The 89,079-nt window shown below is 58.1% G+C and carries 126 protein-coding genes, 1 tRNA gene and 1 riboswitch; of the genes, 79 read left to right on the forward strand and 48 right to left on the reverse strand.

What is annotated here, in order from left to right; all coding sequences use genetic code 11:
- The first annotated feature begins 440 nt into the window (after window positions 1-440).
- From FZZ92_RS11870 to FZZ92_RS11880, 3 genes are read left to right on the forward strand one after another with little or no spacing between them, the layout of a single operon-like run.
- Complete coding sequence (locus tag FZZ92_RS11870; RefSeq protein ID WP_255614469.1) at window positions 441-713, forward strand: DUF2973 domain-containing protein; 273 nt, start codon at window positions 441-443, stop codon at window positions 711-713.
- On the forward strand, window positions 710-898 hold the full coding sequence (locus FZZ92_RS11875) for a hypothetical protein (protein ID WP_226423288.1): 189 nt from the start codon (window positions 710-712) through the stop codon (window positions 896-898). The genes FZZ92_RS11870 and FZZ92_RS11875 overlap by 4 nt, the downstream gene beginning before the upstream one ends.
- Before the next feature lie 41 nt (window positions 899-939).
- Window positions 940-1,083: a hypothetical protein gene (locus FZZ92_RS11880; RefSeq protein WP_226398501.1), complete on the forward strand. Its 144-nt coding sequence runs from the start codon at window positions 940-942 to the stop codon at window positions 1,081-1,083.
- A gap of 1,059 nt (window positions 1,084-2,142) precedes the next feature.
- Here FZZ92_RS11880 and FZZ92_RS11885 read toward each other — a convergent pair.
- Both FZZ92_RS11885 and FZZ92_RS11890 read right to left on the reverse strand, forming a co-directional pair.
- Window positions 2,143-2,316, reverse strand: a complete 174-nt coding sequence (locus tag FZZ92_RS11885) for a hypothetical protein (RefSeq protein ID WP_226423289.1) — start codon at window positions 2,314-2,316, stop codon at window positions 2,143-2,145.
- A gap of 312 nt (window positions 2,317-2,628) precedes the next feature.
- On the reverse strand, window positions 2,629-2,775 hold the full coding sequence (locus FZZ92_RS11890; RefSeq protein WP_166016626.1) for a hypothetical protein: 147 nt from the start codon (window positions 2,773-2,775) through the stop codon (window positions 2,629-2,631).
- A 909-nt stretch (window positions 2,776-3,684) separates the two neighbouring features.
- Here FZZ92_RS11890 and FZZ92_RS11895 point away from each other — a divergent pair.
- Window positions 3,685-3,897 (forward strand): hypothetical protein, encoded by a 213-nt coding sequence (locus FZZ92_RS11895; protein ID WP_226423290.1) that lies wholly within the window; start codon window positions 3,685-3,687, stop codon window positions 3,895-3,897.
- Window positions 3,898-3,899: 2 nt separating this feature from the next.
- Here FZZ92_RS11895 and FZZ92_RS11900 read toward each other — a convergent pair whose 3' ends face one another.
- The 6 genes from FZZ92_RS11900 to FZZ92_RS11925 form a co-directional block, all read right to left on the reverse strand.
- Complete coding sequence (locus FZZ92_RS11900) at window positions 3,900-5,534, reverse strand: FAD-dependent oxidoreductase (protein ID WP_226423291.1); 1,635 nt, start codon at window positions 5,532-5,534, stop codon at window positions 3,900-3,902.
- A gap of 243 nt (window positions 5,535-5,777) precedes the next feature.
- Entirely contained in the window at window positions 5,778-5,987 is a 210-nt protein-coding gene (locus tag FZZ92_RS11905) for a hypothetical protein (protein WP_226423292.1), read from the reverse strand.
- The gene (locus FZZ92_RS11910; RefSeq protein ID WP_226398500.1) at window positions 5,980-6,132 is read right to left on the reverse strand and encodes a hypothetical protein; all 153 of its coding nucleotides are present in this window, start codon (window positions 6,130-6,132) and stop codon (window positions 5,980-5,982) included. Before FZZ92_RS11910 ends, FZZ92_RS11905 begins: the two co-directional genes overlap by 8 nt.
- A 444-nt stretch (window positions 6,133-6,576) precedes the next feature.
- Window positions 6,577-6,828, reverse strand: a complete 252-nt coding sequence (locus FZZ92_RS11915; RefSeq protein WP_226423337.1) for a hypothetical protein — start codon at window positions 6,826-6,828, stop codon at window positions 6,577-6,579.
- Window positions 6,780-7,049: a ParA family protein gene (locus tag FZZ92_RS11920; RefSeq protein ID WP_226423293.1), complete on the reverse strand. Its 270-nt coding sequence runs from the start codon at window positions 7,047-7,049 to the stop codon at window positions 6,780-6,782. The genes FZZ92_RS11915 and FZZ92_RS11920 overlap by 49 nt, the downstream gene beginning before the upstream one ends.
- Window positions 7,000-7,191 carry a hypothetical protein gene (locus FZZ92_RS11925; protein ID WP_115023448.1) on the reverse strand — a complete coding sequence of 64 codons (192 nt, stop codon included), beginning with the start codon at window positions 7,189-7,191 and terminating at the stop codon, window positions 7,000-7,002. Before FZZ92_RS11925 ends, FZZ92_RS11920 begins: the two co-directional genes overlap by 50 nt.
- Window positions 7,192-7,765: 574 nt before the next feature.
- Here FZZ92_RS11925 and FZZ92_RS11930 point away from each other — a divergent pair.
- Window positions 7,766-7,870, forward strand: coding sequence for a DUF4278 domain-containing protein (locus FZZ92_RS11930; protein ID WP_115023449.1), 105 nt, complete (start codon window positions 7,766-7,768; stop codon window positions 7,868-7,870).
- Window positions 7,871-8,138: 268 nt separating this feature from the next.
- The gene (locus FZZ92_RS11935) at window positions 8,139-9,098 is read left to right on the forward strand and encodes a hypothetical protein (RefSeq protein WP_226423294.1); all 960 of its coding nucleotides are present in this window, start codon (window positions 8,139-8,141) and stop codon (window positions 9,096-9,098) included.
- Window position 9,099: 1 nt separating this feature from the next.
- On the opposite strand, the gene FZZ92_RS11940 is transcribed toward FZZ92_RS11935, so the two are convergent.
- From FZZ92_RS11940 to FZZ92_RS11960, 5 genes are all read right to left on the reverse strand, one after another.
- Entirely contained in the window at window positions 9,100-9,885 is a 786-nt protein-coding gene (locus FZZ92_RS11940; protein ID WP_226398497.1) for a J domain-containing protein, read from the reverse strand.
- A 15-nt stretch (window positions 9,886-9,900) separates the two neighbouring features.
- Window positions 9,901-10,566, reverse strand: a complete 666-nt coding sequence (locus FZZ92_RS11945) for an SDR family oxidoreductase (protein WP_115023455.1) — start codon at window positions 10,564-10,566, stop codon at window positions 9,901-9,903.
- Window positions 10,567-10,635: 69 nt separating this feature from the next.
- On the reverse strand, window positions 10,636-10,848 hold the full coding sequence (locus tag FZZ92_RS11950; RefSeq protein ID WP_226423295.1) for a hypothetical protein: 213 nt from the start codon (window positions 10,846-10,848) through the stop codon (window positions 10,636-10,638).
- Window positions 10,849-10,958: 110 nt separating this feature from the next.
- A complete protein-coding gene (locus FZZ92_RS11955; RefSeq protein WP_115023459.1) occupies window positions 10,959-11,144 on the reverse strand; it encodes a hypothetical protein in 186 nt (61 codons plus the stop codon).
- A gap of 212 nt (window positions 11,145-11,356) precedes the next feature.
- On the reverse strand, window positions 11,357-11,656 hold the full coding sequence (locus FZZ92_RS11960) for a hypothetical protein (RefSeq protein WP_226423296.1): 300 nt from the start codon (window positions 11,654-11,656) through the stop codon (window positions 11,357-11,359).
- Window positions 11,657-11,896: 240 nt separating this feature from the next.
- Here FZZ92_RS11960 and FZZ92_RS11965 point away from each other — a divergent pair, with 240 nt between their 5' ends.
- Genes FZZ92_RS11965 through FZZ92_RS11975 form a run of 3 tightly spaced genes read left to right on the forward strand, consistent with a single transcriptional unit; the run spans window position 11,897 to window position 12,445 of the window.
- Window positions 11,897-12,064 (forward strand): hypothetical protein, encoded by a 168-nt coding sequence (locus tag FZZ92_RS11965; RefSeq protein ID WP_226398494.1) that lies wholly within the window; start codon window positions 11,897-11,899, stop codon window positions 12,062-12,064.
- Between the two features lie 40 nt (window positions 12,065-12,104).
- Window positions 12,105-12,263, forward strand: a complete 159-nt coding sequence (locus FZZ92_RS11970; protein ID WP_226423297.1) for a hypothetical protein — start codon at window positions 12,105-12,107, stop codon at window positions 12,261-12,263.
- A 17-nt stretch (window positions 12,264-12,280) separates the two neighbouring features.
- Window positions 12,281-12,445 carry a hypothetical protein gene (locus FZZ92_RS11975; RefSeq protein ID WP_166016636.1) on the forward strand — a complete coding sequence of 55 codons (165 nt, stop codon included), beginning with the start codon at window positions 12,281-12,283 and terminating at the stop codon, window positions 12,443-12,445.
- A gap of 135 nt (window positions 12,446-12,580) precedes the next feature.
- Here the strand turns inward: FZZ92_RS11975 and FZZ92_RS11980 are convergent, their stop codons facing one another.
- Complete coding sequence (locus tag FZZ92_RS11980; protein WP_170952119.1) at window positions 12,581-12,745, reverse strand: hypothetical protein; 165 nt, start codon at window positions 12,743-12,745, stop codon at window positions 12,581-12,583.
- 174 nt (window positions 12,746-12,919) lie between these two features.
- Window positions 12,920-13,020, forward strand: a riboswitch (guanidine-I (ykkC/yxkD leader).
- 26 nt (window positions 13,021-13,046) lie between these two features.
- On the opposite strand from FZZ92_RS11980, the gene speB reads away from it, so the two are divergent.
- Genes speB through FZZ92_RS12015 form a run of 7 tightly spaced genes read left to right on the forward strand, consistent with a single transcriptional unit; the run spans window position 13,047 to window position 19,071 of the window.
- A complete protein-coding gene (gene speB, locus FZZ92_RS11985; RefSeq protein WP_226398492.1) occupies window positions 13,047-14,237 on the forward strand; it encodes an agmatinase in 1,191 nt (396 codons plus the stop codon).
- Window positions 14,238-14,240: 3 nt separating this feature from the next.
- On the forward strand, window positions 14,241-14,639 hold the full coding sequence (locus FZZ92_RS11990; RefSeq protein ID WP_226398491.1) for a hydrogenase maturation nickel metallochaperone HypA: 399 nt from the start codon (window positions 14,241-14,243) through the stop codon (window positions 14,637-14,639).
- Between the two features lie 22 nt (window positions 14,640-14,661).
- Window positions 14,662-15,366, forward strand: coding sequence for a hydrogenase nickel incorporation protein HypB (hypB, locus tag FZZ92_RS11995; RefSeq protein ID WP_166016919.1), 705 nt, complete (start codon window positions 14,662-14,664; stop codon window positions 15,364-15,366).
- A gap of 38 nt (window positions 15,367-15,404) precedes the next feature.
- Window positions 15,405-16,406 (forward strand): ABC transporter substrate-binding protein, encoded by a 1,002-nt coding sequence (locus FZZ92_RS12000; protein ID WP_166016639.1) that lies wholly within the window; start codon window positions 15,405-15,407, stop codon window positions 16,404-16,406.
- Window positions 16,406-17,233, forward strand: a complete 828-nt coding sequence (locus FZZ92_RS12005) for an ABC transporter permease (protein ID WP_166016640.1) — start codon at window positions 16,406-16,408, stop codon at window positions 17,231-17,233. The genes FZZ92_RS12000 and FZZ92_RS12005 overlap by 1 nt, the downstream gene beginning before the upstream one ends.
- A gap of 3 nt (window positions 17,234-17,236) precedes the next feature.
- Window positions 17,237-17,992 (forward strand): ABC transporter ATP-binding protein, encoded by a 756-nt coding sequence (locus FZZ92_RS12010; RefSeq protein ID WP_226423298.1) that lies wholly within the window; start codon window positions 17,237-17,239, stop codon window positions 17,990-17,992.
- A gap of 8 nt (window positions 17,993-18,000) precedes the next feature.
- Complete coding sequence (locus FZZ92_RS12015) at window positions 18,001-19,071, forward strand: SRPBCC family protein (protein WP_226398489.1); 1,071 nt, start codon at window positions 18,001-18,003, stop codon at window positions 19,069-19,071.
- On the opposite strand, the gene FZZ92_RS12020 is transcribed toward FZZ92_RS12015, so the two are convergent.
- The 3 genes from FZZ92_RS12020 to FZZ92_RS12030 are packed head-to-tail and all read right to left on the reverse strand — an operon-like array spanning window position 18,993 to window position 20,411.
- The gene (locus FZZ92_RS12020; protein WP_226423299.1) at window positions 18,993-19,862 is read right to left on the reverse strand and encodes a sugar phosphate isomerase/epimerase; all 870 of its coding nucleotides are present in this window, start codon (window positions 19,860-19,862) and stop codon (window positions 18,993-18,995) included. The genes FZZ92_RS12015 and FZZ92_RS12020 overlap by 79 nt on opposite strands.
- On the reverse strand, window positions 19,859-20,035 hold the full coding sequence (locus tag FZZ92_RS12025; RefSeq protein ID WP_226423300.1) for a hypothetical protein: 177 nt from the start codon (window positions 20,033-20,035) through the stop codon (window positions 19,859-19,861). Before FZZ92_RS12025 ends, FZZ92_RS12020 begins: the two co-directional genes overlap by 4 nt.
- A 37-nt stretch (window positions 20,036-20,072) precedes the next feature.
- A complete protein-coding gene (locus FZZ92_RS12030; protein WP_226398487.1) occupies window positions 20,073-20,411 on the reverse strand; it encodes a phenylpyruvate tautomerase MIF-related protein in 339 nt (112 codons plus the stop codon).
- A gap of 53 nt (window positions 20,412-20,464) precedes the next feature.
- Here FZZ92_RS12030 and FZZ92_RS12035 point away from each other — a divergent pair, with 53 nt between their 5' ends.
- From FZZ92_RS12035 to FZZ92_RS13160, 3 genes are all read left to right on the forward strand, one after another.
- Entirely contained in the window at window positions 20,465-20,911 is a 447-nt protein-coding gene (locus tag FZZ92_RS12035) for a hypothetical protein (protein ID WP_226423301.1), read from the forward strand.
- Between the two features lie 12 nt (window positions 20,912-20,923).
- Window positions 20,924-22,384, forward strand: coding sequence for a glycosyl hydrolase family 57 (locus FZZ92_RS12040; protein WP_226398485.1), 1,461 nt, complete (start codon window positions 20,924-20,926; stop codon window positions 22,382-22,384).
- An 85-nt stretch (window positions 22,385-22,469) separates the two neighbouring features.
- The gene (locus FZZ92_RS13160; protein ID WP_255453054.1) at window positions 22,470-22,592 is read left to right on the forward strand and encodes a hypothetical protein; all 123 of its coding nucleotides are present in this window, start codon (window positions 22,470-22,472) and stop codon (window positions 22,590-22,592) included.
- A gap of 345 nt (window positions 22,593-22,937) precedes the next feature.
- Here the strand turns inward: FZZ92_RS13160 and FZZ92_RS12045 are convergent, their stop codons facing one another.
- A complete protein-coding gene (locus FZZ92_RS12045; RefSeq protein WP_170952120.1) occupies window positions 22,938-23,114 on the reverse strand; it encodes a hypothetical protein in 177 nt (58 codons plus the stop codon).
- A gap of 183 nt (window positions 23,115-23,297) precedes the next feature.
- Here FZZ92_RS12045 and FZZ92_RS12050 point away from each other — a divergent pair, with 183 nt between their 5' ends.
- Window positions 23,298-23,471, forward strand: coding sequence for a hypothetical protein (locus FZZ92_RS12050; RefSeq protein ID WP_226398484.1), 174 nt, complete (start codon window positions 23,298-23,300; stop codon window positions 23,469-23,471).
- A 198-nt stretch (window positions 23,472-23,669) separates the two neighbouring features.
- Here the strand turns inward: FZZ92_RS12050 and FZZ92_RS12055 are convergent, their stop codons facing one another.
- Window positions 23,670-23,846: a hypothetical protein gene (locus tag FZZ92_RS12055; RefSeq protein ID WP_226423302.1), complete on the reverse strand. Its 177-nt coding sequence runs from the start codon at window positions 23,844-23,846 to the stop codon at window positions 23,670-23,672.
- Between the two features lie 36 nt (window positions 23,847-23,882).
- Between FZZ92_RS12055 and FZZ92_RS12060 the strand changes: the two genes are divergently transcribed.
- From FZZ92_RS12060 to FZZ92_RS12080, 5 genes are all read left to right on the forward strand, one after another.
- The gene (locus FZZ92_RS12060) at window positions 23,883-24,047 is read left to right on the forward strand and encodes a hypothetical protein (RefSeq protein WP_226423303.1); all 165 of its coding nucleotides are present in this window, start codon (window positions 23,883-23,885) and stop codon (window positions 24,045-24,047) included.
- Window positions 24,044-24,445 carry a DUF1499 domain-containing protein gene (locus FZZ92_RS12065; protein WP_226423304.1) on the forward strand — a complete coding sequence of 134 codons (402 nt, stop codon included), beginning with the start codon at window positions 24,044-24,046 and terminating at the stop codon, window positions 24,443-24,445. The genes FZZ92_RS12060 and FZZ92_RS12065 overlap by 4 nt, the downstream gene beginning before the upstream one ends.
- Window positions 24,446-24,681: 236 nt before the next feature.
- Window positions 24,682-26,058 (forward strand): DUF2130 domain-containing protein, encoded by a 1,377-nt coding sequence (locus FZZ92_RS12070; protein WP_226423333.1) that lies wholly within the window; start codon window positions 24,682-24,684, stop codon window positions 26,056-26,058.
- 3 nt (window positions 26,059-26,061) lie between these two features.
- A complete protein-coding gene (locus tag FZZ92_RS12075; RefSeq protein WP_226406702.1) occupies window positions 26,062-26,559 on the forward strand; it encodes an early protein (E6) in 498 nt (165 codons plus the stop codon).
- Window positions 26,560-26,871: 312 nt separating this feature from the next.
- Window positions 26,872-27,189 carry a hypothetical protein gene (locus FZZ92_RS12080; protein ID WP_115023476.1) on the forward strand — a complete coding sequence of 106 codons (318 nt, stop codon included), beginning with the start codon at window positions 26,872-26,874 and terminating at the stop codon, window positions 27,187-27,189.
- 12 nt (window positions 27,190-27,201) lie between these two features.
- Here FZZ92_RS12080 and FZZ92_RS12085 read toward each other — a convergent pair whose 3' ends face one another.
- Window positions 27,202-27,357, reverse strand: coding sequence for a hypothetical protein (locus FZZ92_RS12085; protein WP_166016653.1), 156 nt, complete (start codon window positions 27,355-27,357; stop codon window positions 27,202-27,204).
- 261 nt (window positions 27,358-27,618) lie between these two features.
- On the opposite strand from FZZ92_RS12085, the gene rpsU reads away from it, so the two are divergent.
- The 3 genes from rpsU to FZZ92_RS12100 all read left to right on the forward strand — a co-directional run bounded on the left by rpsU (window position 27,619) and on the right by FZZ92_RS12100 (window position 28,922).
- Window positions 27,619-27,795, forward strand: a complete 177-nt coding sequence (gene rpsU / locus FZZ92_RS12090) for a 30S ribosomal protein S21 (RefSeq protein WP_009790002.1) — start codon at window positions 27,619-27,621, stop codon at window positions 27,793-27,795.
- A 215-nt stretch (window positions 27,796-28,010) separates the two neighbouring features.
- Complete coding sequence (locus FZZ92_RS12095; protein ID WP_226423305.1) at window positions 28,011-28,250, forward strand: hypothetical protein; 240 nt, start codon at window positions 28,011-28,013, stop codon at window positions 28,248-28,250.
- Window positions 28,251-28,502: 252 nt separating this feature from the next.
- The gene (locus FZZ92_RS12100; RefSeq protein WP_226423306.1) at window positions 28,503-28,922 is read left to right on the forward strand and encodes a hypothetical protein; all 420 of its coding nucleotides are present in this window, start codon (window positions 28,503-28,505) and stop codon (window positions 28,920-28,922) included.
- On the opposite strand, the gene FZZ92_RS12105 is transcribed toward FZZ92_RS12100, so the two are convergent.
- From FZZ92_RS12105 to FZZ92_RS12120, 4 genes are all read right to left on the reverse strand, one after another.
- Window positions 28,900-29,208, reverse strand: coding sequence for a hypothetical protein (locus FZZ92_RS12105; RefSeq protein WP_226423307.1), 309 nt, complete (start codon window positions 29,206-29,208; stop codon window positions 28,900-28,902). The two genes, FZZ92_RS12100 and FZZ92_RS12105, sit on opposite strands and share 23 nt — an antisense overlap.
- A gap of 194 nt (window positions 29,209-29,402) precedes the next feature.
- A complete protein-coding gene (locus FZZ92_RS12110) occupies window positions 29,403-29,558 on the reverse strand; it encodes a hypothetical protein (protein WP_170951142.1) in 156 nt (51 codons plus the stop codon).
- Between the two features lie 107 nt (window positions 29,559-29,665).
- Window positions 29,666-30,163, reverse strand: a complete 498-nt coding sequence (locus tag FZZ92_RS12115) for a DoxX family protein (RefSeq protein WP_226423308.1) — start codon at window positions 30,161-30,163, stop codon at window positions 29,666-29,668.
- Between the two features lie 110 nt (window positions 30,164-30,273).
- Window positions 30,274-30,492, reverse strand: coding sequence for a CP12 domain-containing protein (locus tag FZZ92_RS12120; RefSeq protein WP_115024259.1), 219 nt, complete (start codon window positions 30,490-30,492; stop codon window positions 30,274-30,276).
- Between the two features lie 188 nt (window positions 30,493-30,680).
- Here FZZ92_RS12120 and FZZ92_RS12125 point away from each other — a divergent pair, with 188 nt between their 5' ends.
- Window positions 30,681-30,839, forward strand: coding sequence for a hypothetical protein (locus tag FZZ92_RS12125; protein WP_226406695.1), 159 nt, complete (start codon window positions 30,681-30,683; stop codon window positions 30,837-30,839).
- A gap of 148 nt (window positions 30,840-30,987) precedes the next feature.
- Here the strand turns inward: FZZ92_RS12125 and FZZ92_RS12130 are convergent, their stop codons facing one another.
- A complete protein-coding gene (locus FZZ92_RS12130) occupies window positions 30,988-31,158 on the reverse strand; it encodes a hypothetical protein (RefSeq protein WP_170951140.1) in 171 nt (56 codons plus the stop codon).
- Window positions 31,159-31,235: 77 nt separating this feature from the next.
- Between FZZ92_RS12130 and FZZ92_RS12135 the strand changes: the two genes are divergently transcribed.
- Window positions 31,236-31,733, forward strand: a complete 498-nt coding sequence (locus FZZ92_RS12135) for a hypothetical protein (RefSeq protein ID WP_115023487.1) — start codon at window positions 31,236-31,238, stop codon at window positions 31,731-31,733.
- A 34-nt stretch (window positions 31,734-31,767) separates the two neighbouring features.
- The gene (locus tag FZZ92_RS12140; protein ID WP_226406693.1) at window positions 31,768-32,538 is read left to right on the forward strand and encodes a sulfite exporter TauE/SafE family protein; all 771 of its coding nucleotides are present in this window, start codon (window positions 31,768-31,770) and stop codon (window positions 32,536-32,538) included.
- Here FZZ92_RS12140 and FZZ92_RS12145 read toward each other — a convergent pair.
- A complete protein-coding gene (locus tag FZZ92_RS12145; RefSeq protein WP_115023489.1) occupies window positions 32,521-32,745 on the reverse strand; it encodes a hypothetical protein in 225 nt (74 codons plus the stop codon). The genes FZZ92_RS12140 and FZZ92_RS12145 overlap by 18 nt on opposite strands.
- A 96-nt stretch (window positions 32,746-32,841) precedes the next feature.
- On the opposite strand from FZZ92_RS12145, the gene FZZ92_RS12150 reads away from it, so the two are divergent.
- From FZZ92_RS12150 to FZZ92_RS12180, 8 genes are all read left to right on the forward strand, one after another.
- Window positions 32,842-33,111, forward strand: a complete 270-nt coding sequence (locus FZZ92_RS12150; RefSeq protein ID WP_115024260.1) for a hypothetical protein — start codon at window positions 32,842-32,844, stop codon at window positions 33,109-33,111.
- Between the two features lie 80 nt (window positions 33,112-33,191).
- On the forward strand, window positions 33,192-33,317 hold the full coding sequence (locus FZZ92_RS13165; protein ID WP_255453056.1) for a hypothetical protein: 126 nt from the start codon (window positions 33,192-33,194) through the stop codon (window positions 33,315-33,317).
- A gap of 4 nt (window positions 33,318-33,321) precedes the next feature.
- Window positions 33,322-34,221, forward strand: coding sequence for a DUF481 domain-containing protein (locus tag FZZ92_RS12155; protein ID WP_226423309.1), 900 nt, complete (start codon window positions 33,322-33,324; stop codon window positions 34,219-34,221).
- Between the two features lie 14 nt (window positions 34,222-34,235).
- A complete protein-coding gene (locus FZZ92_RS12160; RefSeq protein WP_370630788.1) occupies window positions 34,236-34,670 on the forward strand; it encodes a nuclear transport factor 2 family protein in 435 nt (144 codons plus the stop codon).
- On the forward strand, window positions 34,663-35,205 hold the full coding sequence (locus FZZ92_RS12165; protein ID WP_226423310.1) for an ATP-binding protein: 543 nt from the start codon (window positions 34,663-34,665) through the stop codon (window positions 35,203-35,205). The genes FZZ92_RS12160 and FZZ92_RS12165 overlap by 8 nt, the downstream gene beginning before the upstream one ends.
- Before the next feature lie 57 nt (window positions 35,206-35,262).
- Window positions 35,263-35,445 (forward strand): hypothetical protein, encoded by a 183-nt coding sequence (locus tag FZZ92_RS12170; protein ID WP_115094193.1) that lies wholly within the window; start codon window positions 35,263-35,265, stop codon window positions 35,443-35,445.
- Window positions 35,446-35,462: 17 nt separating this feature from the next.
- A complete protein-coding gene (locus tag FZZ92_RS12175) occupies window positions 35,463-35,864 on the forward strand; it encodes an OsmC family protein (RefSeq protein WP_226423334.1) in 402 nt (133 codons plus the stop codon).
- Window positions 35,865-35,973: 109 nt separating this feature from the next.
- Window positions 35,974-36,420, forward strand: coding sequence for a hemagglutinin (locus FZZ92_RS12180; protein ID WP_370631287.1), 447 nt, complete (start codon window positions 35,974-35,976; stop codon window positions 36,418-36,420).
- Between the two features lie 409 nt (window positions 36,421-36,829).
- On the opposite strand, the gene FZZ92_RS12185 is transcribed toward FZZ92_RS12180, so the two are convergent.
- The gene (locus FZZ92_RS12185; RefSeq protein WP_226423312.1) at window positions 36,830-37,027 is read right to left on the reverse strand and encodes a hypothetical protein; all 198 of its coding nucleotides are present in this window, start codon (window positions 37,025-37,027) and stop codon (window positions 36,830-36,832) included.
- A gap of 133 nt (window positions 37,028-37,160) precedes the next feature.
- Here FZZ92_RS12185 and FZZ92_RS12190 point away from each other — a divergent pair, with 133 nt between their 5' ends.
- Window positions 37,161-37,373 carry a galactose oxidase gene (locus tag FZZ92_RS12190; RefSeq protein WP_226423313.1) on the forward strand — a complete coding sequence of 71 codons (213 nt, stop codon included), beginning with the start codon at window positions 37,161-37,163 and terminating at the stop codon, window positions 37,371-37,373.
- Window positions 37,374-37,487: 114 nt separating this feature from the next.
- On the opposite strand, the gene psbA is transcribed toward FZZ92_RS12190, so the two are convergent.
- Complete coding sequence (psbA, locus tag FZZ92_RS12195; protein ID WP_166016669.1) at window positions 37,488-38,564, reverse strand: photosystem II q(b) protein; 1,077 nt, start codon at window positions 38,562-38,564, stop codon at window positions 37,488-37,490.
- A 144-nt stretch (window positions 38,565-38,708) separates the two neighbouring features.
- Window positions 38,709-39,989 (reverse strand): YcjF family protein, encoded by a 1,281-nt coding sequence (locus tag FZZ92_RS12200; protein ID WP_226423314.1) that lies wholly within the window; start codon window positions 39,987-39,989, stop codon window positions 38,709-38,711.
- 145 nt (window positions 39,990-40,134) lie between these two features.
- Here FZZ92_RS12200 and FZZ92_RS12205 point away from each other — a divergent pair, with 145 nt between their 5' ends.
- The 5 genes from FZZ92_RS12205 to FZZ92_RS12225 all read left to right on the forward strand — a co-directional run bounded on the left by FZZ92_RS12205 (window position 40,135) and on the right by FZZ92_RS12225 (window position 44,120).
- On the forward strand, window positions 40,135-41,061 hold the full coding sequence (locus FZZ92_RS12205; protein ID WP_226406681.1) for a cation diffusion facilitator family transporter: 927 nt from the start codon (window positions 40,135-40,137) through the stop codon (window positions 41,059-41,061).
- On the forward strand, window positions 41,054-41,581 hold the full coding sequence (locus FZZ92_RS12210) for a hypothetical protein (protein WP_226398465.1): 528 nt from the start codon (window positions 41,054-41,056) through the stop codon (window positions 41,579-41,581). Before FZZ92_RS12205 ends, FZZ92_RS12210 begins: the two co-directional genes overlap by 8 nt.
- 16 nt (window positions 41,582-41,597) lie before the next feature.
- Window positions 41,598-42,197 (forward strand): hypothetical protein, encoded by a 600-nt coding sequence (locus tag FZZ92_RS12215; protein WP_226423315.1) that lies wholly within the window; start codon window positions 41,598-41,600, stop codon window positions 42,195-42,197.
- 3 nt (window positions 42,198-42,200) lie between these two features.
- A complete protein-coding gene (trpS, locus tag FZZ92_RS12220; protein ID WP_226423316.1) occupies window positions 42,201-43,214 on the forward strand; it encodes a tryptophan--tRNA ligase in 1,014 nt (337 codons plus the stop codon).
- Window positions 43,215-43,526: 312 nt separating this feature from the next.
- A complete protein-coding gene (locus FZZ92_RS12225) occupies window positions 43,527-44,120 on the forward strand; it encodes a glycoside hydrolase family 104 protein (RefSeq protein WP_226408208.1) in 594 nt (197 codons plus the stop codon).
- Here the strand turns inward: FZZ92_RS12225 and FZZ92_RS12230 are convergent.
- On the reverse strand, window positions 44,105-44,461 hold the full coding sequence (locus FZZ92_RS12230; protein ID WP_226423317.1) for a DUF2605 family protein: 357 nt from the start codon (window positions 44,459-44,461) through the stop codon (window positions 44,105-44,107). The genes FZZ92_RS12225 and FZZ92_RS12230 overlap by 16 nt on opposite strands.
- Before the next feature lie 3 nt (window positions 44,462-44,464).
- Between FZZ92_RS12230 and thrS the strand changes: the two genes are divergently transcribed.
- From thrS to FZZ92_RS12260, 6 genes are read left to right on the forward strand one after another with little or no spacing between them, the layout of a single operon-like run.
- Window positions 44,465-46,297, forward strand: a complete 1,833-nt coding sequence (gene thrS, locus FZZ92_RS12235; RefSeq protein WP_226423318.1) for a threonine--tRNA ligase — start codon at window positions 44,465-44,467, stop codon at window positions 46,295-46,297.
- Window positions 46,297-46,692: a DUF1824 family protein gene (locus tag FZZ92_RS12240; RefSeq protein ID WP_226398460.1), complete on the forward strand. Its 396-nt coding sequence runs from the start codon at window positions 46,297-46,299 to the stop codon at window positions 46,690-46,692. The genes thrS and FZZ92_RS12240 overlap by 1 nt, the downstream gene beginning before the upstream one ends.
- A 35-nt stretch (window positions 46,693-46,727) precedes the next feature.
- On the forward strand, window positions 46,728-47,762 hold the full coding sequence (locus FZZ92_RS12245) for a glucokinase (protein ID WP_226398459.1): 1,035 nt from the start codon (window positions 46,728-46,730) through the stop codon (window positions 47,760-47,762).
- Window positions 47,763-47,776: 14 nt separating this feature from the next.
- Entirely contained in the window at window positions 47,777-48,724 is a 948-nt protein-coding gene (thrB, locus tag FZZ92_RS12250) for a homoserine kinase (RefSeq protein ID WP_226423319.1), read from the forward strand.
- Between the two features lie 57 nt (window positions 48,725-48,781).
- Window positions 48,782-50,317 carry an NAD(P)H-quinone oxidoreductase subunit 4 gene (locus FZZ92_RS12255; RefSeq protein WP_115023507.1) on the forward strand — a complete coding sequence of 512 codons (1,536 nt, stop codon included), beginning with the start codon at window positions 48,782-48,784 and terminating at the stop codon, window positions 50,315-50,317.
- A 1-nt stretch (window position 50,318) separates the two neighbouring features.
- A complete protein-coding gene (locus FZZ92_RS12260) occupies window positions 50,319-52,424 on the forward strand; it encodes a M3 family metallopeptidase (RefSeq protein ID WP_226423320.1) in 2,106 nt (701 codons plus the stop codon).
- 2 nt (window positions 52,425-52,426) lie between these two features.
- Here FZZ92_RS12260 and FZZ92_RS12265 read toward each other — a convergent pair whose 3' ends face one another.
- From FZZ92_RS12265 to FZZ92_RS12285, 5 genes are read right to left on the reverse strand one after another with little or no spacing between them, the layout of a single operon-like run.
- Window positions 52,427-53,029, reverse strand: a complete 603-nt coding sequence (locus FZZ92_RS12265; RefSeq protein ID WP_226423321.1) for an alpha/beta fold hydrolase — start codon at window positions 53,027-53,029, stop codon at window positions 52,427-52,429.
- Window positions 53,011-53,382 (reverse strand): dihydroneopterin aldolase, encoded by a 372-nt coding sequence (locus tag FZZ92_RS12270; RefSeq protein ID WP_226423322.1) that lies wholly within the window; start codon window positions 53,380-53,382, stop codon window positions 53,011-53,013. The genes FZZ92_RS12265 and FZZ92_RS12270 overlap by 19 nt, the downstream gene beginning before the upstream one ends.
- Window positions 53,382-54,689 (reverse strand): glutamate-5-semialdehyde dehydrogenase, encoded by a 1,308-nt coding sequence (locus FZZ92_RS12275; RefSeq protein WP_226398454.1) that lies wholly within the window; start codon window positions 54,687-54,689, stop codon window positions 53,382-53,384. The genes FZZ92_RS12270 and FZZ92_RS12275 overlap by 1 nt, the downstream gene beginning before the upstream one ends.
- Window positions 54,690-54,697: 8 nt before the next feature.
- The gene (locus tag FZZ92_RS12280; protein ID WP_226398453.1) at window positions 54,698-55,606 is read right to left on the reverse strand and encodes an ROK family protein; all 909 of its coding nucleotides are present in this window, start codon (window positions 55,604-55,606) and stop codon (window positions 54,698-54,700) included.
- 3 nt (window positions 55,607-55,609) lie between these two features.
- Window positions 55,610-60,052 carry a translocation/assembly module TamB domain-containing protein gene (locus FZZ92_RS12285; RefSeq protein ID WP_226423323.1) on the reverse strand — a complete coding sequence of 1,481 codons (4,443 nt, stop codon included), beginning with the start codon at window positions 60,050-60,052 and terminating at the stop codon, window positions 55,610-55,612.
- 66 nt (window positions 60,053-60,118) lie between these two features.
- Between FZZ92_RS12285 and FZZ92_RS12290 the strand changes: the two genes are divergently transcribed.
- The 13 genes from FZZ92_RS12290 (at window position 60,119) to FZZ92_RS12350 (ending at window position 69,929) form a co-directional block, all read left to right on the forward strand.
- A complete protein-coding gene (locus FZZ92_RS12290; RefSeq protein ID WP_166016685.1) occupies window positions 60,119-60,556 on the forward strand; it encodes a Ycf51 family protein in 438 nt (145 codons plus the stop codon).
- Window positions 60,556-60,957 (forward strand): DUF4332 domain-containing protein, encoded by a 402-nt coding sequence (locus FZZ92_RS12295; protein WP_226398451.1) that lies wholly within the window; start codon window positions 60,556-60,558, stop codon window positions 60,955-60,957. The genes FZZ92_RS12290 and FZZ92_RS12295 overlap by 1 nt, the downstream gene beginning before the upstream one ends.
- Window positions 60,958-61,003: 46 nt before the next feature.
- Window positions 61,004-61,285: a hypothetical protein gene (locus FZZ92_RS12300; protein ID WP_226423324.1), complete on the forward strand. Its 282-nt coding sequence runs from the start codon at window positions 61,004-61,006 to the stop codon at window positions 61,283-61,285.
- Window positions 61,275-62,879: a CocE/NonD family hydrolase gene (locus FZZ92_RS12305; RefSeq protein WP_226398449.1), complete on the forward strand. Its 1,605-nt coding sequence runs from the start codon at window positions 61,275-61,277 to the stop codon at window positions 62,877-62,879. Before FZZ92_RS12300 ends, FZZ92_RS12305 begins: the two co-directional genes overlap by 11 nt.
- A 10-nt stretch (window positions 62,880-62,889) precedes the next feature.
- Window positions 62,890-63,600: a DUF3887 domain-containing protein gene (locus FZZ92_RS12310; RefSeq protein ID WP_226398448.1), complete on the forward strand. Its 711-nt coding sequence runs from the start codon at window positions 62,890-62,892 to the stop codon at window positions 63,598-63,600.
- 60 nt (window positions 63,601-63,660) lie between these two features.
- A complete protein-coding gene (gene glgB / locus FZZ92_RS12315; RefSeq protein ID WP_226398447.1) occupies window positions 63,661-65,958 on the forward strand; it encodes a 1,4-alpha-glucan branching protein GlgB in 2,298 nt (765 codons plus the stop codon).
- An 81-nt stretch (window positions 65,959-66,039) separates the two neighbouring features.
- On the forward strand, window positions 66,040-67,098 hold the full coding sequence (gene hemE / locus FZZ92_RS12320) for a uroporphyrinogen decarboxylase (protein ID WP_226398446.1): 1,059 nt from the start codon (window positions 66,040-66,042) through the stop codon (window positions 67,096-67,098).
- Window positions 67,095-68,114: an NAD(P)-dependent oxidoreductase gene (locus tag FZZ92_RS12325; protein ID WP_226398445.1), complete on the forward strand. Its 1,020-nt coding sequence runs from the start codon at window positions 67,095-67,097 to the stop codon at window positions 68,112-68,114. The genes hemE and FZZ92_RS12325 overlap by 4 nt, the downstream gene beginning before the upstream one ends.
- 7 nt (window positions 68,115-68,121) lie before the next feature.
- Window positions 68,122-68,481, forward strand: a complete 360-nt coding sequence (gene petE, locus FZZ92_RS12330) for a plastocyanin (RefSeq protein WP_186571870.1) — start codon at window positions 68,122-68,124, stop codon at window positions 68,479-68,481.
- Between the two features lie 132 nt (window positions 68,482-68,613).
- Window positions 68,614-68,973: a c-type cytochrome gene (locus FZZ92_RS12335; RefSeq protein ID WP_226423325.1), complete on the forward strand. Its 360-nt coding sequence runs from the start codon at window positions 68,614-68,616 to the stop codon at window positions 68,971-68,973.
- A gap of 5 nt (window positions 68,974-68,978) precedes the next feature.
- A complete protein-coding gene (locus tag FZZ92_RS12340) occupies window positions 68,979-69,236 on the forward strand; it encodes a Nif11-like leader peptide family natural product precursor (RefSeq protein WP_226398443.1) in 258 nt (85 codons plus the stop codon).
- Window positions 69,236-69,631: a hypothetical protein gene (locus FZZ92_RS12345; RefSeq protein ID WP_226398442.1), complete on the forward strand. Its 396-nt coding sequence runs from the start codon at window positions 69,236-69,238 to the stop codon at window positions 69,629-69,631. The genes FZZ92_RS12340 and FZZ92_RS12345 overlap by 1 nt, the downstream gene beginning before the upstream one ends.
- Before the next feature lie 19 nt (window positions 69,632-69,650).
- The gene (locus FZZ92_RS12350; RefSeq protein ID WP_226398441.1) at window positions 69,651-69,929 is read left to right on the forward strand and encodes a hypothetical protein; all 279 of its coding nucleotides are present in this window, start codon (window positions 69,651-69,653) and stop codon (window positions 69,927-69,929) included.
- A gap of 61 nt (window positions 69,930-69,990) precedes the next feature.
- On the opposite strand, the gene FZZ92_RS12355 is transcribed toward FZZ92_RS12350, so the two are convergent.
- The gene (locus FZZ92_RS12355; RefSeq protein ID WP_115023525.1) at window positions 69,991-70,200 is read right to left on the reverse strand and encodes a hypothetical protein; all 210 of its coding nucleotides are present in this window, start codon (window positions 70,198-70,200) and stop codon (window positions 69,991-69,993) included.
- Window positions 70,201-70,344: 144 nt separating this feature from the next.
- Between FZZ92_RS12355 and clpB the strand changes: the two genes are divergently transcribed.
- Window positions 70,345-72,933 carry an ATP-dependent chaperone ClpB gene (clpB, locus tag FZZ92_RS12360; RefSeq protein WP_226398440.1) on the forward strand — a complete coding sequence of 863 codons (2,589 nt, stop codon included), beginning with the start codon at window positions 70,345-70,347 and terminating at the stop codon, window positions 72,931-72,933.
- On the opposite strand, the gene FZZ92_RS12365 is transcribed toward clpB, so the two are convergent.
- Window positions 72,919-73,395: a 6-carboxytetrahydropterin synthase gene (locus FZZ92_RS12365; protein ID WP_226406603.1), complete on the reverse strand. Its 477-nt coding sequence runs from the start codon at window positions 73,393-73,395 to the stop codon at window positions 72,919-72,921. The two genes, clpB and FZZ92_RS12365, sit on opposite strands and share 15 nt — an antisense overlap.
- Before the next feature lie 67 nt (window positions 73,396-73,462).
- On the opposite strand from FZZ92_RS12365, the gene hisIE reads away from it, so the two are divergent.
- Window positions 73,463-74,131 (forward strand): bifunctional phosphoribosyl-AMP cyclohydrolase/phosphoribosyl-ATP diphosphatase HisIE, encoded by a 669-nt coding sequence (hisIE, locus tag FZZ92_RS12370; protein WP_226406601.1) that lies wholly within the window; start codon window positions 73,463-73,465, stop codon window positions 74,129-74,131.
- Here the strand turns inward: hisIE and FZZ92_RS12375 are convergent.
- The 3 genes from FZZ92_RS12375 to FZZ92_RS12385 are packed head-to-tail and all read right to left on the reverse strand — an operon-like array spanning window position 74,128 to window position 75,999.
- Window positions 74,128-74,784, reverse strand: coding sequence for a L,D-transpeptidase (locus tag FZZ92_RS12375; protein ID WP_226398437.1), 657 nt, complete (start codon window positions 74,782-74,784; stop codon window positions 74,128-74,130). The two genes, hisIE and FZZ92_RS12375, sit on opposite strands and share 4 nt — an antisense overlap.
- Window positions 74,785-74,830: 46 nt before the next feature.
- The gene (locus FZZ92_RS12380; RefSeq protein ID WP_226423326.1) at window positions 74,831-75,508 is read right to left on the reverse strand and encodes a peptidase; all 678 of its coding nucleotides are present in this window, start codon (window positions 75,506-75,508) and stop codon (window positions 74,831-74,833) included.
- Window positions 75,508-75,999: a DUF2214 family protein gene (locus tag FZZ92_RS12385; RefSeq protein ID WP_115093628.1), complete on the reverse strand. Its 492-nt coding sequence runs from the start codon at window positions 75,997-75,999 to the stop codon at window positions 75,508-75,510. Before FZZ92_RS12385 ends, FZZ92_RS12380 begins: the two co-directional genes overlap by 1 nt.
- Before the next feature lie 180 nt (window positions 76,000-76,179).
- Here FZZ92_RS12385 and FZZ92_RS12390 point away from each other — a divergent pair, with 180 nt between their 5' ends.
- The 5 genes from FZZ92_RS12390 to FZZ92_RS12410 all read left to right on the forward strand — a co-directional run bounded on the left by FZZ92_RS12390 (window position 76,180) and on the right by FZZ92_RS12410 (window position 78,681).
- Window positions 76,180-77,106 (forward strand): sigma-70 family RNA polymerase sigma factor, encoded by a 927-nt coding sequence (locus tag FZZ92_RS12390; RefSeq protein WP_226398435.1) that lies wholly within the window; start codon window positions 76,180-76,182, stop codon window positions 77,104-77,106.
- A gap of 68 nt (window positions 77,107-77,174) precedes the next feature.
- A complete protein-coding gene (locus FZZ92_RS12395) occupies window positions 77,175-77,540 on the forward strand; it encodes a YkvA family protein (protein WP_115023545.1) in 366 nt (121 codons plus the stop codon).
- Between the two features lie 37 nt (window positions 77,541-77,577).
- Window positions 77,578-77,898, forward strand: coding sequence for a hypothetical protein (locus FZZ92_RS12400; RefSeq protein ID WP_226423327.1), 321 nt, complete (start codon window positions 77,578-77,580; stop codon window positions 77,896-77,898).
- A 40-nt stretch (window positions 77,899-77,938) separates the two neighbouring features.
- Window positions 77,939-78,184, forward strand: coding sequence for a hypothetical protein (locus FZZ92_RS12405; protein WP_115023549.1), 246 nt, complete (start codon window positions 77,939-77,941; stop codon window positions 78,182-78,184).
- A gap of 5 nt (window positions 78,185-78,189) precedes the next feature.
- Window positions 78,190-78,681, forward strand: coding sequence for a phosphate-starvation-inducible PsiE family protein (locus tag FZZ92_RS12410; protein ID WP_226423328.1), 492 nt, complete (start codon window positions 78,190-78,192; stop codon window positions 78,679-78,681).
- 506 nt (window positions 78,682-79,187) lie between these two features.
- Here FZZ92_RS12410 and FZZ92_RS12415 read toward each other — a convergent pair.
- On the reverse strand, window positions 79,188-79,709 hold the full coding sequence (locus FZZ92_RS12415) for a Nif11 domain/cupin domain-containing protein (RefSeq protein WP_226423335.1): 522 nt from the start codon (window positions 79,707-79,709) through the stop codon (window positions 79,188-79,190).
- A gap of 89 nt (window positions 79,710-79,798) precedes the next feature.
- On the opposite strand from FZZ92_RS12415, the gene FZZ92_RS12420 reads away from it, so the two are divergent.
- Together FZZ92_RS12420 and FZZ92_RS12425 are read left to right on the forward strand one after the other, a co-directional pair.
- Window positions 79,799-80,032, forward strand: a complete 234-nt coding sequence (locus FZZ92_RS12420; RefSeq protein WP_226398431.1) for a DUF3136 domain-containing protein — start codon at window positions 79,799-79,801, stop codon at window positions 80,030-80,032.
- Between the two features lie 19 nt (window positions 80,033-80,051).
- Window positions 80,052-80,408 (forward strand): c-type cytochrome, encoded by a 357-nt coding sequence (locus tag FZZ92_RS12425; protein WP_370629824.1) that lies wholly within the window; start codon window positions 80,052-80,054, stop codon window positions 80,406-80,408.
- Here FZZ92_RS12425 and FZZ92_RS12430 read toward each other — a convergent pair.
- Window positions 80,384-80,653: a YciI family protein gene (locus FZZ92_RS12430; protein WP_226398430.1), complete on the reverse strand. Its 270-nt coding sequence runs from the start codon at window positions 80,651-80,653 to the stop codon at window positions 80,384-80,386. The two genes, FZZ92_RS12425 and FZZ92_RS12430, sit on opposite strands and share 25 nt — an antisense overlap.
- A gap of 97 nt (window positions 80,654-80,750) precedes the next feature.
- On the opposite strand from FZZ92_RS12430, the gene FZZ92_RS12435 reads away from it, so the two are divergent.
- On the forward strand, window positions 80,751-81,122 hold the full coding sequence (locus FZZ92_RS12435) for an AbrB family transcriptional regulator (RefSeq protein WP_226398429.1): 372 nt from the start codon (window positions 80,751-80,753) through the stop codon (window positions 81,120-81,122).
- 105 nt (window positions 81,123-81,227) lie between these two features.
- Here FZZ92_RS12435 and trpA read toward each other — a convergent pair whose 3' ends face one another.
- The 3 genes from trpA to FZZ92_RS12450 are packed head-to-tail and all read right to left on the reverse strand — an operon-like array spanning window position 81,228 to window position 82,687.
- Window positions 81,228-82,043, reverse strand: a complete 816-nt coding sequence (gene trpA / locus FZZ92_RS12440) for a tryptophan synthase subunit alpha (RefSeq protein ID WP_226398428.1) — start codon at window positions 82,041-82,043, stop codon at window positions 81,228-81,230.
- A 34-nt stretch (window positions 82,044-82,077) separates the two neighbouring features.
- Window positions 82,078-82,434, reverse strand: a complete 357-nt coding sequence (locus FZZ92_RS12445) for a DUF3007 family protein (RefSeq protein WP_115023559.1) — start codon at window positions 82,432-82,434, stop codon at window positions 82,078-82,080.
- A gap of 1 nt (window position 82,435) precedes the next feature.
- The gene (locus tag FZZ92_RS12450) at window positions 82,436-82,687 is read right to left on the reverse strand and encodes an NAD(P)H-quinone oxidoreductase subunit L (protein ID WP_226398427.1); all 252 of its coding nucleotides are present in this window, start codon (window positions 82,685-82,687) and stop codon (window positions 82,436-82,438) included.
- A 39-nt stretch (window positions 82,688-82,726) separates the two neighbouring features.
- Here FZZ92_RS12450 and FZZ92_RS12455 point away from each other — a divergent pair.
- A tRNA-Leu gene (locus FZZ92_RS12455) sits at window positions 82,727-82,815 on the forward strand.
- A gap of 7 nt (window positions 82,816-82,822) precedes the next feature.
- Here the strand turns inward: FZZ92_RS12455 and FZZ92_RS12460 are convergent.
- From FZZ92_RS12460 to FZZ92_RS12470, 3 genes are read right to left on the reverse strand one after another with little or no spacing between them, the layout of a single operon-like run.
- Window positions 82,823-83,125 (reverse strand): thioredoxin family protein, encoded by a 303-nt coding sequence (locus FZZ92_RS12460; protein ID WP_166016721.1) that lies wholly within the window; start codon window positions 83,123-83,125, stop codon window positions 82,823-82,825.
- On the reverse strand, window positions 83,100-84,146 hold the full coding sequence (gene pyrC / locus FZZ92_RS12465) for a dihydroorotase (protein ID WP_226423329.1): 1,047 nt from the start codon (window positions 84,144-84,146) through the stop codon (window positions 83,100-83,102). The genes FZZ92_RS12460 and pyrC overlap by 26 nt, the downstream gene beginning before the upstream one ends.
- The gene (locus tag FZZ92_RS12470; RefSeq protein WP_226423336.1) at window positions 84,139-85,788 is read right to left on the reverse strand and encodes a SulP family inorganic anion transporter; all 1,650 of its coding nucleotides are present in this window, start codon (window positions 85,786-85,788) and stop codon (window positions 84,139-84,141) included. Before FZZ92_RS12470 ends, pyrC begins: the two co-directional genes overlap by 8 nt.
- An 83-nt stretch (window positions 85,789-85,871) precedes the next feature.
- Here FZZ92_RS12470 and FZZ92_RS12475 point away from each other — a divergent pair, with 83 nt between their 5' ends.
- From FZZ92_RS12475 to FZZ92_RS12490, 4 genes are all read left to right on the forward strand, one after another.
- Window positions 85,872-86,957 (forward strand): calcium/sodium antiporter, encoded by a 1,086-nt coding sequence (locus FZZ92_RS12475; RefSeq protein ID WP_226423330.1) that lies wholly within the window; start codon window positions 85,872-85,874, stop codon window positions 86,955-86,957.
- Window positions 86,958-87,069: 112 nt separating this feature from the next.
- Window positions 87,070-87,570, forward strand: coding sequence for a DUF2231 domain-containing protein (locus tag FZZ92_RS12480; protein ID WP_115024278.1), 501 nt, complete (start codon window positions 87,070-87,072; stop codon window positions 87,568-87,570).
- Entirely contained in the window at window positions 87,567-88,187 is a 621-nt protein-coding gene (locus FZZ92_RS12485; protein WP_226423331.1) for a DUF2231 domain-containing protein, read from the forward strand. The genes FZZ92_RS12480 and FZZ92_RS12485 overlap by 4 nt, the downstream gene beginning before the upstream one ends.
- The coding region (locus tag FZZ92_RS12490; protein WP_226423332.1) for a cytochrome c oxidase subunit II at window positions 88,184-89,079 on the forward strand (896 nt) is incomplete at its 3' end. The genes FZZ92_RS12485 and FZZ92_RS12490, both read left to right, overlap by 4 nt.

Raw genomic sequence — 89,079 nt, forward strand, 5'->3', positions numbered from 1 at the left:
GACCTGGCTGCTGCTGAGTCCACTCCTGTGGCTCTGCAGGCTCCTGCCATCGGTTGATCTGGAATCAACCTGTTCCTTCTGGAACAGATCAAACGATTCAGATCAACTGAATCGGAAAGCCCCCTCTATCGAGGGGGCTTTTTGTTGGGTCTACAGACCCAAGGTTCCGACCTCAACAACAAGAGGCCATCCTTACTTCATCACCTGACTATCCCCATGCAGAGGTATCAGGCTTCTCATATGAGTGAAAGATTCGTTTCACGAGGAGGGGCCGAAAGACCACAAAGCGAGATCTGCATCGGAGGACTCAACAATGAGCAGAAGAGGAATGCATCCCCTGGTAATTGACTTGAATCACCTCAACAAAAGAGCTTCCTTCGTGCCGAGGCATAAGAGGAAACAGAGGCCGAAGCTGGATGAATGAGGGGCCGCAGCCAGCGATGGCAGCGGTTAACGTTTCATTACATCTTGACGAGAAAACAGTGTTCGCAGGTCTTTTCCCACTCGCTTACGCAGCTGTCTTGACGTGTCTGCTTCTGCAAGCTTTTCGGATGATGCGCCCGACGTCTGCCTCTCAAGCCAGCGCGTCGAATGACCGAACAGGTCTCAAAACCACACATCCAGAACTTCTCGATGAGAACGGTGAAGTGACTAACGAACAGCTTTGGGCTGTTCGCTTCTCCGATGAAGGTGTGTTTCTGCCTGAGGCTTGAGCATCAAATACTGGATAACCAGTAGGGTCCGCAAACTCACAGGTCAGCCCCACGTGAATCGTCATCCAAATGTGGCCTTTTTTGGAGGCGCCATGATCATCGCGATCATGGTTATTGCTGCTTTTGCCAATGTCTCCAACGCTAATGGCTGCCCTCGCGACAAATCAGTTGAAGCAACTTCCTAAGAAGCTCATAACAAAGCTGATGAGAAGGCAGAGGTCGAAGCGTGACTGACTATTCCGCAGCCATCACTGCTCTCATCGTGGTCACCGTAGTGATCTCTGCAGCGGTCGTCTACGTGCTGGCACAGCCCACCGACCTGCCGAGATACAAAGAGAACGATCCGAGATCTAAGGAGGTCGACGGCTAAAGGTCTATCACGTTTTGTTTGAACAGCCCCAGCGCCAGAGACTTCCATATCTCCTACATGGCAGAAGGAAATTAGCTGGGCGCCTGATGCAGGCTTACCCCTGTGCGGAAACCACTGGGGAAGAAGCCCTGCAAGGGTCAGGCCAAGTACGACAGCAATGTCGCCAGCTTCATCCCCGCAAGGATGACTGCGGTCTTACAGCTGAACAATGATTTCGTAAGGGTGTTCACACGAATGTTCGGCCCATGAGCATCATGTGCCATCGACGAGCTGGACAACAGAAGTTGACTGGAACCATTTTTCACTAGTCGCCAGCTGAAGACATAATCCCGAACCTCATTTGGAGATAGCAAGCAAGCAGATCTGCCTTCACCAAACTGTGTGCCTCAGAGGTTCAGAAGATGTTCTGCGTTGAACGAAGCGATGGTCCCGACATATGGTTTAAGGAGCAGTGCTTCGAATCTGAGTTCAAAGCGTTCACAAACGCCCGAGCTAAATCGCTGGATACTTTCAAGCTCTATCGAGTGGTTTACGAAAGCCCTGACCTTCAGGCGATGTGCGGGGGATTTCAAAAGGGAGAGCGATCCTGGCTGAGGATGACCGACTCGTTGGATAAGTGTTGGTGCGTAAACAGCAGAAATTCCTTGGATTGGACTGATGCATCAAAGGCATTGCTAGAGCAAGGGTCCAGGCAATAGCCGTGTACAACGTCATCAAGCAAGAAGCTCCCGACCGTTGGGTCAAGGAGCTCTACTTCCAAACAGAATTCAAGGCTTACCTGTGTGCCCGCACAAAGTCGAAGGCGCTGATGTGTACCTACATGGTGGTTGACGCGACCACTAACGAAGTGACCTCGATCGTTCGTCACGGCAGCCCCCTAATCGCATAGGAGTCGAACTAAATCGAGCCTCCGCATTTCCGCGAGTTGCTCATAAACATACCCAGTTGCACAAAATTCCAGGGACAACTCAGGGACAAGCCCCTCAGACCTTTTCCTGCAACTGATAGCCAAGTGGCAGCAGCGGCCAGAAACCCCAGCGCTGATTAGCAAGATTCAAATCAGCGACGGTTGGATCGCTTGGAGTGGCTGTGTTTCGACGACAAATGCAACAGGCTGGATGCCTTGTCTTGCTCCTCCACCTTGGTGAGCTTTTTCACAAGCATCCACGTGTCTTGGGCAGACATCTCCCCATCCTGCTCCCATTTGATGCTCGATAGCTCTGCGGGGGACATCAAGAGCCGTCTAGGGGGCAACAAGCTAAGGAACCCAGCCTGGTAGGCACCGGCAAACCCGACCCTTGTCACTTAAGAAAATTGGAGATTGGTTTGCATGGTTACAGCTTTCTGTGCTGGACAACAAAAAAGCCCCAGCCGAACGGACTGGAGCCAGGTGATGGGGAACTTCCGAAAGATACCGGCCCTGCATCAACAAGCAAGACGGGAGACACCACATCTAGTGCCATTAGCCCTCAGAGGCGGGTCTACCCTCAAAAAACACCAGATCTAGGGGACGAGCAGAAGCCCTCTAATCGAGGCCAATAGCGGTCAGTGCGTGCCGAACCAGGAACAACAGGAGCCAAGACGCATCGTCAAAAGCGTCAGCACACCAACCGCTGCAGCCACAAACGACAGACCCATCAGCTGCTGACGACGCTTCTCTCTGATGACCTCGATCGATTGGCTGCCGTTCAAGCTGTAAGCGCCGGATTAAGAATCTTAACGACTTTCAGTAACGAAAGCTACCAAGGCTGTGACTAAGGGTGAAATTGCCTAAACGCGTCTGCGACGAACGACGTCGACTTCAGGTCGGCACACAAAACGACATTCTCTGTAATCGCAGCCAAGAGTTTGGACTGATACACCTCTGTCAGATCTTGGCCGAGACCATGAGCGACCTGAGCAAGGAACAGGAACAAGCCATTGCTCGGTCGACCATGTATCTCTTCGCAGCAATCCTGACAATCCTGATGGTTTCCCTTGCAGGACTCTTCCTCAGTGCCGAACTGGAGCAGCAAGCCCAGATCAAAGAGGCGACATCAGTGCAGATCTCACGCCAAGCCGAGGTCGCTCCTCAATCCCAACGACCTTGGACACGATGGAAACAACAACGACCCGCAATGTTGCCTGTGAAAATCCATGCTTTACACGAGCCCAGCAAGGTCTTTGAACTGAGGTTCTCATCGCTCACTTAAACCAAAGCGGAGCCAAGCAAAAAACGGAGGCTTTCACGCGCTTCAGGGTGCAGCGGCGAAGCGGCGACTGCGGGCAGTCAATTGGGTGCGCGCTCTGAGATGGCGATGTCGACGACAGGGCCTTGCGTAGAGATCAGAGCTGTTTTTCCAAGAACGCGGATAGGGCCAGCTTCGTTTGACCGCCGGCGAATTGGTTGTTCTGCAACACCACCAAGAGTGGAGCCACAGGGCTGTCATGCCACAGATCAAACCTGTCATAGCTGCATGATGAAACCCTCTGGGGCGACGTCAAGCGCAGATCTGAAAGCGAAGCCTCGCTGCGATTCCTCGCTCAGACCCCAACCATCGGATGTTGCATCAACTCTGCATAAATGAGTGATAAGGCCAGTTGCCAAGACCCCGAAGGCCGATGCAGAACGGGAGCATCGGATCCGCAGCCATGGCCAAGCGTCGCTTTCTCGACAAGCAACCACTCACCCAGGCAGAAGGGCTAACCGCCCTGATCATGATGGGGGTGGGTCTAACCCTGGGCGGCATCAGCGTGACCATCTTCATGGCGTTAAGTGCTGCAGCCCAAGGGTCTTGGCAGGAACTTTGGCTCTCCGGTCAGCTGAATTTCTGAGCTCAGGGCATCCAAGGCAACCGGATGCCGAAAGCCTCCAACGGATCCATCACGAGTTTGTTCATCGCCCGCCCCAGCAGCACTTGGGGCTCTTCGGGACGAATCGGAAGCACTTCATGCTCTCGACTCGTCGCGCGATCCATTCCTTTGAGCACACCACTCCGCATCAAGGCATTGGCTGCCTCAAGGCCGCAGACATAGGCGCGTTCCTGGCACAGTCCCTTGGCACCGTGCTCCCGTTCTCCCATCCGCACCCAGTCGCCAGCGCAGACCACGGATGGCAACGATGTTTGCAGCGGCGGACGTTGGCTGAAACTGCCAGGTGAGAACAACGACACCGAACCCGGGTAACGCCGCACCTCAAACTCCAGAGCCCGCGCCAACCGAAAACCCGGCACCGCCTGCGGCAGAAGCTCTTTCATCAGGGTGTCGACGATCTCTTGATCATTCAGCGCCGCAATCGCTGTGGCGTTGTAGAAGTCGCTGGCAACGACGGACCCCTGAGGAGTACGACCACCCCAGAGATCCGTTTCATCCCCTTTCTGCAGCTGGTCGAGCATGAAGAAGGTGGCACCCGAACCCTGCAATGGCGCAAAGCGCGAGAAGACATTGGCGGGATCGTCGACTGCGACATAGCGATCCAGCCACAACCGCACCGACACCACATCAATCGCGCCCAATGTGCCGGCAGCCACCAGCTCCGGTAGGGCTCCCGCACAGAACGGCGACTGCTCCATCAGAGCATTCATGCCCTTGGAACCCACCGCCAGAACAACCGCATCGACATCGTTGATCACACTTGTTCGTCCCGTTGCGGGCGAACGGACCTCCACAGACTGGATCGCGGCTGCCTGGTGATCGAGATTGAGACAAGTTGCCAGCGTGCCGCCCTGAACTCTGAGCTGACAACGGTCCAGCAAGCGTTCCGCCAATGGAGCGATCAACCGCTCTGCGATGGTCCCAGAACGAATCCAGCGCACATCGAAGGAGTCCTGATGCGCCAAGGCGTAGTAATAGAGCAGCTCCATGGTGACGGCAGCGGATAAGTCTTCGGGTGGCTTGAACAGCCCCACCAGAAGAATCGGACGCAAAAACTCATTGATCATCCGCTCACTGATCTTCAGTTGGCGGAACAGCGTCAGCGCATCGATGGCGTCATAACGCCGGAATGTTGCCTCACTGCGATTGAGATCAAGCATCGCCACCAGAAGCCCGGCGATACTCAATCGATCGGCAACTGGAAGGCGCTTGAAGTTCTTAACCGTGGCCATGGCCTGCCCCAAGGGACTGGGGAGCTGCCACCCATCACCAAACACCGGTGCGGTGGCCTCCAAACCATCGGGAGACCAGAAGGCACTGGTCGTGAAGTCGGTAAACACATGCTCGAGCTCGAGCTCATGGGTCAGCGCATTGATGTTGGGGTAATCCCTCCAGAAACCACGGGTACCGGCTTCAAAAGGTTTGCCAGTTGCGGTGCGCGTTGGCGTACGACCTGTTGGATCCGCCATCCCATCGATCAGGGTGACCCGCATGCCTGCTTCACAGAGGGCTTTCGCAGCACCCCAGCCCGCCCAGCCAGCACCGATCACCACGACATGGGAGGACTCAGCCTGGGTGACCATGGATTGCTCAGGCATCGAACCTTCAGAGATCGAATGAACCGTCTCCGCATCATGGAGCTCTGAGGCCGGCAACGGTCGCCATCGTCACTGAGCAGAACGGCTCAATAGCGTTGTCTCGCATGTTCAAAACCATCCGATGAATCCCGACACAAGCGCACGCTGGCCTGTTCTTCTTCCCTTGGTGTTGTTCTTCGGGGGGATCGGTGCAGCGGCAGCGATGACTCAGTTGCTGGGATCGTTCTGAAATTCAGCTCGTCATCAGACCAATTTCAAGGCGTGCAGAACCTGCACTCGGATGCCTCCCAAGCGGACCCATGCCCGCAGTGCATCGGCTTTGCAGGTGTAGGGCCTCCAGTCGTCCTCATGAATACGCCGTTGAATGTGACGCACCACCCGCTCAGCAACCACACGGTCGCTTGGCACCTTCAGCACGACCTGCTGACCGTTGACCAAGAGCGACTCAATCATTTTTAGGAGGTTTGATCAGCTCGCCGGTCTGCAACGACACCACAGCGAAGCTACCCACAAACACCAACGCCACCAAAGCCAGAAAGACAGCGGTGAGATTGCTGATCTCCAGCTGCCCGAGCATGAAGGCGAAAAGACCTGGCATCAAAAGCAGCGACGACGTCTGAACTTAAACCGACTGGTCAGTGGTGAGAGTTCCTAGAACAACGCCGGCCATGGACAAGCCGATCGCAAGCATCACAACGGTTTCGATCATGCGTTTTCACCAGAGGAGCTCGCGTTGAGCACGGCAGCAGATCGGGAGGACTTCACCGCAGGTTGCGCTGAAGAGGCAGATAAATCATTGGACTGCCAGGTTGAAGCAGCTGAACAACGGGTCGGATTTTTCACCCAGGAACTACGGCCCATCACCAAACATTCAACTGGAGTAATGATTGCGGCAACCGATTGGCCTGTCTGTTCGATCGGCAACCGACGCCGTGGGTGATCGCCATACAAGCGTTCACGGATCTGAACAGTCGCCTGGCCATAGGCCGACCCGCCACCTCTGCTTTTTCAAACGCAGTCAACAGGCGGATTGCTGCCTGCATCACATCGACCCAAAACCATCCAAGAGTTGGCTCGCATCCTGAGCAAACTGTTGTTGACGACGATCCACCTTCACCAACAACGCGGTATGCATGGTGCCCATCTGCCGCAGCATTGAGGAGAGTTCAACCGTGAATTCGACGGCACCTGCTGAGAGATTGTTGAGTTCATCTTCATGGCTTCTGGCTTGACCCTCCGTGATGATCACGTAGGCATGGCGCGTGGCTTTCGCTGCAGCCTCGGCTGGAACCACCTCAAACGGGAGAATTCCTCGGGCGAAGAGGCGGTTGCGGAGCGGTTGCGATCCGCGTCAACAACACACACCGACATGCCCTGTTGAGCCCATACAGAGGCCAGATGATGACTGCTGCAGGTTTTTGCCACACCTCCCTTTTGGCCCAAAAAAGTCAACAACAGAATTCGTTCAAATGCGCGGAATGATCGCGTCGTTAGGAAAGAACTCCTCAAACACACAAATGCGGTCGGCCCAACGCGCCTCCACTTCCAAGCGCATTAAGCGGTTTCGCACCCACATCAATGTGTCCACATCAATGGGCTTATGAAGCTTGTGTTGCTGTGCCTTCACCCAATCATCTTTGCTCTGAGAGCTTTTCATGACATCTAAAACAGTGTGCTTACACGGTACGAACGGAGGCTTAAGGCGCTAGCAGCTTCACACTAAGTAAGCATCAAAGAACACTTGATTGCGTGCGAACTGTTCACCATGACAACAAGTTAATGGAAGCTTTGAGTCCAGAACAAACCGTCAGAGCTTGAACCGCCAGATCGGTAGCCGATCCATCATTCCGTCACTCCAAGCAGCGACAAGATGAAATCAATTCCTGAAACGCTGAGATGACGCAAACCACTGCCTACCCCACTCTGTTGCAGACCATCACCAAGGCGGCTCAAAAAACGCCGCAACTCAAACCTCGCCCGGTGCATACACCGCCAAACGGGCGCGGAAGCAATTGAATGAAAACCGCTGGAATGCATCCAAGCGGGGTTATTCAGGCCTGGGCTAAACAAAATTGCAGCTGTGTAACAGCGCGAACGACACGTGGGTTGATATCGCCTCTATAAAGGTTGTGTAGCAACAGCTACGCAACTACGTTCACCCCGCCTTAGGCGAGGCGCAGTTCGATTCAGGCCATGGAACGGGGACCTGAGCTTGCTTCGAGGAACCCATCATGACCCTGACCTATCGCGGCCAGAAGTACACCAAGAACAACGCAGCTGCTTCCAGCAACCAGCGTTCTGTTCTCGTTTATCGCGGTCAGAAAGTCGCTCGCTGACAACAGCACAAAACGCTCGATCAAGTCCCGCTTAGGCGGGGCTTTTTTTATGGCTGTTTCGTCGTGGGATCAGGCTGCTTGGCTTTCCAACGTTCAAACCAAACCGCCACACCCAAGGAGATACCGATAGCGATGCCTGCACCGATGCAGACGACCCCAAATTCCACTGGCATGCAATCACCCCAACTTGATCTCAATCATCGGACAAGACCGCTCAGAAGTCGCGATCCATCGCTAAGCATTGGTTTCTTCAAGGCGTGCTGGAACGATGTTCCTAATTCATAATTCGCACGAACAAGCCAATCTCCTTGCATCAGCACTGGTGCAAGTCCACAGAGTTGAAGGCCACTGGTACACGTCTTTTCAACAGGACCTTGCCCACACCCTTTTCCTGAAGCTGCTTGACGCTGAGATTGACTTCTCCGGCCATCCCGGAATTGAGGTTGAAACGTTGGCAGAGACGTTGACGCAAGCATCGGAGCGCCAAGAGCTGTTGGAACTGCTGATCGCCTTCGAAATGCTTTGCAATCCGATCCCGGAGACGTTGAGTAGGGACATTGATCATTGGGCCAACGCACTGAACATCAACAGCGAGATCCTGAACCTCGCCAGGGAATTGGCACACAACGCCATCACCCAGGCAACAACAGATTTTTACCGCTGCAACTGGATCGGAGAAGGCGATGATCAAAGCGATCCTGTCTTTCAGGATCTCTTGAAAAAATACGGTGATCATGCCTATGGCGTATGTGTCACGGCTGATCCTGATGAGTTTGCACGCTGGGACAACCTCAAAAACTGTTCCCAGGGCAGCCTTGGACGCAGTCTCTGGGAGTTTTACCAATCAAGAGGATTCAAACTTCCCGGTGAACTCGGTGCCGGTAACGCAGCACTCGCGCATCACGACTGGATCCATCTGATTGCTGGGTATGACACCACCCCCATCGGAGAATTGGAAGTCACAGCATTCATGGCTTCCTCAAGCCGCTCAGAGGGAGCAACCCTTGGATTTATTGGAGCAATCAGCATCTTGGAAACTGGGTTGCTGCATAGCTTCTACGGCGCCGACAAATTTGGGAGAGCGCTCTCAGCCGACGATGGAATTGAGCGTATCGCTCAGGCAATCAACAGAGGCAAAGCCTGCAATGTCGACCCGCTCATCGACCTTGACTATTTCAAGTATGCAGACACACCACTAACAAACATCCAAAAGGCCTGGTGGAGCTGAGTTAGTTCACCAAGCGTTGATACGCTTCATTAACACGGCGAAAAGCCTCTGCCGAACCGCCAAGGTCGGGATGGTGCTGTTTCACCAATTTTCGGTGAGCCTGCTTGATCTCGGTGAGTGACGCGTTGGCGTCCAACCCGAGGACATCTAAAGCTGCAATCCGTGGATCACGGGGATGTCCAAAGTCCACACGATCTGTTCGCCTTTGATCACTTCGCGTGCGACGTCCCTGCCGCTTAGAGCTGAATTGTTCCTGGTGCTGACGCAGCTGTTCAACCACCCGTCGTGGATCCTCATCGAGCCACTCGCTGGCCCGAACGCCGAACATCGCAAACGCCGCCAAGACTGCCGTTGTTTGTTTGCTCGCCTTGGATCCAACCGCTACCCGAAGATCAGTGCCTAAACCAGGCACCAGACGATCGAGTCGCTGTTCAAGGGTCAGATGAGAGGGAAAACTGCTGCGGTTGAGCTGATCAATCAAAGACTCCAAGCCGCGCTGACGCAGGACACTCCATCCCGGCTGCTGTGCAAGGGACTGCCCCCAAGCCTGCACCTGGTGGCTGCTGATGCGCGGCGGAGCTTGGGCCGATGGCTCGCTCCAAGAGCGGTGGGAAGTCGTTTCGGTTCGGAAGCGTTGGCGTTGCTGCCGCTGCAGTCGGTCCAACTCACGGTTGAGCCGCAAGACCTCACGTCGAAGGGCATCGTTCTCCGCCAGCAACGCCTCAACATTGCTGGTAACCCGTTGTTCAGAACGTCCGCCAGACCAGTGACGCGGATCAAAACCCAAAGCGTTTCTCCCGTCTCACCACGGCAACAGCTCACCATTGGCATGCCAGAAGCTGCCGCTGTTGGCCATGGTCAAGGCATCAATCCGTGCCAACAGACCCTCCACCGCCTGCTCCGGGTGAATACCGCTTGGATTGAACTGGATCATCCGAGTACGCACCAATCCAGGATGCAAAATTGCAACGGCGATGCCGAGTGGCTCCAGATCGATCGCCAATGATTTTCCGGCCATATTGAGGGCCACCTTCGACATCCGATAGCCATAGGAACCTCCAGATGTGTTGTCATCGATGGAGCCCATACGGCTGGTCATCAACACCAACTTGGCACCACGGGGCATCTGATTCAGCAAAGCCCGGGCGAGCAGCAGAGGAGCAAGGGCATTCACCTCAAACTGCCGAAGGATTCCCGTGGGATCCAGATCGGCCAACCGCATCGACTGCAGGATTCCGGCATTGAGGATGACGCCATCAAGCGGCAAGCCCGTCAAGCGGTGCACCAGATCATCGATGCATTGGCTGTCACTCAGTTCAAGGCCCGCTTCAACACGCACCCCTAGATGCTCCAATTCATCACTGCTTTGACGGCAGACCGCCACCACCTCCTCGCCCCGGGCCTTGAGCTGACGGCAGTATTCCAACCCGATCCCACGGTTCGCGCCGGTGACCAGGAACGTCGACATGGGGAAATTTCAGCCACCGCCATCCTGCCGGCTCTTCCATCGATCCACCGAAGAGATCAAACGATTCGATTAATCGGATAGATCACCATCAACGCCGTACTGATGCAAACACTGCTTCACCGTTAGGACCGAAACTGTGCCGCCGGTCTCCGCATTGACGAGCAAATACGGGCAGCCTCGAAGAACACAGCGACGTCGTGCGTCGATGTAGGCCTCAAAAGCGTGAGCATGGGAACACTCCTCCACCCAACCTTCGCTACTGAGATAGCGCGTGAGAATCATGGCCAAAGTCCTCGAGGCCACTGGTTATGGCTCAGGACATCCCCCATCCCAAGAAGTGACCTGATGTCTTCGGGATCACAGCGGCACTGAAGACACCAAATCAAAGCCATTCAAAAGGATTCAGCCGATCCCTGCACAACGGTGACCACCTGATTCCAGGTGGCATGAACCACGCGATAGGTCTTCAAGGTGGCACGTGATTTGGTACGGGCATTCACAAAGGCTTTGAACTCCGTTTTGAAGCAGATCTCCTGAATCCATTGCCCCCCTGAATCAAGCCTCTCGATGCAATACATCAGACAAATGTCGTTAAAAACATCACAACCGCAAAACTTTTGCTGAGCACAGAATCAAAAGGTGTAGTTCGGGATTGGGGCAAGAAAAAGCCCCCGCGGTTAACGGAGGCTCAGGTGGTGTGAGGAGTCGACGTTTTTTTTACAAAGGCCGACACTGTTTTCATAGCCTGATTTCACCGCGGCAGCACCACCAGCCACAAAGCTTTATCGGCTCAGAGATAAAGAAGACTGTCGCGACAGCGCTGGAGGGCCTCACGAACAGCGATCAGCGCAGCTTCATTAGGTCGTTGCAGTCCGGCAGGCACAACAACCAAATCATCTGGATCCAACCGGACCCTTGCCGAGAACCAGGTGCCATGCCCTGGCATAGATGCACGGCAGATCGGCTCCTGCATGTCATCCAAACGGCGCTCGATCAACCAACCGTCCACACGGTCTAAGGGCTGGAACGCCGTTGCCCCAAAGGCAACAGGCGAAATCAGGATCAGCAGCAACACACGCACTGGCTGCATCACAACGCTGGGGCGGCGGAAGCACACCCATCGTCACAGAGAACACCGGTTCGGCAGGGCCATTGCGTTAGAAGGGCGGCGTCGAGAAATCGTCGATGCCGTTATTTCGCTGTGAGGGATGCTCGATGCGCATCGAACGATCGATGGAGGCCTACTGGCGCAACAAGGGGAAATTGCTGTGCTCCTCATGCCTAGACCGCCAGGACATGCCTCTAAAAACGACCGAGGACGGCCACAAGGATGGATCTTCCGGATTCCGTGACAACAGCAACAAAAGCTGACGCCATCTGTGGAAATGATGGCTGGGAAATTCTTTCCCGAACCATGGGCTTCCTCGCCGTCGCCGGATGCATGCTCCTGGCCACAGCCATGTCTGCTGCACTCACCACCAAACCCTCAAAAGCCTGAGCGATCTGTACGCAACTCACAAACATCAAAGAAACCGGGCATGGCCCGGTTTCTTTTTTGGCTCGACGCTGATGTGCAGATCAATCACAACGGAGGCATCACGGCACTCCTAATAGCCATGGCTCTTTTCTTTCACCAAAGAGATTTAGAAGTGCAAAACAAGCGTGCAAGGGGAACCCGCGTGGCTGTAGATCCTTGATCCAACGAAGGATTTCCATGGCGAACATCAGTCGCATCTGCGCCACCTCCAAGGGCACAACAATTGATGCCATCGGCCAGGGCCGTTATCGCGTCTGCAATCGTCAGGAGGTGTGCTCAGAAGTAGAAGGCCTTTGGCAGGCCTATGAGACCCTGCGGCGCCAAGAACAATCCTTAGGTTGATCCACGCAATCAAGAATAGGTATCAACACTTACAGCGCCACTTTGTTCAGTACGTAACACTAAGTGCACCCCGGTGAGGGGTAATGCGTCGACTCCGGGAGGGCTTAGGGAACCCTCCTTTTTCATGCGTGGTCTTCAGAGGTTCAGGCTTCCTGCGCTGTCTTCGCCGAACTCCAAATACAGACACCGGGCGTCTTCAGCCCGCCCGCAATCAATCAGGTGTTGAACCCGTTCACGCCACCATTGCGACACACCAGAACTCAACTCTTTGTTGGGCAGACCTCCGAAAGATTCACTCACAGCAATCATTCTTGTTGAACAACGCTAAGGAAGGTGATTGATGCACCGATTCGGGTTGTTACCTGCTGTTAGCAGCTGTTGTTACTCAACCGAATCGTTCTGCACAACCAGCCACACCAATCATTTGTAGCGGTTCACACTCCGAAGAGCATCAAAGCCGCAGACAGTGAAATTGCGGATGAAACCTAGGGTTCCGATCTCCACACAGGGATGCCTGGTCCAAGAGGTTTCCACCGGCTTTGCCGGTTGCACGGAGGGATAAAAGCCCGGGAGACCGCCCTAACGCACACTCCCTTGTTTGATGCCATCCCCATCGGACCCCTCGGGGGCCTTCCAGCGTTCGCATCCCAGCGAAGGCATCCAGGCACTCGAAAAAGAACGCAAACTTCCACTCACCGGCTGGCAGCAAGAAGTTGACCAGGCCAAACGCTTCGGGCTCGAAGCAGCCGAAAGCATTGTTGACCGCAACATCTCCACCTTCTCCAGAGGTGAGCTGCCGCATTTCGCCGGCATCAACACCTTTATGAAGGCGCCCTACTTGGAAGACGTGAACCAAGTGGGCAACTACGACGTCGCCATCGTTGGCGTTCCCCACGACTGCGGCACCACCTACCGGCCCGGAACGCGCTTCGGCCCTCAAGGCATTCGACGAATTTCAGCGCTTTACACCCCTTACAACTACGAAATGGGGGTGGACCTGCGCGAACAAATCACCCTCTGCGATGTGGGTGACATCTTCACGATCCCGGCGAACAACGAAAAGAGCTTCGACCAGATCTCCAAAGGCATCGCCCACGTGTTTTCAAGCGGCGCCTTCCCGATCATCCTCGGTGGCGACCACTCGATCGGTTTCCCCACGGTGCGTGGGGTCTGCCGTCATCTCGGCGACAAAAAAGTGGGGATCATCCATTTCGATCGCCACGTCGACACCCAGGAGATCGACCTGGACGAGCGGATGCACACCTGCCCGTGGTTCCATGCCACAAACATGGCCAATGCGCCGGCAGAAAATCTGGTGCAGCTGGGCATTGGTGGCTGGCAAGTGCCTCGGGAAGGAGTCAAGGTCTGTAGGGAGCGGAGCACCAATGTGCTCACGGTGACCGACATCACCGAAATGGGGCTGGAAGCCGCAGCCCAGTACGCCATTGAGCGAGCCACTGATGGCACGGACTGCGTTTACATCTCCTTCGACATTGACTGCATCGATGCCGGCTTCGTGCCGGGAACTGGCTGGCCCGAGCCGGGTGGACTGATGCCGCGGGAAGCCCTCAAGCTGCTCGAGCTGATCGTGCGAAACGTTCCCGTCTGCGGTCTGGAAATTGTTGAGGTATCACCGCCTTACGACATCAGTGACATGACCTCCCTGATGGCTACCCGTGTGATTTGCGACACCATGGCTCACCTTGTGGTGAGCGGTCAGTTGCCCCGCAAAGAGAAGCCGGATTGGATCAGCGATACCTGCAACATGAACGTTGATCAGAAGTGGAGATAGGCCATGCATGAAGTCGACATGACCAAGTGCCTGCTGATCTCCCTGAATGAATGGCGAAACCGTCGCGAGGACACCTCTGCGATGGTCGAAACCGTTCACCTCGATGTTGGGCGATTCACCTGCGTTGAACCCGATCAGCTGGTGACCACCTACAACGCTGCAGTGCAAGGAACCTGGCTGGATGGATCCCGGCTCACGATCACGGAAATCCCCTTTGTGGGCCGCTGCTTGATCTGCAATGACACCTACGACCCCGTGCCCGAAAACGCCTACCGCTCTCCCTGCTGCGATCACCCGCTAGAGGAGATCGTCAGCGGTAGGGAATTACGCATCCGCAGCATCGATTACCGCAGCGATGCCGCTGCTGCCCTTGAGTCCGTTCCAATCCAGCGTCAGCGCTGAAACCAATACCCCCTTTTTTGCCATGCATATGCCTCTTGAGGACACCCTCGGCCTCAACCTGCTTGCAGCCAACACCCATCAGGCCGAACACAACAACGAGCATTTCCAGAGCTGGGATCTGCTTTGCCTCAACCTGATGAGCAGCCCGGGCGCCGGCAAAACCGCCTTGCTCGAGCGTTCCCTTCCAGCTTTGGCTCGCGAACTCAGCATGGCCGTGCTGGAAGGCGACATGACCACCCAACTGGATGCCGACCGCTTGGAAGCCGTTGGCATCCCGGTCGTCCCCATCACCACAGGCAGAGCCTGCCACCTTGATGCGGCAATGGTGAGTGGTGGCCTGAAGTTGCTGCAACAGCGGCTGGATCCTTCCGCGCTGGATTTGCTGCTCGTGGAGAACGTGGGCAACCTGGTCTGCCCGGCGGAATTTGACGTTGGGGAACACAACAAAGTGGCGTTGCTGAGCGTTACCGAGGGCGACGACAAGCCGCTCAAGTACCCCCTGATGTTCCGCAACGCGGATGTGGTGCTGATCACCAAGGTGGATCTTCTGCCCCACCTGCCTGTGGATGTTGCGGCAATCCGCCGCAACATCCACAGCATCAACCCCAACGCCACGGTGATTGAGGTCTCCGCCCTCACAGGCGAAGGCCTGGATGCCTGGCACATCTGGGTGCGGCAAGCCCTCGCCAGCCGGACCGCAACAGCCCCTGCTCTGGCCACCGCCTGAGCACATCAATCCAACGTCTTGTTCCTCACGCCCATGCCATGACCAAACAACTACGCAACCTTCTCTTCGCCGGCCTTGCAATCATGCTGGCCGTCGCCTGCTCCAAACCCTCTACCCCGACGGTGGGCGGCACACCGATCGTTTTGGGATACAGCAACTGGGCCGGATGGTGGCCGTGGGCCATTGCCGTAGAGGAAAAGCTGTTCGAAAAGAACGGCGTGAATGTGGAGATGAAGTGGTTCGACGGCTATGTGCAATCGATGGAAACCTTCGCCGCAGGCAAGATCGACGGCAACTCCCAAACCTTGAACGACACCATTTCCTTCCTACCGGGTGAGAACGGCGGTGAAGTGGTGGTTCTGGTGAATGACAATTCTGCTGGCAATGACCAGATCATCGCCGACGCCTCCATCACATCCATCGCCGATCTCAAAGGTAAGACCGTTGCTGTTGAGGAAGGCGTCGTGGACGACTACCTCCTCAGCCTTGCCCTCAAGGATGCTGGCCTTAGCCGCGACGACGTGGTGATCAAAGGCATGCCCACCGATCAGGCAGCCACTGCCTTCGCGGCCGGTCAGGTGGATGCCGTTGGGGCCTTCCCTCCTTACACCGGCACCGCGATGCAGCGTGAAGGCGCTCAGGTGATCGCCAGCTCTAAGGAATACCCCGGTGCAATTCCTGATCTGCTCACCGTCAGCGGTGATCTGATCAAGGACCGTCCCGATGATGTGCAGAAGATCGTGAAGACCTGGTGGGACGTTCGCGAGTTCATGGAGAAGAACCCCGAAAAATCCGAGGCGATCATGGCCAAGCGTGCCGGCATTCCCACCGAGGAATACGAGCAGTACAAGGACGGCACCCGCTTCTTCTCCATCGAGGAGAACCTCGAGGCCTTCAGCGATGGTGAGGGTATGAAGTTCATGCCATTCGCCGCTGACTCGATGGCCGACTTCATGGTTTCAGTGGGCTTCATCCCTGAGAAACCAGACATGAGCAAGCTGTTTGACGACAGCTTCATCAAGAAGGTCGCCGCCTCCTGATGACTGCCACGGCCGCCGCTGCCAGCAAGGGGAGAAGCACTGGTCTTCTCTCCCTCCTCACCCTTGGTGCCATGCCATCCAAGGCAGTGCGTGGCGGTCTGCAGGTGGCATCACTGCTGGTGCCCCTCCTGCTCTGGACCGCCATCGCCTCCCTTGGCCTGGTGGATGAAAAGTTCCTGCCCTCACCGCAGGCAGTGTTCCGCTCCCTGGCCTCCATGGCCGAGAGCGGAATCCTTTTTCAAGACATCGTCGCCAGCACCGGCCGTGTGTTCGGAGGATTTCTTTTGGCCACACTTCTGGCGGTACCGATCGGCATCTGCATGGGGGTGTACCCGGCGATCTGCGCCATCTGCGAGCCGCTGATCGCCATGCTGCGTTACATGCCTGCAGCGGCCTTCATCCCTCTGCTGATCATCTACCTGGGCATCGGCGAGGAGCCGAAAATCGCTCTGATTTTTCTCGGCACCATTTACTTCAACATCCTGATGGTGATGGATGCGGTGAAGTTCGTTCCGAAGGAACTCATTGAAACCACCCTCACCCTGGGTGGTCGCAGTCGGCAGGTGCTGGTGCAAGTTGTTGCCCGCTACAGCCTGCCCAGCATCATCGACACATTGCGAATCAACATCGCAACCTCCTGGAACCTCGTTGTGGTGGCTGAGCTAGTGGCCGCGGAAGTGGGCCTCGGCAAACGCATACAGCTCGCTCAGCGCTTTTTCCGTACCGATCAGATTTTCGCCGAGTTGATCGTCCTTGGCTTGATCGGCTTCGCCATCGACATGGGATTCCGGCTGTTGCTGCGTCTCAGCTGCAAATGGGCGGTGTGAGCCATGGAACTGATCGTTAACAACCTCAGCAAGCGTTTCGGGGAGAAATTGATCCTTGATCACTTGTCGTTCTCCATGCAATCCGGAGACTTCATGGCCCTGGTGGGCAGCTCTGGGTCTGGGAAGAGCACGATTCTGCGGCTGATCGCTGGTCTGGATCACCCGAGTAGCGGCAACATCGCTGTCGATGGCACACCCGTATCCGGCCCTGGGCCAGACAGGGGCATGGTGTTTCAGAAATACAGCCTCTATCCCTGGCTGAACGCCGCTGAGAACGTTGCCTTCGGGATGCGACTCCAGCGGATGAAAGCAGCAGAGATCAAGGAGCGAACCGCCTATTTCCTCGAAGTGGTTGGGCTCAGTGACGCCGCCACAAAATTGCCGCGCGAACTGTCGGGGGGAATGCAGCAGCGGGTAGCCATCGCGCGGGCCCTCGCCACCAACCCCAGCATCCTGCTGCTGGACGAACCCTTCGGTGCTCTGGATTTACAGATCCGTGAATCGATGCAGGACTTCCTTCTCAAGCTCTGGCAACGAACAGGTTTGACAGTTCTGCTGATTACCCACGACGTGGAAGAAGCTTTGGTGTTGGCCCAGCGCGTTCATGTTCTTGCCCCCAATCCAGGGCGAATCATCCGCTCCCTCGATGTTGATCTCGATAAAACCGATCTTGATCAGCTGCGCCTAAGCAGCGACTTCCTCTCAATGCGTCGGACCCTCTCCGCCACGATGCGAGAGCTGGAGCCGGCACTGTCCTGAGTGAAACCGTGTTGAATCAGCCGTTCCTTCCAGCATCGCTGTACCGCGGCGTCGCGATGCACCAATGGGACAGCCACACCTACGCCAACTATTACTGGCATCCAGTTGCAGGTATCGGCTACCTCCATCCAGGAGAGGTACTGGAAGTCACCATCCTGGATCAGCCACTTCTGCTCACTTGGCCTAAAGGTGAACAGCCCCGTGCTTTTCGCAACCGATGTCCCCATCGCGGTGTTGCATTCCGGCCAGGGGCCGAAACAGGGCAGCCCTGTCGGCGCCTAATCTGCCCTTATCACGGCTGGACCTACAACCTGCGCGGGGAACTGCTGGCGGCGGCACGAGAAGCAGAATTTGAGCAGAACTTTGACCGGCAGGAATGGGGGTTGCAAGAGCTTGCCTGCCGCATTGATGGCCCACTGATCTGGATCGCTTTGAGCGACCAGGCCCTAACGCTCGAGGAGCAGCTGCAGCTGATTCATACCGAAGCCGGAGGCGCCTGGAACTCTGCATCCGATCTGTTGCGGCAGAGCCGAAGCAACCTGGCCTGCAATTGGAAGATCGCCAACGACAACACACTTGACGACTACCACGTCGCCATTGCCCATCCGACAACGCTGCACCGCGAACAAGGGCCAGTGCGGGATTATCGCCATCGCTTCAGCCGCCACAACAACCTTCTGGAAACTCCTCACCCAGACGGTGGACGCTTCCTTACCTTCGGGCTGCCGCCATGGAGCCATCTTCTGGTCTGGCCAGACGGACGGTTGGCGTTTCTGGAATTTATGCCCGATCGAGCCGATCGCTGCACGATGCAATTGCGCTTGTTCGCAACCAGCGACGCCATGGATTCAGCCTCAGCCGACGCTTGGCTGAGGGAAATGCTCACCTTTCTGGAAGAAGACAAGGCTTTGGTTGAATCAGCACAGCAGGGATATCAAGACGATTTCAAGCCAGGGCCACCGCATCGGCTGGAACGAAGGATCCTGCACTGGCAGGGTCTCTACCGAGAACGGTTGGGATCAGCAGGAATCAGCATTGTGGATCGCAGCCAGGAGGCCATCTCTGCATTGAGGAGCTGAACATCCGCAAGAGGTTCAGCTGTGAATGGATGAAGCGGCATATAGCCATCGGGGCCGAACTCTGGCGTCATCGTGATCGGCTGTTCGGGCCTTGCGCTCCTATCAAGGAACAACTGCCAACAGCGGCGATGACTCTCGAGGGCCTCGGCCCATTCCGGTGCGAAAGGGTGGCTGACTGAGGGCCCCTGAGCATGGCCGATGCGGGCATGGATGTGATCAACCCGAGCGGCCATCGCTTGAATGGGGGGCAGCTCAGGCGACATCATCCGTTCCGATACCGCACACCAGTGACTCAGATCCGCTGTGAGCCGAAGGCGTGGATGGCGGGCCAGCCAGGCCGGCATGCGCCAGGGGTCGAACAGAGAACGACTGCGATGCGTCTCGAGCGTCACCGGAATGGAACAGGAATCGATCTGATCCAGAACGCTGTCAAGAAAGCGATGCTGCTCGACCTCATCCCAGCTGTCGCTGCCGGTGATCAGAGTGATCTTGAGAGGGGCCAGCCCCATGGCCCGCTCCAAGCCGCGCTGAATTTGATCAAGATGCTGTGATGGAGAGCCATTGAGATCGGGGGTGTAATCCCCCCCGGTAACAATTTCAAGAATCAGATGCTGTTTTGCATCCGAGACGCAGCGTCGGATCGCTTCTGGATTAAGGGCCTCGAGACAGGGGTGGTCGAGATTGACTTCTAAGCCATCAAACCGATCGCTTTCCGCCGATGAACATGCCTGTTCCAGGGACGCCGTCCAGCCCCACAGTGTTTTGAACAGCAGCAACCTTGAGCTGCTCAATGGATCTCTGTAAACACCTGCGGCTGGATACCGAGATAAACCGCTTCGCGGAAGAGAGCCCGCTTGGCCTTGGCATCACGGTTCTGTTCTGCCAACCGGAAGCGCTCACGCAAGGATGCGATCAACGAGGTCTGACGTGGGTTGCCCGGAGCGCCGGGAACAGAGCTGGTCACCACCAGAGCACGATTTCGGCCTCAGTATGAAGGGGCATCACCCAAAGGTGTTGCCATTCCACCCCCAACAGCTCGCCTGCACATCTTCAAAACCGATGTACACCCGGTTGGAAGGGATTCCTGTGCGTGCCTGGATCAGTTCACAGAACGCAGCTGTCATCGCTGGTGGACGAAGGGCACCGATCGATTTCACCTCCACGTAGGCACAGGGCTCGTGGCTGCCGGCGAAGGTCATCGGCACGCCTGTCTCCAGGAGCGTCATCACGTAGGCCTCCGGCTTGCCCGTCTGGTTGGCCAACTCGTAGGAAAGCTCCTGCAGCAAAGCCGATCCATCCTTCAGCGCCGGCAGCGATGTGCGCACGTTGATGAGGGGCATTGCGGCAAGAAAGCTAGACAAAGCTTGGCACTCTCCAACAGCCAGTGCCAAGCATGACTAGCGATCAACCTCAAACATTTCCAAAAGGAAAGATCATCAATCTGAACAGCGTGCCTCAAAAGAAAGCTCGTAAGTTCACTAACAAAGTGATCAGTGCCATGATCCTTCTTCATATCTTTGGTCTGGGAGATGTTCTGCGACGTTTTGAACTCGAGCAGATCACAGGTCTGAAATTGATGGGCTTTAGGCCACTCAGCCTCGACGAGTTGATGCATTGGTCACAACACATTGCCGATCAACAAAACTGGGATGTTGATTCGATTCGGCAAGATGTCATAAGCATTTGGCTTGATCAAGCGGAAGACATCTCCTGCTGGAGACAGCGACTGGATCGGGCGCCGGCCGAAGTGGAACTGCTGGCAGGCATTGGCGATCAGAACACATGGAGAGATCATTGGGAAGGCATGCTGCGCCAAACACCGCGTGCCGGCTGGCAATAACGAGCAAATTCAATGACAATCTGCCCACCGATCAGCGGCCGCGAACAGGACGTTGCGGCCTTGATGCTGAAGCCACGTCAGGCCTGGTCAACCAGCCCGATCAAGTTTGAGCAACTTCGTTCGGGATTTGCCTGTGCTCTGCACATGCACCAACCGACGGTGCCAGCGGGAGCGGGCAACACATTGATTTCCCATCTTCAGTACATGCTGGATCACCCCAACGAAGGTGATAACCACAACGCTGAACCCTTCGCGCATTGCTACCGCCGTCTTGCCGAGCTCCTGCCAGAACTGATCAACGAGGGCTGCGCCCCAAGAATCATGCTCGACTATTCCGGCAATCTGCTGTGGGGAATCGAACAGATGGGGCGTCGCGATATCGGCGACGCACTTCATTACTTGGCCTGTGATCCCCTGATGCAGGAGCACGTGGAATGGCTTGGAACGTTTTGGAGTCATGCCGTTGCCCCATCAACACCGATCCCAGACCTGAAACTGCAGATCAGCGCCTGGCAACAGCAGTTCGAGGCCTGTTTCGGCAGAGCAGCATTGGAACGCGTCAAGGGATTTTCCCCACCGGAGATGGCACTACCGAACCATCCCGACACCTTGTTCGAATTTGTCAAAGCCCTGAAAGATGCCGGATATCAGTGGCTCTTGGTCCAGGAGCACAGCGTCGAGCGCATCGACGGCAGCCCACTGCAGCGCGACCAGTGCTTTGTTCCCAATCGGCTTGTTGCCAGGAACAGCAAAGGCGAGGAAACCTGCATCACGGCGCTCATCAAGACCCAGGGCTCAGACACCAAGCTGGTGGGGCAAATGCAGCCTTATTACGAGGCGCTGGGCTGCGACCGCCAACAGCTCGGCGAGGTCGATGTGCCATCGCTCGTCAGCCAGATTGCCGATGGAGAAAACGGGGGCGTGATGATGAATGAATTCCCTGAGGCGTTCCGTCAGGCCAATCGCCAAATCCGTGACAACCCCAATGGCACCGTTGCCATCAACGGCAGTGAATACATCGAAGCCCTTGAGCGGAGCGGGGTGAATCCCAGCCACTTCCCGACCATTCAGGCTGTTCAGCAACACCGCCTCTGGAGAGAGGCCGGGGACAACGCCACTGCAGACGGTATTCAGAGCGCGATCAACAGGCTGAGTGCCGCCGATGCCGGCTTCAACATGGAGGGTGCGTCTTGGACCAACAACCTCAGCTGGGTGGAGGGTTACGCCAATGTGCTGGGCCCCATGAATCAACTGAGTGCTCAGTTTCATGCGCTGTTTGATCAAACAGTCGACAGAGACTCCTCGATCACCTGCACGCAGGCCTATCAAGAGTCGCTACTCCATGTACTGCTGCTGGAAACCAGCTGTTTTCGGTACTGGGGGCAAGGCGCTTGGACCGATTACGCCCACGAGATCCATCGCCGCGGAAACGAACGCCTCAGTCAGGAGGATTGTTCCAAGCTGTGCAGCTAAGCGGCCAAAGCCGTGAACCAAAAACTGAGAAACGCTTTACAGAGCGTTACATGCGTGTAACGTGGGTGCAGTAGCAGGTCAAGCCATGGGCGACTACACGACGGCGATCATCGCCATGGTTGGCATTGGTGTTGTGCTCACCGCAGCTGTCGTGTTCGCCTTGATGCAACCCAGCGACCTCCCCCCTATCGACGAGAACCGCAACTAATCATGGGGATCGCGACTGAGCTTTTGATGGCTATTACTGAAATCGGGATCGCACTTTTGGTCGCGATGTCTCTTCCTGTCGCCGAGTCACCGAACTGATACTCAGGCGACACCTTTCAAGCGAAACTCAAGGTAAATCGAGGCTGCATCCCTCTCTCGATCAAGTTCGACTAAATCGCTGCATCTTGATTGCATCCAGCCATCTGTCTCTCCCCAGATTTCAAGCCGATAACGTCGTTCGAGATTTTGTCCGGATCCTTCCATTGCTTCACTACGAGCTTCCCTAAAACGTAGTGAATTGATGATGACATTGTTTTGGATGTCAACGTTTACCCACCGAGGTGTTTCAGAGTTGATGCCCAGGAGCCAAAGAACTCGGCACGTTGAGTAAGTCTTGTTCAAGATCACGCAGCAGAAGCGCCAGCCCCACCCCCATCAGTGCGAGAGCAGCACCTCGCTCCTGATCGCCAGCAGCCTCAACGGATCGAGCGAGCTCAAGATGTTGCGACCAGGAAAAGTGCATGAAAACCATCAATCAATCCCATCCTGAGAAATAACCAGACGAGACAGACCAAAAAGCGACAACAGGCAATGCTCTGTCATCAAAACCATGTATGCAGCAGAACACATCCGACCTGAAACGTACCTGTTGTTACGACGACGCAGGAGCAGAGCGATACTTTGAGCCCAACTTGCCGACGTCACCATGGAGCCCATTGCTCTGACACTTGGCCAACAGTTCGACTTGGAACAGCGGACTCGAGACATCAGCACGATCACAGATGTCAAAGAGCTTCAGGAGATGAGCAAAGACCTGCTCTTGGCATGGCAGAAGGAGATCGCACGCTCACGGGCGGCAGCCAGCTCACAACGCAAATAACGTTTGATTAAAGTTGTCGCACTTCTTGGGTGAGCTGTGAACCTAAGTCTGACTCAGCAATTCGAAGCTGAATCGATCAAGCGATCCATCGATGACACCAATGACCTGGAAACGTTGAAAACCCTTGCCAGAGAACTTGCCGATCTTTATGTGCGACAGAGAGCAGCAACAGCATGGGTGATTGCTGAGCGTTAGCCGCTACACCCTGCTGTCTTTGCGCCAGCGTCGTTCCAAGCGCTGACGGGCTTCATCAACAGTTTGTTGATTGAAAGGGGCAGCTTTCTTGCGGTAGGGACGCGTTATCGACCAAAACTTGACGGCAGAAGCAAACGCCACAACCAACCAGGCCAGCACAATCCAGCTTGGATTCGACATCGTCTCCATCGCATCATCACCATGATGGCGAAGCTGGTGCCCATCAGCTCTGTCGGACCTCCAACCAGCACAAACGTGGATCCTGAAGCTCGTCAACTCGTGATCAGCCAGCTTGTGGTGATTGCAATGCCGGTAGGAACCCTGTTCGGGGTCTGGCTTTGGATGCTCAACTGGAGCGGTCGTTCCCGCAGAGACCAGTGACCTTTCTTGCCGGCCTACTGGCTCCAATCCTGATGTTGTTCCATCTCATCGGCCCCGTTCCTGCCGATTTGGGAGTCAGCAACGGTGAGCTCCGTGCTTGCAAGACGACCGCTCACTGCGCAAGGGAAGTCTGGGCGAGCTCCGATCCAACCGCAGATTTCAACAAGCTGAACACGCTGGTTCGGCAGAGGCCCCGAATGGTTGTCGTCAACGAGAGGGAGGCTTACTTCCATGCGGAGGCAAGCAGCGCATTCTTCGGCTTCATTGACGACCTAGAAGTATTCGCAGACGAGGACAAGAGCCAGATTCAGGCACGCTCCGAGTCTCGGATTGGTGACTCTGACCTTGGTGTGAATACCGCAAGGATTTCGGAGCTGCGGTCGGCCCTAGAGCGCTGAAGGATCCTCACACCTTGGCTCGACGCATATTGCGCACATCCAAGATCAACTCCTTAATCCCCGCCACGAATCCGACAGCAGCTATCACCACAATGCCTGCGACTAGCACAGTTTCCAAAAGCGCGCGAGGGTCAAACCAATCAGACACGGCATGAACCAATGATCTGAACTCGTATTAGCCAGACCCCGATAAAATGCCACGACGTGGCGCGATCGAACAACACAAAACGTCAGACATGCACGACATCATCTGCCCCAACTGCAACACAGCCTTCAAGGTGGATGAAGCCGGCTATGCCGACATCCTGAAACAGGTCAGAGATAGAGACTTTGAACAACAACTAAATAAACGACTTGCACTGGCGGAACAGGACAAGCGCAATGCCATCGAATTGGCCATTGCCAAAAAAGACACAGAAATGCAGACGCTTGAAGCCCGACTAAAGCAAAATGCGATGCATCAAGAATTAGCGATTAAAGATGCTGTCAATAAAGCCGAGAAGCAGCGAGATCGCATCGCCGCCGAACTACAGCAAATGCGTGAACAACAGGCGACACAGCAACGCCTCGCAGAGACCAGATTCGCCAAAGAGATGCAGGCTGTGACGCTTCAGAAAGATAGTGAGCTTCGTGATTTGCAGGCACAGCTGAATGCCGGTTCGATGCAACAGCAGCTAGCAGTGAATGAAGCGGTGAGCACGGTTGAAAAGCAACGAGATGCTCTCCAAAGCGCTTTAAACGAAACAGAGCTGAAGCATCAACTGGAATCACAATCGCTCAAGGAACGCTATGAAACCCAGCTCTGTGACCGAGATCAAGCCATAGAACGACTGCGCGACATGAAAGCGCGACTCTCCACCAAAATGGTGGGAGAAACCCTTGAACAGCACTGCGAAACCGAATTCAACCGCATTCGTGCTGCTGCTTTCCCGAAGGCCTACTTCGAAAAAGACAACGATGCCCGCAGTGGTAGCAAAGGCGATTATATCTTCCGCGACCAAGACGAACTCAACAATGAAATCATATCAATTATGTTTGAGATGAAAAACGAAGCCGACACAACAGCCACCAAGAAGAAAAACGAGGACTTTCTAAAAGAGCTCGATAAAGATAGAAATGAAAAGAACTGCGAGTATGCAGTTCTTGTATCGCTCCTCGAGCCCGAAAATGAGTTGTATAATTCAGGAATCGTTGATGTTTCTCATCGCTATACAAAAACCTATATCATTCGGCCACAGTTTTTTATTCCATTTATCACATTGCTGCGCAATGCTGCCCTGAAATCGCTTGAGTACAAAGCAGAGCTTGCTCTTGTAAAATCTCAGAATATTGATGTAACTAACTTCGAGAACGATCTCGAAACCTTCAAAACGGCATTCTCACGAAACTACGACCTTGCCTCGAGACGCTTCCAAACCGCGATTGATGAAATCGATAAATCCATTGATCATCTCCAAAAAACCAAGGATTCGCTGATGGGAGCTGATCGAAATCTTCGCCTCGCCAATGACAAAGCGCAGGATGTCACCGTTAAAAAGTTGACCCGCAGAAATCCAACGATGGCAGCCAAGTTTGCCGATTTAGACAATTCAGCTGACCAACAATCCGCCTAAACGATGCCTTCCAGCCCACGCGACCGCATTGGCGAGGTTTACGGCAAGCTCACTGTCGTGCGCGCTTCCGAACGTCGAACCAAAGCAGGGAACGTTTACTGGTGGTGCCGCTGCAGCTGTGGAGCGGAGCGAGAGGTACCCAGCGACAAATTGTCGCTCAACACAGCGCGTCGCAAACCCACCGTGAACGCTTGCGAGCGTTGTGCGAGAGAACTCCAGATTGAAGGGGTTTATCGCAAAAACGATCGTGAGGAAAAAGAACGCCGCCAAGCAGCTGTTGAGGCCAGATCGAAATTGGCAGGACAAGTTCCCGAGCGCTGGCTGAAGCTGCCCCTCACTGATGCTCATGCTCGAGAGCAAGGGAAAAAACTCTTTTTTCGCGGAACCACGTGCCTTCGTGGACACTTGGCGCCTTATCGCATCAACGGCGGGTGCTTGGCTTGTTCTGGTCAGACGCCATCTGCGGCAAGTTCGCCATCAACCAGGCCCACAGGGTCATGATCGCGGCACCGAATGCCAATAATGCTAGTAGTTTGGATTCCATTTAAAGAAAGTCGAAATCGTCTTCAGAGTCACCGGAAAATGCATTCATAACGAGTGCAGAAAAAGGGACAAATACGGCTGCAAGCACAAGTATTTCCACGGGCTTAAGAGAGTTCGATCTAACGTAACTGGATTTACTTTACAAAAAGTCATCAGCGTTACCGTTCCGCTGGGGTGAGTTCAAATACTCAATTCTCTGCCGTCATAGGCATTTCACTCTGTTGTCAGCCGTGAGGGCCGAATCAGACTGAGCTGAGTCGCAAGACGAAGATGCCAAAGATGCTTAGAGCCGCCTCGGAAAGAATCCGCAGCCTGCTGAAGCCGCCGGTTCAACAGAGCATTTCCGAAGACCGGCTCCGCAATGATCGGCAGAGCTACTTCGCCATGACCAGAGCCCTGATCGATGCCCAGCTCGAATGGCGTGATCCTGAACTCACCTCACGCTTGTGGCAAGAGGTGGTCGACCGTGACATGGATCGTGGTCGCATCCTTCAACTCCTCTTCAGCGGTGAGGCACCCCATGACGACGAAGCTCTACAAAGGTCTGACATGGCCTATCTCCAGCTGATCGATCCCAAAGATCCCTGAAGGAGCCTTCCTTCAAATCTCAAACACGGTCCCCAGAAGCATGGCGGGATGGGTGGACTCTCCTGCTGTGCTGCGTTCGAGTTGAACCGCCATGACGCAATGGGCAAGGAATCGAACTGCCGATAGAACAGCCAGGCCAATGCACAGGGGGCAGTGCGTGATGCTCAAGACGAAGACCTGCTGAAGGTGATGGACCTATCCCAAAGCAGAAGCGTGGAAGCGCCACCATCTCTTCAACAAGCGTCACGCAAAAGAATGCAGGCAGCAAAGCAGTTCATAGGTCTTAAAGCCCAAGCGGGGCATCAGACCGTTGAGCCACTGCTGAATTGCTGAGCGAGTTTCGAGCTGATCTCGCCAAGGCTTGTCACGCCAGTCAGGGGGGGGGGTGGCTGTTAAAGTCGATGTTTATTGCTCTCTTTCGGGGAACGGATGAGTCAGGTCACAGTCGGCGAGAACGAAGGTATTGAATCCGCGTTGCGTCGCTTCAAACGCTCCGTCGCCAAAGCCGGCATCTTTTCTGATCTGCGTCGGATCCGTCACCACGAAACCCCCGTTGAGAAGTACAAGCGCAAGCTGAAGCAACGCTCCCGCAACCGCCGCCGCTGATCCGGCAACGTCGATTCGACAAAACGGGCCCCAGGGCCCGTTTTTTATGAGCCATCAATTGCCCTTAACAGACACCGCCGAGGGAATCGGTTTCACCAGAAACGTCCAGGGCTTGTGTACTGCTTGAACCGCACGTCTCGTATGGGCGGAATGTCACGGTACGTCTCTGTTTTCGCCAGACTTAATCAACGCTTTAGACCAACAAAAACCACCCGATGGTGATGTTCAACCCATTTTGTCCCATCAGTGCAGCAAAAATTGCCGGCCTGAAGGCCACCATCATCTTGCTGTTGGTGTTGCTGATGAAGTCAAAACTGCTTCGAATCAAAATGTCTCTTCTGGGCTCTTTTCTGGGATTCGCCATATTGATGGGCTTCCTGTTGAGCACTGGAGTTTTGACAGTGATCAGCGGCGGAGCCATTGCCTACGCCGCCATGCAGAACCGGAGCAACTGAGTCATGCGTAACCGTCTTCCCATCTTCAGTGGTCTTGCTCTGGCAACACTCGGTGTTTCAGGCCTGGCCGGTGGAGGTCTGCTTTGGAATTTTCAGGGTCGCACTTTGGGACTCGGCAGCACCGTGACATCGTTGGTGTTTTTGGGGATCAGCTTTGTATTGCTGAGACCTGAACCGCGAGACCTACCCGTTGCAGCCAGCGAAGACATCCAGCCGCTCAAAGTCAGAGCACCTCAGGCTTCAGTCCTCGGCTTGATCCTCGCCACCATCGGAACCCTTGGCATGGCTGGTTCAGGGCTGCTTTGGAATTTTCAGGGCCTGGCGTTTGGACTCACTGGCACGCTGACTGCCGCAGTCGCTCTTCTGCTGAGTCTTGTCTTTCTCTGGCCCCTCGGCTCAACCAAACTGACCGGACAAGGTGACACCTCGTCTGTTGAAATCAAGCCAATCAAGGTGGAAGCGGTTTCGCAAAACCCAACACCCACACCGACCACTGCTGAAGCCATTGCCGAAGTGTTGGCAGCTGAACAGAAAGAGCTTTCAGAACCGACACTCGTGAATTATGCCCCACTGCATCTTCTTCCAGGGCAACGTTTATCAACACGTGCCAGACGCGGAGGAAGTTCTCTTGGTCGTTATCGTTCGATGGCTAAAGACCTTTTCCGGAGCTGACGTCTCTCCAGACATTGCGGAGCTGGCGATGCCAAGGAGTGATGTTGACATCACGTCGATGTTCTCTCTTTAACGATCCATCAACACTGAATCCAGCTTCTTCCATGTCTCGTCGGAGACGTCGGGTAATTGGGATAAGCAAAATTGACAGAACTAACGCCGCAAGCAACAAAAAAGGAAGTAGCGAAAGCAGCCAAATAGTGCTCACCAGAATGATCGTTGCGGCAAGGCCGGTTTTCAGCCAACGAGGCATGTTTATTCCCCGTTGGCCAGGCAGCTGTTTCATGTTTCAGGGTGTTCACTCAGTTGGTAAAAAATCCTCTCAAGTTCACGGCGAAAAGCCGTGGAACTGAGTGGTTCCCCTAAGCGTCTGCGACGTCTTTGTCTCAGCATGACTCCAATCCAACTGATCTGCAGTGCAATCAGCAGAGAGGAGATGATCAGAAAGGGTGTCGCGAAATCATTCCACTCCATCCTTGCTCAATAACTGGATTGAGGCAGGGTGAAGCCAGACTGCATATGTCCAAAGTCCAGCAGCACGTAAGTCAGCCAGATCAATACTGCAGCGACACCAGCGCCGGCAGCAACCTTGGCCAATGAACGACCAATCATCTCCAACAGACTGACCTCTTTCATCGCGTTGAACCAACTCTTTCGATTCTGACGCCTCTTCACCCCAAACCGTAGCCAGCCAACAAAAAGCCCCGCAAGGCGGGGCTAAGTCAAACGATCAAACGAGGTGTTCAGCGTCCGGCAACTGCTTCTTCAAGAACACCGCTCTTGGAGAAGCCTTCATTCAGCTCAGCAGAAAACTCCATGTCTGGCTCGAGACGACGAGCAATGAGCTCATCAATGGAGAACACACCAGGGCCACAGGCCAACACGGCAACAGCTGCCGCGAAGTACAGCCCGAGGAGCTCGAGGAGATAGATGTTGAAGCCAGCTGTGACGATGGCGTGATAGATGGCGACGGAGATGGTTCCTGCAACCGCCAATGCCCCCATCCGCGTCAACAATCCTGTGATCAGCAACCAGCTTCCGATCACCTCCGAGAACGCAGCGACGTAGGAGAGCAAGATCGGAAAGGGCAGATGCAACGGACGAACGAATGCATCGGCAAAATTTTCGATATTGGCGAGCTTCTCGTAGCCGTGGTGAATCAGCAGAGCCCCCGTGAACACCCGGAGGACAAGCAGACCAAGGTCGCCTGCAATGGGACGGGAAAGAATGGCGCGAATCACTGCAGAGCTAATCGTCTACACACAACTTAAATAAGTTGTGTGTTGCAGTGCGGGCCCGCGCCAAGGGACGAGCCACTGATGAGTACTTCTACTCAGCTCGCCTGGGCGACTCAGTCGTCATAGACCAGGCACTCAGGCTCATCGGGATTCTGCTCACAGAACAGTTCCAGGGGAGAGGGGTCATGGGGATCATCGGGGAATTCCTTTTTGTGATCCAACAACCACTGCAGCTCTTCCGTGAGATGACGCACTTTGCCGTCGTTGTGATCAGACAGGGCCTTGAGGAACTCCTCTTGATCCTTCTGAATGTGCTCGTCAATCGTTTTCATGACTTGGTCCGTCATCTGGCTGACATTGGGTTGTTAGCGAAGACGACCCATTTCGATCAGTCGGTAGATCTACCTTTGTGGTCGAAAGCACACAACAGATCCTCCCAAGAACCCATCACGTCCTGTGACATCGCGGTAGCCATCTGACGCTCCCCGAAGGAAAGTCAGGGAGGCTGATCATCCAGTGCATGCCGTTTTCCGATCGCAGTGTTCTGACAGGAGTTCTTGTCTTTGCCATAGGGGTTGTTCTCGGCATCGGGATTGGTTCGGCTAGCGCCGTATCGGCCCTTACGCAGGGGGCACCCGATGTTCTCCAGACATGGTCGGGTGTTGTGGCACTCCCTTGAAGGCTTGACTCCGCATCGTTTCCCGCCTATCAGATGCTGAAATCGGGTGAGCTGCGCGATGTTGTCACATGACCGAATGATTTTCAGTCGTGAAAAAAGAACAATTCGGCAATTGCTTAATCGACTGCAGCGGATTTTGTTTGGCTAGCTAGCGCGTTCCAATACTGATATTGCCAACACCAATCAAATGTTCGAGTCGCGCTGTGAGCTTCAACTCAGTGCGATCAAAGCCATCCTGATTGCCCGAAACGTAAGCAAGCTCTTCGGTGGTGATCACCTGGTGGGTGACAGCATCAAGGTAAATCTGAACCAGGGACATCCTCAACGTCACCATTCGAAGGCCATCCTGGCAACACTGGAGTGCAAACGGCGAATCGGGCCGCGAACGACAGAACTATGGATCGGCAGACCATTCAGAACCTGATCAAGCAATGCAGCGTGGGACTGTTTGATCTGGCCTGTGCCGTCAGCGGACATCCAAGCTGGGATCTGAGCCTGCCTGTCGGAGTGATCGATGCAAGACGCACCAAACCGAAACTGATCGTGAGTGCAATCGGCACGATCAACTCGACGTTGAAGGCCTCATCCACCATTGCTCACCCTTTGATGGTGCAGCTGTTCGAGCGTTTTGAAGACGTGGGCTTGGAACAAGCTCTCACCGAAATGAAGAACGGAGAGGAGGGAGAGGCTTTCGCAGAGGTTTGGCAGGCTTACAGGGATGAACGCCGTAGCGGTGATGCCCCAATGTGGAGCATCGAAGACGCCACGGCCTTCGTCGTGCAGTCTCGTGAGGCCCACGCTGACCGAGAGGTGGCCTGCGTCGCCGTTCTCCCTGGGGAGCCCCATCGCATCATCACGTTTTCGGTGCCCATTGCCTTCCTGACACGAGATTGAACAGGCCTATCGCGATGCGCCAAGCCAAGCAGGCATGAGTGTTTCCGAACTGCTAACCCAAATCGCCCTCTTGGGTATTGCCATTGGAGCCAATGGCCTATCAGCACTAGCGGGCGGTGGCGCTGGACTGGTTCAACTCCCAGCGCTCATCCTTCTTGGCCTTCCATTTGCCATGGCACTGGCCACTCATAAGGTTGCCAGCGTTGCTCTGGGACTCGGAGCGACGGGGCGTCACTGGCGAGCCAGCAGCCTTGACCTCAAACGCTCTGCAGTGGTGCTCGGTGCCGGTTTACCGGGGGTCTGCTTGGGCGCCAGCATGGTTCTTGCCCTGCCAGATCAAGCGGCCACCGCAAGCCTCGGTCTGCTGACGCTGGGGCTGGGGGTTTACTCGGCGCGGAAACCAGATCTGGGAACGATGGACGAGCCCCGCCCCCTGACTGCCAGCACCGTCGGAGTCGGAGCCTGCGGACTGTTCATTATTGGAATCCTCAACGGTTCGCTGACCTCCGGGACAGGTTTGTTTGTCACCCTTTGGCTGGTGCGCTGGTTCGGACTGAGCTACGCGAGAGCCGTAGCCCACACGCTGGTTTTGGTGGGGTTGGGATGGAATGGGATGGGAGCGCTGGTGCTGGGTTTGAGCGGAGAGATCCGCTGGGACTGGCTGCCAGCACTGGTTCTCGGGTCACTCATCGGAGGCTTTCTGGGCGCCCACTACTCACTTGTGAAAGGTAGTCGTCTGGTCAAACGATCCTTCGAAATCTTGGCGCTGCTGATGGGGGGATCTCTTCTAATCCGCTGTCTCTGAATCGGAGCCCTCAAGGAAACGCCCAGAGAATCGCGTTGCCAGTACCACCGTTGCAGCCCCGTAGGCAATGAACGTCACCGCCTGACCAGCACTGGCTGTTTCATAGACCTCACCCGTCAGCAGCATCCAGTCCATCAGGGACGCCACAGTTCCCCAAATCACCACCCAGACGGACACATAAGCAACGCCACGAAAGGTCCGATCCACAAGCCCAGGGGTTAATCCTCTCAACGCTAAGGGAAGCTGGTTGAACAAGGAGGGCCGGCGGCTCCCGTAATGTCGGTGATTGATCCGATTGAGGGGATGCCGAAGAAACGCCGCAAGCTCAACAAGGACATGGAAGCGGAAATGGCCGCTGCCAAGCGAAAAATTGAGCTAGTGGGCGCGCTGATCAACGACATCCGGAATGAAGACATCCAGGCTGAGTACCTCGGCGCCTTCACGCAGATCCGAAGCGCCGTGGTGAATCTCATCGCTAAGTACACCACCGACGGATTCTGCGAAGAAACAGAAGGCCTGCTCGCGCTTTACAAGGGGCTGATCCAACAATTTGAAGAGGAGTACGAGCTCTGAAGCGGAGATCACGTCGGTCGTCATGGGAACAGGCACTGACGTAGCGCACCGTCTAAGTTCATCGACCTTTGTTCCAAGCCATGGCTCTTCGCCAGAACGACCCGCAGGTGTCACCACTGCGGCTGAAGATCACAGTTTTGATCGCCGGCTTCGGGCCACTGCTCGCCGTCGGCCTCTGGCTGCAGTCCAAAGGTTTTTTCAACTGACGCCATGCACCGTTTTCTCGCCACCGCTGGACTGCTGTCCCTCGGCATGCTCCCCAGCCTGAGCTGGGCCGAAACCGTCACGTTGACCCTGCGCAACGGCGACAGTCTTCACGGGGAACTGATTGAGCGGAACTCAGAGGATGGAACGACGGTGCTCAACCACCCCCAGTTGGGGCGGTTGGAACTCACCGCAGAACAACTCCGACCGGCCGAAACCAAGCCCCTCTGGACAAGCTCTGTGTCCGCGGGTCTGATCGGCAATGAGAAGGACGGCGACAGCTCCATGTCGATCAGCTTCACCGGAAAAACCCGCTACAAAGATGAACAGCAGAAGCTGTCGTTGAGTGGCAGTTTCAATGCAAGCAAGTCGAAGGATTCGGGGGAGGCACTCTCCATCGATACAGAGAAGGGATCTGCGGAACTCCGATACGACAAACCAATCGGATCCAACCTCGATTTGTTTGCTTTGAGCAGTTACCAGTACAACGGCACCAATGATTCCGGGGTGAACACCGTTCTGGGAAACATCGGTGTGGCTTTCCCACTGATGAAGTCAGAAACAACTGATTTCACCGTGTCCATCGGTCCTTCGGTGCAGTGGAGCGGAGGAGGCATCACCTGTCCCAGCGACACGTTTTGCGGCAACACCTACGGCGGCGCAACGCTCACCGCAGATCTCAGCTGGAAACCCTTGCCAACGCTGAAGTTTGGACTTCAAAACCAATTCACAACGGTCTGGGCGAACGAGATTCAACCAGGCAACACCCTTACCGCTGAGGTCCGTTACTACCCCGCCGTGAACAGCAAGTTGTTCACAACATTGCGGGTTCAATCGATTTACCAAAGCATGAGCACTCCACAGGTGAACAACACCATCACAGCTCAGGTGGGCGCCGACTTCTGATGACAACACCACCCATGCTTCAACCGCCGCTGGACGCAGAACAGATCCGTGCCCTGTTCACCAAGCCCTACGGAACACCCGGCCCCACAGCTGCACAATGGAAGGCTGTTTACGCCGACGACGTTCACTTCACCGATCCAACCCAGGAACGGCAGGGAATTGACGCTTACATCCTTGCCCAGGAAGGTCTGATGCAGCGCTGTGATGACGTTTTCCTGGAAACAGAAACGGTGGCGGTGAACGCAGAAACAGCGTTCGTTGAATGGCGCATGGGCCTAAAAATCAAAGGGATTGAATTCATCTATCCCGGCGCAACCCGACTCAGCTTCAATCCAGATGGAAAGATCGGGGATCATCGTGATTATTTCGATTTCGTCGGTCCCACATTCGCTCCTGTTCCTGTGATTGGTGGGCTGGTGCGATGGCTGTACAAACGGTTCGTTGCCTGAAGCAGCACAGCAGGGGCATCTGTTGATCGGTCCCCCCGGCAGTGGAAAGTCCACCCTCGCCGCGATCCTCGCTCCATTGCTCGGTGCAAGGGTGATCTCCAACGACGCGCTGAGGAAACAGCTTTGGGGGGACGCAAACGTTCAAGGTCCCTGGCCTGAACTCGAACCCCTCCTCCATGAAGCCATCGACAGCGCCCTGGCTGCTGGCGAGAACGTGCTTTTGGATGCCACCCATGCGCAACTCAGCTGGCGCCAACGGTTGATGCACAGAGATCTAGGGGTGAGGCGCCTGAAGTGGATCGGCTGGTGGCTACAGACACCGCTGGACCGCTGCCTTGTCTGGAACCGGTCCCGTGAACGAATGGTGCCAGAACAGGTGATTCATGCGATGCACCGAACGCTGACCAGCCGTGGTGATCGACCCGATAAGAGAGAGGGATTCTCAAGTTTGATTCGCCTCAATCCCGCCAGCTCAGACCACAAAGAACAGATCAATCGAGCACTTCAAACCATTCTTGGCCATGAAGAAAGGTAAGCAGGTCATGCACGCCCCTTTGAGTCCCATCAACGTGATTTGAACAGCATCAGTGCCATGACTCTCGGAGAACTGTTTCTGGAAGCCATGTCCACCGGCGTGATCACCAACGGTGAAATGGCGTGGGTGACCGACCGACAAGATCAATTCACGCGAACCGAGGAAGCCGTCGCGCAGCGACTCGGCCGACTCATCGACGAAGGCACGATTCAGCTGGGTTGCCGCATGCCGGTGGCCTGAGCAAAGGCAGTGCCCTGATGACGCGCATTTCCTGCCGCTACACCGGCGAACTGCACTGCTCAGCAGAACATGGGCCCTCAGGCGTGGCATTGCACACCGATGCACCGCCTGATCACGACGGACGTGGTGAAAGCTTTTCACCAACAGATTTGTTGGCCACCGCTCTTGGCACCTGCATCTTGACCGTGATGGGAATCACGGCCAAACGCCGAAATTGGACGGTTACTGATGCAGAAGCATCGGTGGAAAAAATCATGAGCCAATCGGGGCCCCGCAGGATCGAGACACTTCGGGTCAGCATCACCCTGCCGATAGGGCTGTCAGAGGAGCAGGTTCAGTTGTTCAAACGTGTTGTGAATGACTGCCCTGTGAAACGCAATCTTGAGCCATCCATGACGATTGATTTGATCTGGTGCTGATCATCCGCATCGATCCAAAGACGGGTTTAAAGCGGAGATAAGAAGAGCAAGAGGAGGAACGGTGAGACTTCACTTCATACCGATTCATATCTTCCGAGAGACTCCATCGGTGACCTTCTTTGATGCTGGGGTCCCTGGGAGCAATGGCACCGACGTGGTCGCCCACCATGGCGCCGCCACGTCCCCCCCCGATCAAGACAGCTCAGAGCAGTACTACGTCCACCGTCATCAGGTGGACAACAACCTGGTGTTGGAAGGGGCTCGGACCTTCACGCTGCTCAATCCAGCCTGGGACCACCCCCATCACATCATTCATTTGATCCGCGCGATGGGTGCTCTCCAAATCCCGATCGGAACCTACCACCGCTCAGTTTCCAGCATCGACGGCAGTCTGGTTCTGAACCAGTCCATGCGTGATCGCGAATTTGATTACAGAACGGAATTCATCCCCATACGACTTCAAGCACAAGAGGATCTCCGGAAAGCAAAAGCAACGGTTCCATGGATCTGGAGCTGGAAAGATGGGCACATCTGCAGAGATCACGGATCTCAGTGATGGTGTTTCCGTCGTCGTGAATGACGACGAATGCGCTTCACCAATCGGTCGCTGATGGCGTTATCCGCTGCACACTCCAGCTGATTCCAGCGCCATCCCAGCAAAGACAGCAATAAGACGATTGCAATTGCGATCAACCAACCCACGGTGACAACTCAGAGTGACAGCTCAGAGACAAAGACTGCTGGTCCAGAGTTCTTCCTCGTCACCGAGATGTGTCCGAACGCAAGTGGTCACGCACTCGCCATCATCCACCGAGCAGGTGGTGATGCACTCAAGGCATGCCTCAACTGAATCCCAGGTTCCAGCCTGCTGTTGCTCCATGGCGCTCTCAACCGACTGAAGGAGTTGTAGGTCGCCGCTGGATCTCTGTCACAGCTTCCATGAAGACGAGTGAAGGAGGCGGGTTTTAGCGCTGGCCGTCCTGATCGAGGCTGAACTCCAGCAATGCAGCCGTGAGCAAGGTCTTCATCGTCTGCAGTGCCTCCTGCTCCCTTGGATCCGGCCCCCCAGGCCATTTCTCGAGATGAAAGCTCACCGAGCGATGGAGCAGGCGAACAGCCTCGAGATCCAGATCGAACTGGAGCGTGGCGCGGAACTCACTCATATCCACATTCTCCCTAACGCCGGCTCACCATGGCCAAATCGTTGACAGCGAGAAACCTAGGGAGTAGTACACAATTACTACACTTATGTCTATGGAGTCCTTGAACGTACCCCTTGCTGGGACTTGGCCACCGATGGGCGCTGAGCAACTACGGCCCAGTCGATCCCTCATGGTGTGCCTTACCTGCCAGCACTTTCAGCACACCCTTGCCGAGGCAGGAGTCACTCAGCCGGTCTGCGCACGCCATCAACAATTGCTCCCCCAGGGAGCACACCTTGATCACCGCTGCCACCAGTGGATGCAGCGACTGGAGAAGGAGATCGGCTGGTGCCCAGAGGGTGCCTAATTCGCTTCAAATCCCCCACAGTGACAAACAAAAGCCCCCTCGTGAGAGGGGGCTTTCCGATTCAGTTGATCTGAATCGTTTGGTCTGTTCCAGAAGGAACAGGTTGATTCCAGATCAACCGATGGCAGGAGCCTGCAGAGCCACAGGAGTGGACTCAACAGCAGCCAGGTCGAGGGGGAAGTTGTGAGCGTTGCGCTCGTGCATCACTTCCATGCCGAGGCCGGCACGGTTGATCATGTCGGCCCAGGTGTTCAGGACACGGCCCTGACTATCCAGGATGGACTGGTTGAAGTTGAAACCGTTCAGGTTGAAGGCCATGGTTGACACGCCCATGGACGTGAACCAGATGCCGACAACAGGCCAAGCACCCAGGAAGAAGTGAAGGCTACGGCTGTTGTTGAAGGAGGCGTATTGGAAGATCAGGCGACCGAAGTAACCGTGGGCAGCCACGATGTTGTAGGTCTCTTCCTCTTGGCCAAACTTGTAGCCGTAGTTCTGGGACTCGCTCTCGGTGGTTTCACGCACCAGGGAGGAGGTCACCAGGGAGCCGTGCATGGCGGAGAACAAGCTGCCGCCGAAGACACCTGCGACGCCCAACATGTGGAAGGGGTGCATCAGGATGTTGTGCTCGGCCTGGAACACCAGCATGAAGTTGAAGGTGCCAGAGATACCAAGGGGCATGCCGTCAGAGAAGGAGCCCTGACCGAAGGGGTAGACCAGGAAAACGGCCATCGCGGCAGACAGCGGAGCGCTGTAAGCGACGCAGATCCAGGGGCGCATGCCTAGGCGGTAGGAGAGTTCCCACTGACGTCCCATGTAGGCGGAAATGCCGATGAGGAAGTGGAAGCAAACCAACTGATATGGGCCGCCGTTGTACAGCCACTCATCGAGGGAAGCAGCTTCCCAGATGGGGTAGAAGTGCAGGCCGATGGCGTTTGAAGAAGGAACAACAGCACCGGAGATGATGTTGTTGCCGTAGATCAGGGAGCCAGCGACAGGCTCACGGATGCCATCGATATCGACAGGGGGTGCTGCGATAAACGCAATGGTGAAGCAGATGGTGGCCGCCAAGAGGCAGGGAATCATCAGTACGCCGAACCAACCCACGTAAATGCGGTTGTTGGTGTCGGTAACCCACTGACAAAAGGCTTCCCAATTGCTCTGGCGTCCGCTGCGAATTGCGGTGGACATAGAAGAAAAGAAGACGAATGAACCTCTCCCCGGAAAAAAAGGGGATAGGTGGACCAAGCCTATGGACGGAACCTTCAGTTACATAAGATTTAAACAATCAGAATCAGGTCTCAAGCAATCTTCATTAAGCACTTCATGAAGCATTCATGAAGTTGAATGAAGCAGCCAATCGCGTGATTGCTGAACGAAGCCGTTCCAGTTCAGCCGCTCCTGCTCAGCGGCCTGGGCCACGAGCAACGGGGCCTGCTGCTTCAACGCCACAAGATCCAGCTCATCCACACCCGCATTGACCGCCAGCCAATCCGCCATGGAACGTCCCACCACGCGGGTGAGATAGGCCGCACTGAGGGCTTGCATCGCTCCAGCGATGAGCCAGCTCCCCCCATCCAACTTGGCGAGACCCAGCAAGGTTTGTCCGGTCCACTCCACCACGCCCTGGGCCAGCGCCACACGCGCCAGCTGCGCCGCCGCTTCCCTGAGCACATCAGGCTGCAGCGACGTTCCCCAGATCTCTCCCATCTCCTTGATCATCAATCCGTTGGCCACCGCGACGGCAAGAAGATCAAGGCTTGGGACTGGGGATGCCAACACAGAACCGGCAACCACCCATTGGGTGCGTTGCTGGATCTGCAGAAAGCGCTCACGCCGGAGCGACTCCAAGTCGCGCTGCCAGCGCCGGTGAAGATCAGCCAAAAGCCGCGGCCGCGTCTCGGAAGCCGCCTGTTTCAGCAAACGGCGCAAAGGCCCTAAAGCAGCCCGAAGCGACATCGAAGGATCCCGAACCAGAATTCGCTCACGCCAGCGATCGGGGAGATCAGCGAGGAGAGCAGAGATGGCATCAGGCGACGATTCCTGACCCTCGGGAGTCACAAGCAGCCAGGCGGGTTGATCATCCGGCAACTGCTGAAGCCAAAGCAGGTCTGAAGCCAGCAATGGAGTGCCCAGGGTGAACAGAATCAGGTCCTGATCCACCAACCCACGAGGCCAACAGCGGCTGCCCTCAGTGATCAAGGGATGGCACAACGACAGGCTCAAAGACACCGAGCCTGCAAGAGATCGGCTGAGGTCCTCTTCGTTTGGTCCCTGATGGTTCCCCAGGGCGACCATCGCCATACGCACAGGACCGCTGCGCTCCACCACCAACTTCAATTCAGCGCGTCGGGCTAGATCCGCGGATGGTTGCTGCTCAAAACATGCGAACTGATCCAGCACCTCCTGGCAGCGAGCAATCCATCCATCCAGAGACACCGGTGCTGCGAACCGCGGTTTGCTGGGCTTGCGGCCGAGCCAGATCACCACGCCACCAGCAGCCAGGAGGCCCAGTCCTCCGCCGGGAACATGCATGACATCACTGATCAGCCAGTGTCCAGCAAGCAGGCCAGCTCCAGCCACAGCCAGCGGCCGCAGCAGCGACGTTGGTGGCATCACCAGATCTGGCAATGAAGCCGGGAATTTCAACAGAGAGTCTGTTGTAGCAGTGGCCCTTCTTAGCTCAACCCAACTCCTGACACCAGGACTTCAGGTCAGAGGGAAGACTTCTCCATAACTTGGGAAGAAGACGGGTTCAGCCATGACACACAGTCATCCCAACCCGATGGTCGACAACCGCAAGGGGGTGCGCAGGGTTCTCATGGTGGCTCTGGGCCTGAACATCACCATGTCGCTTCTGAAGCTTCTGGTGGGGGTCATGAGTGGATCCCTGGCGGTGATCGCGGATGCCATGCACAGCGCCACCGATGCCCTCTCCAGCCTCACGGGACTGGTCACGAACAAGCTCTCCGATCCACAGCCGGATCGCGATCATCCCTATGGACATCGCAAATACGAGGCGGTCGGAGCCCTTGGAATCGCAGGTTTCATCCTGTTCACAGCCATCGAAATCCTCATGCGTTCAGGGGAGCGGCTCCTGGAGGGGCTGCCACCCATTCGTGTCACGGGCCAGGAGCTTGTGCTGCTCACCCTTGTGCTGGGGTTCAATCTCCTGCTTGCGGGGTATGAGCTGCGGGAAGGTCGGCGACTCAACAGCAACCTGCTCAAGGCGGATGCCCAGCATGCGGCGAGTGACGTCTGGACCACCGTGGTGGTGCTAGTGGGCATGGCAGGGGCGGTATGGCTGCAGGTGAGCTGGCTCGACGTTGCTTTGGCGATCCCGATGGCTCTGCTGCTGATCCGTGTCTGCTCGCAGGTGCTGCGCAGCACCTTGCCCTGGCTGGTGGACCACATGGCGATTGCCCCCGAGGCCATCTACGCCGAAGCGATGTCCACCGCCGGGGTGATGAATTGCCACGACATCGCCAGCCGCGGCGTGCTGGGTCAGCAGATCTTCATCGAGATGCATATGGTTGTCGATGCCGACGATCTCACCAAGGCGCACCAGATCACTGAGCAGGTGGAGGAGCGCTTGGAAGAAACCTTCGGCCCGGTGCGGTGCACCATCCATTTGGAACCAAAGGACTACGTGGAGGACTGGATCACCTACACCGGAGCCCATGGCTGAAGCCGACACCGAAGTGACGCCGCTCGCGGGGCTGACAGAGCGTCAGCAGAGGGGCCTGATCGACGTACTCGACGAAGTCGGCCGCGCCGATGGCTGGTCTTGGCAACTGCCAGTTTTGCTGCAGGAACGCTGCTGGCTGAGGCTGTCCAGAACTCCCCTCACGGAGCTGCATCGCCTACTTACCCCGGATGGGCGTGATGAAGCCCCGGAACTGGTGCATTACAGGCGCCTGCTTCAGCAGGGGATGGATCCACTCTTGGCCCAGCAGAGCTGCTGGCATGACTTCGGCATGGAGGACTGCCAGAGAGCTCTCCGGGAGTATTGGAGCAGCCGGGACACGGCCATCCACGGATGGACGGCCCAGCGGTACCGACAACTGGTGAGCAGCTACCGCGAGCGGATCGAACGGGGGATCACGGCTGTTCCGATGCTGGTGCTCGCTCGAAAGAACAGCGTTGAATGCCACCAGCTGCTCTGGATCACCGAAAACACCCCGGTGATGCGTCACACTTGCGCCTGATTCCAGGCCATGGGCCATGAGTGATTCCTACAGCGATCCCCAACATCAGGCGGGACAGGGAGACGGCGGCCGTGACGGCCAGCGCAGTCGTGGCAACCGTGCCGGCGGCCGCGAAGGCGGAGGCTTTCGGATTCGTCTGAGCGACAACGAAATGCGCTCGGCAAGGGCGCTACAAGAGGCCTTCAATCTCCGTTCCACCGTTGCGGTCCTTGGTTTCGCGGTCCGCAGCCTGGGGCAGATGTTGGAGGACGGCCAACTCGACGCTCTGATCGAGCAACAACGCAATCAGCCCGCCCGAAGTGGCCGCCGCGATGGCGGTGGTCGTGATGGCGGTGGTCGCGATGGAGGTGGTCGTGATGGAGGTGGCCGCGGTCGCCGGTTCGACGACGAGCGCAGCAGCAGGGGTTCCCGTCCGAACCCGTTTGCTCGCCCTGCCAAACCCCAACCCGAAGCAAAGGCTGAACCCGTAGCGGAATCGGCGGTGGAGCCGGTGGTGGAGTCGGTAGTGGAATCTGAAGCGGCCCCAATCGACGACACCAGTTCGGCCCCCGTTGCGGATGGATCGGCCTTAGAGGTGTCGACGGACGAGACCAAAACCGAAACGACAGAGGACTGATTGATGAGCCGGCCAAGGGTTCTTTCCGGGGTGCAACCGACAGGAGCACTGCATCTCGGCAATTGGCTTGGTGCCATCCGCAACTGGGTTGACCTGCAGGAGAGCCACGACACCTTTGTCTGTGTGGTGGATCTCCACGCCATCACCGTTCCCCATGACCCCAGCCGTCTGGCTGAGGACACCCGCTCCACGGCTGCGCTGTACCTGGCCTGCGGCATGGACCCCAAGCGCTGCTCGGTGTTTGTGCAGAGCCAGGTGACAGCCCACAGCGAACTCTGCTGGCTCCTGAATTGCGTCACACCGCTCAATTGGCTGGAACGGATGATCCAGTTCAAGGAAAAGGCGGTGAAGCAAGGGGACAACGTTTCCGTGGGTCTGCTGGACTACCCGGTGCTGATGGCCGCCGACATCCTTCTCTATGACGCTGACCTTGTGCCCGTCGGTGAAGACCAAAAGCAGCACTTAGAACTGGCGCGTGACATCGCTCAGCAGCGCATCAATGCCCGTTTCGGTGACAAGGAAACGCCCGTACTCAAGGTTCCGAAACCGCTGATCCTCAAGGAGGGCGCTCGGGTCATGAGCCTGACTGATGGTCGCAGCAAGATGAGCAAGAGCGATCCGAATGAGGGAAGTCGCATCACGCTGCTGGACCCTCCAGAGCTGATCACCAAAAAGATCAAACGCGCCAAAACAGACCCCCTGCGGGGACTTGAATTCGACAACCCGGATCGACCAGAAACTGACAACCTCTTGGGGCTTTACGCGATCCTCAGCGGCAAGGGAAGGGAGCAGGCCGCCAGCGAATGCGCCGAGATGGGATGGGGGCAGTTCAAACCGATGCTGGCCGAAGCCACAGTGAACGCCCTGGAGCCCATCCAGGTGCGCTATCGCGAGCTGATGAGCGACCCCGCGGAGCTCGACCAGGTGCTGAGCACGGGACGCGAAAAAGCCGAAACCGTGGCCAACGCCACGTTGGAGCGGGTTCGAGAGGCCCTGGGCTTTGCCCGACGAGCCTGATAACGACCAAAGACAACCATCAGCTGCTCTTATCAATACAAGGGACAAGGCCTCGCCCCATACCCCAAGAGATTTGACGGAAACAATCGCAGCGACAGCAATGAGTCCCGGAAGACTCTGAGGACGCTCTCATTTGCGTAGACACAGCGATATCACCATGTCAACCCCTCAGGAGCCGATCTCGCGCAGAGGCGTCGTGGGCCAGCACTGTGACCGTCCACCTGATTGTCCTGCGTGCGTCATCTTTTTGCTGCGTTCAACAAAACCTCTCGTTGGAGCCGACCTCTGGTCGGTGCAGCGCTGAGCGCAGGAATGGTTCTTTGCGCAGGAGCATCACAGCCCCCCCAAAGCCCCCAAGATCTCCTGACAGACATCGGCGACAGCGACAGCAGTCGCGCCTCCCTGTCGTCAGGTAACGAGGGAGGTCGCTACGAGTTGACGCCTGAGCGACGCGCATTGCTCAACACCATCCGCTACGCCGAAGGCACCTGGAAAGACGGTGAAGACAAGGGCTACCAAATCATGTACGGGGGAGGTCAGTTCCAGGACCTCTCCCGTCATCCAGAGCGGGTGATCGTGAAGCGCTACACCAGCGCCGCTGCGGGTGCTTATCAGTTCCTGCCCAAGACCTGGAAAGGTGTCGCCCAGGAACTCAGGCTGTCCAGCTTCGAACCCAGGCACCAGGATCAGGCCGCACTGCATCTCGCGGAGCGAAGGGGTGCTCTCGATGAGATTGATCGGCAGGGTCTTACCAAGGACGCCATGGCAAAGCTGGCACCCGAATGGGCATCCTTCCCAACCAAAGCCGGTCACTCCGCCTACGGGCAACCGGTGAAGAGTCATCAGGAGCTGGCAAGCTTTTACAGCAGCAACCTGCGCCAGCTGAGAAGTCAGCTGGGTGCCTGAGTAGAACGGGAGGAACCCAGCTTCGCGGCCAGGGCCCACACCTCCGTGACCAAACCGTGCCACGGGTTCATGACCTCCATGGAAACGGCCATGGGCTGTGTTGAGGCAGCCACGAGGGCACGTGTGGCTGCAATCGCCTTCTTGCCGTCCCGCAGTCGCCGCTCCATGCCCTGACGCTCCTTGAGCGACATCACCGCATCCGGGCAGGCCTGAAGAAGCTCCTCCCCGCGCTGAAACCAGTGCTCGAAGTCATCGAGAAGTGAAGCCAGCAGTTCATCCAGCAGAGCACCAGCGTCCCGATTGGTTGACTCGCCCACGTGATGCCCTCTGGTCTCGCCCATAGGATGGCGGGCCTCGTACCTGAACCGGTGAGCAGCGCTGCAGCAACCACCCCAGCCCCTTCAGCACCAGTGGTTCTGCCCAAGACCAGCGAAAGCGATCAACTGCTCAAAATCCGCCACTCGATGAGCCACGTGATGGCCATGGCTGTGCAGCAGCTGTTTCCCAAGGCACGCGTCACCATCGGACCTTGGACCGAAACCGGGTTTTATTACGACTTCGACAATCCCGATCCCTTCACAGAGGCCGATCTAAAGGCCATCAAGAAAGGGATGATCAAGATCATCAACAGGAAACTGCCCCTTGAACGGGTTGAGGTGAGCCGCGGCGAGGCCGAAGCAAAAATCAAGGCCCAAAACGAGCCCTACAAGCTGGAGATCCTCGAAGGCCTTCAGGAGCCCATCACCCTCTACACCTTGGGTGAGGCCTGGTGGGACCTCTGCGCAGGACCTCACGTGGACCACACGGGGCAGCTCAACGCCAAGGCCTTTGAGCTGGAAAGCGTGGCAGGCGCCTACTGGCGTGGCGATGAAACCAAAGCGCAGCTGCAGCGCATCTACGGCACAGCCTGGGAAACCCCCGAACAACTGGCGGAGCACAAACGTCGCAAGGACGAAGCCCTGCGCCGGGATCACCGACGCATCGGCAAAGACCTCGACCTGTTCTCCATCGAGGATGAAGCCGGTGCAGGCCTGGTGTTCTGGCACCCCCGCGGCGCCCGCATGCGCCTGCTGATCGAGGAGTTCTGGCGTCAAGCCCACTTCGAGGGCGGATACGAGCTCCTCTACACACCCCACGTGGCCGACATCAGCCTCTGGAAGACATCAGGCCACCTCGACTTCTACGCCGAAAGTATGTTCGGTCCGATGGAGGTGGACGAACGGGAATACCAGCTCAAACCGATGAACTGCCCGTTCCACGTGCTCACCTACGCCAGCAAGCTGCGCAGCTATCGGGAACTGCCGATTCGCTGGGCCGAACTCGGGACTGTGTATCGCTACGAGCGACCGGGCGTGATGCACGGCCTGATGCGCGTGCGCGGCTTCACCCAAGACGATGCTCACGTGTTCTGCCTGCCGGAGCAGATCAGCGACGAGATTCTGAAAATCCTCGATCTCACCGAGCGCATCCTCTCCACCTTCGATTTCAGCAACTACGAGATCAACCTCTCCACCCGACCGGAGAAGTCGATCGGAGATGACGACGTCTGGGACCTCGCCACCAAAGGACTGATCGAGGCCCTGGAGCGCAAGGGCTGGGCGTACAAGATCGACGAAGGGGGCGGCGCCTTCTACGGCCCGAAGATCGATCTCAAAATCGAAGACGCCATCGGCCGGATGTGGCAGTGCTCGACCATCCAGCTGGATTTCAACCTGCCGGAACGCTTCAAGCTCGACTACATCGCCGCCGATGGAAGCAAGCAGCGTCCGATCATGATCCACCGCGCCATCTTCGGCTCGCTGGAGCGCTTCTTCGGGATCATGACCGAAAACTATGCCGGCGATTACCCGTTCTGGCTGGCCCCTGAACAGGTGCGACTGCTGCCGGTCACCGACGAAGTGCAGCCCTACGCCGATCAGCTGCTGGACCAGCTCACCAAGGCCGGGGTACGCGCCACAGTCGACCGCAGCGGCGATCGCCTCGGGAAGTTGATCCGCACCGGCGAACAGATGAAGATCCCTGTTCTGGCCGTCATCGGTGCGAAAGAAGCGGAGCAGAGCGCTGTGAGCCTGCGCAGTCGCCGGGATGGTGATCTCGGGGTCACAGCAGTGGCCGACCTGCTCAGAGCGGCCCAGACGGCCAACAACCAACGCGCTGCAGGCCTGGAGCTGAACTGATGACAGAGTCCCCTGTGAACAACCTGGCCGATCTCGCGCGTTTGCGTGGAGCACCAGAGCTGCTTCCTCAGACCAGAGATCAGCTCCGCCAAGAGCTCAACCAGGCGATGGCCACTGCCCATTGGTTCACCATTGGCGTCATGGCCCCCTCCATGGATCAGGCCCTCTCAGCGCTGCGCAATCTGGAGCAAAGCCAACAGTGGGAGTCCATGGAGCTTGTCGACAGCCCGGAGGGACCGGGTCCTGTTTTTCTGAAAGCCAACCAAAGGGGGGGGACAATCCGGATTCGGATCGAGCACGGCCTCGGCGAAGGAATTCTGATCACTGGGCACGGCGAGGACGAAACCACGCAAAGCACCACCTGGGGACCACTTCCACTGGACTTCTTCTCCTGACCTTCCCACGCTGGTAGGAGATACCGCGGCTTTGTATGGCCACCCCCACACTCCTTGCAGGGGACATGGGAGGCACCAAGACCCTGCTTGCTCTTTACGAGAGTGACGGGAGTCAGCTTCGCCTGCTGCATCAGCAGCGCTTTCGCTCCGGGGAATGGTCTTCTCTCGAGCCGATGCTCGGCAGCTTCCTCAACGATCGTCCAGCCGATCTTGCAGCTCCTGCTCATGCCTGCATCGCCGTAGCCGGTCCGGTACGTCACAGGGAGGCTCGGATTACCAATCTGCCCTGGCGGCTCCGGGAGGCCGACCTGGCTCATGCAGCGGGATTGGAACGTCTCGAGCTAGTCAACGACTTCGGCGTGCTGATTTACGGACTGCCCCACTTCGATGACAGCCAGCAAGTGATCCTTCAAAACGGTGAACAGGATCATGGCCCCCTGGCGATTCTTGGTGCCGGCACCGGTCTTGGCATGGCACGGGGACTGCGGACCGAACAGGGCTTGGTTGCCTTGGCAAGCGAGGGAGGGCACCGCGAGTTCGCCCCGCGCAATGAAGCGGAATGGAACCTGGCCTGTTGGCTCAAACAGGATCTCGGCGTCAGCAGGCTGTCGATCGAGCGCATCGTGAGTGGCACCGGCCTGGGGCATGTGGCCCACTGGCTGCTTCAAAAACCCGATGCCGGAATGCACCCCCTGCGCAGCGTTGCCGAAGCCTGGCGACGCAACAGCCCCAACGATCTTCCGGCTCAGGTGAGCCTCGCGGCTGAAGAGGGAGACCCTTTGATGCAGCGCGCTTTGCAGTTATGGCTCGAGGCCTATGGATCAGCGGCAGGCGACCTTGCCCTGCAAGAACTCTGCACAGGAGGCCTCTGGGTCGGTGGTGGCACCGCATCAAAACAATTAAAAGGACTGCGATCCGCAAGCTTTCTCAAGGCGATGCGCGATAAGGGACGCTTCCGCGAGCTGATTGAAGGGCTGCAGGTCACAGCCGTGATCGATCCCGATGCCGGACTGTTCAGTGCCGCCTGCCGCGCACAGATGCTGGCGGAGTCAGGTGGGACACTGGCCTGAGCAGAGGATCAGCGATGTCGCAGCCGCGCATCGGTCAGAAAGTGGTCGTTGACGTACCGGCAACTACCGCCAATCTCGGACCAGGCTTTGACTGCCTCGGTGCTGCCCTCGATCTGAACAACCGTTTCGCGATGCGTCGGATCGAAGGCGGTGGTGAACGGTTTGAGCTGATTATTGAAGGTTCGGAGGGCAGCCACCTCCGCGGTGGGCCAGAGAATCTCGTTTACAGAGCGGCGCAACGGGTATGGAAGGCGGCTGGGCTCGAACCCGTTGCGCTGGAAGCACGGGTTCGGCTTGCGGTGCCACCTGCACGGGGACTGGGCAGCAGTGCCACGGCGATTGTGGCCGGATTAATGGGGGCCAATGCCCTCGTTGGTGAACCCCTCTCCAAGGAGAAGCTGCTGGAACTGGCCATTGATATTGAAGGGCACCCCGACAACGTTGTGCCTTCTCTTCTGGGGGGGCTCTGCATGACCGCCAAGGCTGCATCCCAGCGCTGGCGTGTGGTTCGTTGCGAATGGACGCCGAGTGTGAAGGCCGTTATTGCGATTCCATCGATTCGCCTCAGCACCAGCGAAGCCCGCCGCGCCATGCCCAAGGCCATCCCCGTTGGCGATGCGGTGGTGAACTTGGGCGCCCTGACCCTGCTGCTTCAAGGGCTCCGCACCGGCAATGGTGACCTGATCTCCGACGGCATGCATGATCGACTGCACGAGCCTTACCGCTGGCGGCTGATCAAAGGCGGTGACCAGGTCAAACAGGCGGCAATGGAAGCTGGAGCCTGGGGTTGCGCGATCAGCGGTGCAGGGCCGAGCGTCCTGGCGCTCTGCTCGGAAGACAAAGGCCCAGGCGTCAGCCGCGCCATGGTCAAAGCGTGGGAAGCGGCGGGAGTCGCCAGCCGTGCACCGGTGCTGAATCTGCAGACCTCAGGCAGCCACTGGCAACCTGCGGAAGATGAGTAGATCCACCTAAACCGAGGGTTCAGCCCTGTTAGCTTTGTTAAAGATTGCAGACAGGGAATGGACGCTGGGTTAGCAGAGCTTGCTGTCTCGAGCAGTCCATTCCCCTGGTTATCCCTGATTGTGTTGCTGCCGGCGGCAGCAGCCCTGGTGTTGCCACTGGTGCCAGCCAGCGAGGACAAGCCATCCCCGGCGCCCAGAATCATCACGCTCATCGTCCTTCTGGTCGATCTGCTGCTGATGATGGGGGTGTTTGCCACCCGCTTCGACCCCAGCGCTGAAGGCCTCCAGTTGGTGGAGCGTGTGAGCTGGCTCCCGGCCCTCGGCCTGGAGTGGTCCCTTGGTGTGGATGGTCTTTCCGCGCCTTTGGTCGTTCTCAGCGGCCTGGTGACCTTGCTCTCAGTAGCCGCCAGCTGGTCGGTTGAGCGCAAACCAAGGCTGTACTTCGCCCTGATGCTGGTTCAGGCCTCTGCCCAGGGCCTGGTCTTTCTCTCCCAAGACTTCCTGCTCTTCTTCCTCGCTTGGGAATTGGAGCTGGTTCCCGTTTACCTGTTGATCGCTATTTGGGGCGGACAGAACCGCCAATACGCCGCGACCAAATTCATCCTCTACACAGCGCTTGCCTCATTGCTGATCCTGATCAGTGGTTTAGCGCTGGCCCTTTCGGGCGATTCCTTTACGTTCAACCTCACTGAACTGGCCGCTCGCTCCCCCGGCGGCAGCTTTGGTCTGTTGTGTTACCTGGGCTTCCTGATCGGCTTCGGCGTCAAACTGCCGATGTTCCCTCTGCACACGTGGCTCCCGGATGCCCACGGTGAGGCGAATGCGCCGGTTTCGATGCTTCTGGCAGGTGTGCTCTTGAAAATGGGCGGATACGCGCTGCTCCGCTTCAACGTGCAGATGCTGCCGGATGCGCACTACACCCTCGCTCCTGCACTGGTGATCCTCGGGATCGTGAACATCGTCTACGGCGCCCTCAACGCCTTTGCCCAAGACAACGTGAAGCGCAGGATCGCTTGCAGCTCAGTCAGTCACATGGGATTCGTCCTTGTGGGGATCGGTGCCGTGGATGCACTGGGGATCAGCGGCGCGATGCTTCAGATGGTCAGCCACGGCCTGATCGCCGCCGCGATGTTCTTCGTGACAGGGGTGTTTTACGAGCGAACAAAAACTCTCTCAATTCCAAACATGGGGGGGTTGGCGAAAGCGTTGCCCATCACCTTCGCCTTCTTCCTGGCCAGCTCCCTGGCATCGCTGGCGCTGCCAGGCATGAGCGGCTTTATCAGTGAAATCACCGTGTTCCTTGGCATCACCAGCCAGGAAGCCTTCACTTCACTGTTCCGATCGATCACCGTGCTTCTGGCCGCCATCGGTCTTGTACTCACACCGATCTATCTGCTCTCCATGTGCAGGAGAGTGTTCTTTGGCCCAAGGATTCCTGCACTTGCCAGCGTGAATGACATGAGGCCTAGGGAATTGATCATTGGCCTCAGCCTGCTGGTACCAACCCTGGTGATCGGAATCTGGCCTCGCGTCGCAATGGATCTCTACGAGGCCTCCACCAATGCCCTCGCCCTGCAGTTCATCGCCAGCTGAAATGACGACCTCTATTTCCCCCCTGCTTCGCGGCAAAGGGCTTCCCGAGTTTCAGGCCATTTCGCCAGAGCTGGTCAGCCAAGACATTCCTGTTCTCCTCGAACAGCTCGATCGAGCCTTCACTGAGCTTGAGAAATCTCTGGAATCAGCCTTAGCGGGCCCGTCCCGACTCTCCTGGGACCCGGTCATGCAGCCGCTTCAGGCCATCGGCGAACGGCTGCGGTGGAGCTGGGGTGTGGTGTCTCACCTCAATGGCGTCTGCAATTCTCCCGAGCTACGCGATGCCCATGCCACCCAGCAGCCCGATGTTGTGCGTCTCAGCAACCGCCTGGGGCAAAGCCAGATTCTTCATCGGGCCCTGGAATCACTGCAAAGCAGTCCTGCCGATCCGCTGAACGCAACCCAACAGAGGATTCTGAAATCAGAGTTGCTGTCGATGCAGCAGCGCGGGGTTGGCCTCAGTGGCGATGAGAAAGCAGCCTTCAACCGCACCAGTGAGCGTCTGGCAGCACTCTCCACCCAGTTCGGAAACCACGTCCTCGATGCCACGCAGCAGTGGACCCTGAAGCTCACCCAACCCAACGAGGTGGAAGGCCTGCCGCAAAGGGCTTTGGAAGCGCTGGCCGCAGCAGCGCGTGAGGCAGGGGACGCTGAGGCTTCCGCTGAATCCGGCCCCTGGCTGCTTGGGCTGGACATGCCCCGCTACCTGCCGTTCCTGACCCATGCCAAAAACCGTGCCCTGCGAGAACAGGCCTATCGCGCTCACGTGGGTCGAGCAAGCGAGGGAGAACTCGATAACCGTGCGTTGATTGAAGAAATCCTGACCCTGAGGAGAGAACAAGCCGCTCGCCTGGGGTATGCCCACTGGGCTGATCTCAGCCTCAGCGCCAAAATGGCCGATGACGTGCCGGCGGTCGAAGCACTGCTGGAAGAACTCCGCGCTGCGGCCTATCCAGCAGCTGAGCAGGAACTGCGGGATCTCCAAGCCATCGCCCGGGAACACCAAGCCCCGGAAGCCGATGACTTGGCCCCCTGGGATGTCGCGTACTGGTCAGAGCGACTGCGCCAATCCCGTTTCGACTTAGATCAAGAAGCTCTGCGCCCCTGGTTCCCACTGCCGAAGGTTTTAGACGGTCTGTTCAGCCTGTGCTCACGGCTGTTTGACGTGGAGATTGTCGCCGCCGATGGCGAGGCACCGATCTGGAACGACGATGTTCGCTTCTTCCGGGTGAAACGCTCGGATGGCATACCGATCGCTGGCTTCTACCTGGACCCCTACAGCCGGCCGGCGAGCAAACGCGGTGGGGCCTGGATGGATGAATGCCTCGGCCTGAAGAAGCAACCGGATGGATCGGTGGTGCTGCCGGTGGCCTATCTGATCTGTAACCAGACTCCACCTGTCGGAGACACCCCCAGCCTGATGAGCTTCGAGGAGGTGGAGACCCTCTTCCATGAATTCGGCCATGGGCTCCAGCACATGCTCACCACCGTTGAAGAACCGGAAGCCGCCGGCATCAGCAACGTGGAATGGGATGCCGTTGAACTCCCCAGCCAGTTCATGGAGAACTGGTGCCTCGATCACGCCACATTGATGGGCATGGCGCGCCACTGGAAGACCGGTGAACCTCTGCCTGAGGCTGAATTCAACAAGCTACGCAGCAGTCGCACCTTCAATGCGGGACTGGCCACCCTGCGGCAAGTTCACTTCGCCCTCAGTGACCTTCGCCTCCACAGCAAGTGGACTCCGGAGCTCGGCATTACGCCCGACGCGCTGCGCCGTGAGATCGCCGCGACCACCACAGTGATGGCTCCGATCCCGGAGGATCAATTCCTCTGTTCCTTCGGCCATATCTTTGCGGGCGGTTATTCAGCCGGGTACTACTCCTACAAATGGGCTGAAGTGCTGAGTGCGGATGCCTTCTCAGCATTTGAGGAGGTGGGTCTGGATCATGAGGATCGGGTTCGTGAAACCGGAGCTCGCTTCCGCGACACCGTGCTCAGCCTGGGTGGTAGCCGCTCCCCTTCGGAAGTCTTCGAAGCATTCCGCGGCCGCCCTGCAAGCACCGAGGCGCTGATTCGCCATTCCGGCCTGGTTGCCGCGGCCTGAACTCAGTCGCGCAACGTGCTGCAAAGCCGTCGAAGGGCGGCGGGATGGCTAATCAACTGCTGATGGGTCCAAACGGGGAGGCCCTCGCGACGACCCATCGGCAGAACGGCCCTCCAGCCTGGACACACCATCAGATCCCAGCGGCAAAAGAAGCTGCAGCACTCGATAGCAGCCAGGGCCTTGGGCTGTCCATTCAGTTGCCGTAACAGGCGACTGCCCACTTTCATGTCTGCAGCGCCGGCCAGTAGCGGGCGGGGCATCAGCTGGGCGGCAAGGGTGCCCTGCTGTGGACTGCCCACGCTGAAGAAGCGCCTGGTGCGCTGCACCCCCCCCAGCTCCTGCAACCAGATCCTCCCGATCACTCCCCCCATCGAGAACCCCAGAAGATCAACTTCGGTGTCTGAACCGAAGCGCTCCTGAATGTGCTGATCCAAGCGAGACGCCAACTGACGTAAGGGGACCCACCCCAGACCATGGGGAAGGTGCGGCGCAAGCAACGGGCGATCCGGCTGGTCAAGTTCCTGAATCAGGCGGTGAAAGAGGCGGGGCGTGTCCCAGAGACCATGCACCAGAACGAGGGGAGTGGTCACAGCGCCGACGTCCACCCGTGACGCGAGCGTTCCACGAACACCCGACCGTTGAACCCTGGAACCGGTGCAGCACATTTGGTCAGTCGCAGCCAGACCGGGATGGGCCCGTACAGCGTTTCCAGACGATCCAGAACCTGCTCGCTGAAGTGCTCGATCGTGAAGCAACGAACCTGCTGGGACAGAGCTTGCAGGGCCTGAATCGCCACGCTGTAGTCAAGGCTCCGGCTCAGGTCGTCGGCTCCGGCGGCGGCAGTCAGATCGAGCTGAACACTGAAATCAAGGCTGAACCACTGGCCATCCCGGCGTTCGTGCTCCAACACCCCGACATGGGCCCACAAGCGGAGCTCCCGCACCCCGATGCAATCCATCAGAGGGGCCGGTCGATGTGGGTGAAGGCACAGCTGCCGTTGGCGTAGTCGGCAGCGATGTGGCCCTCGCCGCGTAACCGGTAGCGGTACGTCACCAGCCCCTCCAAACCGACCGGTCCCCGGGGCGGCAGGGTCTGGGTGCTAATTCCCACCTCAGCGCCGAATCCGTAGCGGAAACCATCGGCAAACCGGCTCGAGCAGTTGTGATAAACCCCGGCGCTATCCACCGCCGCAAGGAAGCGATCAGCAGCCTTGGAATCCTCGGTGAGGATCACTTCGGTGTGACGCGACCCGTAAGAGCGGATGTGGTCGGTAGCTGCCTCCAGATCATCCACCAGCTTCACTGCCAGGATCAGATCCAGATACTCGGTGCTCCAGTCCTCCTCCGTGGCCGCTTCAGCCACACCAAGGTCCATGCTCTCCGCATCGCCCCGCAGCTGAACCCCGGCAGCCGCGAATGCCGGCAGTGCTGCAGCAAGAAAAGGCTTGGCAATGGCCCGATGCACCAGCAACGTTTCGATGGCATTGCAGGCTGCGGGGTACTGGCTCTTGCTGTCCACCGCCACCCGAACGGCTTTATCAACGTCGGCCGCAGCATCCACGAAGAGATGGCAGACCCCATCGGCATGGCCGAGCACCGGGATGCGGGTGTTGTCCTGGATGAAGCGAACCAGTTCGTTGCTGCCCCTGGGGATGATCAGATCCACGAGGCCATCCAGACGCAACAACGCCAGGCTCTCCTGACGTGTGGTGAGCAGCGCGAGGGCATCGGCAGACACCGGACTTGCCGCCAGACCTGCCTGCAAGGCTTCCATCACGGCCTCGTTGGTGCAGCGCGCCTCACTGCCCCCCTTCAACAGGGCACCATTTCCCGAACGGATCGCCAGGGACGCGATCTGCATGACCGCATCAGGCCTGGCTTCAAAGATCACACCCACCACCCCAAGCGGGACGGAAACCCGTTCCAGGACCAATCCGTGATCCAGCTCCCTATGCAACTGGCGACAGCCCAGTGGATCGCTCAGGCTGGCCACCTTGCGGACGCCATCAATCGCTGCAGCCAACTTGGTTTCATCCAGCTTCAGCCTGGCCATCAGGGCCGGTGCCAGTCCCTCGGTTGCAGACCGTTCAAGGTCTTGACGATTGGCAGCCAGGATGCTGCCGGCACGCTCGGTCAGGGCATCCGCCATCGCCTGGAGCGCCAGCGCCCGTTGGCCGTCATCAGTCTGCCCCAGATCAACAGCAGCACGACGGACAGCCGCTGCACGCTGCAACAGCGCGGCGGAAGGCTCTGGAACGCTGGACATCAACGCAATCAATCTGGAGCCATCATCCCGTTCAGCCGCTGCAGGGCGAGCCGCGCAGCCCCAAGGCGTCCGGCGCCATTACCAAGGCAGGCGGCTTCGATGCGCAACCCCTCCCGCGACACGGCCTGAACCCGCGACTCCACCTCGCGGCGTACTGACGGGAGAAAGTGATGCGCTGCACCCGCCAGCCCACCACCCAGCAACACCAACTGAGGGGTAAACACGTAAACCAAAGAGGCAACGCCACAGCCCAGACACTCGCCGTAACGGTTCCAGACCTCAACGGCAGCCGGATCACCGGCATCGGCCTCTGCACTGAGCTGGCGAGGATCGCGATCGCAGAGCCGCCGCAGGCCCGTGATGCTCGCGAACTGCTCCAGGGAGCCACGGTTGCCGCTGTTGCAGGCCGGACCATCGGGCTGCAACCCGATCAGCCCCGGTTCCGCCGCCGCACCGTTGTGGCCCGTGAACAACTCCCCCTGCAGGAGCACTCCCCCTCCCACACCGGTGCCGAGGGTGAGCAGCACCACATCCTCCACACCCTGGGCAGCACCGAGCCAGGCCTCACCCACCACGGCACAGTTGCCGTCATTGGCGAGGGTGACCCGGCGATTGAGCCGTGACTCCAACCAGTCCGCCAGCGGCACGTCCTCCCAGCCGGGCAAGTTGATGCAAACCCGCGCCACCCGGGCAGCCGCATCCATCGGACCAGGAAGCCCGATGCCAACCGCCTCGGCCTGGTGCTCCGGGTCGATCTTTGCGATGGCCTCACAAAGGGCCATGGTCACGGCGCCAGGAACGGCGGGCTGCGGTGTGGGCCATTGCGCCTCCGCTAGCACCGTGCCATCGGAAGAGATCCGAGCCAGCTTGATCGCCGTGCCCCCGAGATCTACACCGATCACCTGCGCAACAGGCATGACTCAGAACCGGAAGAACACCTGCAACTGGCTCTGCCAGGTGCCGTTGGCATCCACAGCCCCAGACACGGTGGTGTTCGGCGTCAGCCGATAGGAGAGGGTTGCCTGGGGAGGAACATCTGTCGTGTTCGGTGCAGCCAGAACGGAGAGGTCGAACTTGTCGGTCAACGCCACACCAAACTCCGTCACCACTGTGAGTGTTGGCGAAATCTGGCCGGAGGTGCGCTCCTTCTCTGATTTCACATCGGGGTTGACGTAAGTCGGAAAAATCGCCACCTGGAGCCGTTGCCCCATGGCATCGGTCAAGGTGCCCAGCACCGGTGAGAGCAGCGACTGACTCAGCATCGTGGCCAAAGCAGCACCACCGTTTCCGCCCAAAGAGGCCAGGGAATTACCACCGATCAGACCCAACAGCTGCTGCTCGCTCATAGGTGGTGTGCTGCGTAGAACAAGATTTTCTTTGTCAACCAGACGGTTGGCCGGCCCGGTGGCCTGGACCATGACCTTCACCAAGCGGAGCTGACCACCCTCGGCATAAGCGCTGCCCGTGCCATTGGAAGCAAATAGGTTGGCACTGGTGATCTGATCGCTGCTGCCCGCGCTGACGGTGTCGGAGACCCTGGCTTGCATGGCGATATCCACATAGGGCACCAGACCCAGCGAGGGAGTAAACACCGCTGCATTCGCCGCCTGCGGATCCAAACGCAGTGGAGCAAGGGGAGGAATCCAGATCCTGCCGGACTTGAGCCGGATCAAGCCTCGCGCCTCCAAGGAGGGATCCAAGGGGCCGTTCAACGTGACGGCGCCTTCCCCTTTGAAGCTGATCCAAGGGGGCATCAGCACCTCGATATCAGGGCCCAGGGCCAGTCGAAGATTTTCAAAGCGGATAGCCGACAGTTTCGGCATGAACCGTTGCAGCTGATCCGGACCTTGGATGGATCGGTTGGGGCCCATTAGGACCAGAGGTTCCTGGAAGTCCCACTTCTCCGCCAGGAGTTGCATCACCGATTCGGAACCGGGCTGTACCTCCTTTGAGGGGCCCTCAACACCGGTGGGAACGAGGGTTTGAAGTCCGCGCCGCCGCAGCCGTCCGAAGAATCCGGACTGCGGCCGAAGCGTGCCTCGAGACAGGGTCAGATCTCCAGAGATGATGGGTTGCAACAAAGCACCGGAGACCTGCAGTTCACCATCGGCCTGGAACTGCACGATCGGCTGACGAATCTGACCTTGGCTGAGTTGCAAGGTGAGGGGTGGAGCATCGCTCCGGGGAGCAAACAGGCCGAGCGTTCCTGATCCACTCAACTTGCCGCCGCGGCCCACCTCGGCCTCAAGGCGTTGCACCAACACCCGATCGAAATCGAAGAGAACCGAGGCGTTGATCCGGCTCAGCGCCTGTTCACCGATGCTGAGGTCACCGTTGGTGACGACAAGAAAGCCATTGGCTTGGGGTTGCTTCAGGGGCCCGCGCAACAGAAGTCGCAGATCCGTGCCCCCCTGCTTGACCGTCAGCGAATCGCCCGCCAGAAGCGTCAAAACGCCAAGGGCATCCCCATGGCTTTCGATCTTCAGGTTCAGATCGGCATCGGGGTCGAAGGGAACGACCCCCGAAACGATGATGGGTTCCTTACTGTCCCCCCCCCTCAGGGCGAGATCCAGGCGGATCAAATCACGGTCGACGATGACCGATCGCTGCTCCAACTGCAGGGGTTGGCCCGCCAGACTTGCGGACTCGAGCACCAAATCGGAGACCAGCAGGGGCGCATCTCCGCTGAGGTCGTAACGGCCGCGGATGCCAACGCTGCCGCGCAGCTGCGGCGGAACAGGTGCCAGCAACGCCAGCAGCGGTAGCGGGACCTGCAGCAGCGAGAGGTCACCAGATCCACCGAACAACGGCCCACGCAATGTGGCGACCATGGGTTCGAGCTGGAGAGCCTTGGCCTGGTCGTCCCCTTCAATCCACAGATGGGCCTTGGCGATGAGATCGGCCTTCAGATGCTTTGGATCAGGACCCTGGATCGTTCCCGAAACATTGACCCGTCCTTCCAAGCGCTCCAGTTCTGGTCCTTTGCTGGGATGGGCCAGGGCATAAGCCTCGAGAGCACGTCGCGATTGCGCCAACGCTTGTAACTGCCCATCGAGGGAACCGCCGAAAGTATTGATGAACAGAGTTCCGAGATCCTCGGCACGCCCAGAGGCCAGACCGGGATGGGTGTCGTTCCCTCTCAATTGACGGGAAATGAGCGTCAGCCAGGTGACATCAAGACCTTCCGCCTCGATCTGGCTATGCATCCGCCCACCTAGATCTCCACGGCCCTTCAGCCGGATGCTGCCTACCAGGGGGATAAGCGTTGCATCTGCCTGAAAACGTCCGTCCGTCAGGGATCCCTCCACATTGAGGCTCTCCATGGCGATTCCTGCCAAGGAGGGTTCAGCGATCGCAGCAGACCCACTGACCGCGAACGGGGCCATGGCCAGGCTCCCCTCACCCGTCAGCTGGCCAGCCACCGCTTTGGGCTGGTTGACCGGCGTAACGATGAATCGAAGACCATCGATGTTGAGGTCCGCTGCACTCCATCGGTAGCGGCGTTGCCCACCTCTGGGCGCCACACCATCCAGGCGCAACTGCCCCTCGCCACGGTCCAGACGCACGGCCTGAGGCCAACCATCTGCGGCGAGCTCGGCCACGAGCAAGCCGGGCACTGAGGGCTGCTGGGCCGCCATCTCAAGACGAGCGCCACGGCCGAGCACACCACTGAGGCGCCCTTGCCAACGCTCGGGAACCTGCAAGGCCCCGAAGCGGGGTTGGTCCAGCATCAGCCTGATATCTGTCTGAAGGGCTGACAGTGCACCGTTCAGCCGCCCCCGCGCCGCCACCCGGCCGTTCAAAGGCGTGCCGACCAAGGGGCTGAAGCGGCTCATTTCCAGAGGTTTGAGTTCAAAGCCGCTCTGCAGTTCACCGGCTTGCAGCCGCCCCTGCTCCAGTTGCAAAGGCAGGCGCGCTTCCGCCCGCAGCATCGGGCTGGTGAAGCGATCCAGCACCAGAGCCGAATCAGCCGTGGACCATCGGGTCTGGAACGACCAGCGCTCCAGAAGAGGATTCACCGCCTGGCCAAGCTTCAGGGTCAGATCCGGTGAGGGCAAAGCACCACTGACGTCAACGGCTCCAAGGATCGGAGCGGTTTGACCCAACCCTGCCTGAAGCGACGGGACGGCAGACCAGAAGCGGGGATCAATCTGCAGCTCGGTACTGCGCAGATCCAGGTTGGATCCGATCGTTCCAGCAAGCCCGAAGCGAAGTCCAGGGGCGCTGAGCCGGAGCCGGTCCACCAAAACAGCCGGTTGCTGAGGTTGAAGCCAAGGGGTGCGCCACTGACCATCCAACGTCAGAGCTGTGTTGAGGCCCATGGTCTCGGGCAGCTGGAGCTGACCATCGGCACTCCACCGGGGCTCCTCCCAGGGGCCCTGGATCCGGAGCTTCAAGCGATCCTTGCTCGCGGGGCTGACATCTGAGCTGCGAACTTCAGCGCGAAGATCAAAGCGTTTGTTCAAAGCCACGGAGCCTGAGGCCAGAGCCTCAAACGATCCGAAACGCAGTGTTGCGGGCTCCAACTTCAGTTGATCACCCTTGCAACCAATGCTGAGGCGACGGCTCTGGACTGACGCAAGTTTGAGACGGTTCAGCCTGACTCCACCCCGGCAGTTCAAGGCGCCACCGGTCCAGCTGATCTGGATATCGCCCTGCAGTTGTCCTGAGGCATCCAAATCCCCCGCGGGGGCCATGACCGTCCCGAACGGTTGCAGGTTGAGCCGATCCAGCCGACTGCGCAGCCTGAAGCTGGGGCGATCCCAGTGCCCTTGACCATCCAGGCGCAACGAGCCTTTGGAGTCGACCCAGCGCAGTGAAGATTCGGTGCTGAAAAATGCCTCCCCCAGCAAAACCGAGCCCTGGCTGCGGAGTTCAAGGGTCTGCCGCTGAGGGCCGAAACGCAGCCACGCGGGATCAGCCAACTTGTACTGGATACCAAGCAGCGGCAGGTCGCCTTCGCCGCTCGCAGGTCCAAACGTCCAGTAATGACCTGCCTCATTGACCTCTAACTGGCCGCGCAGCTTGTGCAGGGTGATCTGCAGAACCGGCTGCAAACGCCGAAGACTGGCCAGGGGCGCAAGGCTGACCTCAAACCCCGCCAGGCTTAGTTCAGAACGATCCGCCTCTGACGGCAGGATCTGGCTGGGGCCAATAGCCATTCCCCAAGGGCGTAATCCCTTGTAAGGACCGAGTTTCAGCGGATGACCAAGAGGAGCCGAAAGAGCTCTTTCCAAGGTGGGACGGAAGCGGGCAACGGTGCGCTCCGCAACACGATCAAGGGCGATGAAAACCGCTGTTCCAGCACCGATCAGAACGAAACTGCCCGCTGCTAGCAAGGCTCTGCGCCGCGTTTTCCCCATCAGACGCGACGGACATCCCGGAATCTCGCGCAATATAAGGAGACTGTTTTCAGTCCACCAGACCCCATGTCCTTCGATCAGCTGCTGCTTACTGCCGCTCCCTGGCTGGGCTGGTCCGGTCTTGGGCTGGGAGTGCTGACAGGTGTTGCCTTCCTCGCCCGTTGGGGCATCCGTTTTCGCCTGGTCGGCGTCAGCAGCTTCACGCTGTTGCTGGCGGTCAGCTGCTGGGCATTCGGCGTGAGCTACACACCACCCGTGGTGGTGGAGGGCGCTGTACGGGCGCCGATCGTGTTCGACAACGGCAACGACCTGGTCGTGGCACAGGTTCCGACCGACCTAGCGCCTTCAACAGTCCAGGCCACCCTGGAGCAACTGGAAGGGAACCTGCGTGGCTCCGGCCGCAGCAGCAGCACTGTGCTGGTGCGGTTACGGGGAATCCAGACAGAAGGCGACGGCCAGGGCCGCCCCGTCATCCTTGGCGAGGTCAGCAAGACCTTTCGTTGATGCCGAACTTCAACGACACGATTCAGGAGCTTCCCCAGTCGTTTCGCAGGGAAAAAAAGGAGCTTGATCAGGCTGGCATCAACCACTGGTCGGCCATCCGCGACCTCACGGATCTGGAGTTGAGCCAACTGGCCCGCAGCGGTCAGGCATCGGCCCGCAATCTCAAACGGCTACGGGGCATGGCGAACTTGGTCTGCGGGTTGGATCTCCCCCCCCAGGACGCCGCGCTGCTGATGCATGCCGGCATTGCCACACCAGCCGCTTTAGCGGCGTGCAGCCCCGAGCGCCTCGTACGCCAGACCGGCAGGCTGGAGCGCAGCCTCGGGACCAAAAGGCCCGCCGTCGTGGATCTGAAGGTGGCCGGCGACTGGATCCGACGCGCCAAACAACTTGCGAACTGACCCCAAGAGCCCTGACTTGCTGTCCAATCCTGCGTAAGAAGAATTGATGAGGTTGTCTCCCCTGCGCACAGCTCTGGTTGCTTTGGCTCTGATCGGGTCTCCCTCACTTGTGGGTGCTGCTGATTCAGATTTGCTCAACAGCGTCAAACGCAATCCTGAAAAAGCCAAGGCGATGTGTCGTTCATTCCGGGACATGAACGACAACGGACAATCGGCCTACTCCAAGAAAGCCACCCGCAAGGTCGCCACAAGTCAGAACCTGAACTTTCAGGATGCGGAAATCCTGGTGACCTACGTCGTGGGGATGCATTGCCCCGATGTCCGCTGAGACCAATGGAGTTCACTGCCGCCATGCGGCGCTGACGCTTCCTGATGGCGTCGTGCTGCAGTCGAGGCTTTGGCACCCCAGCCATGGCGGACCCTGGCCTGCCTTGCTGATGCGGCAACCCTATGGAAGCCGCATCGCCTCAACGGTCACCTACGCCCATCCAACGTGGTGGGCCTCCCATGGATTCCTAGTCGTCGTTCAAGACGTGCGAGGTCAAGGGGAATCTGAGGGCAGCTTCGGGGGATTTGGTCAGGAAGCGGCCGACACCACCGCCACCCACGCCTGGGTTCGCCAACTGCCGGAGTGCAATGGCCGCCTTGGGGCCTACGGGTTTTCGTATCAGGGATTAACCCAGCTCACCGCAGCTGAATCCACGCCGCCACCGGATTGCACAACACCGGCGATGACCGGACTGGACGAACGTCGCCACTGGAGTTGTGAAGGAGGTGCCCACTGGTGGCACCTTGGACTCGGCTGGGGGCTCCAGCTCGCCGCTCTTCAGGCACAGCGACGCGGTGATGCAACGGCATGGCTGGAGATCCGCAGAAGCCTGGAAGACAACCGTTACCTGCGGGACGGGCCTGCACTGCTGGAACGCCATGACCCCGATGGCATGGCTTGGAGATGGTTGCAAAGCGACCCGGCCCAGGAGCAGCAATGGACGGTTCATCACCCCCCCGTGAACTGGCTCCAACGCCCGATGCTGTTAATCGGCGGATGGTGGGACCCGCATTTGGTAGGCCTTCTCGACCTCTGGTGTCGCAGCCAAGCCGCTGGAGGTCAGCCATCACTCCATATCGGACCGGCCTCCCACCTGCAGTGGTGGCCGGAAACCCAGCAGCTCTTGCTGCAGTTCTTCCAAGAGCACTTACAGGATCGACCACCACTGAAGCCGGCGCCAACCAGCCAGCTCTGGAACATCACGCACCATCACTGGGACGCCATCCCCGCACCAGACGCGGTCGAAGCGATCTCATGGGGACTGCGCAGCCAGGGACTGTCCTGCATCGATCCACACGACGGTGCGCTCGTGACGGATGGAGAGGGAGAGGGCGGCGTAAGCATCGTTCATGACCCCTGGCGACCGGTTCCAGCCATTGGTGGACACCTCGGAACAACCCCTGGCCCCGTTGACCGGTATGCGGTTGATCAACGCAGCGATGTCGCAACATTCACCTCTGAACCTTTGGGGGCTGAACTGCTGCTGTCGGGTCAGCCGTTGCTGCTGCTGAACGCCCAAGCAGACCAGCCAGGGTTTGATCTCTGCATCAGCCTGTCGCGCCTGCCTGCTGACGGCAACACAGTTGAGCAACTGAGTACGGGCGTCCTGCGAGTACGAGGGGAAGAGGCGCTGACATCAGCGATCCGCAACGTGACCCTTCAACCCCTTCAGGCCGCACTGGCTCAGGGAGATCGCTTGCGGATCTCAATCGCAGCAGCAGCGTGGCCTGCCATTGGCGTCAACCCTGGGCACGACGGCGTGCCCTGCGGAGCACCAAGCCAGGAGCATCGTGTGGTGACGCTGACACTCGAGCTTGCTGACTCCACCCTGCAGCTGAACCCCTTTACCTCCGGCAGACTGAAGCTCGACTGATGTTTGTGCTTTGAAGCTCTCTGCTGCCCTGCTGGCCATCGCTCTGTCAGCCCCGATGGGGTTGATCAGTCCCGCAGCAGCGGAGGAGCTAACCAGGACTGAACTCACACCAGCCCAGGCAACAGCGGCCGCTGAAGTCCTGCTGGAGGCTCTGAAGGAACGCCAAGGGAACGTGATGCATGGCGCCCTAGCCGCTCCAGTCCAGACCAGTGTTGATGTCAAGACCGTCCAGGCTCGCCTTGACCAACGCGTAGCCATCGAAGCGAGCCGCATTGTCAGCGTGATTCCCGGCTACAACACGACCACGATTGACGCTGTCGTGACCACCGCATCCGGTGACGAAGGGATGCTGATGGTGCTGGACGAGGACGGCAAGCTGCTCGCCTGGAAGTGGACCGATCAGATCCAACCCATCGAAACAACAGCGCTGGAATTCACCCGGGACCTTGCGGCAGGCCGTTGGATTGCCGCAAGGTCCAAGATGTCCTTGCAACTTCAGGAAGAGCTGGCTCCTGGAGACCTGGAACGCAAGTGGACCAAGCTCAGCCGAGTCGCTGGTGGTTTCCGCAAGGTCAAGGACGCTGTAATCGCCCACCAGGGGGGGGATCAGCAACTCGTCCTCGTAGCTGTTGCCTTCGGCAAGGCCACATCAAACTTGTTTGTGATCTTCGACGAACGTGGTCGGATCATCAACGTCGACATTTCCAGGGACTTCGTCTGAAGATCAGCGGATTTGTTTCGTAAATCAGGCTTAACATCGCGCCCAATTCTTAGGTCTCCCATGGGTGTCGCCGCAGTCCTCGACTGGATGGTGCAGGACGGCGAACGGTTGGCGAATTGTCGCCATGACCACCCGTTCGCGGTGCTCGGTCCCCAGCCCTCAGATCAGGGTTGGACCGTGCGGATGTGGATGCCAGAGGCCCAAAGCGTGACCCTGCTGGTGGCTGGCGAACAAATCGCCATGACCACGCCGAACCACCCCTGGGTGTTTGAGGCAGAGATCGGCAAGGACCCTGGCCTGGACTACCGGGTCCGAGTCGAACGAGGCGGCATCGTTCACGAACAGCACGATCCCTGGGCCTTCCGTGGTGAATGGATGGGCGAAATGGATCGCCACCTGTTTGCTGAGGGCAACCATCACCACATCTGGCAAAAGATGGGTGCCCACCTCACCGAGCGAGAAGGCATCACGGGTGTGATGTTCTGCCTTTGGGCTCCCAACGCTCTGAGCGTCTCAGTCATCGGAGATCTGAACTCCTGGGACGGACGCCACCACCCCATGCAACAGCGTCTCGGTGGCATCTGGGAATTGTTCGTTCCCGGACTCAATGAAGGCCATCTCTACAAATACGAAATCCGCACCCAGGACGGCCACTGCTACCAAAAGGCTGACCCCTACGGTTTCCAGCACGAAGTCCGCCCGGACAACAGCTCCGTGGTGGCCCGCCTGAACGGATACAGCTGGGACGACCAGGAGTGGATGCAGAAGCGCGACAGCAGCAACGCGCTCGATCAACCCATCTCGGTGTACGAAATGCACCTGGGCAGCTGGATCCACGCCTCAGCGGAGGAGCCGTGGATTCAACCCGACGGGACCCCGCGCAAACCGGTTCCTGCGGCGGATATGAAGCCCGGTGCTCGCCTCCTCACCTATGCCGAGCTCGCCGATCGCCTGATTCCCTACGTCAAGGAGAGGGGATTCACCCACATCGAGGTGATGCCGATCACCGAGCACCCCTTCGATGGGTCGTGGGGCTATCAGGTGACGGGTTGGTACGCCCCCACCAGCCGCTACGGAACGCCTGATGAATTCCGGGCCTTCGTGGATCGCTGCCACGCCGAAGGGATCGGGGTGATCATCGATTGGGTTCCCGGCCATTTCCCGAAGGATGCCCATGGCCTTGCTTTCTTCGATGGTGCACACCTTTACGAACACAGCGATCCACGGATCGGGGAACACAAGGAATGGGGCACCCTGATCTTCAACTACAGCCGCAATGAGGTTCGCAACTTCCTTGTTGCCAATCTGATCTTCTGGTTCGAGCAATTCCACATCGATGGCATTCGTGTGGATGCGGTGGCCTCGATGCTTTATCGCGACTACCTGCGTCCCGATGGGGAATGGCTCCCGAATGAGAACGGCGGGCGGGAGAACACCGAGGCGGTCCGCTTCCTCCAGCAAGCCAACCACGTGCTGTTCCAGCACTACCCCGGGGCACTCTCCATTGCGGAGGAATCAACAACCTGGCCGATGGTGACGCAGCCAACGGACATCGGAGGGCTCGGATTCAACCTCAAATGGAACATGGGTTGGATGCACGACATGCTCGATTACTTCGAGCTGGACCCGTGGTTCCGCCAGTTCCATCAGAACAACATCACCTTCTCGATCTGGTACACCTACACCGAGAACTTCATGTTGGCGCTGAGCCACGATGAAGTGGTGCACGGCAAAAGCCATCTCCTGCACAAAATGCCAGGAGATGACTGGCAGAAGTACGCCAACACAAGGGCTTTGCTGGCCTACATGTGGACGCACCCCGGCAAGAAGACGATCTTTATGGGGATGGAATTCGGCCAGCGGGCCGAATGGAACGTTTGGGGGGATCTGGAGTGGGATCTGCTCAACTACGAACCTCACAAAGGCATCCAGCGACTGGTGGATGACCTCAACGTTCTCTACAAGGCGGAACCGGCCCTCTGGCGTGACGACTTCGACCAGTTCGGCTTCCAGTGGATCGACTGCAATGACAACCGCCATTCCGTCATCAGCTTCATGCGTCGGGAGAGCAGCAGCGGCACCTGGCTCGTGGTGGTGGCGAACTTCACTCCCCAAAGCCACTCCAACTACCGCGTGGGCGTTCCGCTCGCGGGCTTCTACGAGGAGATCTTCAACTCCGATGCGGCCAAATACGGCGGCAGCAACCTCGGCAACATGGGCGGCAAACCGACGGAAGAGTGGGGCATCCATGGCTATGAGAACTCCCTGGATCTCTGCCTGCCACCGCTGAGCCTGGTGGTGTTCAAGCACGACCCGAAACGCAGCCTCAGTAGCAGCGACCCTGACAACATCCTGTGACGAAGGTGATGACTATTAGGGGGTGAAGCGCTAGTGGAGCCTTTGATTCAGGTAAGTTTTCGGCTGACCTGACCGGGCTTGATGAGCGACTCTTTACCCCTGCTCCTGCGTGCTGCGCGAGGTGAATCGGTGGAGCGTCCTCCGGTTTGGATGATGCGCCAGGCCGGGCGCTACATGAAGATCTACCGGGACCTACGTGACAAGTACCCCAGCTTCCGTGAGCGGTCCGAAAACCCTGATCTCTCCTATGAGATCTCGATGCAGCCGTTTCATGCCTTCAAGCCTGACGGGGTGATCCTGTTCTCCGACATCCTCACGCCCCTACCGGGGATGGGGATTGACTTCGACATCATTGAGAGCAAAGGCCCCCAAATTGGCGACCCCATCCGAAGCATGGCCCAGGTGGATGCCCTGCACCCGCTGAACCCAGCCGAGTCGATGCCCTTCGTGGGCGAAGTTCTGGGACGTCTCCGCCAAAGCGTTGGAAACGAGGCGGCTGTTCTTGGTTTCGTCGGTGCCCCCTGGACCCTCGCCGCCTACGTGGTGGAGGGCAAGAGCAGCAAGAACTACGCGGTGATCAAGGCCATGGCCTTCCGCGAGCCCGACATCCTTCACAAGCTGCTCGACCACTTCGCTGAGTCGATCGCCAATTACCTGCGTTACCAGATTGATTCCGGTGCACAGGTGGTGCAGATGTTTGATTCCTGGGCTGGCCAGCTGAGCCCTGCTGACTACGACACCTTTGCTGCGCCCTATCAGAAAAAAGTGGTGGATCTGGTCAAGCAGACGCACCCTGATACCCCCTTCATCCTCTACATCTCCGGTAGCGCAGGTGTTCTCGAGCGGATGGCCAACACCGGCGTCGACATCATTTCGCTGGATTGGACGGTGGACATGGCGGAAGCCCTGGCGCGATTGCCGGAGCACATCGGTGTTCAGGGCAATGTGGACCCCGGCCTGCTGTTCGGCACCCCAGAGGCGATCGAGGCTCGCATCGATGACTGCGTCCGCAAGGCCCGCGGTCGCAAGCACATCCTCAATCTGGGCCATGGAATCCTGCCGGGAACTCCCGAGGAGAACGGTGAAGCCTTCTTCCGCTCCGGCAAGAGCGTGATGGACCGTCTCGGGGCTGCCGTTTGACCCGCATCCTGGTGACCGGCGCCAGCGGCTGCGTCGGTCAGTACGTCTCCCGCTGGCTGCTGGAGAATTCCGAGGCAGAGTTGCTTCTCTGGCTGAGGGACCCCGCCAAGCTCAATGCTGTTCCTGCAGACCACCCCCGCATCCGCCTTCTGGTGGGGGATCTTCGGGACACAGACCGGTTTGCCCATGAGCTGGCAACAATCAACCGGGTGATCCACACCGCCACAGCCTGGGGTGATCCCGAGCGGGCCGAACAGGTGAATGTGGTGGCCGTGAAGCGGATGCTTGAGCTTCTGGATCCAGCCAAGCTGGAACAGGTCATCTATTTCTCAACGGCCAGCGTGCTCGACCGGCACCTACGTCCACTGCCGGAAGCGCTGGCCTACGGCACGGAATACATCCAAACCAAGGCCCGCTGCCTCAGGGATCTGGAAGAGCACCCCCTGGCCAGCAAAATCATCGCCGTGTTTCCCACCTTGGTGTTTGGCGGACGGGTCGATGGCACCAGCCCCTTCCCCACCAGCTATCTCACCGAAGGCTTGGTTGAAGTGAGCCGTTGGCTGTGGCTGGCCCGTTGGCTGCGGGTGGATGCGAGCTTCCACTTCATCCATGCGGAAGACATCGCCCGCATCTGCGGCCTGTTGGCAACACATCCCCATGAGCCAAACCGTGAGCCCGGTCAAGGGGCGCTGCGCCGCGTGGTCATGGGTCAACCAGCCATTTCAGTGAACGACACCGTGGCCACCCTCTGCCGCTGGCGCGGTGTTGCTCGCACGCCAGGCATTCCGCTCTGGCCATGGCTGATTGAAACGCTAATCCGCGTTCTCCCCATTGAAGTGAACGCTTGGGACCGATTCAGCATTCGCCAGCGACACTTCATTCATGACCCGGTGACGCAGCCGGAACGCTTCGGTGGCAGCAGCCATGCTCCCGACTTAGCAACAGTTCTTTGTGATTCCGGATTGCCCAACCGCGGAACCCCCAGAGCAGAGCGTAAAATTGCTGGATCGACATAGCTCTTTCATGCGCTCCGTCATCCGCACCGTTGCAGCTGCTTGCTGCGCCTTCCTGATGCTGATCGGCCTCAACGTCGGCACAGCTCAAGCTGCCACCGTTGAAGTGAAGCTAGGCACCGACGCCGGCATGCTCGCTTTCGAGCCTGCAACCGTAAACATCAAGGCAGGCGACACCGTCAAGTTTGTCAACAACAAATTGGCACCTCATAACGCTGTCTTCGAAGGCAACGATGAGTACAGCCACTCCGATCTCGCCTTCAACCCCGGCGAATCCTGGGAAGAAACCTTCGCTACTGCTGGCACCTACGACTACTACTGCGAGCCCCACCGTGGTGCTGGCATGGTCGGCAAAGTGATCGTCGAGTGATTCCAAAATTTCTCTAGAAATTAAGGTTTCATCCCAATTGAATTGAAAACCCTGAGCTGTGTGTCAATCACAGCTCAGGGTTCTTTTTTTTGCCAGAAACGATGGATACCTTGGAGTATTGGACGGATTTTGATGGCACGCGCTGCAGGCCTGATCCTGACGCTCTTGATGATCGTCGGTTCGACTGATCTGCTGTCAGCCCCGGCGATGGCGATTGACACATCAGCCTTTGGGCAAGGCGAGCAGATTTTCAACAGCAACTGCGCGGCCTGTCACATGGGAGGCGGCAATGTGATCAGCGCCAAACGCACGCTGAAGATCAGCGACTTGAGCAACCACGTCGAGGCCTATACGAGCGCCCCTTTGGAGGCTCTTGAGCACGAAATCGAGGATGGCCTCAATGCAATGCCCGGCTATGCCGACAAACTGAGTGAAGAGGAGATCATTGCGGTGGCCACCTACGTCGAACAACGGGCTGAATTGGGCTGGTAAGTGCGATGAGTCGTGAAGCTCTTCAAGATTTTCTGCGGGCGATCGAGCATCACCAGGGATTGCGACGCGATGCTGCGCGTTGCAGCGATGACATCGAATTACTGGCCCTGGCCCAGCGCCATGGCTTCGACGTTATCCAGCGAGATCTCAGCGACGATGCTCAGGAATCAGCCATCACTCGCTGGTTTGAAACCAGCAGGATCCAACGCTCCTTTCAATCACCACCCTCTCAATCAAGACCGTCTCAATCAACACCGTCCTGATGGCCGTTGTCACCCTGCTCAGTGATTTCATTGATGGCACCAGCATGGCTCTGGCCGAAGACACCGATGCCGCCGATCTGAACGCCTTCATGACCGCCAATCAAGGCCGGCTCTGGGCGAGCGTGCAACAACGCCGAAGGCAGCGACGTCAAACCGTCGTGCGCCGCGGCCCGGGAACGGTGTACTTCGCAGCGGATGCCACCGGCGCAGCCACTGTGGAGCGCTACCTCAGCAGCGAAACAGGATCAGCAGAGGAAGCAGACGCCATGCAGGCCATGCAGGTCGCAGGGGTGGAAGTTGCACCCCATGTGGGGGCTGACCGCGAGCGCGATGCACTGCTCAACGGTCAATTGCGGGGGCTGACCGACCAAGCCAAGGCCGAGGGTTTCGGCTGAACCAACCGACCACGACCCAATGACGCTTCCCGACAACCCCCTGGGCCTAGAGAGTTTTGAGGAACTGGTCGCCTGGACCGTCTCCTACCTCCACTTCAAACACGCACTTGAGGTCATTGCCTTCACCCCAGAGATCGCGACGGCCTACCTGAACAACTTCAGCGACTTCAAAAGTCGCTACGCCACGGAGATGAAAAAGCAGGACATCCTGGAAGCCCGTCTTCCCAAGGAGATGCGAGAGACGATTGAGGCCGAAAACGCTCACCGTGCATTGCTGAGGCAGCTCCTCAACGGTTGATCAAGCATCAACTCAGCGCACGTCCTGACACGCCAAATCAGACCCTGAATGAGACTGAATCTCACGAAGCGGGATGGGCCTGTTTGGCAGCCTTCAGCACACCGAGGTAGAGGTCTTCGTCAATCTCGCGGATGTCGTACTCCGTCGGCTTCACCCCGTGATGGTGCTCATGGACGACCATCCAACAGCTGCGCTCCAGCTCTCCGCCAGCTGTCGACGACAGCGCCAAACTCTTCTGGACGAGAGACTCCACCAGCTGTGGATCAGACATCGGCCCTTCTCAGTTCGGCGAACTCTAAAAACCCATTCCGGTTTGCCGCCCCCTGGTGAGAGCACCCAACCGAATCCTTCGGTTTGCCCCCTCGGGCCTCGCATCAATCGCCATACGGTGAACGGAGTTTGAAGCGCATCAGAGATGCAACCCACGGCGGAACAGTTCACTGAAAAAGCCTGGGCCGCCATCGTCGCCGCCCAGCAACTGGCGCAAACCAGCAAACATCAGCACCTTGAAACGGAGCATCTGCTGCTGGCTCTTCTGCAGCAGAACGGTCTGGCTGGCCGAATTCTGAGCAAAGCAGGTGTCGACGTCGCCAATTTCCAAGCGTCGGTCGAGACCCATCTCAAGCAGCAACCCAGCCTTGGATCTCCACCGGAATCAGTCTTTCTGGGACGTTCCCTGAACAGCTGCCTGGATCGAGCAGAAACAGCCCGTGATGGATTCAGCGACAGCTACATCGCTATCGAACATCTGTTGCTGGCCTTGTCGGACGATGAACGCTGCGGAAGGCAACTGCTCAGCCAAGCGGGCGTTGATACCACCAAACTCAAAGAAGCCATTACTGCTGTGCGAGGCAACCAGACGGTGACCGATCAGAACCCAGAGGGAACCTATGAATCCCTCGAAAAGTATGGGAGGGACCTGACGGCAGCTGCCCGTGACGGCAAGCTAGACCCGGTGATCGGGCGGGACGAGGAGATCCGACGCACGATCCAGATCCTCAGCCGACGCACCAAGAACAACCCCGTGTTGATTGGCGAACCGGGGGTTGGCAAAACCGCAATTGTGGAGGGACTGGCACAGCGGATCGTCAACGGTGACGTACCGCAGGCCTTGCAGAATCGTCAGCTCATCGCCCTCGACATGGGGGCCCTGATCGCTGGAGCGAAATACCGAGGCGAGTTTGAGGAACGCCTCAAAGCTGTGCTCAAGGAGGTCACCTCCTCCGAAGGCCAGATCGTGCTGTTCATCGATGAAATCCACACGGTGGTGGGCGCAGGAGCCACCGGTGGAGCCATGGACGCCAGCAACCTGCTCAAACCGATGCTGGCCCGGGGAGAACTCCGCTGCATCGGTGCCACCACCCTTGATGAGCATCGACAGCACATCGAAAAGGACCCTGCCCTGGAGCGACGCTTCCAGCAAGTGTTGGTGGATCAACCCACGGTGGAAGACACGATTTCCATCCTGCGGGGTCTGAAAGAGCGCTATGAGGTGCACCACGGCGTCCGCATTGCCGACAGTGCCCTGGTGGCTGCTGCTGTCTTGAGCAGCCGCTACATCGCTGACCGCTTTTTGCCCGACAAAGCGATCGATCTGGTGGATGAATCCGCCGCGCGCCTGAAGATGGAGATCACCTCCAAACCTGAGGAGATCGATGAAATCGATCGCAAGATCCTGCAGCTGGAGATGGAAAAGCTCTCCCTCGGCCGTGAATCCGACAGTGCCAGCCAGGAACGGCTGCAACGGATCGAACGGGAACTGGCGGAACTGGGCGAACAGCAAAGTTCGCTGAATGCCCAGTGGCAGCAGGAGAAAGGCGCCATCGACGAGCTCTCGTCGCTTAAAGAAGAGATCGAACGGGTGCAGCTGCAGGTGGAACAAGCCAAGCGCAGCTACGACCTCAACAAAGCGGCGGAACTGGAATACGGCACCTTGGCCTCCCTGCAGAAGCAGTTGCTCGAGCAGGAAGCCCAGATCGCCTCGGAGGAGCCTGGTGAGAAAGGCTTGCTGCGGGAGGAGGTGAGTGAAGACGACATTGCCGAGGTGATCGCCAAGTGGACCGGGATCCCCGTGGCGCGGCTGGTGCAGAGCGAAATGGAGAAGCTGCTGCAGCTGGAGGATGACTTGCATCAGCGGGTGATCGGCCAGAACCAGGCCGTCACCGCGGTGGCGGATGCGATCCAACGATCCAGGGCAGGCCTGAGCGACCCGAACCGCCCCATCGCCAGCTTTCTCTTTCTCGGCCCCACCGGTGTTGGCAAGACCGAACTCTCCAAAGCACTCGCCAACCGGCTGTTCGACAGCGATGACGCGATGGTGCGCATCGACATGTCGGAGTACATGGAGAAGCACACCGTCAGTCGTTTGATCGGTGCGCCCCCAGGCTATGTGGGTTACGAAGCAGGGGGCCAGCTCACCGAAGCGGTGCGTCGTCGGCCCTACGCCGTGATCCTGTTCGACGAGGTAGAGAAAGCCCACCCCGATGTCTTCAACGTGATGCTGCAAATCCTCGATGACGGCCGCGTCACCGATGGGCAAGGCCGCACCGTGGACTTCACCAACACGGTGCTGATTCTCACCAGCAACATCGGCAGCCAATCGATCCTGGAGCTGGCCGCTGATCCCGAGCAGCATGAAGCGATGGAAGCCAGGGTGAATGAAGCTCTCCGGGCCCATTTCCGGCCGGAATTTCTCAATCGTCTGGACGATCAGATCATCTTCCACAGCCTCAGGCGGGAGGAGCTGCGCCAGATCGTCACCCTCCAGGTGGAACGCCTACGCAAGCGGCTGGCTGACCGCAAGCTGGAGCTCAACCTGAGTGACGGGGCCGCCGACTGGCTCGCCAGTGCTGGGTATGACCCTGTGTACGGGGCACGACCACTGAAACGGGCTGTTCAACGGGAACTTGAGACACCCATTGCCAAGGCGATCCTGGCGGGTCGTTACGGCGAGGGGCAGGCGATCAGCGTGGAGCTGGAGGCCGACCAGTTAGCTCTGCGCTGAGAACCATGGGGGAACCGCGCTGTAATTGGCTGCATTGCTGCTGTTCTCCCGCGCCTCCACGGCATAGCAACAGGTGCGACCGCTATCGCGCTCTTGCAGCAGCTCGTTGGCCCAGGTCCAGATCAAGGCCGCCGTCGCCTCCATGCCCACGTTCTCCATCACGCGGAGATCCAGGGCCCCGAGGTCGTGCAGCCGCTGCCATTCCGCCAGCAGAGGATCATCGGCATTAACCAGAAAGGTGTGGTCAAACTGCTGCCGCAGCTGTTGTTCGAAAGGGCGCAGGCTGGAGAAATCAACGACAAAACCGCAGGAATCCAGCTCCGTTGCGGCGAACCAGAGGATGAAACTGCGGCTGTAGCCATGCACGAAGCGGCAATGTCCTTCGTGACGCCACTGCCGATGACAGCAGGGATATCCGCTGAAGGCTTTGCTGCAGCTGTAAGGGGTCGGAGAAACGAGCAAGGGGGGGAAACGCTGAATGGAGCACGCTGCGGGAAGATTCAGGCGTTGCCCGAATGTCCGAGGCCTGATGCAGCCCCTCAGCCCCGCCTTCATTGACCAACTCCGTTTTAACGAAGCGGGGCTGATTCCAGCTGTGGCGCAGGACTGGCTGGACGGGGCTGTGCTGATGGTGGCCTGGATGAACCGGGAAGCGATCGAAGCGACCCTGCGCAGCGGTGAAGTGCATTACTGGAGCCGCTCACGCCAGGAGCTCTGGCACAAGGGTGCCACCAGCGGTCACATCCAGACAATGCGTGAGATCCGCTACGACTGTGATGCCGACGTGCTGTTGGTGACGATCGAGCAGACCGGGGATGTGGCATGCCACACCGGTGCCCGCAGCTGTTTCTTCGAGAACAGTGACGAAAGAACTCCTGGTGGAACAGCAGCTCTGCTGCCGCCAACGGATGCCTGCACCGAACTGTTCCGAGTGATCGAGGGAAGACGTGACCAACCGGAGCAGGGCAGTTACACCAACAAGCTGCTGGCGGGGGGAGACAACAGCATCCTCAAGAAGATTGGCGAGGAAAGCGCTGAGTTCGTGATGGCCTGCAAAGACGACAATGCCGACGAGATTGCGGGTGAGGCCGCTGACATCGTCTTCCACATGCAGGTCGCCCTGGCCCATCACGGTGTCAGCTGGAGGAAAGTTCAGGAAGTACTGGCGGCGCGACGGGGTGCCCCGCGCCGGCATTAAGGCAAGCAGGGGCTGTCGCTGCTGATCACCACTTCATCGCCGAGCTCCACCGTGTCCAAGAGCACCCCCATGGTGAGCTGACCGGTGTTGATGCAACCTCCAGTCACCGCCTTGCCGATCCTGGTCTCGTCGTTGGTGCCGTGAATGGCAAAGCTGTACCAGCGAAAGACGCCGTCGTAGGTGTTGAAGCGAAAGGGCTGCTCGGTTGCCGGAACAGGAGCCAGACTGATGTAGCCGATGCCGTATTCACCGGTTTCCCCATCACCTTTGAAGTCGATGGAATTCATGTTGGTGAAGAGGGTCTCGCGCAGCTCCTCCTCCGTTTTTCCTGATTGCTCCACCAGTGAGGGGTCCATCTCGAAGCGGTCGTTGCTGAGGATGGCGTTGACCTGAAACGTTCCGAGCGGAGTGACACCCTCTTCAAAGGTGGTGCCTTCACAGCCAATGCCATGGCGCCCATGGCCGACGGTGAAACGCAAAGGGCCCTCAGCACGATCCAACACACCTTCACTGGCGATGGGATTGCTGCCATTCAGCTGGATCCGAATCGGTTCACGAATCTGTGGGTCCTGCAGAAACGAACTGGTGTCAGAACGGCAACCCACAAGGCTGACGAGCACGCCAGCCATCACCAAAGAACGGATCAGATCCATGCATTGACCTCGAATGCGAGCAGCATGCCGCGCCCGGATGTCGACGTCACTCAGGCAAAGCAGATTCGGACGGTTCAATCGGCTGTTGAATCGGCTGTTGAATCGTCGACCCGAAGCGGGTCGTCTGCTGCATCACCCACACAAGGGTGAGGCGATCCCGTTCCGATGGCACCAATACAGGACTCTCACCCTGGTTTATCGCCAGGGCATCGGTAGGAACAGAACTATGACCCCAGAGCCCGAAGGCGTGGCCAAGTTCGTGCAGAGCTGTGGCTTGCAGGGCTTCGGCCCGAAGCTCCGGGGAGACCATCACCTTCACCTGGGGCTCCAATCGCCGGCTGCCAAGACGCTGCACGTCAACGATCTGCAGCTGCGTTCGTCCATTGCTCGCCCGCCATACCCCAGCGACCTGACGCCGCGCCGGACGCTCACGTCGAATCAGCACATTGGCCTGGTCTGGGCTGTCCACCCTCGTGATTGGAACCAGTGCCTTCCAGGTGGTCAACGCCGATGACACCGCCTTCAGCCAGCGTTGGTCCCAACGGTTGGCAGGGGTTGCGTCAGCAGGCTGAATCCAGACGCACCAGTGCTTCAGAACGGGCGGGCCCAGGGGTGTGGTGGCGAGGGAGGAGGCATACCCCGGACGCTGACCAGGAGCCTGGCGTTCCAAGGCAACCTTCAGCGTTCGAATCTGCTCTTGCGGAGGACAGAGGTCGGGTTGCATCAGGCGGCGGGGAGACCAACGCCGCGGGCCATGAGTGTCGCCATCAGAGGAATGCTGGCGAAGCCGACCAATTCAATGTTGATGATCCAGGCCAGACGACCTGCGAGAGCTTCGCTTACTTTCGGCAGCTCGCCCTTGCGCAGTGGAATCGCCCAGAGGATGTAGGTGATCGTGGGATACAGCGACAGCCCCCCCACGGAGAGGTAAAGGCCAACCTTCCACCAGAACAAGGGGTTCTGGGTATAGAACTCGGCACCCTGGCCGAAGTGAATCACCCGCAGAATTCCACTCACCAGCAAAGCCAGGGCAGCGATTCCGTAGACGATGTCGGTGATCACCATCGCCGTTGCTTCCTGGCGATTCGGATCGGCTTTGATCAGCTTCCGCTCCAGCACGAGTGCGCCGAAACAGAGCATGAAGCTGAGGTAGTGAACGTAGGCAACGCCAGCGTTTTTGGCGATGTCGGATGTCAGAGCGACGGCCAGGGGCATTGGCGTAGCAACAGAAGGTGCGGCGACCTTAGCCACCCAATTGAATTAACAATGAAAGATTCACTTCATCAACAGGAAGAAAGAGTGTAATAACGCAAAAAGTGTTAATTCGGGAGTCTTTATTATGACTGCCAGAAAAAAACACTTTGGTTCTAGGTTCAATTCAGCCGTATCGTCATGATGACGAGTTCTCTGAGTGCTTTTCTCGGCGAAATTGGTCGCCATCAGCTGCTCACCCCAGAGCAAGAACTGATGATGGGGAGGAAGGTTCAGGCGATGGTTGCCATCACCGAACGCTGTCATCTTGCTGGCGGGAGTGGCCCAGCATGTGAGTACAGCGATAAAGAAAAAGGAGTGATTCGCCGTGGAGAACGGGCCAAGAATCAGATGATCACCTCAAACCTTCGCCTGGTTGTCAATCTGGCGAAGCGCTATCAGGGCAAGGGCTTGGATCTTCTTGATCTCATTCAGGAGGGAACACTCGGGCTGACCCGTGCTGTGGAGAAATACGACCCCACCCGCGGCCATCGTTTTTCGACCTATGCCTATTGGTGGATCCGTCAGGGCCTGAACAGGGCGCTCTCCACCCAAAGCCGCACCATTCGCATTCCCGTGAATGTGAACGAAAAGCTCACCAAGCTGCGGGCGGCCAAGGCGCGCTTGATGCAGAGGAATGGCCTGAGCCCTACCGGGGAACAATTGGCGGAGTTCATGGAGATCCCCATCGCTGAAGTGGAAGACCTCTTGGCCTGTGAACTTCGCAGCGTCACCGTCAGCCTGCAGGGGGTTGTGAAATCGAAATCCGATCCCTCAGAGCTGGTGGACGTGCTGCCCAGCGAGGAGATGCCTCCGATGGAACGGGCCGAAATCGCTGAGCGCACAGCCTCGGTTTGGTCGTTGCTGGCCAAAGCCAATCTCACCCCGAAAGAGCACACCGTCGTGACCTTGCGCTTCGGGCTGGATGGCACCAACGAATGGCGCACCCTTGCAGAAGTGGCTCGCCACATGAACTGTTCACGGGAATATTGCCGTCAGGTGGTGCAGCGGGCCCTGCGCAAACTGCGCAAGACCGGAATTCAGAACGGACTCGTGGAATCCACACTCTGAACATCGGCTCACACCGCTAGCGCTTTGCAGCTGATGTGGTGAGAGTGAAGCAATCTGGCTCCCTCCGCATGACCAACCATGCAGCTCGAACCACCGTTGAAGCCGACGTGCTTGAACGGGAAGTCATCGACGAGAGTCTGCTGCGCCGGCTATTGCAGCGGGCTGGCAGGGGTCTTGCCGCCCCAGCTCTGGAAGCCCTGGAGTTGATGCTTGACCCAGAGACTCCCTCAGCAGCGCGACTGACGATGCTCGCAGCCCTGAGTTATCTATTGATGCCAGCTGATCTCATTCCCGACCTGCTTCCTGTGGCAGGTTTCAGTGATGATTTGGTCGCGCTCTCAGCAATGGTGGGACTTTGGAGCAATCACGTCACCCCGTCGATCCGGATGCGAGCTCGCCGCAAACTGGATCGATGGTTTCCCCTTGCGCACTGAATCGCGGAACTGAATCGCTGAACTGAGTTGCTGATTGATGACTGGCTGGACCCCTGAATTTGAAGCGGATCTCACCCTGCTGCTGAAGGATTGGTTGAAACACCAGGGGCGTTCGCAGGCCGACCTGCGGCGAAACCTGCGCGCCGTGTCGACCCGAATGCCCGCACTGCTGGAGGTGCTGGAACGAGAACACAAACTGCGCGGACTGTCCGGACTGGCTGATCGGCTCTGCAGCGTCGAAGCCGAATGGCATGGCCAGACTTCAGCAGACAACAACGGCGTCGCAGCAGCAGAGGTGGATCCTTTCGGTCAACTTGATCTGCTTTTGCAGGAAATTCGAGACGACTGCTCCGATTAAGGGACATCACGGGCAAAGTGGTGGCTCAGACATCGATCCGATGACGCCCACACAACTCCTTAGTGCCTCCTTCTGTTTGACGATGTCGGTGTGCGGCGCTTCGTCTGCCCTGGCCCAGACAGAAGGCTGGCTGAGGGGACCTGGCAGCGCAACAGGCAAAGACAGCAAGATCGAGGCCACGAATTGCGTCACTGCAGAAGACGGCTCGATGACCTGTGACACCAAAGTCGTTAACCCGGCCAGCAACACCAAAGCACGGCCCTACTACAACCCCTTCAACGACTGAGACCCGTGAGCGGACCCACCCGATCGAAGAGAACGTTTCTTGGTTTTGTTGATGCTGGTGAGCGCGAGGTCGCCCGACTTCTGACCCTGATCACTTCAGTTGTGATCGCTGCAGCGATCATCCAGCTGATGATTTCTCTGGGCTCCAAGCTGCTGACTGGATCAGCGGCAACGTGGTTAGGCGACGATCTCATCAAGATCCTCGGTGATCTGCTCACCGTTTTGATCGCCCTGGAGGTGCTGCAAAACATCACCAGTTACCTACGCCGCCATGTGGTGCAGATCGAACTGGTCCTGGTGACTGCTCTCACCGCAGTGGCCAGGAAAGTGATCGTGCTGCCTTCCGGTGCTGAAAACAAACCCCAACTTTTGGTTGGTCTAGGGATCGCGGTCGTCTCTCTCTCCGCCGCTTACTGGTTGGTCAAACGTGCCAATGCAACTCCCACCAAAACAAGGCTCGGGCGTGGGTCTACCAGCAAACTTGAGCACCAAGACTGACAACTGAGGGATATCAACTGAGGGATGTCGGCCAAAGAGGAAGGCCGCCCTTCCCGCTGGAAAGACGGCCTAACTCGCTCGTTTGCGCATTGCAATCGACCTCATATTCAGTGTCTGATGCCTTGGGAAATCTCCTCCAGCAATGGAACTGAGACAGGAAAGGTCGAAGCGTCTGGCTCAAGGCACCCTGGGGCCATGGGGTCCAGGTGTGAAGCAACTCTCCTGCGGGGCACCTCCGAACGATGCAGAGGAGAGTCGACTGGCTTGACGCTCTTCATTGTCGCGCCAGACGAATTGCTTACGAATGGGTGGAAACTGTTGGAGCAGGGGCCAGAAAGTCAGTCTGCTTCTGCGATTTGCTCAGGTGGAGTGTCGGCCGTCATGGGCACCTCCGATCTCGATACACACACTCTCGTCAGCGATGACGGCAACGGCAATCAGCTGTCGTGCTCATTGCCTTTTGGGGCCGGAACACCCCATCGTGGGAATGGCGTGCCTGAACAGACTTAAGGGGCATCCCAGTGCAGGGCCAGCCAGAGCGTTCCAGGATCAGGGTCCGTGCGCTCGACCCGGTGGCGTTGATGGGGCTGAAGTGAAAGATGATCTCCAGGGCTGAGATCCACAATCCGATCGGGGTTCTCCAGCGCAACACAGGCGCTACCCCGCAGGACAAGCACCCATTCGTGTTCGGACTGATCCATCCATTCGTCGCTGGGGGATCGGTAGTCATTCGATGCGATCAGCATCAATCTCCAAGTCTCGGCGGACGCCAGCACCCGCATTGATTCCTCCCCGGGAGGTGGGCAAGGGGTCGCCAGCAGATTGGCGTCCCCCCCCTGCCCATGGTCACGCTCTCCCCAGCGCCGACCAATGTCGAATCCCCAGGATTGGGCCAGCTGCACAACCTGATTGTGGTCAGCACAGTCCGCCAGCTTTTGACGACTGCTGGAGTCCTGCTGCACACGCTCCGCAAGGGACTGAAGTTGGGAGATCTTGCTGAGGAAACGGATCAGATCCTGTTCCGCCATGGGGGGACCACACAGCTTCAATAGTGATCCTGACAACAGACCAATTCAGGGATGGGCGCAAAAGTCAGAAGATCCTGACGTTCTATTTCATGCCTTCTGCAACCAAGGCTCTCACCATCAGCGATCTGGAAGCAGGCTTCTCCAACTACTGCTTGGCCCTGAGACGCCTTGTCGCGGATGGACGCGACCTAGACGCCATTCGCCGGACTGTCTGCTGGGATTACCTGCAAAGACTGCACAGCTCCCTTCCTCAGGATTACCGCTCTCCAGACGAACTGATTCAGCGGTACCTAAGGGAGGCATCACCTGCTCAAGCAGACTGATCGAAGCCACAACATCCCTGTGCTGAGCCCTGTACTGCGCTACTGCATTGGTGCATGTCTGCTGCTGCTGCTGAGCCTCGGAACAGCTGAAGCCACTGCCGCTGCCGTTCCAGATGCCCAGCAAGGAGCGGTGTTGTTCGAACAGCACTGCGCGGGATGCCACATCAACGGCGGCAACATCATTCGCCGTGGAAAAAACCTGAAGCTGAAGACCCTCGAGCGTGATGACATCGCAACGGTGGACGCCATCGCAGCCATCGCCCGTGAAGGGCGAGGCCAGATGAGCGGATACGCAGACGTTCTCGGGACGGATGGTGATCAGCTTGTGGCGGAATGGATCCTGATGCAGGCTCAGAACGCCTGGACCCAGGGATAAACCTCGAGAGCCGTCCAGATTCCCTGCTTCCAATAAATGTCGTCCTCAACGAGCTTGCGCACGACGGAGATGTCGTCTGCCTCGAAGATTCCGAAAACGTGGGTGCTTCCTTCAGTGGGCCCAAGAGTGACAAGCGTCCCCTGCTCTTTAAGACCCTGAAGGCGAGCGAGGTGTTCATCTCGATAGGGAGCACGCTTCAAAAGAGCATCCGTGCAGTAAGTGCCCCACAAGACGAAACGTGCCATAGCAAAAGATGAAATACCGAAGAACTTTTCAGTAGAAAGGATGGCATAACGGATTGAGAAAACGCTATGTTGTGAAGGTTGATTTCTCACGAAAGCGATGCTCACTGGGAGCGACCTTCTCAATAAAGTCAAAGACCTGGGTGATGTCAGCAAGTCTGATCTGGTTCGTGTCTGTGGCTATGTTTCCCACAAAAAGGATGGCAGCGAACGTCTGAATTTCACCGCTTTCTATGAAGCCCTCTTGGATGCCAAAGGCGTCAGTCTTGGTAGCGGCGGTGTTGGCGGTGTCGGCAAAGGTGGCCGCAAGCTCAGCTATGTGGCCACAGTGCAAGGCAACGGCAACTTGCTGATCGGCAAGGCGTATACGGCTCTTCTTGACCTCACGCCTGGAGATGAATTTGAAATCAAACTAGGCCGCAAGCAAATTCGTTTGACGCCTGTTGGTGGGAGTGATGAAGACGAAGAGTGATGCAGCCACAGGTGCTGAGAGCACAAGTGTTCTCTCTCTGGTCGAGACCTTTTCAACCCCGACCATCGTCGGGGTTTTTTCATGCCATCAGCGTGATGGAGGCCACTAAGGCTGATCAGCAGCGACGCGCAATTCAGCGCAAAAACGACCAGCCTCCTGAGCGATTTCGCCAGGAGATGCTGCAGCCATCCTTTTCACAAGCGCACTTCCCACAATCGCTCCATCGGCACCCCAGCCACGAACCTGGCGCACCTGCTCAGAGCCTGAAATTCCAAAACCAACGGCGACAGGAACGGGTGAGGTTTGTTTCAGCTGCTGGACCAACCCTTCAACTCTGCTTTCCATTTGGGCCCGCTCACCGGTGACACCGGTGACACTCACCAGATAAGTGAAACCTCGGCTGCATGTCGCAATCCGACCCATTCGATCTTTGGGTGTGGTGGGTGCAACAAGAAGCACGAGATCCAATCCGTATCGCTCTGCAATTGTCGACAACCGCTCCGCCTCTTCGAGAGGTAAATCAGGCACCACAAGCCCGGCCGCACCGGCCTCCGCTGCGGACTGGCAGAACGCCTCCATTCCCACATTCAGCAGCGGATTGGAGTAAGTAAACAGAATGACGGGAATCTGCAATTTCCCTTTCAAGGACCGCAGCATGTTCAGAACCGCCTTGGGCGTGGTTCCAGCGGCAAGGGCCCGAGAAGCGGCGGCCTGAATGACCGGTCCATCAGCGAGAGGGTCGCTGTAGGGCATCCCCAGTTCCACCATGTCGGCCCCGGCACTTTGCAGGCTGAGGAGCACTTCAGCGGTCACAGAGAGATCAGGGTCGCCAGCCATCAGGAACGGCATCAGAGCGAGGCGACCGTCCTGCTTCAGCTGCTCAAAGCGCTGGGCGATGGAAGAGGACTGCTGATTGGGCATCTCGGTCAACCGACCAGGAACAAACCTCGAAAGCCTATGAGTCGGCGGGGGCGTCACCGTCCGAAGCAACCGAGGCATCCGCACCTATCTTGCGCAGCAGCGCCTGCTGCTCCTCCTCTGGGAGAGCGTCAAAACGAGCCTGAAGCGCGTCAGCCTCCTGCTTGTCGTACACCTCGCGGTAGCGACGCCGCTGATTCATGTAGGTCATTTGGCCGGTCACAACCCGAAACAGGTAGGAACTCGTCCAGACCACAACGATCACCACCAACAATGTCTGGGCAGCAATCCCTGCCGAGAAACCTTCAAAGCCCGCAGCTTGAAAGCCCACTTGCCCAACCCCTCCCAGCAGGAGGACGGCGAGTCCAATCAGAAGAACCTTTCCACGCGTCAATTCAGACGTCTCCCTGCCCGCTGAGACGGAAATTGAGGAACGGAGCGAACAGAATCATCCCCGGGAAAAAGAAGAAGACCATCCCATATATCCCCAGGCGCTCCAGCTTGCCCATCCGATGCCAGCGCTGGTTCATCCAGGCAAAAAGGGCCAGCGGAATGACCACGAGGTACAAACCGCCCAGCACGACGTAGGCCAAAAGAACCAGCAGTGTGTCCTGTGGGACTTGATGGAGCAGGGACGAGAGGTCCAAGGCCTGAGGACAGCTAAGGGAAATCTAAGATGTCTGGGCGGGGGCATGGCGGAATCGGTAGACGCACGCGACTTAAAATCGTTTGGGCCGAAAGGCCTGTGGGGGTTCAAGTCCCCCTGCCCCCACCACCCGCGTTCAAGACGGCAGTAACTCGGCGAGCTTGGTGCGGAAATCTCCCTTGGGCATACCGCCCTTCAATTCCCCCTCGATCGAGAAATCGCCATCGGGATCGCTCACCAGCAGGTAGGTCGGCCACCCCATACCCTCCTTGTTGGGGTACTGCTTGAGCAGGATCTTCCTGTATTTGCGGTACATCTCGGTGTCCTGCAGCATCACTGAGATAAAGCTGCAGCCGAGTTCCTCCGCCACTTTTCCGTCGTAATGACTCATGCGGTGACAGGTTCCGCAGTCTTCAGAGCTGAACTTGATCAGGTGCATCGGCGACGGCCCAGGAGAGGATCTCTCCAGCATGGAAAGGAACCAGTCCATTCACAAGTTCCGGAACCAAATGATCACGCCGCTGCAGGGTGATGCGTTGGCTGTTGGCTGGCAGGTCGTAGAAGGCCGGCCCATTCAGGCTGGTGAAAGCTTCCAGCTGGGCAAGAGCACCCTCTTCATCGAAGACCTGGGCGTAGCTCTCCAAAGCGAAGGGAGCATTGAAAATGCCGGCGCAACCGCAGGAACTCTCCTTTGATGCCCGCTCGTGAGGTGCTGTGTCAGTGCCGAGAAAGAAGCGCGGGTCACCGCTGGTCGCCGCCCGGCGTAGGGCCTGACGGTGACATTCCCGCTTGGCGACGGGAAGGCAGTAAAAGTCACTGCGCAACCCTCCGGCAAACATCGCGTTGCGGTTGATATGCAGATGGTGGGGGGTGATCGTGGCCGCGAGATGGTGATCCGCGGAGCTGACGTACTGCACAGCCTGCTCGGTGGTGATGTGCTCGAACACAACCTTCAGCTCGGGATGACGAACCCTCAGGGGTGCCAAATGGCGTTCAATGAACACCGCCTCACGGTCGAAAATATCGATATCGGCATCGGTGACCTCTCCATGGATCAGCAACGGCATGCCGATCCGGGCCATCGTCTCCAGCACTGGATCGATCTGCAGCAGATCCGTTACTCCAGCTGCTGAATTGGTGGTTGCGTTGGCGGGATAAAGCTTGGCCGCGGCAAACACTCCCTCTCTAAAGCCAGTCTCGAGCTCGGAGGGATCGATCGAGTCGGTGAGGTAGGCCGTCATCAACGGCGTGAACTCCAGATCAGCGGGACATGCCGCCTGAATACGCGCGCGGTATGCCCGCGCCGAAGCAACGGTTGTCACCGGAGGGCGCAGATTGGGCATCACGATCGCCCGACGAAAACGACGGGCTGTATGGGCCACAACATGCGTGAGCATCTCGCCGTCACGGAGATGCACATGCCAATCATCCGGAGAGATGATCGAAATCTGATCAGTCATTCAGCGCCAAACCATTGACGGCAAGACGCAAGGCCACGAGGCGATCGGCGCTGATGTGGCTCTTGGGAACACGATCAAGCAGCTTGAGCTTCTGAAGCCGATTTTCTGTACTTCCCGTCGCAACGACCAGGTAAACCCTGCGCCCTTCTTCAATCGCTTCCTTGACCGCATTCTCGAGAGCGATCGCAGCGGTGACCCCGAGGTGGGATACCTCTGAGAGGTCGAAGACGACCGCCTGACAATTGCCGATGGCGTTGTGCTCGCGAGCGATCGCTTTAGCCACACCGAAGATCATTGGGCCGGCGAGCTGAAACAACAGGACCTTGCCGGAGGCCTGATCCAGCAACACCTGCTCCTCTTCAGTCAGCTCCACATCGTCATCTGCTGTGCTGATCGTTTTCACTTTTCTGGACTGCAAAGCGCTCATCCGATCAATGGTGAGGACGTTGGCCACGAAGACGCCAATCCCCACCGCAGTAATCAGATCCACCAACACCGTGAGCGCAATGACGCCGTAGGTGATCACCGCAGCTTTAACCGAAAGGTGATGGGCCCGTTGAAGGAAATCCCAGTCGATGATGTCGATACCCACCTTCAGGGCGATCCCCGCCAGAACAGCAAGGGGGATCGTGGAGGCGAGGGGAGCGGCGGCCAGAACAACCACCACCAAAATCCCCGCTCGGACAATTCCAGAGAGGGCCGAACGTCCGCCAGCCTGAATGTTGACCACAGTGCCCATGGTGGCTCCCGCCCCAGGGAGACCTCCGAAGACACCCGAGGCGATGTTCGCCAGTCCCTGGCCCACCAGTTCCTTGTTCGAGTTGTGCTCGGTGCGGGTGAGGCTGTCGGCCACCACGGAGGTGAGCAGCGCATCGATGCACCCGAGCATGCCCAACACAGCCGCATCAACGAACATCAAGCGCAGCTGCCCTCCAGAGAAGGTGGGCACATGCAGGCTGGGGAGCTCGGCATTGAAGGGCGGAATGGTCTTGAGGCCAGCGTTTTGAAACAAGGTCATCGACAGAACCGTTCCCAAGACCAGAGCCAGGAGCTGCGGCGGACAGAAACGCTTGACGTTTGCTGGGGTGAACCAGAGGATCGCGACGGTGATCAAGGCAAGAGCCAGCTCCATCGGCTGCACGCCAGCGATCAACCCGGGCAAATTGGACAAGGTCCCCATGACCCCGCCCGATGCGGTCTGACCGAGGAAGGCCGGCAGCTGGAGAATCACCAGGATGGCTCCGATCCCCGACATGAAGCCGGAGATCACCGTGTAGGGCATCTGGGTGACATATCGACCCAGACGGAACACGCCGAAGAGGATCTGAAACAGGCCCGCCAGGATGACCACAGTGAAGGCCATGGCCATGGCGGTTTCCTTGTCCGGAGCCGTGGCGGTGAAGCTCAGGATTACAGAGGTAAACACCACGGTCATCGGACCAGTGGGTTCAGAGATCAAGGTGGGTGTACCGCCGAAGACGGCGGCCACCAAGCCGATGATCACAGCTCCCCAAAGTCCCGGTGCTGGGTCGCCCGTTGCGGCGACCCCGAAGGCCAGGGCCATCGGAAGGGCAATCACCGCGGCGGTGACGCCACCGAAGGCGTCACCGCGCAGATTGCTTGTGGAAATCCGATTCAACAAAAGTTCTGGCACTGAACCGCAGCGCCTGACATTAAGTGGAGTCACGACAAAGCAGAATCCCCTCACACAACTGATCCCTCCCCATGCCTGAATTTGTACAGGCCACGATTGAAGTGCTGCTGGGGATCGGGCTGCTGTTCGGCGGCGGAGAGCTGTTCGTTCAGGGGGCCGTCGCCATGGCGGTGATCTTCGGCATTCCCCAGCTCGTGATCGGGCTCACAGTGGTTTCACTGGGCACCAGCGCGCCAGAACTGTTCGTCAGCCTCAGTTCAGTGCTGCAAGGGGCTGACGCCCTCGCCGTCAGCAATGTGGTGGGCAGCAACATCTTCAACGTGATGGTGGTGCTGGGCAGCAGCGCCCTTGTTCTGCCGTTGCGTGTCGAAAGCCGACTGGTGCGGCGGGACGTCCCCCTGATGATTGCGATCTCAGCGGCGGTTTGGGGCATGGCCTCCGCAGGACGGGTCACCTGGCAAGCGGGCCTGGCGTTGCTGTTGGGACTCTTGATCAACACCATCTGGGAGATCCGCACCGCCCGTGAACAACCGGACGACAGCGGTAGCGCTGAACCCGACATCGAAGAGGACGCGGCGAGCGGCGGTTGGACCCTGGCCGTCCTGCGACTGCTCGGGGGCATTGGCATCCTCACCATCGGATCACGGGTGCTGGTAAGCGGAGCCACGTCAGCCGCCACCTACTTGGGAGTCAGTGAGGCGGTGATCGGTCTGACGATCGTTTCAGCCGGAACCTCGATGCCGGAATTGATCACCTCCCTCGTTGCCGCCCTGCGGGGGCGCACCGATCTAGCGATCGGCAATGTGGTGGGCAGCTGCTTGCTGAACCTGCTGCTGGTCCTGGGAGGAGGAGCCTTGGCCGCCGCTGGCCGTGGGCTGGAGGTCAGCCCCGAATTGATTCAGGACGACCTGCCAGTGATGTTGCTAACGAGCCTGGCCTGCATGCCGATCTTCTGGACGCGCGGACGGATCAGCCGACTGGAAGGGGGGCTGTTGCTGGGTTTGTACGTTCTTTACATCGTTGACAACGTTCTACCGAGAACAACTCTGGCCAGTTGGTCGGATGAATTTCGGCTGTTGATGCTCTGTCTTGTGCTGCCGGTCGTGATGATCGTGATCATGACCCAGGCCTTGGTGTTCTGGAGAACGAGGACTTAGCGGCATCCGAGTGCTCCCCGTGATGAGACGGATGGAGTTGTATTTCCTCATCCAGGGATGACCGCCTGATTAGCCGTGTTCATCCTTGAGGCAGATGATGCTCGGCTTGCCGATGCTTGAGCTGCTTCCCCCGCTCAACGACAAGAATCTTCCCTGGATCGACGTCATCCATCCCATCGTTGTTCACTTCGTGATCGCGATGGCATTGATCACCGTCGTGTTCGACGTCATTGGTGTGATCAGCGGCAAGAAGAACCTGTTTGAGGTGAGCTTCTGGAACCTGATCGTCGCCACCGTTGCGATCTTCGTGGCCATCATCTTCGGCCAGGTGGAAGCCGGTCTCGCCAATCCCTATGGCGCGTCACGGGACATCCTCAACATCCACAGCACCATCGGCTGGTCCCTCGCGGGTGTGCTCGCCCTGCTTACAAGCTGGCGCTACGTCGCCCGGCAAAAAGACCCAGCGATCTTGCCCAGGGGCTTTCTCATCTTTGACGTCGTGCTGGCGGGTCTCGTGATCACGCAGGTGTACCTCGGAGACAAGCTGGTCTGGGTTTACGGGCTGCATACGGTCCCCGTGGTTGAAGCCATCCGTCAGGGAGTGGTCTCGTGACGCTCTTCGCCACGATCGCCTCGCCGATCAACGACATTGCCGACTCCCTCGGCGCCAACAACCTTCCCTACGCGATTCCGCTGCACCCCAACCTGGTGCATCTGACCATCGGGTTGTTTGCGATCGCCATCGCCTTCGACTTCGCCGGTGCGTTCTACCCGTTGGAAAAACGGGTGTTCCGCTTTCTTGCTCTACCAGTCACCCGCAGCGGCTTCCACGACGTGGGCTGGTACAACCTCGTGGCCTGCAGCGGCATCAGCTTCTTCACCGTGGCAGCAGGGTTCTACGAAATGCTGCTGGCGGTTCCATTACCGGGCATTCGCAGCATCCTCGGCCAGACCGCCATCGACACGATGCTCTGGCATGCCATCGGTGGCGTCGCGATTCTGCTGGTGATCGTGGCCATGACCATCTGGCGGGGTTACCAACGTTTTGTTTGGCGCAAGGACTTGGGCCGTCAGGTGACCTGGCTGTATCTGCTTTGCGGCACCGCCATGCTGCTGGTCATGGGCCTGCACGGAAGCCTTGGCGCCTGGTTGGCCAGTGACTTCGGGGTGCACATCACCGCAGACCAGTTACTCGCTTCCGGTGCCGATCTGCAGGAGGCATTGCCATGACCACCACCGCCCCCAAGAACGGCCCGAACATCGGCGCCATCGTGATCATCAGCATCGCTGTTGCGATCAATCTTGTGATCGCCAAACTGATGGCGACATGGTCCTACAGCTGGTTCCCACCGCAGGCCTCCAGCGCAGCGTCCTACGTCGACGATCTATTCGCCCTGGAGACCGGCATCGGCTCCTTCATTTTCTTTGGCTGCACCGGTGTCATGGGCTGGGTTCTGTTGTTCAACAGAGCCGGCAAATACGACGAGAGCGACGGTGCGCCGATTGAGGGCAACACCAAACTCGAGATCATCTGGACGATCATTCCGCTGGTGACGGTCTTCGTGATCGCCGCCTACACGATGAACGTGAACATGAAGCTTCAGACCCTTGGTCCGAAGCAGAAGTACGCCATCGGCACCGATCCCACCGCCCTCATTGCAGTCGATCCCACCGCGGACATCGGACCAATCGATGTGATTGCCCGCCAGTGGAGCTGGGAGTTCGTCTACCCCAGCGGCGTGCGCAGTTCGGAACTGCACATCCCAGTGGATCAACGGGTGAATCTCCGGCTGATCTCAGAAGACGTGCTGCACAGTTTCTTTGTGCCGGCCTTTCGACTGAAGCAAGACATCATCCCCGGCAGCATCATTTCCTACAGCCTCACGCCTACCAAGGAGGGGAGGTTCCGGTTAAGGGACGCCATGTTCAGCGGCGCCTACTTCTCCCAGAACCAGACAGACGTGATCGTCGAATCCGAGCAGGCCTACGACGGCTGGCTGAAAGCCACAGCCCAAAAGCCACTACAACCCGGCCTCGATCCAGGGCGACCGCTGTACGACCGACGTCTCAGTCGAGGAGACAAGGGCTGGGCAACGGTACCCCCCGCTCCCGCCCCGATGGT

The sequence above is a fragment of the Synechococcus sp. MU1611 genome, assembly GCF_020514255.1.
Classification (GTDB): domain Bacteria; phylum Cyanobacteriota; class Cyanobacteriia; order PCC-6307; family Cyanobiaceae; genus Parasynechococcus.

Excerpts from the sequence above, each read along its gene's own strand:
- FZZ92_RS11870 (WP_255614469.1), top strand. The coding sequence starts at position 441 with ATGGCAGCGGTTAACGTTTCATTACATCTTGACGAGAAAACAGTGTTC.
- FZZ92_RS11885 (WP_226423289.1), bottom strand. The coding sequence starts at position 2,316 with ATGTCCCCCGCAGAGCTATCGAGCATCAAATGGGAGCAGGATGGGGAG.
- FZZ92_RS11895 (WP_226423290.1), top strand. The coding sequence starts at position 3,685 with ATGCAGAACGGGAGCATCGGATCCGCAGCCATGGCCAAGCGTCGCTTT.
- FZZ92_RS11900 (WP_226423291.1), bottom strand. The coding sequence starts at position 5,534 with ATGCCTGAGCAATCCATGGTCACCCAGGCTGAGTCCTCCCATGTCGTG.
- FZZ92_RS11905 (WP_226423292.1), bottom strand. The coding sequence starts at position 5,987 with ATGATTGAGTCGCTCTTGGTCAACGGTCAGCAGGTCGTGCTGAAGGTG.
- FZZ92_RS11910 (WP_226398500.1), bottom strand. The coding sequence starts at position 6,132 with ATGCCAGGTCTTTTCGCCTTCATGCTCGGGCAGCTGGAGATCAGCAAT.
- FZZ92_RS11925 (WP_115023448.1), bottom strand. The coding sequence starts at position 7,191 with ATGAAAAGCTCTCAGAGCAAAGATGATTGGGTGAAGGCACAGCAACAC.
- FZZ92_RS11930 (WP_115023449.1), top strand. The coding sequence starts at position 7,766 with ATGACCCTGACCTATCGCGGCCAGAAGTACACCAAGAACAACGCAGCT.
- FZZ92_RS11935 (WP_226423294.1), top strand. The coding sequence starts at position 8,139 with ATGTTCCTAATTCATAATTCGCACGAACAAGCCAATCTCCTTGCATCA.
- FZZ92_RS11945 (WP_115023455.1), bottom strand. The coding sequence starts at position 10,566 with ATGTCGACGTTCCTGGTCACCGGCGCGAACCGTGGGATCGGGTTGGAA.
- FZZ92_RS11950 (WP_226423295.1), bottom strand. The coding sequence starts at position 10,848 with ATGATTCTCACGCGCTATCTCAGTAGCGAAGGTTGGGTGGAGGAGTGT.
- FZZ92_RS11955 (WP_115023459.1), bottom strand. The coding sequence starts at position 11,144 with ATGTATTGCATCGAGAGGCTTGATTCAGGGGGGCAATGGATTCAGGAG.
- FZZ92_RS11960 (WP_226423296.1), bottom strand. The coding sequence starts at position 11,656 with ATGCAGCCAGTGCGTGTGTTGCTGCTGATCCTGATTTCGCCTGTTGCC.
- FZZ92_RS11965 (WP_226398494.1), top strand. The coding sequence starts at position 11,897 with ATGGATCTTCCGGATTCCGTGACAACAGCAACAAAAGCTGACGCCATC.
- FZZ92_RS11970 (WP_226423297.1), top strand. The coding sequence starts at position 12,105 with ATGGCCCGGTTTCTTTTTTGGCTCGACGCTGATGTGCAGATCAATCAC.
- FZZ92_RS11975 (WP_166016636.1), top strand. The coding sequence starts at position 12,281 with ATGGCGAACATCAGTCGCATCTGCGCCACCTCCAAGGGCACAACAATT.
- speB (WP_226398492.1), top strand. The coding sequence starts at position 13,047 with ATGCCATCCCCATCGGACCCCTCGGGGGCCTTCCAGCGTTCGCATCCC.
- FZZ92_RS11990 (WP_226398491.1), top strand. The coding sequence starts at position 14,241 with ATGCATGAAGTCGACATGACCAAGTGCCTGCTGATCTCCCTGAATGAA.
- hypB (WP_166016919.1), top strand. The coding sequence starts at position 14,662 with ATGCATATGCCTCTTGAGGACACCCTCGGCCTCAACCTGCTTGCAGCC.
- FZZ92_RS12000 (WP_166016639.1), top strand. The coding sequence starts at position 15,405 with ATGACCAAACAACTACGCAACCTTCTCTTCGCCGGCCTTGCAATCATG.
- FZZ92_RS12005 (WP_166016640.1), top strand. The coding sequence starts at position 16,406 with ATGACTGCCACGGCCGCCGCTGCCAGCAAGGGGAGAAGCACTGGTCTT.
- FZZ92_RS12010 (WP_226423298.1), top strand. The coding sequence starts at position 17,237 with ATGGAACTGATCGTTAACAACCTCAGCAAGCGTTTCGGGGAGAAATTG.
- FZZ92_RS12030 (WP_226398487.1), bottom strand. The coding sequence starts at position 20,411 with ATGCCCCTCATCAACGTGCGCACATCGCTGCCGGCGCTGAAGGATGGA.
- FZZ92_RS12035 (WP_226423301.1), top strand. The coding sequence starts at position 20,465 with ATGACTAGCGATCAACCTCAAACATTTCCAAAAGGAAAGATCATCAAT.
- FZZ92_RS12040 (WP_226398485.1), top strand. The coding sequence starts at position 20,924 with ATGACAATCTGCCCACCGATCAGCGGCCGCGAACAGGACGTTGCGGCC.
- FZZ92_RS13160 (WP_255453054.1), top strand. The coding sequence starts at position 22,470 with ATGGGCGACTACACGACGGCGATCATCGCCATGGTTGGCATTGGTGTT.
- FZZ92_RS12045 (WP_170952120.1), bottom strand. The coding sequence starts at position 23,114 with ATGCACTTTTCCTGGTCGCAACATCTTGAGCTCGCTCGATCCGTTGAG.
- FZZ92_RS12050 (WP_226398484.1), top strand. The coding sequence starts at position 23,298 with ATGGAGCCCATTGCTCTGACACTTGGCCAACAGTTCGACTTGGAACAG.
- FZZ92_RS12055 (WP_226423302.1), bottom strand. The coding sequence starts at position 23,846 with ATGTCGAATCCAAGCTGGATTGTGCTGGCCTGGTTGGTTGTGGCGTTT.
- FZZ92_RS12070 (WP_226423333.1), top strand. The coding sequence starts at position 24,682 with ATGCACGACATCATCTGCCCCAACTGCAACACAGCCTTCAAGGTGGAT.
- FZZ92_RS12075 (WP_226406702.1), top strand. The coding sequence starts at position 26,062 with ATGCCTTCCAGCCCACGCGACCGCATTGGCGAGGTTTACGGCAAGCTC.
- FZZ92_RS12080 (WP_115023476.1), top strand. The coding sequence starts at position 26,872 with ATGCCAAAGATGCTTAGAGCCGCCTCGGAAAGAATCCGCAGCCTGCTG.
- rpsU (WP_009790002.1), top strand. The coding sequence starts at position 27,619 with ATGAGTCAGGTCACAGTCGGCGAGAACGAAGGTATTGAATCCGCGTTG.
- FZZ92_RS12095 (WP_226423305.1), top strand. The coding sequence starts at position 28,011 with ATGGTGATGTTCAACCCATTTTGTCCCATCAGTGCAGCAAAAATTGCC.
- FZZ92_RS12105 (WP_226423307.1), bottom strand. The coding sequence starts at position 29,208 with ATGAAACAGCTGCCTGGCCAACGGGGAATAAACATGCCTCGTTGGCTG.
- FZZ92_RS12110 (WP_170951142.1), bottom strand. The coding sequence starts at position 29,558 with ATGAAAGAGGTCAGTCTGTTGGAGATGATTGGTCGTTCATTGGCCAAG.
- FZZ92_RS12120 (WP_115024259.1), bottom strand. The coding sequence starts at position 30,492 with ATGAAAACGATTGACGAGCACATTCAGAAGGATCAAGAGGAGTTCCTC.
- FZZ92_RS12125 (WP_226406695.1), top strand. The coding sequence starts at position 30,681 with ATGCCGTTTTCCGATCGCAGTGTTCTGACAGGAGTTCTTGTCTTTGCC.
- FZZ92_RS12130 (WP_170951140.1), bottom strand. The coding sequence starts at position 31,158 with ATGTCCCTGGTTCAGATTTACCTTGATGCTGTCACCCACCAGGTGATC.
- FZZ92_RS12135 (WP_115023487.1), top strand. The coding sequence starts at position 31,236 with ATGGATCGGCAGACCATTCAGAACCTGATCAAGCAATGCAGCGTGGGA.
- FZZ92_RS12140 (WP_226406693.1), top strand. The coding sequence starts at position 31,768 with ATGAGTGTTTCCGAACTGCTAACCCAAATCGCCCTCTTGGGTATTGCC.
- FZZ92_RS12150 (WP_115024260.1), top strand. The coding sequence starts at position 32,842 with ATGCCGAAGAAACGCCGCAAGCTCAACAAGGACATGGAAGCGGAAATG.
- FZZ92_RS13165 (WP_255453056.1), top strand. The coding sequence starts at position 33,192 with ATGGCTCTTCGCCAGAACGACCCGCAGGTGTCACCACTGCGGCTGAAG.
- FZZ92_RS12155 (WP_226423309.1), top strand. The coding sequence starts at position 33,322 with ATGCACCGTTTTCTCGCCACCGCTGGACTGCTGTCCCTCGGCATGCTC.
- FZZ92_RS12160 (WP_370630788.1), top strand. The coding sequence starts at position 34,236 with ATGCTTCAACCGCCGCTGGACGCAGAACAGATCCGTGCCCTGTTCACC.
- FZZ92_RS12170 (WP_115094193.1), top strand. The coding sequence starts at position 35,263 with ATGACTCTCGGAGAACTGTTTCTGGAAGCCATGTCCACCGGCGTGATC.
- FZZ92_RS12175 (WP_226423334.1), top strand. The coding sequence starts at position 35,463 with ATGACGCGCATTTCCTGCCGCTACACCGGCGAACTGCACTGCTCAGCA.
- FZZ92_RS12185 (WP_226423312.1), bottom strand. The coding sequence starts at position 37,027 with ATGAGTGAGTTCCGCGCCACGCTCCAGTTCGATCTGGATCTCGAGGCT.
- FZZ92_RS12190 (WP_226423313.1), top strand. The coding sequence starts at position 37,161 with ATGGGCGCTGAGCAACTACGGCCCAGTCGATCCCTCATGGTGTGCCTT.
- psbA (WP_166016669.1), bottom strand. The coding sequence starts at position 38,564 with ATGTCCACCGCAATTCGCAGCGGACGCCAGAGCAATTGGGAAGCCTTT.
- FZZ92_RS12200 (WP_226423314.1), bottom strand. The coding sequence starts at position 39,989 with ATGCCACCAACGTCGCTGCTGCGGCCGCTGGCTGTGGCTGGAGCTGGC.
- FZZ92_RS12205 (WP_226406681.1), top strand. The coding sequence starts at position 40,135 with ATGACACACAGTCATCCCAACCCGATGGTCGACAACCGCAAGGGGGTG.
- FZZ92_RS12210 (WP_226398465.1), top strand. The coding sequence starts at position 41,054 with ATGGCTGAAGCCGACACCGAAGTGACGCCGCTCGCGGGGCTGACAGAG.
- FZZ92_RS12215 (WP_226423315.1), top strand. The coding sequence starts at position 41,598 with ATGAGTGATTCCTACAGCGATCCCCAACATCAGGCGGGACAGGGAGAC.
- trpS (WP_226423316.1), top strand. The coding sequence starts at position 42,201 with ATGAGCCGGCCAAGGGTTCTTTCCGGGGTGCAACCGACAGGAGCACTG.
- FZZ92_RS12225 (WP_226408208.1), top strand. The coding sequence starts at position 43,527 with ATGGTTCTTTGCGCAGGAGCATCACAGCCCCCCCAAAGCCCCCAAGAT.
- FZZ92_RS12230 (WP_226423317.1), bottom strand. The coding sequence starts at position 44,461 with ATGGGCGAGACCAGAGGGCATCACGTGGGCGAGTCAACCAATCGGGAC.
- thrS (WP_226423318.1), top strand. The coding sequence starts at position 44,465 with ATGGCGGGCCTCGTACCTGAACCGGTGAGCAGCGCTGCAGCAACCACC.
- FZZ92_RS12240 (WP_226398460.1), top strand. The coding sequence starts at position 46,297 with ATGACAGAGTCCCCTGTGAACAACCTGGCCGATCTCGCGCGTTTGCGT.
- FZZ92_RS12245 (WP_226398459.1), top strand. The coding sequence starts at position 46,728 with ATGGCCACCCCCACACTCCTTGCAGGGGACATGGGAGGCACCAAGACC.
- thrB (WP_226423319.1), top strand. The coding sequence starts at position 47,777 with ATGTCGCAGCCGCGCATCGGTCAGAAAGTGGTCGTTGACGTACCGGCA.
- FZZ92_RS12255 (WP_115023507.1), top strand. The coding sequence starts at position 48,782 with ATGGACGCTGGGTTAGCAGAGCTTGCTGTCTCGAGCAGTCCATTCCCC.
- FZZ92_RS12260 (WP_226423320.1), top strand. The coding sequence starts at position 50,319 with ATGACGACCTCTATTTCCCCCCTGCTTCGCGGCAAAGGGCTTCCCGAG.
- FZZ92_RS12270 (WP_226423322.1), bottom strand. The coding sequence starts at position 53,382 with ATGGATTGCATCGGGGTGCGGGAGCTCCGCTTGTGGGCCCATGTCGGG.
- FZZ92_RS12275 (WP_226398454.1), bottom strand. The coding sequence starts at position 54,689 with ATGTCCAGCGTTCCAGAGCCTTCCGCCGCGCTGTTGCAGCGTGCAGCG.
- FZZ92_RS12280 (WP_226398453.1), bottom strand. The coding sequence starts at position 55,606 with ATGCCTGTTGCGCAGGTGATCGGTGTAGATCTCGGGGGCACGGCGATC.
- FZZ92_RS12285 (WP_226423323.1), bottom strand. The coding sequence starts at position 60,052 with ATGGGGAAAACGCGGCGCAGAGCCTTGCTAGCAGCGGGCAGTTTCGTT.
- FZZ92_RS12290 (WP_166016685.1), top strand. The coding sequence starts at position 60,119 with ATGTCCTTCGATCAGCTGCTGCTTACTGCCGCTCCCTGGCTGGGCTGG.
- FZZ92_RS12295 (WP_226398451.1), top strand. The coding sequence starts at position 60,556 with ATGCCGAACTTCAACGACACGATTCAGGAGCTTCCCCAGTCGTTTCGC.
- FZZ92_RS12300 (WP_226423324.1), top strand. The coding sequence starts at position 61,004 with ATGAGGTTGTCTCCCCTGCGCACAGCTCTGGTTGCTTTGGCTCTGATC.
- FZZ92_RS12305 (WP_226398449.1), top strand. The coding sequence starts at position 61,275 with ATGTCCGCTGAGACCAATGGAGTTCACTGCCGCCATGCGGCGCTGACG.
- glgB (WP_226398447.1), top strand. The coding sequence starts at position 63,661 with ATGGGTGTCGCCGCAGTCCTCGACTGGATGGTGCAGGACGGCGAACGG.
- hemE (WP_226398446.1), top strand. The coding sequence starts at position 66,040 with ATGAGCGACTCTTTACCCCTGCTCCTGCGTGCTGCGCGAGGTGAATCG.
- petE (WP_186571870.1), top strand. The coding sequence starts at position 68,122 with ATGCGCTCCGTCATCCGCACCGTTGCAGCTGCTTGCTGCGCCTTCCTG.
- FZZ92_RS12335 (WP_226423325.1), top strand. The coding sequence starts at position 68,614 with ATGGCACGCGCTGCAGGCCTGATCCTGACGCTCTTGATGATCGTCGGT.
- FZZ92_RS12340 (WP_226398443.1), top strand. The coding sequence starts at position 68,979 with ATGAGTCGTGAAGCTCTTCAAGATTTTCTGCGGGCGATCGAGCATCAC.
- FZZ92_RS12345 (WP_226398442.1), top strand. The coding sequence starts at position 69,236 with ATGGCCGTTGTCACCCTGCTCAGTGATTTCATTGATGGCACCAGCATG.
- FZZ92_RS12350 (WP_226398441.1), top strand. The coding sequence starts at position 69,651 with ATGACGCTTCCCGACAACCCCCTGGGCCTAGAGAGTTTTGAGGAACTG.
- FZZ92_RS12355 (WP_115023525.1), bottom strand. The coding sequence starts at position 70,200 with ATGTCTGATCCACAGCTGGTGGAGTCTCTCGTCCAGAAGAGTTTGGCG.
- clpB (WP_226398440.1), top strand. The coding sequence starts at position 70,345 with ATGCAACCCACGGCGGAACAGTTCACTGAAAAAGCCTGGGCCGCCATC.
- hisIE (WP_226406601.1), top strand. The coding sequence starts at position 73,463 with ATGCAGCCCCTCAGCCCCGCCTTCATTGACCAACTCCGTTTTAACGAA.
- FZZ92_RS12375 (WP_226398437.1), bottom strand. The coding sequence starts at position 74,784 with ATGGATCTGATCCGTTCTTTGGTGATGGCTGGCGTGCTCGTCAGCCTT.
- FZZ92_RS12380 (WP_226423326.1), bottom strand. The coding sequence starts at position 75,508 with ATGCAACCCGACCTCTGTCCTCCGCAAGAGCAGATTCGAACGCTGAAG.
- FZZ92_RS12385 (WP_115093628.1), bottom strand. The coding sequence starts at position 75,999 with ATGCCCCTGGCCGTCGCTCTGACATCCGACATCGCCAAAAACGCTGGC.
- FZZ92_RS12390 (WP_226398435.1), top strand. The coding sequence starts at position 76,180 with ATGACGAGTTCTCTGAGTGCTTTTCTCGGCGAAATTGGTCGCCATCAG.
- FZZ92_RS12395 (WP_115023545.1), top strand. The coding sequence starts at position 77,175 with ATGACCAACCATGCAGCTCGAACCACCGTTGAAGCCGACGTGCTTGAA.
- FZZ92_RS12400 (WP_226423327.1), top strand. The coding sequence starts at position 77,578 with ATGACTGGCTGGACCCCTGAATTTGAAGCGGATCTCACCCTGCTGCTG.
- FZZ92_RS12405 (WP_115023549.1), top strand. The coding sequence starts at position 77,939 with ATGACGCCCACACAACTCCTTAGTGCCTCCTTCTGTTTGACGATGTCG.
- FZZ92_RS12415 (WP_226423335.1), bottom strand. The coding sequence starts at position 79,709 with ATGGCGGAACAGGATCTGATCCGTTTCCTCAGCAAGATCTCCCAACTT.
- FZZ92_RS12420 (WP_226398431.1), top strand. The coding sequence starts at position 79,799 with ATGCCTTCTGCAACCAAGGCTCTCACCATCAGCGATCTGGAAGCAGGC.
- FZZ92_RS12430 (WP_226398430.1), bottom strand. The coding sequence starts at position 80,653 with ATGGCACGTTTCGTCTTGTGGGGCACTTACTGCACGGATGCTCTTTTG.
- FZZ92_RS12435 (WP_226398429.1), top strand. The coding sequence starts at position 80,751 with ATGCTCACTGGGAGCGACCTTCTCAATAAAGTCAAAGACCTGGGTGAT.
- trpA (WP_226398428.1), bottom strand. The coding sequence starts at position 82,043 with ATGCCCAATCAGCAGTCCTCTTCCATCGCCCAGCGCTTTGAGCAGCTG.
- FZZ92_RS12460 (WP_166016721.1), bottom strand. The coding sequence starts at position 83,125 with ATGCACCTGATCAAGTTCAGCTCTGAAGACTGCGGAACCTGTCACCGC.
- pyrC (WP_226423329.1), bottom strand. The coding sequence starts at position 84,146 with ATGACTGATCAGATTTCGATCATCTCTCCGGATGATTGGCATGTGCAT.
- FZZ92_RS12475 (WP_226423330.1), top strand. The coding sequence starts at position 85,872 with ATGCCTGAATTTGTACAGGCCACGATTGAAGTGCTGCTGGGGATCGGG.
- FZZ92_RS12480 (WP_115024278.1), top strand. The coding sequence starts at position 87,070 with ATGCTTGAGCTGCTTCCCCCGCTCAACGACAAGAATCTTCCCTGGATC.